Genomic DNA, 114,884 nt, shown 5'->3' with positions numbered 1-114,884 from the left:
TTAAAGATCTTAACTCATCAACATCCACATCTAATGGCTTAGCCTGCATATTTCCTGAAACACCTGCATTATTTATTAAGACGTTAATATCACTGTGATGTGCTCTAATGTATTGTGCAGCTGAATCTATTGTTTCATCGTGATTTAAATCTATTCTAACCCATTTTACGTTAATTCCTTCTCGTTGAAGCGTATTAACTGCTTCCATCCCTCTTTGCTCATTTCTAGCCCCGAGTAATATGTACCAATCTTGCTCTCCAAGTTGTCTCGCTGTTTCAAAGCCTATGCCTTTATTCGCACCTGTAATTAAAACTTTTTTACTCAAAGTGATTTTCTCCTTTATATGTTTGATGAAGGGATGTTAATTGAATTTTCGAGAATTTAAAAAAGATTAGAAATTTAATTCAGTTACCTCATGAATGATATATGTTGAATTCTCAGATTTTAATTCCTCAATACTGTGTGTACCCCAAGTGACTGCACATGATGCCACTTTTGCGCTATTTGCCATTTGCATATCAAATATAGCGTCCCCGATATAAATAGTTTCTTCATTTTCTAATTGGTATTTATTCAAGATATAGTTGATGCCATCAGGTGAAGGTTTATAATGATTAACTTTGTCTGACCCTATTACTTCTGTAAATAAGTGATCTATGTCTAAGATCTCTAAGTTACGAATGAGCACATCTGTTTTCTTACTTGATACTACAAATAACTGTTTATCTTTTGAGAGTGATTGGAGTTGTTCAGTCATATGTTTATAAAGTTTTAAATAAGATGATTCAACCTCTTTATAATTTTGCCTAAAGGTTTTGATAAGCGCTTCTAACTGATGGTCATCTAAATCAACGGAACTCATTAAACTGAATGACTTTTCTATTGGTATTCCCATATAATACTCAATCAGATTTACTGTCGGTTCTTCTAGCCCTCTTTCTTTAAAAGATTTTTGAGTAGCAACTATACTACATTCTTTAGAATCTGCAATTGTACCATCGAAATCAAAGATTAAATTTTTGTACATGAATGTCTAACCTCACTTAATTAGAAAATGATTTTATAAAAACTTTAACATAAATCTATCAAGCAACAAACTAAACTATAAATAAGTTATTTTAGATAATGCAAAAACTTTAATAATTGTTTTACGTGAAACACATACTATTACTATTTTTAGAAAATTAGGTATTTTAGTGGAAATGTTTACAACGCACTATAATCGATTTACACTAAAAGTAAACGAAACGTTTCGTTTAATAATTAAAATTGATAAGAAGGGTTATTGTGTTTGGTATATCGATTTCAAGTGCTATTCTCCATTTTGTAATAGGTGGTCTTGCAGTTGCGCTCGCATCAGTAATGGCAGATAAAGTCGGTGGTAAGTTAGGTGGTATTATAGCCACTATGCCGGCAGTCTACCTTGCTGCAGTGATTGCTTTAGCTATAGATCATCGAGGTCAACAACTGATTCAAATGTCTATACATCTTAGTACAGGTGCAATTGTAGGAATTATATCTTGTATAGTTACTGTATTCTTTACCTCACTATTTATAGGTAAAAGAAATTACAAGAGTGGGACTATATTTTCAATTGTATGTTGGCTTGTCATTTCTATAGCAATATTTGTAGTTAGACACATTTAATGATGGAGGCATTGTAATAATGAAATTAGTATTAATAAAATTTCTCGTTGGTGGATTAGCAGTATTAGTGAGTTACATTGTATCAATGGTATTACCTTGGAAAGAGTTCGGAGGTATCTTTGCAACTTTTCCAGCAGTGTTCTTAGTTTCAATGTTTATCACAGGCATGCAATTTGGTGATAAGATGGCAATGCATGTGAGTAGAGGCGCAGTCTTTGGTATGATAGGCGTATTATTTAGTATTTTAGCTACTTGGGGACTTTTACAATCAACACAAATGTGGTTAATTAGTATTATTGGTGGATTTATTGTATGGTTTGTAAGTGCAGTGGTTATATTTGAAATTGTTGAATTTATTACGCATAAAAGAAGGGTTAAACATGGCTGGAAGACCGAAAGATCCAACAATAAATAAGAAAATTTATGAAGAAATTAACCGTTTATTAGAAACAATACATTTTAGAGACATAACAATTGATCAGATTTCGGAAAATACTGGTATCTCTAAAGCGACGATTTATCGCAGATGGAAAGATAAATCGTCAATTATTATGGATATGTTTGTTGAACAATCACAAAAGATATTTATCCATGAGAGCGACAATTTATATGAAGATTTGTATCATTTTTTAGTGAAAATCAAAGATATTTATAAGACGAAATTAGGTAGTGCAGTGATTGAAATTTTAATCAGTCATCAACAGATCGAAGCACGAGAAACGTTTATGACAGATTATTTTAATAGTAATCGAAGAACATTAAAAAAGATTATCAGCAAGCATATTAAAGATGAAGAGCAAGACTTATTTATAGATCTTATCTTCTCGCCTATTTACTTCAATATATTAATCAAACCCGACTCATTAGATGAAAATTACATTGAAAAGATGTTGAATAGAATTATCGAAGCGTATGACCCAGAAACGAAAGAGTAAACGTTCCTTAAATAAGGAACGTTCTTTATGTAGAGGGTAGACTGAACGAAGTGTTAGTTTCTTATTTGTATGCAGTTTATTAAAATCTAATGATCAGACAACTTTTTATTTAATAAAATATAGTAATAACATTAATAATATTGAAATCGGAATAATGATACTTTCTGCTCTCATCATTGATTTAGAAAGATTTTTAAATTCTTTATCTGAGGCATTATTGTTTTTTAATTTAAAGTATTTTATTCCAAGATATATGGCAGGTAACAAATGAAGTAGTAAAAAAACTATTAGTATAGTAATCATCAAAATCCTCCTCCAAAAAAATAATAGCATCTAATGAAAGCGAGCTTTAAATAAAAAATAATTAATTAATCTACTATGCATTTCTATGTAATCTAGTATAATTAAATTAATAAGAGTTCATGCATTAATATTACCAATCCCCTCACTACTCGAGATAGTGAGGGGATTTTTTAGGTTATGGTTGATATCACTTATTTTTTCTTTTTCTCATTCAAGCTAATAATAATTGGTAACATACCACAACAAATGATTATCAATAATATTAATCCTGAATTCATTTTTGTACCTCTTGTGATTATTTAGTGTTCATATTTGGCATTGATTGACCAGAAGCTCCACTTATTAAACCAAATCCAACTAATAAAACTAGAGCAACGATACCTAATATAATAGATGTTTTCTTAGATAAGCGACTCGTTGAGTAATAAACTACGCCTGTTAAAAATGCTTTTAATAAGTTAGTTAAGTTTAATGCCATTAAAAATTTGTTGCCTTTAGCGAAGATGTTTAAACTGTCTAATTTATATTCAAGAATACTTAATCCAAATAATAGTTGGATAATAATGATAATAAGAGAGAAAGCATTAATTATAATTGAGTATGAAAGTGCAGCAGAAAAGATACTGCTACCTTTAGCATCAGATTTAAATATTTTAGAAATAACTAAGAAAATCACAAAAACTATTCCTGCATTAAAAAGCATGCCAAAGAAACCAGTTATTATTGTTATTATCAAGTAAACTCCAGAATTCATCTGACCATTAGTTTGTGATAATAAAGAATCTTTTGTAGCAAAGTAACTTACGAATGCAGTTATTATGGCTAAAACTATTAAAATTAACAACTTCACTAACCATTTTGGATTTTCTCTTAACTTACTAAAATGATTTACAAATGGAATGCTAGAATTTTCTAGTTGTTTAGTATCGATATTTTGATTTTCCATAATATGTATATCTCCTTTGTTTATTAATATCACTTAAATGTTAACATTTAAATCTATTTTATAAAATAAGCAATTTAAAATTTTAGTTAAATTTCATTGCCTATACATAATAATTTTAGAGAATGAATGTTTTTTCAATATTAACATTTCTAAGATTTTGTAAATTTTATATATATAAAATATTACTAATTTTACATTTGTGTTATCATTTCAATTGCAATCAATTATTAAGGAGAAATAGATATGAAAAAGAAAATATTGTGGATCATCATAGGAATTGCAATCATTCTATTATTAATTATCGCTGCTTTTATCGTGAAACAGGTAAATGGATCAGGTAAGAAAGATAGTGAAGGTTACGATACATATACAGTTAAAAAAGAAACACCTATCAGTTTAGAGGGGAAAGCTTCTCCTAAATCTGTAAAGACATATAATAATAACAGTTCAATTGGGACATTTTTAAGTACATCTGTAGACGATGGACAGAAGGTTAAACAAGGGGATCGTTTAATTAATTATGACACGAATGCTAGTAAACGTGAACAATTAGCGAATAAGGTGAACCAAGCACAAAGTCAAGTGAATGATGATTATCAAAAGATTAATCAAAGCCCTAATAATAGCCAATTGCAATCTAAACTTACTCAAGATCAAAGCTCATTAAACGAAGCACAACAGTCATTAGCACAACACGACAGACAAGTGAATGACAGTATGTATGCTTCATTTGATGGTAAAGTAAATATCAAAAATGATTCAGATGTTGGTGATGGACAACCGATTTTACAATTAATTTCAGATAACCCTCAAATTAATGCGACCGTTACAGAATTTGATATTAATAAAATTAAAGAGGGGGATAAAGTCGACGTTACTGTAAATAGTACAGGTAAAAAAGGCGAAGGTAAGATTATCAAAATTGATGAGCTTCCTACTAGTTATGATTCCGGTAGTGAGGGTGAAGCAGCTGGTGGTGCTCAAGCAGGCGGTGAAGAAGGTGAAGGTTCAGGCGCTCAAGCTTCTAATCCAACTGTGAATAATCCTTCTGGAGGTAAAGAAGGCGACACATCTAAATACAGAGTAGTTATTGGAGATTTAGATATCCCAGTTAGATCAGGTTTCTCTATGGATGCGAAGATTCCTTTAAATACTAAGAAATTACCTGACAATGTATTAACTAAAGATAACGATGTGTTCGTGGTTGATGAAAATCATAAAGTTCATAAACGTGATATCAAAATTGAACGAAACAATGGTCAAATTATCGTTAAAAAAGGTCTTAAATCAGGTGATAAAGTCATTAAAAATCCTAAAGGTAATTTAAATGATGGAGAAAAAGTTGAGGTGTCATCATGATTGAGTTGAAAAAAATCAATCGACACTTTAAAAATGGTAATGAATCTAATCATATTTTAAAGGATATTGATATTCATATTGATGAAGGAGAGTTTATCGCTATCATGGGTCCTTCAGGCTCAGGTAAAAGTACGCTCATCAACATATTAGGATTTATCGATCGCGGATATGAAGGGGAATACCTTTTCAATAAAGAAAATTATCAAAAAAGTTCAGACAACAAGCTTGCTGAAATTCGAAATCATACTGTAGGGTTTGTCTTTCAAAACTTTAAATTGATTCAAAATAATACCATTCTTGAGAATGTTAGTATCCCTCTTATTTATAATGGAATAGGGAGTAAAGAGCGTAAAAATAAAGTTTTAGACGGTCTTCAAGACGTCGGTCTTAAAGGTAAAGAAGATTTATTGCCGAATAAATTATCAGGTGGTCAACAACAACGTGTGGCCATCGCTAGAGCGATTATCAATAATCCGAAGTTTATTATCGCTGATGAACCTACAGGTGCGCTTGATTCTAAGACGTCTCAAGATATTATGGAACTCTTCGTTAAACTAAATAAAGAAAAAAGAACGACGATGATTATGGTTACACATGACCGTGATGTAGCGGATAAAGCTGATCGTATTATTCATATTTTAGATGGTCGTGTGCGAGAGGAAGAGGTGTTGACGCATGAATAACTTTTCTAATGTTATTGCTGTCGCCTTTCGCTCAATTTTAAAGAATAAACGTCGAAACATCTTTACGATGATTGGGATTATCATCGGTATCGCAGCTGTCATTACTATTATGTCTTTAGGTAATGGATTTAAGAAATCAACAAATGAACAATTTGATGAAGCGGGTGCGGGTAAAGATCAAGCTTCTATTTCATTTATGACTGAGAATATGGAGGCACCTAAGAATAATCCGTTTAAACAAGAAGATATAAGTGTAGTAGAACAAGTTAAAGGTGTTAAGAATGCCAAAATAAAAGAAGACGATGATAGCACGTATTCAGCTAAAATCACCAATTCACATGGTGGCGGTGATGTCAGTCTTAAAAAACAAAACGAGCTTACCGATGTAGACAAAGGGAAAGGTTTTACTAAAGATGATAATGACACTGAAGAGAAAGTCGCTGTCATTGATAGTAAACTTGCGAAAAAAGTGTTTAATAATAATGCGATAGGTAAGTCTATCTATGTGAATGGCGAAGGATTTAAAGTTGTTGGTGTATCTGAAGGTTCAGTAATTGACGCTGGCGGTATGGGTATGCCTGAAGAATCAACAGTACAACTCCCTACAAAGACATTCAATAAATATATGGGTAACTTGTCTCAGGGTATGCCTCAATTATTAGTTACTGTGGATAAGAGTTCTGCTAAAAAAGACGTTGGTAAAAAAGTTGAAAAAGAACTGAATAAAAAAGGTACTGGCACATCTGAGGGGCAATATAGTTATCAAGACAATGAAGAAATGATGAAAGGTATCGGAAAAGTATTAGATACCATTACTTACTTTGTTGCAGCAGTTGCAGGTATTTCACTCTTTATTGCTGGTATTGGTGTGATGAATGTGATGTACATTTCAGTTACTGAGCGTACAGAAGAAATTGCGATCCGACGTGCATTTGGCGCTAAAGGTCGAGATATAGAAATACAATTCTTAGTCGAGAGTGTGGTCCTATGTCTTATTGGTGGTATTATTGGATTAATACTCGGTATTATCATAGCGACACTAATTGATGCTGTGACGCCAGAAATGGTTAAAAGTTCCGTCAGTCTAGGATCCGTAATCTTAGCTGTTGGTGTATCTACCCTAATCGGTATTGTGTTCGGTTGGATACCTGCACGTGCCGCATCTAAGAAAGAATTAATTGATATTATTAAATAACGATTGCTTCTATATAATTATCTTAAAAGCGTGAGTAGTTACTTTAATGTTGACTACTCACGCTTAAATTTTAATAATTGTTATTAAAAAATTGATTTAATTGAAGTTACTTTATCTAATGATATTAGAGTAGGTCTTTTTATTTTAAATCATACTTTTCCTCAAAATGATGACGCTTTCTATATTCTCTGTATTTTTTATCATTATCAAAACGCTCTTGATATTTCATTTTTAACTCTGCATCTCCCGTTACTTTACCATCATCATTAACCTCATATTGATATGTATTATAGGGCTCATCTTTAAAAGTAACAACTACGTCACGTTCTCCAGTATTCAACGTGAAATTGGGTTTCTCTGTTTTAATTTTGTTTTCCCAACCTTTTTGCTTAAGTACACTGTGAACTTTTGCTTCGAGTTTATCTTCTTCATGTTTTTGATAATTTAAATAAATATGTTTACCTAAAGTGAAAATTAATATAGGGACAACAATTAAAGCAATAAGAATACTTATTGGAATAATATAATTTAATGTATATTCTTTTTTCATATTTAATCTCCTTAACTAAGTATTTTTATTCTGTTAATATTTTGTAAAATTTAAATAAATAATACAATTATATGATATGTTTTTTAATGAAACACAGTCAAGTCATAGGAGGAAATCAATGAAAAAGTTAATAACTAGTTTATTATGTACTACAATATGTGGCACAGTTTTAACTACAGGAAGTATAGACGCTCAAGTTGAGAGCTCAACTAACTCTAATTCGTTGAAAGAACTTCAAGATGAAGGTGTTGTGTCTAAATCAATTACTGAAGAACAATGGAAGCAAATTCAAGCTAAAAATCGTGAAGAAGAAGCAAAGTTTGAGAGAACAGCTGAAGAACAATGGCAGAAACAACAAAAACAAGACCAAATAGATCGAGAAAATCGTAAAAGAAAAAAGAAATTTCATTTGAAAAAAGGTGACTATTTCATCACAAATGGTGTAAGCGCCAAAGGGCTCACAGGTCATGCTGCGATTTACGTAGGGAATGGATACATTAAAGAAGCTCGTGGATATGGAAAATCTACAAGGACAAAAAGCTTTCGAAAATGGAAATATAGTACTTTAAAAAAGAAAAAAGGACACCCCAAACATCGTTATATCAGTGTATATCGAGCATCAAAAAAATATAGAGGCAAAGCTAGAAACTATGCGAAATCTCATTTTAATCATGTGCCCTATAATATAACGCCGAATCCATATTCAAAAGGAGCTACATATTGTTCGAAACTTGTTTGGCAATCTTATTATTATGGTGCCGGACCATCCTCAGTTCGCCCTTTCTCTCAACCACAATTCATTATTTATCCATATGCTCTCCATCGGTATATCAAGTCAAAACCGGTTCGGATATATACAAGAGGTTAAAATGATTAAGGTATTAAATGTATAAAATATACGAAAGTACTACTCATAATACATCATTATATTAACTCATCGAAAAGAGAGTGGGACAGAAAACATAATTTGTCAAAATTATTTTCGTCGTCCCACCCCAACTTTCATTGTTTGTAGAATTTCTTCCTAAAGAAATTCTCTATGTTGGGGTCCCGCGACAAGGATGACTAGGATTGAAAGAAGCTTGATATAAGCGCACTTTCAATTCAGACATCTACTGCCAACATATTGAGTGAGGTTGAGACAATGAATTACGTCTCAGCTTCTTTTTTACTCAAAGAGACTATTTATTTTCATAAAGAAATATTTTTATGCAATTTATCTTAAAACAAATACTTATCAACAAGATAGATTTATGTGAAAAAGATTTTAAATAACTTCAAAAGAGAATCTTACTAATTTTTATGAGAAACATGTCCCACTTGTTTATTGCAGGTGGGTTTTATAATGAAATATATAATTGACTATTGTCAGAAAATTATTAAAGCACTCCTCAGTCTAAAAGCTAAAGACCGTGTTATTATAATAGCCACACATGATCAATTAATAGCAAAACAATGTGATGAAATAATAAATGTAGAAGATTATAGAGTTTAACATAGTGAAGCTGGAAAGTTGTTATTTAATTCAGACTTTCCAGTTCTTTATTTAGAGACGATGCAATAAGTAAGTGTAGTCAACGTAAGTGTTAAAACGATACTTAAAACAAAGGTAGTAATGATTCTTTCTTTAAGAGACACATGACGTAAACCCACGAAAACTGTGACACTAAAAAAGACTAAACTACTAATTAAATATAAAATAAAAGCTATCCATATAAATGTATTAGGGCTGTTTAGAAATTGTTGGTAACTCTCCATTAAAAATAACCTCACACATATTATTTAGTACTTAATATATCAAATTACAGGTAATCTATCGAATTATAATAATTATTTGTTAAATTGAAAATATAGAAGAAAGCAAAATATAAATTTTAACAAAACTTTAATAAAAAAAGTTAAAAAATTTAAACGTTTGTATGTTAATTTAAAGATAGCAGTTATATTTTCAATCTTTATAAGGGAAAAAACTTATAGAGGTGATTATTTTGAAAAATTATAATGAAAAGAAAAGATTTAGTATTAGAAAGTACGCTGTCGGAGTCGTGTCTATTGTCACAGGTATAACGATTTTTATTGGGGGACAACAAGCACATGCCGCAGAAGAGACAAACCAACAAATTAATACACCTTCACATTCAAATGAAACAACTCAAACTGCTCAAAAGAATTTAAAAGAAAATGAATCACGGCCAAGTGAGTCTGAGTTATCATCTTCAAAAACTTCTCAACCACAGCAATCCGAATCAACGCAACATTCTCAACCTCAACAAACCGAATCAACTCAATCTACTCAAACACAACAAACGAATCCAACTCAACATCCTCAAGATAAAGAAAACTCTCAAAATCAATCATTAGAAAGCACGAAAGAAGCAACTAATCATAACGATACTCCAGACACATCAGAAGCGATTGATACTAAGAAGGAAGAATTAGATAATCAAGACGTCCTTCCGTCTAAAAAAACAAATAATAGTGAAAGAAAAGCTGATAACACTTCTACGCAAGACAACGCAACATCTACTGATAACAAGCAATATGAATCAGAAAGTAAACCAACAGAAACCAAATCAGAAAATGATAAAGTAACTCAAAGTAACTCAAGCGATAATCCTTCTGAATCTCAAGAATCAACTAAGTCGCAAGATCAACAAGACCCTCAAGATAAACCAGATTCACAGCACTCACAAAAATCTGAGGATAATTTATCAACTCGTGATACTACATACCCAAAAGAATCTAAACAAAATTCCTCATCTTCACAACCTCAAGAAACAACGCAAGAGTCTCGAAACAACAAAGACGAAACTGACAATGATAATCCTCAGTCTAAGGGTGCCCATCAATCATCACAAAATACTCAACTTCGATCTACTGAAAACAATGATGACCCGAAAGACTCAACTCAATTAAAATCTTCAAATAAAGAACAAGATACTCGGGAACAAAATAATGAAAAAGAAGTAGACCAACCAACTAAGAAAACTCCATCCATGAAACAAGAAAATAAAAATACTACGAAACAATCAGTTAAAACAGATAAAACAGAAAGACCGACTTCCACAAAACCAAAAACACTACAATCTCATCAACCGAACAAACTTTCTAAACAAACGCTACAAGCTCAATATAAAAATCAATATCCTGTCGTGTTCGTTCATGGTTTTGCTGGTTTAGTCGGTGAAGATGCGTTTACACTTTACCCAAATTATTGGGGTGGAGGTAAATATAATATTAAAAGTGAATTGACTAAACAAGGTTACCGTGTACATGAAGCAAATATTGGTGCATTTAGCAGTAACTATGATCGTGCGGTTGACTTGTACTACTACATTAAAGGCGGTCGCGTAGACTACGGTGCAGCTCATGCGGCTAAATATGGTCATCATCGTTATGGTAGAACATATGAAGGTATTATGCCGGATTGGGCACCTGGTAAAAAAATTCATTTAGTTGGTCATAGTATGGGTGGTCAAACGATTCGTTTGATGGAGCATTTCTTAAGAAATGGAAATCAAGAAGAAATAGACTATCAACGTCAACATGGTGGTACGGTATCAGATCTCTTCAAAGGTGGAAAAGATAATATGATATCAACTATCACTACTGTAGGAACACCACATAATGGTACGCCTGCTGCCGATAAATTAGGTACACGTAAAATTGTTAAAGATGCAATGAATCGTATAGGACGTCTAAGTGGTAGTAGATTGCTAGATTTAAATTTAGGCTTTTCTCAATGGGGCTTTAAACAAAAACCAAATGAAAGCTATATAGAATATGCTGAACGCGTTGCAAATAGTAGAATTTGGGATACTGAAGACCAAGCAATTAATGATTTAACAACTGCTGGTGCTGAAAAGTTAAATAAAATGACAAACTTAAACCCTAATATTGTATACACAACTTATACAGGTGCAGCTACGCATACTGGCCCTCTAGGATTTCAAATACCAGACGTAAGACAGTTATTCGCAATGGATATAACGAGTCGTATCATTGGTAGAGATAAAAATAAAAATGTAAGAGTGAATGACGGTCTAGTACCTGTATCATCGTCAATATATCCTACTGCTCAAGCATTCAAAAAAGTAGGCTTCTTGAACCCAGCTACAAGTAAAGGGGTTTGGCAAGTCAGACCTGTACAAAACGGTTGGGATCATGCAGATTTAATCGGCCTTGATCTCCCTGATTTCAAACGTACTGGTGCTGAATTAGGAAAATATTATTTAGGTATGATAAATAATATGATGAGAGTTGAGGAATTAGATGGTCTAACTAAAAAATAATAACTTCACATAGTAAAAACACCCTCAAAGGATGTGTCGAACTGTACTGACATCTCCAATGAGGGTGTTATTTTTTTTATGATTAAGTTATTGATCTTCTTTTTCTTCACGACGTTTTAAGAAATATGCGCCTCCTAATAGTCCAACAGGAATACCTGCGATAGGCGTAATAATATTACTTAAAACAAATACAATGACAACTAACATTAAGATATTGAACCAGTTAATAGTTAAATTTTTTAAATCCTCATATGATTGTTTGATTAAATCTTTAATTTTCATAATAAATACCATCCTTTTTTAATTAATTATTTGAAAAATCCTTTTTAAATTGAGCGCTTAATGACACGATTTGAGTGTATAAATGCTATAAGAGCAAAGATGAGGTAGATGACTGTGTAAACAATCATTACTAGGAATACAGGTACCATTGTTACATTGCCCATAACATGCATAAAGGCTAGTGCCGCAAATAACGCATGTAGTAGAGCTATAATTAAAGGTAATCCAAAGTTGAATAAAATCTTTAATAATAACCCTTTAGACATATCAGAATTAGTAAATCCGATTCGTCGTAAGACTTTAAAATTATCGATTTCATCTTCAGTTTCATCCATTTGTTTAATGTAAATAATACATCCAGCTGCGATTAAGAACGCTAATCCTAAGAATGAAGTTACAAATATGAAAATACCATTTGTTGCGTCCACCACTTTTTTCAATTCATCTTTAGAAGTTACATTTGGATCAACTTTCGACGCGATACGTTCAGCTTTTTTCATATCGCTATGATGTTTAATATTAAATCCATAAACGTGCGCAGTATTTTTATCTGTTTTTAATGAGTTGTATACTTTAGGACTTACTTCTACTATAGGAGCTGCATATGATAATTCAGATGGATAAACTTTGGAATCGTCTTTATCTGTTACTTTTACAGTTGTTTTAGACTTACCTTTAACTGTGATACTTTGATTCATATTAAATTTCATCATTCCGATAGCGGTTTTAGTGTTTGTTAATCGAGCGTTACTACCTTTAAGATCTTTATTAACAATCATTGACGTATTCTGTGAGAAACCTTCAGAATCATCTTGTAATGTCATAACGTTATCTTTAACTGTTTTAGGATTAATTGACTCATAAGTATGTTTATCGTGTTTAATATTATTTTTATCTAATTGCTGTTCAAATTTATGCGCTTGCTTACCTTTTGAGAAGTCAAAGTCTTGTGGTGTTGATGATTCAATATTATAATCCGAATTTGCTTTAGTAATAGCTGTAAAACAAAGAATTGTAACAGTTAACGCTGAAATGATGGCGATGACTGTTAATGACATCGCATTTTTCTTCATTCTATGCATGATAGAAGATGTACACACCACATCTGTGATTGAAACACGACCATTCTTTGAACGTTTTATCGTTTTAAAAATGAGTGACACTGAACTTCTAAAGAATAAGTAAGCACCGACAATTGTTAAGAATAAAATAATGAATGGTGTAACTAATGCTATAGTAAGTGATTTAAATACACCAAACATTTCAGTTGCCATATAATACCCTAAAGCTATCATTAAGATACCTAGGATACCACCAATAATTTCAGGAACTGAAATACGTGCTTTAGTTGCTTCAGATTGAGAACTATCTTTCATCATTGTTAAGATGCTTCTTCTTTTTAGGAAAAGGTAATTCTGAACAAGTATTAAAACAAAAGCAATGACTAACATTATGATAGTAATGATTAGTGCTTGGGGTTCAAATCCTATTGAAAGATGAACTTTTAACTTCATCAATTTAGAAGCAATGGCAAGTAAAAGTTGTGAACTGAAAATTCCAATGAGCACGCCTAAGATACCTGTAATTACAAATATCGCGAATTGCTCAATACTTAACATTCTAAGAATATTTCCTCTTGTGAGTCCGATAAGTTGGAATAATGCAAACTCTTTTGTACGTCTTTTAACGAATAAGTGGTTCGCGTACATTAAGAATATAATAATAATAATGAATAAAATTGATGCTCCGAAACTAGATCCTTTTTGAATTATTGCCATAGAAGTTGAATTATTAATACTGTGTGAATGCTTCAAAGTTGAGAAACTAAAATAAAGTACGATACTTAATAATAAAGAGAATAAGAACATGCCATAGTGTTTGATGTTCTGTCTTAAATTTTTAAGCGTAATTTGATTAAACGTCATGAGTGACACCACCTAATGCCGATTGCAATTTGATGATTTCTTGATAGAAGTCTTGTTTAGAGTCGTCTCCTTGATAAATTTCAGAATGAATATTACCATCCTTCAACATAATTACTCTCTCAGCAAAACTTGCTGCTGATGGGTCATGAGTAACCATAATAATCGTTGAATTAAATTGTTTATTCATATCTTCTAATCGATTAAGTAAATCTTGAGCACTTTTCGAATCTAGAGCACCCGTAGGCTCATCGGCAAAGATAATATTTGGTTTATGAACGAAAGCACGGGCGGCTGCCGTACGTTGTTGTTGTCCACCTGAAATTTCACTAGGATATTTATTTCCCAGGTCATTAATACCAAGAGCTTCTGTCACTTCTTTGTAATTCTGTTCCATTTCGTATTTTTGAATTTTTTGGACTGAAAGTGGAAGCATAATATTTTCTTTAACGGTTAAAGTAGGCAGTACACTATAATCTTGGAAGATGAATCCAAGTTGTTTTTTACGGAAATTTGCAAGCTTTTTATTACTTAGTTTGTTTATTTCATTACCATCGACTTCTACAGAACCTCCTGAGATAGTATCAATAGAACTAAGAACATTTAATAATGTAGTTTTACCTGAACCAGAAGGTCCCATGATTGCTACGAATTCTCCTTTTTCAACTGAAAAACTGATATCTTTAAGTGCTTGGTACTTTTGTTTGTCTCCATATACTTTTGATAATTTGTTAACTTTTAATATCGTCATCTTCTCACTCCTCAATGTGTTTATACTTAAATTGTAGAGAGAATCTATGGCTGTTGCCTTTATCTAACCTTACAAATTGCTTGTTGTAACTTACAGGTATGTAAGATTTAATTATCTTTATAAAAATAAAACCACGACCTTTTAAAAGATCGTGGAAATAAATTAATTTAAATTTTTATTGGCGTCTTCAGGAATCTCTCTTTTTTTAACTTCTGAATAACTTAAAACTTGATCCTGTTTTGTTGTTAACTTGAGATAATGATTTGTTTTTAATTTCTTAGTTGCGGTATAGGTGATTTTCTTGCCATCACCTTTTTTATCATAACCAACAGTTTTATAAGTATAATTATAGAAGTCTGTTCCGAATTTTTCTTTTTTAACAGGTTTATCAGTTTTAACAAAATAATCTTCTTTAGGTATCATAAAATTATATTTATTTAAATCTCGTACTGTGGGGTCGTTTGGATGATGTTCACTATAAATTTTACCTACTAGCATGAGCGCACCAATTAGAAGAATAAAAACGCCTAGTGTAATTGATAGTTTCTTCAAAGCTTTCATAATCTTTCACCATTTATTTCTCTAATTTACTCATTGCTTTTTTAGGAATTTCATCTTTTTTAACTTCGTCATAGCTTCTCACTGTGTTTAATTTTTCTTTAATTTTTAAATAATGATTTGGTTTAAGTTTTTTCATTCCTGTGTATAAGATTTTTTTACTGTTGCCTTTATCATCATAACCAGTAGTCTTATAAACGTTATCAACATCTTCATATTGCTTAGGTTTATGTTTCATTGGTTTAGTCGTTTTCACATAATATTCTTTTGTTGGTTCTAAGGGGTTAGCCATATTTAAACTTTTAACATCTTTGTTATTTGGATGATGATCGCCATAAACTTTTAATCCGAAAAGTAATCCTACTAGTAATAAGATAATAACTACTACAGTAGTTAATGAAATTTTTAATGCTTTCATGAATAAACACTCCTTTGAATTGATTACAATTTCATTGTAGGAGCTTTATTGTAACGTTGCCTTTATCTAATCTTACAAATCAACGATTGAAACTTACACGGTTGAAAGGTTTATAAAATTTGATCCTTCTATGTGTAATTAAGAACGTTTTTAACCTTTAGAACTGTTTGATATGATTACATCAATTTAAAAGTTGAAACAATAGCCATACTTAATATATATTTCATAACTATAAGTGAGGTAAAAGTATGAAAATTTCATGGATTTGATGGTGGTGTCTACAATTTTTTGGGTAGTGGTGGCACTTATTTTACTAGTATTAGGTTTAATGAATGGCTTAAACAATGAAATGGAAGGATATAAATTTGCCTTTCTATTTATAGGAATATTTCTTGCGCCTTTGATTTGCCAATTGATTTGGCTAATTATCAATATTATAGTCATCAAAGATTTTAAAGAAAGTAAATAGATGTAATCAACTAGTGTTGGGAATTTTTAATGTTCATTCTCAACATTTTTTAATTATTTGGGATATTAAAAAATAATTTGTATTACATAATTAATTTATGAGATGATGCAGTTAAATAACATTGTAAATCATTGAGTTTGGTTAAATCTTAATATGAATTTAAAAAACAATTGTTATAATTTTTATGAAACTTTAAAGACTATAAAGGAGTATGTTTATGAAAAGGTTAATACTATTAATTAGTTTGTTAAGTTTAGCATTTATCCTCACAGCTTGTGGGGGAACTGGAAAGCAGAAAGAACCTTCGAAGGAAAGTCAAAAATCAGATAAATATGAATACGTATATTATGAAGTACTAAATGATGGTGGAGAAGACACGCCTAATGTAGAGATTAAATATAAAGACAATAAAGGTAAATCACATTTAGAGAAAACAGATTTAAAACATGTTTATGAACATATTTTAAGTGATGGAAATAAAAAACCATACATAGTTAAAGATGGTAGTAAAATTCATGTCTATCGCCCACCTTACATGACATACGGCGATGATGATGTTGAAGGTAAAGCAGTTTCTAAAGATGAAGTATCTAAATAAGAAAAGGTGAGTTGATGAAAGGTAAAATATTAAAATTTATAAGTTTAATGATTATTATCACTACAGCCTCACTTGGTATGTTATCAACGGAATTAGACGCTGCAACATCAGGAGGGTCTAGTAGTTCTAGCTCAAGTAGTTCAAGTAGTAGTTCATCATCAAGTGCTTCCTCGTCAGCTGCAAGAGGCTCAACATCATCTAGTTCATCAATGAGTCGCTCAAGTGCAGCTAATGCGTCACGAGCTGCCCAACAATCAAGCCAACGTGCTGCGCAACAAGCAACTAGAACAAGTAGTATAGCTTCTAGTAGAAATGCTTCGAAGTATAAACAAGGTGCATATCACACTAAATCTCAACAAGCACGTTCAATGATGGCACCAAGACGACGATACAGCTCAGGTGCGCCATATACTTCACAATATATGGCGACGTCATACTATAATAATTGGTTGTATTTCTATATCATTGCCTCTCAAGAGAATCAGAGTAAGACAAGTAGTGTGAAGTACCAAATGAATATGTTAAAAAATCAAATGAAACCTCATGAAAAATTATACACTGTTACTATACAAACGAATAAAGGTAAACGCGTCATTGTTGTACCAAAGAAACAATACGATAAAATTAAAACCGGTAAGAATGTGAAAATTAAAAATGGTATAGTACAATAGTGAGCATTAAAGGAGAATTAAATCTTTGATAAAAAAATTTATTGAGAATGAACAAAAAAGTGGATATTTAGGTATCTTATGTACCTTAGTATTTGGTTTATTATTTAGTTCAATGTTCACACCATTTATTGGTATACCTGCAGCGTTAGGTGTTGGTTACCTTATCCACACAACTGAAGAAGAATAATTTAAAGAATCAAGGAGCCTAAACCATGAAAAAAGAGATATTAGAATGGATTATTGCAATTGCAGTAGCGCTTATCATTGTTGGATTAGTACAGAAATTCTTGTTTACTTCCTATACCGTCTCAGGTGAGTCTATGCATCCTACTTTTGAAGACAGGGATAGAGTGATGGTTAGCCGTATTTCTAAAACATTGAATCATATTAATTCTGGCGACGTAGTTATTTTTCATGCAACTAAAAAAGATGACTATATTAAACGTTTAATAGGTAAACCTGGAGATACTGTAGAGTACAAGAAAGACCAATTATATTTAAATAATAAGAAAGTGTCGGAACCATATTTAAATTATAATAAGAAACATAAAGTCGGAAAGTATTTAACTGAGAATTTTAAATCTAAAACAGTTAGAGGCGCTAATGGACATATGAAAATCCCTAAAAATAAATACTTAGTATTAGGGGATAATCGTCAAAATAGTGTTGATAGTCGTTACGATGTAGGATTAGTCGATAAAGATCAACTTGTTGGTAAAGTATTATTTAGATATTGGCCGTTAAATAAATGGAAAGGCGGATTTAATCCAGGTACTTTCCCTAATTAATAAAAAATTGCCTCTTAGCAATTTAGACTACCCTCAATTAAGGGAGGTCTAGCTAAGAGGCTTTCTTTATATAATATTTACTCGTCCTCTACATTCTTTCCAACAGCTTCCCATCTCAATGCAGTCGTGATAATTAGACCAACTAAAGGAACGATGGCTAAGATAAGCATCGTATTTGTTAATCCCACAGCTGCAAGTATAATCGGAAATACAAATGTACCGATAATACTTCCCGTACGACTTACTGATTCTACGAAACCAGTAGCTTGTGAGCGTAAATATGTTGGGAATGATAAAGCCGCAATCGTCTTACCTTGTGTACCAGGTCCACCAGAATGTCCAAATAAGAACAATGCGATCAAGAATGTATTGATAATCATTGGTAGACTATGATAGAACAAGCCCGTCATAACCATCGCGATTAACACAAGACTGAAACCAATCATTGTGAGTCGGCGTGTACCTACCTTATATGTCAGTTGCGATCCTACATAAGCACCAATAATACCTGCTATATTCACGATAGCTGTACCTAATAGCACGCCTAATTTATCTTTACTAATTATGTAAGTTGCAATTATTGGGATATATAATCCTACTCCATAGTACTGCATTCCCTGTAATGTTGAAATGGCTGTTGCTAGTACAATCCTTTTCAAATATTTAGGTTTAAATATTTCAGTGCCAGAAGACTTTGAAGATTTATTCTCGGAAAATGACTCCCCAGTACCTTCAAGTTTTAAATCCACATCATAATTATTTCGTACATACTCGGTAGCTTCTTTAAGAGAGTGGTGATTAATCATCCAAGTTGGGCTCTCTTTTAAATAATTAATACGTAAAATGTAGAGTACTAAAGCAATCAAAGCACCAAAGCCAACTGCGAATCTCCATAAGTGTTCACCTGTACCCATTAAAAAGAAGGCGATAACTACTAAAGCTGAGGCAACGATTGCTACATACCATACAACCTGCCAATAGTTAACATTACGACCTTTCTGCCATTTATTACTAATTTCAGCAATGAAAGTGAATGCAACAGGACTATCCATACCGATAGCGAAGCCCATAATGAAGCGGCAGATAAGTAAAATAGCTAAATGAGGAGCAAGTGCTGCGCCTAAAGAAGTGATTACAAGGATAAGTAATGAGACAGATAATATACGCTTACGCCCGAATTTATATGCAAGTGAACCCCCTAGTATGGCTCCAAAAAGTGCTCCAATAGGTAAGGAAGTCATAACCACTGAAAGCATTGTTGGAGATAGGTGGAATTCTTTCGTTAGCTGGTCTGTCATTGTACCTAAAATGGTAATGTCATACGCATCTAAAAAAATCGTGCCTAATATCATAAAAAGAAGAATTTTAGATGTATGTTTCTGGTCTGCATGGTCGATAATTCTAAATAAATCATTTTTATTTTTTACGATTTCCATATTATCATTCCCTTAAATTATTTGTCTTTTTAAGCGTAATTGAGTGTCATTAAGTAACAATTAACTTGAGATTAAAATTTTATTAACATTACTAACATATTTATTTAATAATTGTGGATAACTTTATGGATAACTAAACCCAAACACCTGTATAGCAACATTTAGAGATAAACTTCAAGTTATCCACATCATATAATAACATGTTGATAATATCCAGAATTGTACGAAAAATCTATTTGTTTAGATTTAGAATTTAATTTTAAAAATATTCTTATCCCTTATTAAAGTCTATTATCTAAAGCATAATTGCTTTTAATCATATTAAATAAAAAAGTAGGTTATTAATGGATGATCTTAGCCATACTAAAAAACCCTCACTATTGTAATAGTGAGGGGATATATGAAACTTATTATAGTTCTTTTTTATTAAAAATTTTTATAGATAAAATATAAGTTAAGGCAAAAGTCACTAACCCCAATATGCCAAAGACAATAAACACAAGTAAACTATTTGTACTACTTAACATATTAATCATTGAACTATCATGATGTGCACCTAGAGCAAGTGCTAAAATATAGAATACGAAATATATAATAATCATAAAGAAAACGGTAATCATGATGATTGTGTTTGAATTTTCAGGGCCGAATTTAAATGTTAATGGGAATAGTGCGGAATATAACCCTGTACAACCAACACAAACTAAAAAGGCAATCAACGCCATATTTATGCTGTGTGTAATTATCAATACAATTGGGAAACTAATCACAAAAGAGATGACTGTGATAGCGCCAAAAAGTAAATAGTAACTCTTTACATAATCAGCACGTTTTACAGGCAATGTAGAGACGTAATACATCCATTTAGAATCTTTTTCGCGTTTGAAATTATCTGCAATAGATGAAACCAATAATACTACTACCATGAAACCGCTCATAGTTGGGTTTAAAAAAGTCATAATTATAGCTGTTATGATTCCAACAATGAAATATATAATTAATGGTTTTTTAGTTGCATATAAAGTACTCAATACTAAACCTTTCATTATTTATCACCTCTCATAATAATTTTAGTTGCATCATCAATGTTGTTAATTTGTTTGGCTTCGGGAACCTCATGATGATTGTTCACAAGACTAATTCTATTATGATTTCTTTGACGTGACGCGACCAAATAGTCGTTAGAAATATTAAATGATTCAACAGGTTGGTCAACAATGCCATAATTTTTGAGTAGTTCTTCTTTACTTTCCTTTAAAATGATTTCGCCGTCTCTCATAAATACTAATTGATTAGCGAGTTGTTCTATATCTTCTGAAATATGAGAAGAAATTAGAATGCTGTTACCTTGTGCCACAAAATCTTCAAGAATTTCAATCACTTGTTCTCGGCCTGATACATCCATCCCAGCAGTTGCTTCGTCAAGAATGAGTAACTTTGAGTCATGTGCCATTGAAATGGATAATGCTGTTTTCATTCTCATACCTCTTGAGAAGGTAGTGATTTGATTATGTGTTGGTAATTCAAATTCCTTTACCAATGAAAAGAATTTATCACTATTCCAAGTGTTATAAATATTAGTGAATACTTTGTCTATAGATGTTAAAGTCAATTTATTAGGTACTCTTAAATCATCAAACACTACACCAATATGCTCTTTGTATTGAACGTCTTCTTCGCTCACTTCTTCATCGAAAAAGCGAATTGAACCACTATCTTTATGTCTATTTCCTACAATTGTATTAATGAGGGTAGACTTCCCTGATCCGTTCTTACCGATTAAGCCAATCACTTCACCCTGTCCAATTGAAAAAGAAATATTTGAAAGTCGAAATTCTGAATTTGTATACGACTTATTAAGATTTTGAATATCTAAAAACTTTTCCATAAGACTATCCTCCTGAAAAATTAAACATGTTTAGTATTATTTATAAAATTTATTGATTTTAGTTAAGTAACCAAATGTGTTATAAACAAAAAGAATAATTAATATGATTAAGCTCAATGTTTGGTTAATGCCTGTGGAAATTGAGAATAGACCAACGATTAAACACCCTCCAATTATCAATGAGATGTTAACTCTATACAATTTATACATAGCAATTAAAGTGATATGACGTTCACCTTCATCGAATAAATTTAATGTTTTTTCGATATAGTTTTTCTCTCCTAGTTTAGGATATCTAGGATCAAATTTTCGGATGAAAAATCCTATCATCAAAGCTGGAATAATTGTAATAACGTAAGGTATTATCACAAACATTATATTTTTTGCTGACGCATTACCTAAAACAACGATTAAAATAGTTAGTAGACTGATTAGTATTTGTATTGAATAGATAAAGTCACTTTTCATCGATTTTAGATATGCCTTTTTCTCATATAAATCTGCAGACTCATCATCAATGTGATTCCTAGTTTTAACTTTTAAATTGAGTGCATCTTTGTGTACTTTAAATAAATATAAAGTTAGAAGTATATTGATTATTGAAGATATAGTTGCAATTATGATAACGACGTTAGTTTTGGCAAAATGAGTGAATGGTGTCAGACTTAAAATTTTAATTCCGCCGAAAGAAAGACCTATCAATCCTCCAATTATTCCTCCGATAAGTGTTAATAATATGTATCTTCCTACTTTCATAAATCTCCCTCCTCGATGATAAAAATGTTTTCTACTGGTTCATTAAAAATTCTAGCTATTTTGATTGCTGTCAAAATAGAAGGTGTGAAATCATTACGTTCAATTAAAGAAACGGTTTGTCTTGAAATCCCTGCTTTCTTAGCAAGTTGCGTTTGGTTATATCCGTCTCTTGCACGTAATTCTTTAAGTCGATTTCGCAATTTCTATCAACTCCTTACATCAATAACATATATTACTTTAGTCAAATTGACGCGCATTAATGTCAAAACATTTAAGTTAATTTAAATGTCTGCTAAAGGTTTAAGAGGGAAAGGGATTGTCTTTACTCGAACTAAACGAGCGATTGTTAAAGGAATATTGCTGTTACATTTAATTTAAAAAATGTATTCAATTAATTGTAATGTTTATTTACATTTTTTCGCTAATAAATTAAAACAAATGTATTTTGGAAATGTATATATTTTGTTAATATATATCTATTGTTATGAAATGCAGGAGGTGCAAGTGGTGAGTTTTTATAACTTCATGAAAAACTATGAAGGTGAGAAAAGTCATTTTGGCGATTTATTTGAAGGTATGAAAGATATTGATTTTCCTGAAGATATCTCTACCCCTAGAGACATCATTGAAAGATTTCATCATTGGCTTGAAGAACCAAGTTTACATGATACAATTCATCAGGCTATTGAAACGTATCAACAGAAGTAATTAGTTTTTATCATCACTATTAATATTTATTGAAAATGAATTCTCTAAAAGTAAAGAGACTTAACAAAGTATTTAAGTGATGTGTATAAAAGACTTTCAGGGAGTGTTGAGTATGAATAATTTACACAATATTCGAGAAAAAAATAATTTAGAAATTAAAGAGCTTGTAGAAGACTTAAACAAGAAATTTGGTACTAAATATGAAGTTCATCATATTTGGGAATGGGAAAATGGTAAGAACGAACCCAAAATGGAAGATGCACTTGTTTTAAGTAAGTATTTCGATGTACCTCATCAAGAGTTTTTAGATAGTGAAATGAAAAAGCTAAAAGATTCAGTTGATGATGTTTCAATTAATAAGTAATAAGGCAAATGTAAAGGAAAGTAAGTATATACTTCTCAATTCATAATAATCAACAATAGTTCTCACCTTATATTCATAACATGATATGTAAAATCGAGAAGAAATAGCTATATGAGTTTATAATAATGCGGTCAGTCTACCCGGCCGTGTTAAACTCTGCTATTTCTTCTTAATTTTTTATTTAATTTTCAATAATTTGAATTAAATTACCACAAGTATCATCAAAGATAGCCATTCTGACGCTACCCATCGTGGTAGGTGTAACTTTAAAGTTAACATTTGATTCTAATAACGTTTCATATGTTTGTTGTACATCTTTAACACCAAACATTGTAATTGGAATCCCAGCTTCATATAGGCGCTCTTGATAGTCTTTAGAAATGGGATTGCCGTTTGGTTCTAGAATTAATTCTGTACCATCTTGATGTGTTGGAGAGACAAGTGTTAACCAGCGAAATCCCTCTCCGACAGGTTCATCGCGTTTTTTCTTAAAGCCTAACACGTTTGTATAAAATTGTAATGCTTCTTCTTGATTTTCAACGAATATACTATTTGCAATAATATCCATATATTTCTCCCCCTTTATCTACTTTTTAAATAATTCCCTTATATTTTTTGTGTTATACATAATATTGGATGATTAATTAAGGTAATATTTCATGAAAGGTCAGTCTTAAAATGACAAGTTAAACGTTTTAATCATGTTAAATCATTTTTATCTATTTAGAGATGTATTGTTTCTGGAAAATTAAAGCTAAATTTTGGTACTATTGTCAGTAATGAGTGGGAACGCGCGATGTATGAATACATACTTAAATCGTACCTTAAAGAACAGTAATTCAGGTGAAATTCATATTTAATATATAGACGTTTTACTGTTTTATAGATTAGGGAAAATTACATGAGACTGACATGTGGTTCGACCCCCATTTTCAGAATAAAAAGATAAATAATAAGGAGATGAATAATACATGACACGAGTAGTTCTAGCAGAAGCATATCGTACACCTATTGGCGTATTTGGAGGCGCATTCAAAGATGTACCTGCATATGATTTAGGTGCAACAGTCATCAAGCACATCGTTAAAAATACAGGTATAGATTCAAATGAAATCAATGAAGTGATTATGGGCAATGTCTTACAAGCAGGACAAGGACAAAATCCTGCTCGTATTGCTTCTATTAAAGGAGGATTATCTGAAGCAACGCCGGCATTTACTCTGAATAAAGTGTGTGGTTCTGGGTTGAAAGCAATTCAACTTGCATATCAATCTATCGTAGCTGGTGATAATGAGGTTGTTATTGCAGGTGGCATGGAGAGTATGTCGCAATCACCTATGTTATTAAAAAATGGTCGCTTTGGCTTTAAAATGGGCAATCAAGCATTAGAAGATAGCATGGTAAGTGATGGTTTAACTGATAAATTCAATGATTACCATATGGGAATTACTGCAGAGAATCTAGTTGAAAAATATGGCATCAGTAGAGAGGAACAAGACCAATTCGCAGCCCAATCACAACAAAAGGCGGCGCATGCACAAGAAACTGGTGGATTTGACGCTGAAATTGTACCGGTTGAGGTACCTCAACGTAAAGGTGATCCTATTATTGTTTCGCAAGATGAAGGTATCCGCCAAGGCACAACAGCAGATAAGTTAGGTAAGTTACGTCCTGCGTTTAAAAAAGATGGTTCAGTGACAGCTGGTAATGCGTCCGGTATTAACGATGGTGCGGCTGCGATGTTAGTGATGACTGAAGAGAAAGCAAAAGCCTTAGGTGTTAAGCCGATTGCAATTCTTGATAGTTTCGGCACGAGTGGCGTGGATCCATCAATCATGGGTATTGGTCCTGTTGAAGCGGTTCGTCAAGCATTGAAGCGCTCGAATAAATCAGTTTCAGATATTGATGTTTTCGAATTAAATGAAGCCTTTGCCTCTCAATCATTGGCAGTTGATCGCGAACTTCAACTACCACAAGATAAAGTAAATGTGAAAGGTGGCGCAATTGCGCTAGGTCATCCTATCGGTGCATCAGGTGCGCGTATACTTGTAACGTTATTACATCAATTGAACGAAACCACAAAAACGGGTATCGCTTCATTATGTATTGGTGGAGGACAAGGTATCGCTACTGTTGTCTCTCACTATGAGGAGGGATAATGCATGGGTAAAGTCATTACGAATATTGAATCTGCCTTTGAACATTTAGAAGACGGCATGACTATACTTGCTGGTGGGTTTGGTCTATGCGGCATTCCCGAACACAGTATTGCAGCTATTCAAGCACGTGGTACTAAGAGACTCACTGTTGTTAGTAACAATTGTGGTGTAGACGACTTTGGCCTTGGTGTGTTACTTCAGGATAAACAAGTGGACAAGATGATTAGTTCTTATGTAGGTGAAAATAAATTATTCGAACAGCAATTTATCTCAGGTGAGTTAGACGTAGAGCTTACGCCTCAAGGGACATTAGCAGAAAAATTACGTGCAGGAGGGGCGGGGATTCCCGCATTTTACACTGCCACAGGTGTAGGTACTGAGATTGCTGAAGGTAAAGAAACATGCGTATTTAATGGCCGTGAGTATGTCATGGAAGAAGCGATTCAAGGAGACTTTGCCATCGTAAAAGCTGATATAGCGGATACAGCTGGAAATTTAATATTTAATAAAACAGCACGTAATTTTAATCCATTATGTGCGATGGCTGCTCAGACAACCGTTGTTGAAGTAGAGAAAATTGTTGATGTTGGTGAAATTGATCCTAATCAGGTGCATCTCCCAGGTATCTATGTAGATTATATTTTCGAAGGTGAAAATTTTGAAAAACGCATCGAAAAAAGAACGCTAAGGGAGGGTTAAACGCATGACTGAATTAACACCTAAAGAGAAAATCTTGCTACGTGCAGGACGTGAAATTAAAAGTGATATGTACATTAATTTAGGTATTGGTATGCCAACATTGGTAGCGAATGCGATGCCTGAAAGTGTAGAGAATGTTTATTTTCAATCGGAAAATGGTTTACTAGGTATAGGCCCTTATCCGACTGAAGACGAGCTAGATCCAGACTTGATCAATGCAGGCAAAGAAACAGTGACAGTCGCAAAAGGGGCGAGTTACTTCGATAATGCGGAGTCATTTGCGATGATTCGAGGTGGACATATAGATTTAGCAATTTTAGGCGGCATGGAGGTTTCTGAAACAGGCGATTTAGCGAATTACATGATTCCTGGCAAACTCGTCAAAGGTATGGGAGGCGCAATGGATTTAGTTGTTGGTGCTAAAAAGGTTGTGGTGATTAAGTTCCATACCAATAAACATGGTGCGTCAAAGGTGAAAAAGCAATGTGATTTACCATTAACTGGTGCGGGTGTTGTATCTAGATTAATTACCGATTTAGCCGTATTTGATTTTATTGATGGTCAGATGCGTTTGGTTGAGTTACAAGATGGTGTGACACTTAAAGAAGTTGAAGATAAAACAGAAGCACACTTTGTGAATTGTTTGAAGTAAATGCGACTGTGAAGGGGAAGTTTAATTAAGACGCCTCTCTTTCTGGTTTTCATCATTTTAATACTGATTTGAAAAATTAATAGCTACATTATAAAAGCTTTAAGTGATACTCTACTACGATATCACTTAAAGCTTTATTATATTTATTAAAATAGGAAGGTTAGATTGGGCGATGACGTAATGAATGGCTCTTTCATTACGATTCGCGCATGTAACTCATGGCAAAAGGTGATGTGCGATCTTAATTTTTGTTAAGGCTGTGTTGCACCTTGAGTTATGAATCTTTGGCAAGCCGGCTCAAAGCTTACCAAAGTGTTTGAGTATGTTACTTTAGATGATTGATATACTCGATAGTTGATTGTTTTAAATAGAATCGCTCAAATCTTTTTACTTTTATGGTTTGATTGCGAATGCTCTGACAGGGAAGCCGGGTGCATTTTTAGGTTTAGGACTTATTGCGTAAATAATGGCCCCTCTTGTAGGAAGTTGATCTAAGTTTGTTAATAATTCAAGTTGGAATGTATCTTTACCTAGAATATAACGTTCTCCTACAATATCCCCATTTTTAGCAGTATCAACTGAGGCATCGGTATCAAACGTTTCATGGCCTATAGATTTTACGCCACGTTCTTCAATAAGAAATTTTAACGCATCTAAACCCCAACCAGGTAAATGTTGGTTGCCGTCGGAGTCCTTATTTTCAAACTGATCTATATCTGGCCAACGTTTAGACCAATCTGTACGGAGTGCGACGAAGGTACCGGCTTCAATTTTGCCGTGCTGACTTTCCCATTCTTCAAGGTGTTGTCGTGTCACGATGAAATCTGCATTCTCTGCAACCTCTTTAGAGTAATCTAAGACAATAAGTGGTAATACTAGTTCTTTCAAGTCTAACTCTTCTAAATATCTCTTATTTTCCACAAAATGAATAGGCGCATCGATATGTGTACCATATTGAGTAACGATATTCCATCGTTGAACGTAAAAACCATGATCTTTGACGTTAAAGAGTGTTGAAACTTCGCCTTTTTCAAACTCACTAAAGCGAGGAATGTCTGGATCGAACGTATGAGTTAAGTCGACCCATTGGGCCTCTTTAAGTTGATTGAGTTGCTCCCATAAAGGATAGTTTGTCATAACCATCACCTCTGAATGATATTAAGCTATTGTTGCATCGTTGTCTTGGCGTTTCTTCTTAACGGCATTAACTAAAACTGTTAAGGCATCTTTCACTTCGTCTTCTTTACGCGTTTTAAGACCACAATCTGGATTTACCCAGAATAATGAACGATCGATTTGCTGTAAAGAACGATTAATTGCTGTTGTAATTTCTTCTTCAGTCGGAATACGTGGACTATGAATATCATAAACACCTAATCCGATACCTAAATCATAATTGATATCTTCAAAGTCTTTGATTAAATCACCATGACTACGTGATGTTTCAATTGATATAACATCAGCATCTAAGTCGTGAATAGCATGAATGATTTGTCCGAATTGAGAATAGCACATATGTGTATGAATTTGTGTTTCATCATGAACGGACGATGTTGCTAACTTGAATGAGTTGACGGCATCTTTCAAGTATTGATTATGATATTCAGAACGTAATGGTAAGCCTTCACGTAATGCTGGTTCGTCTACTTGAATAACTTTAATGCCTGCTTCTTCAAGCGCTAAGACTTCTTCATCAATAGCTAATGCAATTTGATCTTGAACAACTTTACGTGATACATCTACACGTTCGAATGACCAGTTAAGAATTGTTACTGGTCCAGTTAACATACCTTTGACTGGCTTATCAGTTAAGCTTTGTGCATAGACTGTTTCTTTAACAGTTAAAGGTTCAGTCCATTTTACATCCCCGTAAATCACAGGTGGTTTAACTGCACGAGAGCCATATGATTGCACCCAACCAAACTTAGTTACTAAGAAGCCTTGAAGTTTTTCACCAAAGAATTCAACCATGTCATTACGTTCGAATTCACCATGCACGAGGACGTCTAAACCGATGTCTTCTTGGATTTTAATCCAACGTGCAATTTCATTTTGTAGGAACTCTTGATATTCAGCATCTGTAATGCGACGGTTCTTCCAATCTGCACGATATTTACGTACTTCACGTGTTTGAGGGAATGACCCGATTGTTGTAGTTGGTAAATCTGGTAAATTTAGACGTGCATATTGTTTTTGTTTACGTTCTGAGAATGGTGATTTACGACTTGTAGGAACGCTATCAAAGTCATACTCAAGGTTTTTGAATGATTGGCTTTGGAAACGTTCGTAACGTGCTTTGAGCTCGTCATATTTTGCGCTATCATTATTGTTGAATAAACGACGTAATGCATCTAATTCGTCTAACTTTTCAGTAGCAAAACTCAAACCTTCGGCAATAGATTCATCTAACGTTTCGTCATCTAATGAGACTGGCACATGTAGGAGAGAGGACGATGGTTGAATTACTAATTGATTAGTATATTGTTGCAACGTTTCAATTAATTGCTTTTTAGCTTCAATATCTGCAGTCCACACGTTACGACCATCAATAATACCAGCATAAAGTGACTTGCTTGAGTCGAAATCTCCTGATTCAATTTGTTTTAAGTTATAACCATTGTCATGAACAAAGTCTAAACCTAATCCGCCAACTGGTAATGAACTTAAGAATTTTAAATGCACACGTTCGAAGTAAGTTTGGATGACTAACTTTTCACCTAAGCCCGCTTGAGCAAAATATTCATAAGCTTCTTTTGTAATATCCTCATAGCTCTCGCTATCGTCAGTTACTAAAATAGGTTCATCAATTTGAATGTATTCAGCACCAGCTTGAATCAATGATGATAAAACTTCTTTATAAAGTGGAAGCAATGTTTGAACTTTTTCTTCAAATGATTGGTTGCCACCTTTAGAGAGTTTGACGAATGTGATAGGTCCAACAATCACAGGGTGAGCATTCACATTAATAGATTGAGCATATTTGAATCGTTCTAATAATGTATTTTTCTCAACTTTTGGTTCTACATTGTCCCATTCCGGTACGATGTAATGATAGTTTGTATTAAACCATTTAATTAGTGCACTCGCTACATGTTCCTTATTACCGCGGGCGATATCAAACAATAAATCGTCATCGACTTCACGACCTTGGAAACGTTTAGGAATAATATTGAATAGTAGAGATGTATCAAGAATATGGTCATATAATGAGAAGTCTCCAACTGGAATACTATCTAAATGATAATTCTTTTGAAGTAATAGGTTTTCTTTGTGTAAATCAGTAAGTGTTTGATCTAATTCAGCTTTATTAATTTTTTTAGCCCAGTAACTTTCGATAGCTTTTTTCCATTCTCTTTTTCTACCTAATCTTGGGAATCCTAAGTTTGAAGTTTTAATTGTTGTCATAATATTGCCTCCTTATTAGCAGTAATTGATTTAGAGTATGCTGCGAGTTCTAGTGAGTAATCCACCTTCTGGAATGGTGTAATAATGTATAAACCATTAAAATATTCATGCACTGTATCGATTAATTCTTTTGAAAGTCGTAAACTTAACTCTTTCGTTTTTTCTTTATCATCTTTAACAGCTTTGAATTGGTTCAATACATCTTCTGACATCTTTATGCCTGGCACTTCGTTATGTAAGAAAAGTGCATTATTATAACTAGCGATAGGCATAATGCCAATGAAGAACGGTGTATTTAAATGTTTCGTTTCTTCATAAACTTGTTTAATTTTTTCTTTGCTGTAAACGGGTTGTGTAATGAAATAGCTCATGCCACTTGCGACTTTTTTCTCAAGACGCTTTACGGCGCCGTCTAGTTTACGTACGTTTGGATCGAACGCACCTGCGATGTTGAAGTTTGTATGTTTCTTCAGCGCATCACCATCTGTATTAATACCTTGGTTAAATCTCAATGCGAGTTCCGTTAAACCTTTTGAATTTACATCGTAGACATTGGTTGCTCCTGGTAAGTGACCTACTTTAGAAGGATCTCCTGTAATTGCTAGAATTTCGTTTACACCAATGAGTGATAATCCTAGAAGGTGAGATTGCAGGCCGATAAGGTTTCGGTCGCGACATGTCACGTGAACGAGTGGTTCGATATCATATTGTTGTTTAATAAGACTTGCGGCTGCAATATTGCTTACTCGAACCGTTGCAAGTGAATTGTCAGCTAATGTGACGGCATCGATACCTGCTTCATCGAGTTTGCCTACATTTTCAAAGAAGGTATCTGTATCTAAGTGCTTAGGAGTATCAAGTTCCACAATGACCGTTGGACCATTCTTAACTTTAGAAGTCAGATTCTGTTTAACCACTTTCGTAGGTTTGTGATTAGATTTCTTCGTGATTGGAACGACCTTCTTGTCTTTTATAGGTGTTAAACCTTGAACAGCAGTCTTAATGTAACGAATGTGCTCAGGTGTCGTGCCGCAACATCCGCCAATTAATCTCACACCTTCATTAATTAATTTTTGTGCTACATCTCCGAAATATTGGGCATTATCACTGTATTTAAATTCACTGTTTTCAATATCTAAGAGACTCGCGTTTGGATAACACGATAAATAGGCATTATCCGGAAGTTCTATATGTGAAAATGAACGCTGCATATGGTGTGGACCATGGTGACAATTGAGACCTACGACATTAGCCCCACATGCAACCAGTTGTTTAAGAGCGTCATTGATTTCAGTACCATCAACAAGATAGTTCGTATTTGAAGCGGTCAACTGTGCGATGATAGGAATCTCATACTTTCGACGTGTGGCGACAACAATACTTTTTAATTCGTCTAAATCGTAGTAGGTTTCAAATAGTAGCGCATCTACGCCCTCGTCAATCAAAGTATCAATTTGTAATTCGGTGTGATATTGAATCGTAGACAAACTGATGTCATCTTGTCTGACACCTCTAAAGCCACCTACAGTTCCTAAGATGAATGTGTCATGATGCGCTGCACGTTTTGCAATTTGAACTGCTGCTTTATGAATTTCTTTGACACGATGTTCTAAGCCGAAAGTTTTTAACTTTTCAAAGTTAGCACCATACGTATTGGTTTGAATGACGTTTGCACCTGCTTCAATATAAGAGCGATGAATACGTTCTACCTTATCAGGGTGGGTTAAGTTATATGCTTCAGGGCAAGTGTCGAGCCCTTCTGAATAAAATATTGTTCCGATAGCTCCATCAGCTACCAAAACGTTGTTCTGCAATTGGTTCAGAAATTGACTCATTGAAAGCCTCCTTTAAAGCGTAGTTAATATCTGCAATGATTTCTTCTGGGTCCTCTAGTCCTACACTTAAGCGAAATAAACCGAAAGTAATGCTTCTCTTATTTCTTATTGCCTCAGGAACAGCTGCGTGAGACATTGTGGCTGGGTGGGAAAGGATTGTTTCAACTCCGCCAAGACTGACAGACACAAGTGGTAAAGTTAGAGACTCTACAAAGGTTTGTGCCTTTGATTCGTCTTTAAGTCTGAAGCCAATGACAGCACCACCGGTTGAAGCCTGTCTTAAATGTGTTGGATTATTTCCTGGGTAATATACTTCAGCAATTTCGTTACTTTGACTTAAGAACTTAACTAAACGTTCGGCATTTTCTACAGATTGTTTAAATCTTACAGGTAATGTTTTAAGATGCTTTGCTAACGTCCAACTATCATGAGCTGAAAGCGCCGTACCAGTACCGTTTTGTAAGAGGTAAAGGGCATCTGCAATATCTTTACGATTAGTGATCGCTGCTCCAGCAATAAGATCACTATGACCACCTAAAAATTTAGTAGCACTATGTACTACAATATCTGCTCCTAGAGCTAAAGGAGATTGACCAAGGGGTGTCATAAAGGTATTATCTACCGCTAAGAGTAAGTTGTTTTGTTTGGCTATTCTGGCTACTGCACGAATATCCGTAATTTTGAAAAGTGGGTTCGATGGCGTTTCCACATATATGAGTTTTGTATTTGATTGAATTGCATTTTTAATTTCTAGAATGTTTGTCGTATTTACCGTCGTAAATTTAATGTTAAAACGATTTAATATTTGTTCAGTAAGACGAAATGTGCCACCATAAACGTCATCAGGAAGAATTACATGATCGTCTGATTTGAGTGTAAGTAAGACAGCAGTTATGGCTGCTATACCTGAGGCATATGCGAAAGCATATTTTCCACCTTCTAAACGTGCTAATTTTTCTTCCAAAAGTGTACGGTTTGGGTTTCCACTTCTTGCGTAGTCGTATTGTGCATTCCCACCAAGTACTGTTTGGTGAAATGTTGAAGAATCATATAAGGGTGGATTTGCTGAGTGATAATCCTGTCCTCTACGTGAATCAAAGATTACTTCTGTCTCTCTAGATAAACTCATGAAATCACTCCTACTTTAGAATTTTCTAATGCTTGAATAATATCTGCTTCAATATCTTGATAATCTTCAATGCCAACTGATAGTCGAATCAGGTGTTCGTCTATTCCTCGTTTATCTTTTTCAGCATCAGGCATATCTACATGTGTTTGTGTATATGGGAAGGTGATAAATGTTTCTGTACCTCCTAAACTTTCTGCGAATATGCAAATGTCTAAATTTTCCAAAAACTTAGCGACGCTAAAAGCCTTATTGAGTCTTAAACTAAGCATTCCTGTACGGCCACTATAGAGGACTTCGTCTATGGATTCTGAATGACGACAACGTTCAGCCAGTCGTTGTGCATTCTCTTGAGAGCGATCGATACGAAGATGTAATGTCTTAAGTCCTCTTTGAAGTAGATAACTGTCTAAAGGTGATAACGTTGCGCCAATCATATTATGGAATTGTCCAAGTTGTTCAGCCAAGCGTTCATCTTTCACAGTTACGACGCCGGCTAATACATCGTTATGTCCACCAATATATTTCGTTGCTGAATGTAAAACGATATCTGCACCTTCTTCAAGAGGTGTTGATAGATAGGGCGTTAAGAACGTATTATCAATGATTGTTAATAAATTGTGTTTTTTACTTAGAACATAATACGGCTCGACATCAATTTCTATCATTTGTGGATTGGAAATCGGTTCAATAAATAAAGCTTTTGTTTGTGGAGTTATATTTTTTTCAACATCTTCATAATCTAAGAAATCAACGTATTTAAATTTCACGCCATATTGTTGTTCGTAGAAATCGAATAAACGGAAAGTGCCTCCGTATAAATCAAATGCTACGAGCACTTCATCCCCAGGTTTGAAGATGTTACAAACGAGTTGGATTGCTGCCATTCCACTAGAAGTGGCAAAAGATGCAATGCCTTTTTCCAGTTTGGCAAATGATTCTTCGAACGCTGTGCGAGTTGGGTTCTTAGTGCGTGTATAATCATATCCTGTTGATTGACCTAGATGAGGATGTTGATATGCAGTAGATAAATAAATTGGATTGGCAATAGCGCCGGTATGATCCTTTGTTAGAGCAATTTGAGCTAATTCAGTATCCTTCATTTCTAGACCCTCCTAATTAAATAAATAAAAAAAGCTTCCGTCCTTTAAACCCGATTCATTCGGATGTAAAGGACGAAAGCTTAAGTTTCGCGGTACCACCTTTGTTTGTCACTTTATTGCTAAAGTGACCTCTACCAGTACGCCATTATATTTGAACAACGTCTATTTATGGAAGTCTTAACTTTAATCACAAGCATTATCGTTATGTTAAATCATTGAGCCAAATAAAAAACTCATTTAGTCTTAGGAAGAATAAATGAGTATTAACGATATGTTGTGACGATGGTAATGAATTCCAGTACGCCATTCAACTACAATGTTAATACTGTATCGCTATAACGGGCGAACCCGTTGATACCTCATATTGGCATCAACACTCCAAGGCCATTTTCAAACTTTCTTTCAATACCTTCTCTCAGCTAACGAAGACTCTCTGTAAAAGCAGTGTAAGTTCTACTTTCCTTTTTATAGTGTGTAAAATGTTTCGTTTTGTAATTGTTAATACTTAGATTACAGAGTAGGAAATGATTTGTCAACAACTTTTCTGAAAATTTAGATTAAACAGTTTACTTAGAAGTGCGACGAATACTTTTAACATAGAGTTTCGCGTTATTGAAAAAATTTCATTTGAGTTAGTATAATCATTTACTAAAGCTTGTACTACAAGAGTGAAATTTTTAAAATAATAAGTGTTAAGAAATGATGTGTTGCAAAAAATTGTTAATCATTTATAGAAAGATGTGAAAATATGACACAGAATGATGATCAGCGCTTGCAACTCGAGAGAGATGAGCAAGTTCAACATGTAGCTATAGGTTTAATCAAGCCTAATCCTTACCAACCGCGTAAGACCTTTGATGAGGATAAATTGCAAGATTTAGCTAAATCCATTCAACAACATGGAATCCTTCAACCTATTGTAATAAGAGAAACCATACAAGGATATTATATTGTAGTGGGCGAGCGACGCTTTAGAGCTTCACAAATCGTTGGGTTAGAAAGTATTCCTGCGATAGTTAAAAAGTTATCTGATGAAGATATGATGGAGCTCGCAATTATTGAAAATTTACAACGTGAAGATTTAAATGCGATTGAGGAGGCTGAAAGTTATAAAAAATTAATGTCGGATTTAAAGATTACGCAGCAAGAAGTTGCTCGTAGATTAGGTAAATCACGTCCTTATATTGCGAATATGCTTAGATTACTCCATCTTCCATCCGCCATTATGAAGATGGTTAGAGAGGGAGAGCTCTCTGGTGCACATGGCCGCACCTTATTATCCTTAAAGGACGAAGCTTTAATGAAAAAGGTAGGTAAAGAAGCCGTCCGGGAGTCTTGGAGCGTACGACAACTTGAGCAATATGTAAATACACATTTAAAAGAAGGCGAGTCGAATGCAAAATCAAAGCAAGCGAACAATAAAAAACCGAAATTTATTCAACAACAGGAAAGGTTACTTAAAGAGCAGTATGGTTCCAAAGTTGAAATTTCCACGTCTAAAAATATTGGAAAAATCACGTTTGAATTTAAATCAGAAGACGAGTTTAAAAGAATTATTCAGCAATTGAATAGAAAGTAGTGAAGTTATAAAGTTATTTTTAAAACTGTAGACTGATTAAAACTGTATTTTTTTAAGTTATAATATGGGAATTATGGAAAATTTGAAAAGGAGGTAATACATTTATGAACCAAGTAAAGCATATTTTATCTTCTTTATTTGAACCTTTAACTAAAGTAGAGACTTATGAAAATCTTGTCATAAAAATTATTATGATTTTGATTTATATCATTGTCGCACTCATCGTTATAGCGATTTTAAATAAAGTCATTGAACAAGCTTTTAAAATACAAAATAAAAGTAAAAAAGGAAACAAGAAACGTTCTAAGACACTCGTGTCACTAGTACAAAACGTAGTAAAATATATCGTATGGTTTATTGTGATTACTACCATTTTAAGTAAATTTGGTATAAGTGTTGAAGGAATTATCGCCAGTGCTGGTGTGGTCGGAGTTGCAGTAGGTTTCGGTGCTCAAACGATTGTCAAAGACATCATTACAGGTTTCTTTATTATATTTGAGAATCAATTTGATGTTGGAGATTATGTTAAAATCAATAGCGGTGGAACAACTGTAGCAGAAGGTACAGTTAAGTCTATTGGTTTGAGATCTACGCGTATCAACACTATTTCTGGTGAATTGACGATTTTGCCAAATGGTAGCATGGGAGAGATAACTAATTTCTCAATTACTAACGGCACATCTATTGTGGAACTTCCAGTCTCAGTTGATGAGAATTTAGACCAAGTTGAGAAGAAATTAAATAAATTATTTACTTCATTACGTAGTAAGTACTATTTATTTGTTAGTGATCCAGTGGTTGAAGGTATTGATGCATTAGAGAATAATAAAGCAACGATTCGTATTTCTGCCGAGACAATTCCTGGCGAAGGTGCCTCAGGTGCACGTATTATTAGAAAAGAAGCACAAAAAATGTTTATTCAAGAAGGCATACGCATGCCACAACCTCTATTCACTCAGTATAGTGAAGAGCAAAGTAAAAGCTAATTATCATTGGAGGTCATTTTATGACGTCAAATTACGGAATAAATGATATAGTAGAAATGAAAAAACAACATGCATGTGGAACAAATCGCTTTAAAATTATAAGAATGGGTGCTGATATAAGAATTAAATGTGAAAATTGTCAGCGTAGCATTATGATTCCACGTCAGACGTTTAATAAAAAATTGAAAAAAGTTCTTGAATCTCATCAAGACAAAGAAAGTTAGGAGAATGATTAATGGCTTTAACAGCAGGTATCGTAGGCTTACCTAACGTAGGTAAATCTACCCTATTTAATGCAATTACTAAAGCTGGTGCATTAGCAGCAAACTATCCATTTGCTACGATTGATCCGAACGTGGGAATCGTAGAAGTACCAGATTCACGTTTATTTAAATTAGAAGAAATGGTACAACCTAAAAAAACAATTCCTACTACATTTGAATTTACAGATATTGCAGGTATCGTGAAAGGTGCCTCTAAAGGCGAAGGGTTAGGAAATAAATTCTTATCCCATATCCGTGAAGTAGATGCGATATGCCAGGTTGTTCGTGCATTTGACGATGAAAATGTAACGCATGTATCTGGTCGAGTGAATCCTCTAGATGACATTGAAGTAATCAATATGGAATTGGTATTAGCAGATTTAGAATCTGTTGATAAACGCTTACCTAAAATTGAAAAAATGGCTCGTCAAAAGGATAAAACAGCTGAGATGGAGTTGCGCATCTTGACTAGAATTAAAGAAGCGTTAGAAGATGGTAAACCGGTTAGAAGTATTGATTTCAATGAAGATGACCAAAAATGGGTAAATCAAGCACAATTATTAACTTCTAAGAAAATGTTATATATCGCTAATGTTGGTGAAGATGAAATTGGCGATGAAGATAACGATAAAGTTAAAGCAATTCGCGAATATGCTGAAAAAGAAGATTCTGAAGTCATTGTGATTAGTGCCAAAATTGAAGAAGAAATCGCAACATTAGATGATGAAGATAAAGAAATGTTCTTAGAAGATCTAGGTATTGAAGAACCTGGTTTAGATCGTTTAATTCGAACTACTTATGACTTATTAGGCTTATCTACTTACTTTACAGCTGGTGTCCAAGAAGTTCGTGCATGGACATTTAGACAAGGTATGACAGCACCACAATGTGCAGGTATTATTCATACTGACTTTGAGCGTGGATTTATACGTGCCGAAGTTACTAGTTATGAAGATTATGTTGAACACGGTGGCGAAAATGGCGCTAAAGAAGCGGGTAAACAACGCTTAGAAGGTAAAGAGTACATTATGAAGGATGGAGACATCGTACACTTCCGCTTTAATGTATAATTGAATAAATATTATGGAGCTATCTCATTAGGAGATGGCTCTTTTTTATAAAAAAGAAGCAATGTAGTTTAGTATGCTCAAAGTGGCTAAGTGACTCAACTACATTGCTTTTATATTTGAATTTCCAAATTCTTAAAAAAATGGAATTACTTCACTTGCTTCGATTATATCTTGAGTGCTAAAGAATTGCTTTCCTTCGCCAGTGTATGCAGGTTCAAGGACCATATTTGCCTTAGCACAATAAAGCCATTCAGGGTGAATACCACAATTTAAGATATCTTGAAATTCTTGGAAATCTTTATTCCAATCTAAATTTAATTTCATGCTAAACACCTCACCTATATTATAGAACGAATGTTCGTAAAAGTGAAGTGTTTTTGTTCGATTGTGTTCGTATTAATTTTAAGATGTGAACCAAGAAGCATCAACATTGCTATCAAGGTAATTGGCATCTACATTTTGGTCTAACTCAGGTGAATAATAACTATCAGTATATTGCCATAAAACTTTTTCACGTGTAGGTTCTTCAGCTTGATAAGATGCTAACCAGTAGCCATCATACGAACTCACTGCATTTGCAACGTGATTTACCATAAAGTTTTCATAAGAATAGAAGAGTATTTTTTTGTTTCCTGCAAGTTGTCTCATTTGATTTGCCCAAGCTTGAGTAGCTGTATTCTCATCGCCGCTCGTTACTGAAGATTGTTCATAGTCATTAATATAGAATGAAGCTTTTGGAGCACGATTGTATAAAGTTCTTGCTTCATAACGCGCGTCATCAGCATTCTCATACATACTATAAGAATAAACACCGAATTTCATATTATTTTTGTCTAATAAAGCTGAATTGTGCTCTAAACATTGATCTACATATTCTGAACCATACTGGCCGCGTATAATGATGAAGTCATAATTTTTCTTGAGTTTTTTAACTTGAGCGTCAGTTAAATTACCTTGCCATTCTGAAATATCTAATACTCTCTCTCCAGTGTTAGTTACAGCTGATCTAGATTTAGTTGAGAACGTTGAACGATTTTGTGTTGCGTTACTTTTTTGATTAGGATGTTTCTTTAAATATTGTTGGTAGCCATAACCCATTGTTCCTTTTTCACTTGTTGACTGACTTTTAGAAGATTCCTCTGCATTTGCGTTAACCATGCCCAAACTTGTCGCTAACATTGAAAATGAAATTATCGAGTATGTCACCTTCTTTAACATAAATGTGCTCCTTTTTTATTGAGAATTTAGAAATTACGTACAATTATATGTAAAATGTAATTTTTATGCTATAACAATTAAACTCAATTCGCAACAACGCATTTAGTACGATTTGTAATGTTTAAATATTAAGTTATACGGAACATAAAAAGTTCTTAATTTTATAAAAATTTATTATTCGAAATGAGCAGGGATGTAAAGGGGATGTACTGAAATATTCATTCTTAATATCTTCATCTGTATTTATTCGATACTTATTACTTCTTGCTTTATCTATGAGACCTGTAACCCCATCGCTATTGTATCTATTAATCCAATTATAAAGCGCACGAATAGGGACTTTAGTTGACTCACTAATTTCTTTCACTGATTCTAATCTTTTAAAATAAGGTTCAATTTTATAATATCTATGCATAGCTTTTTTACATACCTCTTCACTAAAATTAGATAAATTCTTACTCATTTCAGTATCTTTATAAATTAATTTTTATACTTAAAAGTTAATAATGCGATAAATGAGTAAAATGACAAATAAATTTCTTACATACATCGATTTATCATATTAATGTTTCTAATACTTGTTGACATAAAAGTGAACACAAAATGAACTATTTCTAGAAAATGTGTAAAAAATTTCTTTTTGTGTTATTATTTATTTTAAAAGGAGGAAATTTTATAAAAAATAATCTTTATTTTAATACAGGTGAATTATCTATAGTAATTAAAGAATTAAAATGTAAAATGATAAAAGAAATAAAAAATGAATTTTATTACGGACGATCAAGAAAAGGATCAAGAAAAAAGTTTAATGTACAATTATCTCATTTACGAGAACAGATAGCCGATTTAATTGGTGCTTATAGTGAGGAAATAACCATTACTGATAATACTACGTTTGGCCTTAATATAGTTCTTAATGGTATGAAATTTAATACTGGAGATGAAATAATAACAACTTCTATGGAACATCTTGCAAGTATATCTCCTTTAATAAATTTGAAAAACAAAAAAAGCGTAGTAATCAAAGAGTATAAAGTAAAGCAAAGATTTAATATCAAGGAACTAGAAGACCTAATTACCTGTAAAACTAAAATGATAGTTATATCTCACATATTTTGGAAGACAGGAGAAGTAGTACCTATTAAAGAAGTTATAGATATTGCACATAGTAGAGGGATGAAAGTACTAGTAGATGGTGCTCAAGCTGCAGGATCATATCCTGTAAATCTACATAATATTAATGCAGATTTTTATTGTTTTCCTGCTCATAAATGGCTTTATGGGCCTGAAGGATTAGGTTTTTTATTTGTTCGGAAAAATATCCAAAAAGATTTAGATATTATATTTTCTGGAATTTCAACCTTTGAATACTTTAATGATTATAACGATTATAGCATTCAAGACAATGGACAAAGATGGGAATTAGGAACTATGTTTAGACCTAGTGTTTATGGTATGAACGATGTTTTAAAATATTTAACTGGTTCGAGAAAAATTGAAAGCGTTTACATAAAAACGCAAAGTTTAAATAATTATATGAAATGTTTAGTTTCCGATATTGCTAATATAAGTATTGTTACAGACAACAATTATAATATTTGTACTTTAACTTTCCCAGAAAACATTAACTGTAAGGCATTGAAAGAGCATTTAGAGTTTTTTTCTATTTTCACTAAAGATATCGTAGATATTAATGCCATAAGGGTATCTTTAAGTTTTATAAATAATGAAGAGGACATTCAATTTTTACTAAAAAAAATTAAAGAATATATGGAGGAATGAATAATGGAAAGAGAAAAAGTTGCTATTTTATTTACTGGTGGAAGAGATTCTTCTTTAGTTGCTTGTTTGGAATCCCTACAAGATAAAGAAGTACATTTAATAACTTGTAATAGTGGTATTGGCATAAAAAGTGAACTTTCAGAAATGAGGGTTAAAGAATTGATTGAAAGATTTCCAAATAATATTGTAGGGAGAACAATTTTACCTACATATGGACTGTTTAGAAGTATTGCAATAAAAAATTTAGAAGCCGATTTCAAAAGATGGGGTATAAATCTAGTGCTTTTAGGCGATAAATTAGCTATACATGCAGCTGCGACAGTATATTGTTTAGAACACGGTATTAAAAAAATAGTTGATGGTTGTGTAGGTTATCAAGAAGATTTAGCTGAGCAAAAGAATGTTGCAATAGAATTATTTAGAGAATTTGAAGCTAAATATGGTATTGATTACGAGTGTCCTATTTATAACTTTGGAAATCAAGACGATGTTAAATATGCTCTTATGACATTTGGATTATCTTCTAAATCTTTAGAAGGTGTTTCTATATTTGGTGATGCTTTCAGTGAACCAACGGAAGAAGTAGTAGGAGAGTACATTAAAGATAAATTAGATATATGTGAAGAACACGTGCATTTTATGACAAAAACAAAAGATTTAATGCAAAATTACCAATATTAAGGAGTCTTTTTTATGATTAAAAAAGTTGCTGCTGTCATTATAAAAAATGATTGTATTTTATCCGTTAGTAAAAAGAAAGCACCCAATTTTTATATGTTACCTGGCGGTAAATATGAAGGGACAGAAAATGACATTGAAGCGTTATCAAGGGAATTGAGAGAAGAGCTAAATGTAACTATTTCAAAAATGGAATTTTTTGGTGATTATGAAGATATTTCTATGTTAGAAAATGAAAAGTTATTTTTAAGAACATATATCACTGAAATAAACGGCGAACCATATCCAGATAATGAGATTCATAATGTGAAATGGATACCTATTCATGCAAACTGTAACACTGAAATAGGTAGTGGCATTGCTAAATTTGTAATTCCAAAATTAAGAGGCGAGTTTTAATGTCTAAAAAACCTTCTGTTATCGGTGGAATAGCTGCTTTGTTCGTTGGAATTTCATTTGGTTTTAATTCTAATATAGTCAAAATGGCTAATGTAAATGGTGTAGAAACTATCAATATAATACTATATCAATTAGTAATAGGTTTAGTATATTTTATAATCCGATATTTAGTTTCTAATCCAACTTATAAAAGTTTTACACCTAATATTTTAAAAAATCCATTTAACTATATTGCTGGTATTACTACAGCGCTAACAGGTATTTGCTATTATTCATCGATCAAATTAACTAATCCAAGCATAGCATCACTAGGTTTATTCCAATTTCCATGGATATTATTTTTGTTAGGTGTGATCTTTAACAAAGAAAGATTTAATTATAAACACATTCTTTCTATTATAATGCTTTGGATTGGCTCCTTTATTTTAATTGGTGCTAATATTACACAAATAAGTTTCCTAGGGTGCTTATGGGGCTTGTTTGCTGGAGTATCATTTGCAACAAATATGTTTACATTACCTAAAACAACCAATCATGGATTTATAAAGGTATATATATTTGCAATAGCAGTAATTACAGCTTTATTTTGTAGTATTTTTTATATTCAGGAGCTCTCTCTTTTAAAAACCAACGTCATTTTTTATGGTACTACAATAGCTATATTAGGTCAGATTATAACATTTGAATTACTTATGTTTTCAACAAAAAGAGTCAGTTCAATTAGTATGGCAACTTTAACTACTATAGAGTTACCTGTAGCTATGATAATTTCATGGATTCTCTGGGGACCACTTCCCAATTTCATGAAAATTTTAGGCCTTATCATTACTCTAGTATCAATCATTTGGTTAGTATATGAAGAATATTCAATTAATAAAAAGAATGGATGATATTGCAAAAGACCAATCTAATTCCAATTTTTGATAGAAACTTCAAAAATATCTTAATGTGTAAAAGAATTAATCCACCTTTTAAAAATATGTATAATTTGATAGGCGGAAAGGTTGAAGAAAGTGAAAGTCTTAAGTCTAGTGTATATAGGGAAATGTTAGAAGAGATATCCCTAACATGCGATGATGTGATATTGCATCCAATAATGGATATAACATATTATCAAGACAAACAGCAGATATATGTTTATTCTGGTATACTAAATAAAAACTATATACCACCTGCAAATTATGAACAATCACTTTATTGGATAGACCTTCAAAGCAACTTTAATGATCTTGATATTTTTGCAGGCAATGGTAATTTATACCATATTTTAAAACAATCTTCATACATTTTAAAAGGCGTGTGAGTAATGGCTAGAAAAGTGAAATTGGTTATTTTTGATTTAGATAATACGCTATTTTCTTTTAATAATTTATGGATAAAAGCTAATAAAGATACTTTTGAAGAATATACGTTATTTAAAGACATAGAGTATAGTGACTTTATGAAATTATATAAGAAATATGATTTATATTTTTGGAAACAGCATGATGAAGGGATTATTACCTTAGATGAATTGCGAGAGTTAAGATTAATTAAAACTTTAAAACATTTTGATATAGATATTTCTCATGCAGAAGCTAATAAGTATTTCCAATCCTTTTTTACTAAATTGCTGTCTAGTATAACTGTTAATAGAAAAATAAATGATTTGCTTTTGTCCTTGAAAGAAAATGTAAACATCGCCATCCTTACCAATGGTAAGCTTAAAGAACAGAACACTAAAATTGATAACCTCGATATTAGATCAATATTCGAAAAGAATATTTTTATATCTCAGAATATAGGTTATGAAAAGCCGGACCCTAAAGCATTTTTAAATGTCACGTCTAATCTAAACGTCAATCCTGAAGAGTGCTTGTTTATAGGAGATTCTTTTAAAAATGACATCTTGGGAGCATTAGATGTTAATATGGCTGCCATTTGGTTAACTAATTCTGATAAAGATACAGAATTATATAAAAAGAATGGTCTTTGTGGTTGCGAAGATAATATAGAAGTTCTACTAAAAAAGCTCCTTAATGATGAATATAAAGATTTTACAATTAATAACTAGTATCATATAAAAAAGGAGTATACTGAAAATAACCATTTTCTATACACTCTCTTTCTATATCGAAATAAGTAAGAATTATATATATTTGTGTGTTCAAAAACTCAACAAAGAATCTATGTTCACAAAAAAACTTGTGAGTGGTTCAAAAAGTAAAAGACCTAGTTTAGATAAAGCAATTGAAATTGCGAGATCAAGAGATACTATTATCTTTTGGAGATTAGATAGACTAGGATGTAATATGGAGGATTTAATCACATTAGTTAAAGAACTTAACGAGAGAATCATTATAAAATGAATTGTAAAAAGTAATACTCTGTGCTATAATTCTGGATTGTGAGTAATGAAAATTATTCCTTGCTTATCACATAAATGTTGATAAGCCGCATAGACCATAAGGAGGTGCAAATAAACTATGAGAACATATGAAATTATGTATATCGTACGTCCTAACATTGAAGAAGATGCTAAAAAAGCTGTAGTTGAGCGTTTTAACGGTATCTTAGCTTCAGAAGGATCAGAAGTTTTAGAAGAAAAAGACTGGGGTAAACGTCGCCTAGCTTATGAAATCAATGATTTCAAAGAAGGTTTCTATAACATCGTACGTATTAAAACAGATAACAATAAAGCTACAGACGAATTCCAACGTCTAGCTAAAATCAATGACGATATCATCCGTTACATCGTTATTCGCGAAGACCAAGATAAGTAATAATTAGACGGGGGCGTTTAAATGTTAAATAGAGTTGTATTAGTAGGTCGTTTAACGAAAGATCCAGAATACAGAACCACTCCCTCAGGCGTAAGTGTAGCGACATTTACTCTAGCAGTTAATCGTACTTTCACGAATGCTCAAGGGGAACGCGAAGCTGATTTCATTAACTGTGTTGTCTTTAGAAGACAAGCTGAAAATGTTAATAACTACTTATCTAAAGGTAGTTTAGCTGGCGTTGATGGTCGCATACAGTCGCGTAGTTATGAAAATCAAGAAGGTCGTCGTATTTTTGTTACTGAAGTTGTGTGTGATAGTGTTCAATTCCTTGAACCTAAGAATTCACAACAAGGTGGCCAACGTTCACAAAACAACGATTTCCAAGACTATGGTCAAGGATTCGGTGGTCAACAATCAGGACAAAATACGTCTTACAATAACAATAATTCATCAAACGCTAATCAATCAGACAACCCATTTGCAAATGCTAATGGCCCAATCGATATTAGTGATGATGATTTACCATTCTAAAATGAACGTATAAAAACGAAAAATAAGTCAAAGGAGGCAGTTAACCATGGCAGGTGGACCAAGAAGAGGCGGACGTCGTCGTAAAAAAGTTTGCTATTTCACAGCAAATGGTATTACACACATCGACTATAAAGACACTGAATTATTAAAACGTTTTATCTCTGAACGCGGTAAAATCTTACCACGTCGTGTAACAGGCACTTCAGCCAAATATCAACGTATGTTGACTACAGCTATTAAACGTGCTCGTCATATGGCTTTATTACCATATGTAAAAGAAGAACAATAATATATAGTTTATTGTTAAACCCCGTAGGCATAGGCTTACGGGGTTATTTTTGTGCTTTAAATTTTAGAAAAAGGGCAGTTAAAGGGCATAATTTAAGAGTTTTTGAAATTTTGAGCATAAAAAAAGGCAACCGTCACAACAGTTAACCTCAAGTACACTCCGCGCAGATGCGCCCCACTATTTAGTAATAAGTATATCTTTTCATTAAATATATAACTAGATTAGTAATTTATATTAGTATAGGCAATTTTTTAATTTTTTATATCAATTTACTTTGTTTATGATAAGTTAAGTATTGACGGTATTAAATAAACAAAGGAGTCTTACGATGGAATATAATTTAAAGGAAGTTCTTAAAAATTTATTTATCAATTTAGTGGTCACGTTTGTTGTGGCTTTTGTCTTTGATTATTTTAATATAAATAATGATAGACATGGATGGTTTTTTAATATAATAAGTAAAATTGATTTTATACATATTTTTGATAACAAAACTGCTAACGCTATAGTTATTTTAGGTTTGGTTATAACGATTATTGAACTTATTTATGATGTATTCTTCGATGATGACGATGATGAATAGAGAAATAAAATAATGATTTGATTATGGAGACCAGGAGTAAGAATTTAAATTTTCCTCCTAAGTAAATACCTGCCTGCACCAAATGAAGTAAAATATTATAGTATAATATAATTATTAATTTTTATGGGTGAGTGTATTGAAAAGAATTCTTGCTACTATTTTAATATTATGTCTGTTTGGTGTTTCTTGCGATAAGAGTAAAGCTCAAAAAGATGAGGTTAAAAGTGAAAATAAATTAGTACATAAGATGTTAAATAATAATATTGTGCAATTTAAGAATAATAAATTGGTTCTCGATAAACAGATAATTAAAATCAAAAGGATTTTCATACTAAGGGATCCTCGTAATAATGTTACTGATTTAGCTATTCAATACAAAGTGAAGAGTAAATCTGATAAATACAGTGTAACTGTAAAAAACTCTTGGGAGAAAGGTTTTAGAGTTTTACAAAACGATAAACCCTTAGGGATGAGAAAGAATACAAAGCATTTGTATCACTATAGAAAATGGCTTACTAAGAATGATGAAAAAATAGAAAAAGGTGAGACGCGTAAAGGAATGGTAATTTATCACCTTAATAATGCCCAAAAGGTTGTTCTGCAAGCGAAACGAGGTTATGAAGGTAAGATATTAGCTGAACAAGATTACCCTATTTCAGAACTTAAAACAGTTGATTTAAATCAACTTTCCAATCGATAAACTTACACTACTGAAAGATATCGCTATGAAGGTTATTAAAGGCAATTGTTTGTGTTTTAATAAGTTTTGTAGAGGTGATTGAAATGAACAATATTGAAATGACTAAAAATCAAAAATTACTTGCGGCTTTAAGTTATTTTAGTATCTTATTCGCGCCGTTGCTATTTCCATTTTGCGTATGGATATTCGCTGATAAACCAATGTCAAAATATGGTAAAAACTCATTAATTAATCATATTTCATGGACTATATTTGTTTGGATAATGAAAAGTGCTTTTAATAATGCTAAATACGCACATAATGGTGCTCATGCGCATCCTGATGCGGTTTTCATTATTAGTTTAATTGTTGGAATTATCTTTGGTATTTTAGCTTTAATCTGTTTGATTATAAGCATTGTTACTGGGGTTAAAATATTAAATCAAGGAAAGAAATGATAAAAAAGCTAAGGTAATACGTTTATTATACTGAAACGTACTATCTTAGCTTTTCTTTTTGTATCGCGTGCTACATTCTAATATCCACATCATCTAAATGCTTTTGATACTCTGTAACTTTACTTTCAAGAAACATTTGATATGGAGTGTTGAAGAAATCAGCTAAATGCAATGCATCTTTAAATTTAGGTTCGTGGTAGTGATTTTCCCACTCCCAAATTTGATGAGCTTCGTAGTGCGTTCCGTATTTCTCATTTAACTGTTGGGCTAATTCCTCAATTTCTAAATGGCGTTTAGTTCTTAAATTATATAGAATATGTAAATTCATATGAAACAACTCCAATTCTTGCTGATATCATCTTGGTGTATTTTTATTCTATAATTATAAAAATGAGCTTTCAATGTGATATTAAATCTAAATGTGTCGTTATATTTAATTTTTGTGGTAATAAATTAATAAAATAAAAAATTAGGGGGTGCTAGAATGAAAATTTTTGATGCACATTTTCATATTATTAATTTTGATTATCCTGTAAAAGAAAATAAAGGTTATATGCCTCCAGAATTTAAAGAAGAAGATTATGAAATATGGCAAAAAGATCTAGGGATCGATGATGGTGTAATTGTCTCTGGCTCATTCCAAGGATTCAATCAAGATTATTTAATACATGCACTTAAAAGTTTAAAAGGACACTTTGTAGGTACAACTCAACTACCTGTAGAAACGTCTGATGAAAAAATCATAAAATTAAACGAATTAGGAGTACGAGGAGTAAGGTTTAATGTAAAAAGAGGAGGTTCGGAAGATTTAAGACATCTTAAATCATTTGCACAGCGTGTCTATGATTTAGTGGGATGGCATACTGAGCTTTATATTGAATCAAAAAAATTGGGTGAAATTAAAGATATTATTTTAGAATTGCCTCAAGTTTCAATAGACCATCTGGGGCTTACTAAAGAAGGCTTTGAAGATTTAGTTCGTAATGGGGTTTATGTAAAAGCGACAGGTTTCGGTCGAATAGAGGTTGATCCTTTACAAACTCTTAAAGCACTGATGGAAATTAATTCTAACGCGATTATGTTTGGCACAGACTTACCATCTACTCGAGCAAAACGTCCATTTGAGAAGTCAGACATTGAACTGATTGAGAAAAACTTCTCTAAAGAAGAACAAGAAAAGATCTTTTACAAAAATGCGATGCATTTTTATAGGATTACAAAGTAGTAATCATTGATTTTTTTCTTTTTTATATTCAATTTTTCTAATGATTAGAGAAGCAATAGTACAAACTATAATTAAGATAATTAACGTAGTCATAATATAGATTTGTTTACTTTTAATGTTAAATCCTATTTCAAAATTACCTTCCAGATGGCCATAAATGAAAAAATTAAATGTAATGATTAATAAAATTGTAATGACTGATAAGAAACCTATAATTTGGAAAAATTTATTTAAAAATTTGAGTATGTTCAATTTACTATTCAAATGACGTAAACCTCCTAAAATAAGAGTTTTATGAGCGCTAAGCAAATATTACTCAAATATTTTAACATACAAATTATTGTTGTCATGAAGGCAATTTTACAATGTTACTATTAAAATATACTTAGTATTTTTACGATGCATAAATACTTTAAAAGTAAGTGTTTTTTTCTATTGAAAGTAGATAATAAATGTTTCTTTTTTAAATTAAAATAAATTTTTTTCGTAAATTTGTTTAATAAATCTGTCGAAGGGTATCAATTACTATTGGATAAATAATTATTAAGTAAAGGAGACAATCATTATGTTTGGATTAATAGGTATGATCATTGTCGGTGGTATCATTGGTTGGATTGCCGGCTTAATTATGGGTAAAGATATCCCAGGCGGAATCTTAGGTAATATTATCGCAGGTATCGTAGGTTCATGGGTAGGTACTGCAATTCTTGGACATTGGGGTCCACAATTAGGTAAAATTCACATCTTCCCAGCGTTACTTGGTTCAATTATTTTAATCTTTTTAATTTCATTAGTTTTACGTTTATTCAAAAAGAAATAAACAATAAAGATAAGTTACATGAGATGACCTCATTAAGGGGTCATCTTTTTTATTGCTTAAATTTATATATCTTGCATACCTAACATCATTAACAATTGTTCGAATGATAGGACGTGTCCCAGGGTAAAATATACTATAAGATTAAATAAGGAGGTTGCTCAAATGTCTGAACAAATCACTTTAGTATTAGGTGGCGGTGGCCAATATGGTATTGCCTGGGAAATTGGTTTACTAAAAGGATTAGCTGATCATGGAATTGAGCTAAGACTTTCTGAACAAATTATTGGAACTTCAGCGGGTTCACAAGTTGGTGCCGTAATCGCATCAAATAAAACTTGGGAAGAGATTTGGAATGAACAAATTGATGAAGAAATTAATGAAGTTAATCCTAACCCTAATATGGGAGAAGTATTCGATGAATATGAACGTATAACTAAAGAAGCTACTAATGGAGATGACTGGGTTGAGAAATTGTGTGAATTTGCGAAAACATACCAAGTAGCTGTAACAGAAGATGAACATATTAAAAGAATAAAAGAACGTATAGGTGATATCCAATGGGGAGATAACTTAATAATTACTGGTACTGATATTGAAACTGTACGTAGAAAGACTTGGAAGCAAGAAGATAATATAAATATCCATCAAGCTTTAAGTGCAAGTTCTTCACTTCCAGGAGTATGGCCTCCTACTACGATTGACGGTAAACAATATTCAGATGGCGGATCCTATTCAATGGAAAATGCAGATTTAGCTACTGAGACTGAGAAAGTAATTATTCTTTCACCTAATGTCCAAGTAGATACGCCTATAAGTTTAAAGCAGCAAGTTGATCAATTAATACAAGAAGGCAAACAAGTATTGTCATTAATACCGAATGCTAGTGTAGTAGCTAAGTTTAATGAAATGGGTAATAATCCAGTTGACCCAAGTATTAGAAAAGTAATTGCAGCAGCATCCAGAGAACAAGGACTTGCAGATTCAAATAAAGTGAAAGAGTTTCTAAAAAATTTATAATAATGATTTATTAGATTTTAGACAAAAAAAGAGGATGGCGCTGGGTTACGCCATCCAGGAGTATTATGTTCATGAATATAAAAGACTTTGTAGTTACTACTAACTACACTCTAATAGTATCATGATTCACATTTATCTGACAATAATAATTTTTTAAATTCTTTTAAAACTATAAATCAAATTCGCAAAATAGCAATTTGAGATAAGATATTGAAAATGGAGTTTTTTCTAAAATTTCACAATTATAGAACTTCAGGGATGTCTTAGGGAGGTCTTACATTATGATTTTTTGTATGTAATAATTGTTAATGTATAAAACGACATCAAGGAGGGGACGCGTATGGAAGGACTATTTTCATTCATTATTATTACGTTACTGATTATCATTGTGCCAGGTCCTGATTTTTTAATTGTGATGAAAAATACAATTAATTCTAGTAAAATGAATGGGATAGTAGCAGCATTAGGAATTACTACAGGACATATTCTTTATTCTTCTTTAGCAATTTTCGGCATTATATACATATTGACTAGTTTATATTACGTCTTTTTAATTATTAAAATATTAGGTGCTTGTTATCTTATTTATTTAGGAATTCAAAGTATTAGAAGCGCCCATAGTACAATGAATTTTAGTAAGGAAGCGTTGGCAGATGTAAGAAATGTAAGCTATTTAACATCTTATCGACAAGGTTTTCTTAGTACAAGTTTAAATCCTAAAGCATTATTATTTTACGTGAGTATTTTACCTCAATTTCTCTCAAATGGAGGTATTCAAGTAAAATCAGAAGTAGCTGTTTTATCTTTATCAGTAGTACTTGTTACATGTTTATGGTTTTTATTCTGTGTGTTTATTTTCCAATATATTAAACTATTATTTAGTAAACCTAAGTTCAAAGTGGTTTTTGACTATGTAGTTGGAATCGTATTAATTGGTTTATCAATTAATTTACTACTAAGTAAAAGTAGTTAATCATATAATTTTAAGGAGTATTATAAAATGAATATCTATCTTGTAAGACATGGTGAATCTCAGTCCAATTATGATAATAAACATGGTAAACCATATTTTTGTGGCCAATTAGACGTTCCTTTAACTGAAAAAGGTATGCAAAGTGCGCAAGATTTAGTCACTTATTTTACTAATAAGAAGATTGAACATGTTTATGTCTCTGATTTGTTGAGAACACAACAAACATATGAGGGTATCTTTCCGTATAATATACCTACAACGTTCACTAAATCGTTGAGAGAACGTTCATTAGGTGTATTTGAAGGGAAAAATAAACAAGAGGTTAGTGAAGATGTAGAATACGAAAGATACTTCAATGACCCAGAGTTTAAAGACTTTCGACATAGCTTTAGTCAAAAAGCACCTGAGGGTGAAAGCTATCAAGATGTTTATGAACGTATTGAGCACTTCTTTAATGAGGAGTTAAATCATGACGATGAAAATATAGTTATAATTGCTCATCAAGTAGTTATAAGATGTATATTAGTTTATTTAGGTGAACTCAATAAAGAAGATGCTTTAGATGCCGAGATTAAGAACTGTTATCCATATTTAGTTCATAAATAAAAATAGTGAGTGGATATGAGTAGGCTAAATCCTCTTATATCCATTCACTATTTTTTTAGGAAATAAGACTGATGGGTGTCTTAATAATCAATATTTAAAGTTTATAATTATGCATAAGACTGTGTCTTTTTGTAGCCCACAGAAAGTGTGATAATAGTACTTACTAGTATCAAAACGACTGTTAAACCACTCATTAAACCAGGTTGTATATACCCTGTTAAAAAAGTGACTACGGCTAAGATGAACCAAAGCATTAATGCAAAAATTTGTATTATTGCCGATACGATTCTACATACTAAATTATTGAAGAATCCTAATATTAAAGCTGGTAAAGCACTCACTAATAGAGTAACGATAGCAGTGAATATTTGCCAAGGCTCGTCATAATTAATAGTATTTGGGCCGCTCGGATACTTAGCAAGTGTTAAAATCGCGCCAATTGATCCTAGTATCGCTAGAATTATAAAACTTACACGTAGTTTCATCGAGTCACTCCTAATAAAATTTGTAAAATTTTTAGTTTCTATACAATAAATACATTAGACACTATTAGTGTGAAGTAAATTGTTAGCGCTGTCAAAGGTTAAAAAGCAATACCTCTATTTGATGTTAAATCTCATCAAATAGAGGTATTTTTAATTGATTACTTATTAAATACTTCAGTGTTAATTCCTTTTTTATCGAGGAATTTAGTGATTTTATCTTGTTGTTTTTTATTGACGTCACCTGCATATTTAGTAGGTACGTCAACGACATTGATTGAATTTTGAGGTTGGTAATTTAATTCTTCAATATCTTCATCAACATTTGCAATTGTACTATTTAAAGCGTTGAAATAGTTGATAATACGTTGTGTTGGATCTTTATATTCTTGTGGAATGTGATTGTTTTTAACAAATTTTTTGAAACGTAAATCATTTTTAACAGCTAAATTAGATAATTCGCTTAATTTGTTTGCCTGAGATTTAGTGATTTTAGGGCTACTATCACTTTGTTTATCTAACTTATGTTGCATTACGTATTTATTATCAAGAATATCGCTATTAGCTTGTAAATATGTTTTAAGAGCATTTTTCATTTCAGACTCACTTATTTTTTGTCCCTTTTTATTAGAGGAGAAAATGTCTTTTTCTTTCATATTTTTAGCTTTTTTAGGTGCATGAGTACTACTATGACTATTTTGGTCATTATCATCCTCGCTTTGATTTGAACAAGCTGAAAGTACCAAGGCGAGCACAATTAGTAAACTTAAAATTACTCTTTTTTTCATAATATGATGGAACTCCTTTAACATCTCTATAATTAAGTATTATTTTTAGTTATTACACACATTATAGAGTATCATTTATGAAAAAATATTTGAATGTTTAAGAACTACAATTCATAGTGATGTATGACTATTTTGTGTCGTGTATAAAATCATTTTCACTATTCTGATCCAATGATATAAAACTACATCGTTACAATATTAATTGAATATAAAAAAACTGCCGACAAAGTCTGATACTTTGCCAACAGTCTGAAGCAAAAGAGCCTTAACAATTAAGGCTCTTTTAGTGTGAAGATATTATGATAGGTAAATAATTATCATTTAGTTTCTGATAATATAGTCGAATGCATTTAACGCAGCGTTAGCGCCAGCACCCATTGAAATTATAATTTGTTTATTCTTCTGATCTGTCACGTCACCTGCTGCGAATACACCAGGAACGTTTGTCGCGTTATCACGATCGATGACTACTTCGCCACGTCCGTTTAGTTCAATAGCATCTTGTAGCCATGCAGTGTTAGGAACTAAACCGATTTGAACGAAAATACCATCAAGATTTACTACTTGAGTTTCACCGCTATTTAAATCTTCATAACTAATACCGGTAACATGGTCTTCACCAAGAACTTCAGTAGTTCTAGCGTTCGTTTTAATATCAACATTTGATAAAGAACGTAAACGATCTTGTAAGACATTATCTGCTTTTAATTCAGATGAATATTCAAATACAGTAACATGCTTAACAATTCCTGCTAAATCGATAGCTGCTTCAACGCCAGAGTTACCGCCACCGATAACTGCGACATCTTTATTTTCAAATAGAGGGCCGTCACAGTGAGGGCAGAATGCTACACCTTTATTAATAAGGCGATCTTCACCAGGAATATTAAGTTTTCGCCAACTTGCACCTGTAGAAATAATCACAGTTTTACTTTCTAGTACAGCATCATTTTCTAAAGTAACTTTAATTGCTGAATCAGTTTTCTCGATATTAGTAGCACGGATACCTGTCATCGTATCAATGTCATATTGTGAGATATGATCTTCAAGGTTAGAAGAAAACTCAGAACCTGTTGTTTCTTTAACAGTAATAAAGTTTTCAATTCCAGCAGTATCATTAACTTGACCACCAATACGGTCAGCAACAATACCTGTACGTAGTCCTTTACGTGCAGTATAGATAGCAGCACTACCGCTTGCAGGACCACCACCTACGATTAGAACATCATAAGGGTCTTTATCATTAAATTCAGAAGCATCTTGAGTGCTTCCCAATTTAGTTAAAATATCTTGAATAGTCATACGGCCATTACCGAACTCTTGACCATCTAAGAAGACAGCTGGTACAGCCATGATGTCTTCAGACTCCTCACGGAAAACTGCACCATCAATCATAGTATGCGTAATGTTAGGATTAATAACACTCATCAAATTCAATGCTTGAACAACGTCAGGGCATTTTTGACAAGTTAAACTAACGAAAGTTTCGAAATGAAATGGCCCTTCAAGACCTTTAATTTGGTCAATCACAGATTGTTTTTCTTTAGGAGCACGGCCACTTACTTGTAATATCGCTAATACAAGTGAGTTAAACTCATGACCTAATGGAATACCTGCAAATGTAACACCTGTTTCTTCACCTGGGCGATTTACAGAGAAACTTGGTGTACGTTTTAAATCTTTTTCAGTTACAGTGATGCGTGCTGACATATCAGCAATTTCATCTAGTAAATCTTTAAGTTCTTTAGATTTATCATCTGAGCCAAGGCTAGCGATGAACTCAACGTCGCCTTCCATTAGCTCTAATAATTGTTTTAATTGTTGCTTTAAATCAGCATTAAGCATTTTTTAATGCCTCCTTAGATTTTACCTACTAAGTCTAAACCAGGTTGTAATGATTCAGAACCTTCTTCCCATTTAGCTGGGCAAACTTCGCCTGGATGTTGACGTACATATTGAGCTGCTTTAATTTTGTTAACTAATGTACTAGCGTCACGACCGATGCCGTCAGCGTTGATTTCAGCTGCTTGAACTACACCATCAGGATCGATGATGAATGTACCACGTTGAGCTAAACCAACTTCTTCATCTAATACATCGAAGTTACGAGTGATTGTTTGAGATGGGTCACCAATCATTTGATATTGGATTTTGCTGATTGCATCTGAATGATCATGCCAAGCTTTGTGTACAAAGTGAGTATCAGTTGATACTGAGAATACGTTGACACCTAATTCTTGTAATTTATCATATTGGTTTTGTAAATCTTCTAATTCTGTAGGACATACGAAAGAGAAGTCAGCAGGATAGAAGCATACTACACTCCAAGAACCTTTAAAATCTTCTTGAGAAACTTCTTTAAATTCATCATTTTTTGGATCATAAGCTTGCGCTGTGAAAGGTAAGATTTCTTTGTTAATTAAAGACATAGGTAAATACCTCCTGAAATTTTTAAGTATAAATTAGAATTAGTTAACAATAATTGTTTGTTTATAATAATTCTAATCTCTTGATAAGTATTATCACATCTACAATCTAAATAGTCAACTTTAGAAACTTTTTAATTGAGAAAATGAATAACAATAGCCTTTATATAGCGTCATGTTAGAGATGAACAATGCGAACTATAAAGTGATAAGAAGCTTAATTTATCGAATGTAATATTCTTTTCCAACCACTTCTTATACCATAAATAACACATATCATTCTCAACTAAACATGTTTCATTGATAATGGAGTGTAATTTTATTACATCTATACATTAATGATAACATCTGTACCCTCAATTTTCTTTTATGACAGTTTATATAAATAAAATAGAGCTAAATTCAAAATAATTGTTACTATTTTGAATTTAACTCTATTTGGTTTAGTTTTATTTAGAAACCTTAAACTCTACGGTACCTATTCCACTATATTCTGCACGATACGTACCATACTCTAATTTAAGCGGAGAGATGAATGTTCCTGAAGAAATGACTTGTCCCTTTTTTATTTGTTTACCGTGGGAATGTAACTTTTTAATAAGCCAAAGTACAGCATTGAGAGGGTTACCTAATACTTCAGATGAGTCACCTGTAGCAATTAATTCTTCATCTTTATATAAATTCAATTGTACATGCGCAAATGCGTCTATATCTAAAGGATCTACTTTATTTCCTACAACAATCAATCCTGTTGCAGTATCATCGCAAATTAAATCACCAAGAGTGAAATTCGGGAACCAATCTTTATATCTTGCGTCAGGTATCTCAATGCCGGCAGCGATTTCAGTATTAAGAATAATTGTTTGTAAATCTGCATCATAAGGTAAGTCTTCTTTTGCAATAAACATAATTTCTGGTTCTAATAATGGGGAAAATAATGAAGAAAGTGAGACAGCGTCACCATTATTTACTATTTTATCTGATAAAATAGTGCCATAAGCAGGCTCATTAGTATGAGCAATTGCTTGTGTTGTAGCGCTCGTCATACTCACTTTGTATCCAGCAACATGTGTACGATCTTTAAATTTTAGCTGTTCAATTAAATCATCTTGAGTTAAATAAGCTTCTTCCTCAGTGATATTGTAATTTTCGCTTACAAAATCAATAGGTTTTTTATTTTTAAAAGAATTGAAAAGGGCATTTGAAATATTTTTAATAGCTTGAGTCATGATATCTCTCCTTAAAATATCTGAAAATTAATACTATTATGATAACTTTTAAATAAGCTGTGTGCAAATAAATTTAAAAGTCCTTTGTTCAGGGTATAGAATATTTAAAGACAAATTAGGATTTATCATATGTGTATAAATTTATTAGGAGTGATTAGTGTGTCAGATTATGTATACGACTTAATGCGTAAGCATCATTCAGTAAGAAAGTTCAAAGATAGTCCTCTTAGTGATGATACTGTGAAGAAATTAGTTGAGGCTGGACAAGGCGCATCAACTTCTAGTTATCTTCAGACTTACTCAATTATAGGTGTTGATGATCCCGAAATTAAAGAAAATTTAAAAGAAGTTTCAGGGCAACCTTATGTGTTAGATAATGGTTATTTATTCGTCTTCGTTCTAGATTATTACCGTCATAGTTTAGTAAATGAAAAAGTGGATTCAGATATGGAAGTCTCATACGGTTCAGCTGAAGGCTTATTAGTAGGCACGATTGATGTGGCTCTTGTATCTGAGAATATGGCTGTAGCAGCTGAAGATATGGGTTACGGTATCGTTTATTTAGGTTCCCTACGTAATGATGTAGGTCGTGTTCGTGAAATTTTAGACTTACCTGACTATACTTTCCCTCTATTTGGTATGGCTGTAGGAGAACCCGCTGAGGATGAAGATGGTGAGCCTAAACCACGTTTACCATTTGAACACATTTTCCATAAAAATAGTTACGATGCAAGTAATGATAAACAACGTCGTGAATTAGATGAATATGACCAAGTGGTTAGTGATTATTATAAAGAACGTACAAATGGCGAAAGAACTGAAACTTGGACCGAACAAATTGAATCTTTCTTAGGAAGAAAAACTAGGCTAGATATGCTAGACCAACTTAATAAAGCTGGATTTATAAAACATTAATGCAAATAAAAAAAGACGCACCCACTTAGTTGTGAGTGCGTCTTACTTATTGTTCAAATCAGTTTGAAGATAATTCCCCATAATTATTAGATTCAAATGTTTGTTTATCCCAATTTTTTGTTAAGCGTGCAGTACCTGTACCAGCTAAGATTGAATCATTCACGTTCAATGCAGTACGCCCCATGTCTATGAGCGGTTCAATAGAAATGAGTACACCTGCAAGTGCCACAGGTAAGTTTAACGTAGATAGTACTAAGATGGAAGCGAATGTAGCGCCGCCACCAACACCTGCAACACCAAATGAACTAATGATAACAACAGCTATTAGCGTAATGACAAATTGAAAATCAATGTGTACATGTGCCACAGGCGCAACCATGATTGCTAGCATAGCAGGGTAAATTCCCGCGCAACCGTTTTGTCCTATTGATAAACCAAATGTAGCTGAGAAGTTTGCGATACCTTCAGGTACACCTAGACGTTGTGTTTGGGTTTGGATATTTAATGGCAGAGAACCCGCGCTTGAGCGAGAAGTAAAAGCAAAGATTAGCACTTCTAAAGTTTTCTTAACATATCTAACTGGATTAACACCTAATACTCCTAAAATGATTAAATGTATGAGATACATTGTGATTAAAGCAGCATAAGATGCGAGTAAGAATTTTCCTAAAGTCCAGATTGCCGCAAAGTCACTGGTTGCTAATGTAGAAGCCATAATTGCTAGTATACCGTATGGCGTTAATCTTAAAACGAAAGTTACAATGGCCATAACGATTGAGTATACAGCTTCAATGCCACGTTTTAACAGATTTCCATACTCTGGTTCTTTGCGTGCAACACGTAAATATGCAAAACCGACGAAAGTTGCAAAAATGACAACTGCGATAGTTGATGTCGTACGTTGACCTGTAAAGTCCAAGAATGGATTACTTGGCAGTAATTCAAGAACTTGTTGAGGTAACGTGTTTGCAGTTAAATCTTTAGCTTGCTTACTAATTTCAGTACCGCGAGAATGTTCTGCACTACCTAAGTCGATTGAAGAAGCATCAAGTCCAAAGATTAAAGCGTAAATGATGCCGACAATAGCTGCAATGGCTACAGTGCCAATTAAAAACATAAAAATGAATGTCCCAATTTTAGCAAATTTATCTCCAATCTGGATTTTACTGAAAGCTACCACAATTGAAACGAAGATCAGTGGCATTACAATCATTTGAAGTAAGGCAACATAGCCATCGCCCACGATACTAAACCAATCTGTGGATTGTTTTAATACCTTCGATTCTGCTCCGAATATAAGATGTAAAGCTATTCCTAATACAATCCCTATACCTAAAGCGGTAAATACACGTTTAGGAAATGAAACATGTTTTCTAGCCATTATGTTTAACATAATAATGAAAATAATTAACACTACTACGTTAATAATAGTGAAGAATGCTTCCATAATGTATATACTCCTTTGTTCTAAAATATAGTATTCCGACATATATAATAAGGGTATTACTCGCGATTATAGAATTCAAGGTAGTTGAATTCATTTTTTATGAAAATAATATAGAAATAATTTTCTGAATAATTAAATAAAAGAGAATGTGTAGAGTAGGGTGTGGGTAGTTGCGATGAAACACGGTGATTTAAAAAACACTTACCTAAATATGTGTATTTAACACATACTCAGATAAGTGTTTAGAAGTTGTATGCTCATTTATAAATTAAATAAACGCGCAAAGAATCCTTTTTTCTCTTCTCTAGGTTGAGTGTTCATTTCGTTAGGTGAATGAGACGATGTTGTTGAGTTAGAGTTAATAGTAGATTCACTATGAGTTGACTCTGGTTGTTCTGAAGTACTTACAGTGGTACTTGGTGATTGAGAATTTGATGCACTTCCGTTTAATGAATTACTGCTTTCTGATTGAGATGTAGAGAGAGAGTCAGATGTGCTTGCGCTTTCACTTTTAGTAGATGATGTACTTTCAGAAATAACTTTCTCCTTATTCTCACTTAATGATGGTGAGGATACAGTTTCACTAGATTGCGTATTCGCCTTCTTGATTTCTTTTGCTTGTTTCTCTTGAGAAGATTGAATAGCTTCTTGTGAAGTTTGAATAGTTTTTAAAGATTCAGTGTTCGCATCAATTTTGTTTGTGATTTCAGTTTGTAAATCTTTAAGTTCTTGCTGTTGTTGATGAACTTGATTGATCATTTGGCCAAGCATTTGGCGTTCTTCGCGCATTTTTTGAATTTCGCTACGTAAATCTTCAACTAACTGCGCAACATTTTGGTCAGTAGGTAATTGGCTATCTTCATCTTTTACAATTACTTGTAAGAAATCTTTTTCTTTTTCAAGTTCATCAAATGCTAAATCATAGCTATTAGTTTGCTTTACTTTATCAGCGATATCTCTAAATAATTCAATATCTTCTTCTTTAAAATCTGTAGCTTCACGTCCACGATATTCAGTTTTACTAAGTTGATATCCACGTTCTTCTAAGTGTTGTACGATTTTACGGACTTGTTTTTCACTTAGTTCGACACGTTGTGCAAATTCTTTGGTTAACATTGAAAAAGTCCCTTCATATTTGGTTTATGTATAGTGACGTTTGTCTTCGGTCAGTGAAACGTCAGTCTTACCTCATATGATAGTTTACTCTTTCTCGCTTGTGATTTCAAGTTGTTCTATAGAGGGGTTCTTAAATTCATTTCTTCTAAAAGGGGATAAATAATATCGCGTGAAATTCCATTAGCGAAGACATATTTAAGAATGTAATTTGATTTAACACTCGTACCGTATATGTCTTTCGTGAGTTCGATATTGGCTTTAATAAATAAGTCAACTTTTTTAGATTCTTCATTCAAGGCGTAATTTGGATGAATGTAGTCAATTTCTTCTTGCTTTTCAAATTCATGTTCATAAAGAAATTGTCTTCGATGTTCAAGAATTTTATCAGTTTTATCATCAACAGTCTTTGGTTCTTTTGGAACTTCGAGCATAATAAAATTAATGTCTCTATCATGAACTTCGTTGGATAAAAGATTAAGTTGTTTTTCGACTTCCTCTAACGTTAAAGTAATGAGCTCGTCATGATTAGGTCCATCTTGGGCGATTAAATAGATTAGAAACGCGGCATTGGTTGTCGCTTCATAGTGAGCTGTAGCAAGGCTAACCACTTGGTCATGTTCTATACCTACAACGAATGCATAGTCATTTTCAGTTTTGTTATTTTCAAGTGAACGTTTAAATATAGAACTATCTTCACTTAAACTTATATCTAATTTTGCATCATATAATTGGAGTGCTTTTTCAAATAAAGGATCTTTAGCGGTTTGAATCGTTTTAAACTCCATAACACTGCCCCCATCAAATTTTATTTATTCTATTATAGGATAATTATAAGCTCTATTCACTGCCTGTGAGTGATTTATTTATAAAAAAGCACCACAAGGTCTACGATTTTTAACGTAAACATTGTGGTGACGTAAATTGAAACGTTCTAATTATAAGAACTTATGATTTAGGACCTTTTGATTCAGCAGCATAATGCGTAATATCTATCTCTTCATAAGCTGAATTATTCTCTTCAACTTCATCGTGAGAAGAACGATCACGATTTGCTACAAGTAATAATTTGTCATTTAAAATGTCGTTTTTATGTGATTCTAATTCATCTTCAGTTAAATTGTAACGAGAAAGAACAGCCTCTTCACCATCTTCGCCAGTTAATAAACGAGACATGCGATCACTAAATGAACCACTTGTGGCAATCATAGAGATTTGAGAATTGTGTAGGTCATCTAAGTGTAATTTACTTTTACTAATAACTGCTAATTCAGTTTCTAAATAGCCTTCAGATTTCTTTTGGTTAATGACATTATATAATTCACTTTTGTCATTTACTACAGTAATTTCTGCCATGGTTATCGCCCCTTCATCTTAAAACTTGCTTTACAAAGTTATACCCTTGTCCTTTTATATAAAACTTTTACATATATAATTATATAATTTTGATTTAGGTTTTTCCAATATGAATTAATAGTTGAAAATTAAAGCGATTTCACAATTAATTGTTGATATTGCAATCATTAACTTACCTCTAACCATATTGAAAATACACAAAAAGTTTGCTATTATCATTAAATAATTTATATGACTCATATAATCTAGAGAATATGGCTTTAGAAGTTTCTACCGTGTCGCCTCAAACGACATGACTATGAGTAACAATACAATACATTAAGAGCAGTTTAGATCGTAAAACAACACAAAGTAAAACGTTTTTGATATGTCTTATAGCTATGAAGTGAGTATTTGTACATAAATACCTTTAGCGCAATTGTAATTAAGCTTTATCAAATTTTAATAAACGTTTTTAGGACTAATTTTGCGTAACTTCTTCTTATTTTTGCTTTAATGCAAAGTATTGCATGTTCACTCGTAGATCCTGAAACTATTAAATTTTAGTTTGAGGATTTTTTTATATCTAATTTATTCAAATTATTAATTATTTGAGGAGGTTTTTTGAGTGGAGTCGTTAGGACGTAAAGTCAAAGAAGACGGTGTAGTCATCGATGAGAAGATTTTAAAGGTGGATGGATTTCTAAACCACCAAATTGATGCAACGCTAATGAATGAAGTAGGTCAGACATTTTATGACGCGTATAAAGACGCAGGAATAACAAAGATTTTAACTATTGAAGCGTCCGGTATAGCCCCTGCTATTATGGCGGCATTCCATTTTGATGTTCCTTGTCTATTCGCAAAAAAAGCTAAACCTAGTACTTTGAAAGATGGATTTTATAGCACAGAGATTCATTCATTTACTAAAAACAAGACAAGCACAGTTATTGTCTCTGAAGAATTTCTTGGAGAGGGCGACAAAGTTCTTATTATTGATGACTTCCTTGCAAATGGAGACGCATCATTAGGTCTTAATGATATCGTGCAACAAGCTAAAGCAACAACTGTAGGTATTGGTATTGTGGTTGAAAAAAGTTTCCAAGACGGACGTCAACGACTTGAGAACGAAGGTCTAAATGTAACGTCGCTATGTAAAGTAGCTTCTTTAAAAGGTAATAAAGTGACGCTCTTAGGTGAGCAATAATGAAAAATTTCATTTTAAGTCTTCAACATCTCTTAGCTATGTACGCTGGAGCAATCTTAGTACCTATTATAGTCGGTACGAGTTTGAAGTTCTCCTCTGAACAGATTGCTTATTTAGTAACAGTTGATATTTTCATGTGTGGTGTAGCAACATTTTTACAAGCTAATAAAATAACAGGTACAGGATTACCTATTGTTTTAGGCTGTACATTTACAGCAGTCGCTCCGATGATTTTAATTGGGCAGACAAAAGGTTTAGGAGTACTTTATGGTTCATTATTTGTATCAGGAATTTTAGTTGTTATTATTGCACCATTCTTTTCCTATTTAGTTAAATTCTTTCCACCTGTAGTAACAGGAAGTGTAGTTACAATAATTGGAATTAATCTTATGCCTGTCGCAATGAATTATCTAGCAGGTGGAGAAGGTGCTAAAAATTATGGGGATCCTAAAAATCTAATTTTAGGTGGCGTGACTTTAATTATCATCTTGGTATTACAAAGATTTACTAAAGGTTTCCTAAAATCGATAGCTATTTTAATAGGTCTAGTTCTAGGTACAGCCTTGGCAGCAGTGTTTGGCCTTGTAGATATTAAACAAGTGGGAGATGCACACTGGGTAGGCTTACCTTTACCATTTAGATTCTCAGGTTTTGGCTTTGATCTAAGTTCGACACTTGTCTTCTTTATTGTAGCAATCGTAAGTTTAATTGAATCCACAGGTGTCTATCACGCACTTAGTGAGATAACTGGTAAAAAACTTGAGAGAAAAGATTTTCGTAAGGGTTACACTGCGGAAGGTCTAGCCATCATCTTAGGATCTGTATTTAATTCATTCCCATATACTGCTTATTCACAAAATGTTGGTCTTGTGTCACTATCAGGTGCGAAAAAGAACAACGTTATTTATGGGATGGTTATTTTACTACTCATTTGTGGTTGTATTCCTAAGTTAGGTGCATTAGCGAATATTATCCCACTCCCTGTATTAGGGGGAGCTATGATTGCCATGTTTGGAATGGTAATGGCGTATGGGGTAAGTATTTTAGGAAATATTAACTTTAATAATCAAAACAATCTATTAATCATTGCTGTATCTGTTGGTTTAGGAACAGGTATTAGTGCCGTTCCCCAAGCGTTCAAAAGCTTAGGAGATCAATTCGCTTGGTTAACTCAAAATGGAATTGTATTGGGTGCTATTTCGGCAATTATCTTAAATTTCTTTTTTAATGGTATAAACTATAAACAAAGTGATGAAAATGTGAAATAATGTAACTAATTATAAATAAAAATGGAGGCGGTTTTTAAATGTGGGAAAATAAGTTTGCTAAAGAATCTTTAACATTCGACGATGTATTACTCATTCCAGCTGAGTCAAATGTTTTACCAAGTGACGTAGATTTAAGCGTTGAATTATCAGATAAAATTAAATTAAACATTCCAGTAATTTCTGCAGGTATGGATACAGTAACAGAATCAAAAATGGCAATTGCAATGGCACGCCAAGGTGGATTAGGTGTTATTCATAAAAATATGGGCATTGAAGAACAAGCTGATGAAGTACAAAAAGTAAAACGTTCTGAAAATGGTGTCATCTCTAATCCTTTCTTCCTAACTCCTGATGAAAGTGTTTACGAAGCAGAAGCTTTAATGGGTAAATATCGCATTTCAGGTGTTCCAATTGTTGATAACGACTCTGACAGAAATTTAGTAGGCATCATTACTAACCGTGATCTACGTTTTATTGAAGATTTCTCAATTAAAATTTCAGATGTGATGACGAAAGAAGGTTTAATCACAGCTCCAGTAGGTACAACTTTAGATGAAGCAGAAGCAATTTTACAAGAACACAAAATTGAAAAGCTACCTTTAGTAGAAAATGGTAAATTGAAAGGTTTAATTACAATTAAAGATATTGAAAAAGTACTTGAATTCCCACATGCTGCTAAGGATGAATACGGTAGATTATTAGCAGCAGCTGCTATCGGTACGTCTAAAGATACTGAAATCCGCGCTCAAAAACTTGTTGAAGCGGGTGTCGATGCATTAATCATTGATACAGCGCACGGTCACTCTAAAGGTGTTATCGATCAAGTTAAACACATTAAAGACACGTATCCTGAGGTAACTGTTGTAGCTGGTAACGTTGCCACTGCTGAAGCTACACGTGCGTTATTTGAAGCAGGCGCTGACGTTGTTAAAGTAGGTATTGGACCTGGTTCTATTTGTACGACACGTGTTGTAGCAGGTGTTGGTGTTCCTCAAATTACTGCTGTATATGATTGCGCGACTGAAGCACGTAAACATGGCAAAGCTATTATTGCCGATGGTGGTATTAAATTCTCAGGAGATATTATCAAAGCATTAGCAGCAGGTGGACATGCCGTTATGTTAGGTAGCTTATTAGCTGGTACTGAAGAAAGCCCAGGTGCTACTGAAGTATTCCAAGGAAGACAATATAAAGTTTATCGTGGTATGGGCTCATTAGGTGCTATGGAAAAAGGTTCAAACGACCGTTACTTCCAAGAAGATAAAGCTCCTAGAAAATTTGTTCCAGAAGGTATTGAAGGACGTACAGCATACAAAGGTCCTTTACAAGACACTGTTTATCAACTTATGGGCGGTGTAAGAGCAGGTATGGGTTATACTGGTTCGAAAGACCTTAAAGCTCTACGTGAAGAAGCCCAATTTACTCGCATGGGACCTGCTGGTTTAGCGGAAAGTCACCCTCATAACGTTCAAATTACTAAAGAATCACCAAATTATTCTTTCTAATTAGGAATTGAAATACATTCATTATTTTAGAGATCGCTCTTCATGACTATGTTATATGTTAGCTTGAAATTCTTTTTCGGATAATCGGATGAAAAATGATAGCGAAGTATAGCACTGGGAGGAGCGTTTCTCTAAGTTTTATACATAAAAATCACAATAATAAAGGAGATTCGCAATTATGGAGATGGCGAAAGAGCAAGAATTAATTCTTGTCTTAGACTTTGGTAGCCAATACAATCAATTAATTACACGACGTATTCGTGAAATGGGCGTCTACAGTGAATTACATGATCATGAGATTTCAATTGAAGAAATCAAACGAATGAATCCTAAAGGAATTATACTTTCGGGTGGTCCTAATTCTGTATATGAAGAAGGTTCATTTACAATTGATCCTGAAATATATAATTTAGGTATCCCTGTATTAGGTATTTGCTACGGAATGCAATTAACGACAAAACTTCTAGGTGGTAAGGTAGAGCGTGCAAACGAGCGTGAATATGGAAAGGCTATTATCAATGCTAAATCTGATGAGTTATTCTTTGGACTACCTTCAGAACAAACTGTATGGATGAGCCACTCTGATAAAGTCATTGAGATTCCTGAAGGGTTTGAAGTGATTGCAGATAGTCCTAGTACAAACTATGCTGCGATTGAAGATAAATCACGTCGTATTTATGGCGTTCAGTTCCATCCAGAAGTACGTCATACTGAATATGGTAATGACTTATTAAGAAACTTCGTACGTCGCGTTTGTAATTGTACAGGCGAGTGGACAATGGAGAATTTCATTGAAATTGAAATAGAGAAGATTCGTGAACAAGTTGGCGACCGTAAAGTTTTATGTGCTATGAGTGGTGGCGTAGATTCATCAGTGGTAGCAGTGTTGTTACATAAAGCAATCGGCGATCAATTAACTTGTATATTTGTTGACCATGGTTTACTTCGAAAAGGTGAAGGCGATATGGTCATGGAGCAATTCGGTGAAGGCTTTGATATGAATATTATTCGTGTTAATGCGCAAGACCGTTTTATGGACAAGTTAAAAGGCGTGTCTGATCCAGAACAAAAACGTAAAATTATAGGTAATGAGTTTGTTTATGTTTTCGACGATGAAGCGGCTAAATTAACGGATGTAGATTTCTTAGCTCAAGGTACGCTTTATACTGATGTGATTGAGTCTGGTACTAAAACGGCTCAAACAATCAAATCTCACCATAACGTAGGTGGGTTACCTGAAGATATGGAATTTGAGCTTATCGAACCGATTAACACGTTATTTAAAGACGAAGTACGTGCTTTAGGTATTGAATTAGGCATTCCAGAGCACTTAGTTTGGAGACAGCCATTCCCAGGTCCCGGTTTAGGTATTCGTGTACTTGGAGAAATTACTGAAGATAAATTAGAAATTGTACGCGAATCTGATGCAATTTTACGTGAAGTTGTGCGAGAAGAAGGTCTTGAAAGAGATATCTGGCAATATTTCACAGTTTTACCTGGCATTCAATCGGTAGGTGTGATGGGTGACTATCGTACGTACGATCACACTGTAGGTATTCGTGCAGTGACATCCATTGATGGAATGACAAGTGACTTTGCTCGTATTGATTGGGAAGTTTTACAAAAGATCTCAAGTCGTATTGTAAATGAAGTTGACCACGTAAACCGCGTCGTCTATGACATTACTTCTAAGCCCCCAAGTACAATTGAATGGGAATAATGAAATAATCATACTAAGTAGGTTAGAGACATCATAACAATAGGGTCTCTAGCCTATTTATTTTTATATTGAATACGTTATGATTACGCATTTCTAAACCTTTAGCCATTGTGGTTAAAGGTTTTTTGGTGTGTTATTCACTTTAATAAACAGAAGGAAAGAAATGATGATTTATTAAGTTATAACTATTAGCCTACCGTTTTAACAATTTAACTTAAACCCACTCTGAAGTTTATTACCACTATTTATTTGCTTTGTATTATGAAATATAAAAAAATAAAAACTTTGTTGCATAAATATTTAAAGTATATGTATTTCTTTCTATATTTTTGTTTAATGAAGCTATCTTCTATTATTTTATTAATTTATATTTTCATCTTTATTGCAAAATTGCACTCGAAAAGTTAAAATTATTTTGGGATTGTGGGAAAAGGGGATTTATATAAAATTAAAATAATATGATTTTAGAGAAATTATCTTTTGTATAAGCAATGTATTTCTAGCTATCATTCTTTTAGAAAATCATGATTAATATATCAATATTTCCACTTGCACATTGAGAATTGAATATAAGGGGGATTCTATATGAACTATTATACTTATGTAGATAGAGAAAATTGTATTTCATGTGCTGCCTGTGGAGTAGCTGCTCCTAATTTATTTAAATATGATGTAGAAGATATTGCATATGCGTGCTTAGATAATAACCGCGGATGTGAATCGGTGCCATCTAATGAAATTGAACATTTGAAAAATGCACTTGAGGGATGTCCAACAGAATCAATTAAAATATCGCAACATCCTTTTAATGAAAAGGGTGAGTGATGAATATGAATAAAAATGGTTTTGGCAAGTTATTGTTAGAAGTTCAAAATAAAGTTAAGCGTTTAAAGAATCCATCTACAATTATTCGTACGCTTTTTACGTTAGATGGGAAAATAGCTGAATCTGTTGGAGTGAAAAGTCTCAATATAGAACAAAATGCTATTTATCAATGTTTAACCGAACATAATTCTAGAATCGTTTTTACTTCTGAGTTAGAAAATGTTGATGAAAATAGAATTTATTTCGGTATAACTGAATATGGAAGAATACTCTTGGGTGCGGATAACTTTTTTGATGATTATGCACTTGTATTAGGTTACTTCGTTGTAAATGAACAAGTGATAAAAATCATAAATGAAAAGATAAGAAAAGCGTTAGAGATAGAAGAAATATACAATAAAGAAGTAAAGAACTTTTTCAAAGGTAAAAGCAAAGATGAGATTAACGAAATAATAAAATTTATTAAGTTTAATATCTATCACATGGCACCCATATTGCTTTATGTTAAAGATAAAACTTTTAGTACATTTTATAATTATAATAATTTGATAAAAGAATTCGATGGAGATACAGAGGACTTTTTATTAAATGATTTGCCCTATAAAAGTGCTGAAAAATGGGATAAAGCAGAAAAAATTTTTGTTTTTAATATGTATCTATTACTTAAATCTGGACCTCCCTCACGTGGAGAGGAAGTAAATGGTATACATTTCTCGCTGTCATTTTTAAAAGATTATTTTAATGAAAAAATCAAAGAATATAGTCATATTTTGAAAAGAGAGACGAATAGTAGTCTTAGCCTAGAAAAACAAGCGGCACGTATATATTCGTTGAGAAAAGAAATTGAAAATAGCTATTTAATCTACAGGTATATCAATGGTCTGAATTTACATAAAGAGGAAAGATATATCGATAAAAGCGAACTAGCTAAACTAAATGACGGTAGCTTAAAAACTGATTTAGAAAAATTTACCTCAATTAAATTCAAAAAAGATTATTATCATTATTTTTGCCAAATTATAGAGAAAAATATTGATAAAGAACCATATCAAATGATTGAAAAAATTATGGATATGATTATCAATAAAGCAATTGACCGAACTTCATCCGATATAGGTATGGCTAGAGGTTTTAGAGCGCCACTCAAATTTTATGAAGCCCATCAAAAAGATAAGTTAGAAGAAATTTTTAACTGGGGACAAAATCAATATTTTTGTTGTGTTATCCCAAGTTCACTCATGAAAGATGCATTTCAAGATAATTCTAAAATATTAGCAGGAATACTTACCGCTATAAGTAAAAGAATGGAATATAACAGTTGGCATTATACCCCGGGAAATTTTTTGAATAATCAAACAAGGATCACTCGTCATTTTTATTTTCCACCTGTTATGGCTGACATAACTATGTGGAGTGATCAGCATCATAAAGGACATGTGTTCGCTAAAGTTAAACATGCCATACGTTGTCCGGGATTTATTGAAAATGGGGCAACAATATATAACGCATTTTTTGATCTAAGATTAATGAAGCAAAGCGGAAGTGATTACAGTAAGAATGACCTAGTCATCGCTATATATTATAAAGAAATATTGAAGTCATTATTTCAATCTTGGTTTGATATATGTAAAAAAACCAAGAAAGAAATAAATATCAATATTTATAGTAGAGAATGGTACCAAAATAAATATACTAAAGATAAAGTGGGTGGTTAGGATATGGAAACCTTATTGTTTATAAATATAAGAAGCCATAAGGTAGAAAGAGTTCAACCTATTATAGAAGCTAAAAATTTAGGGTATCGTGTTGCCTTAATGGCAGATAAAAATCCTAAGTTAATCGGAAAATTAGTAGATGAATTAATTATTATAGATTCTTATGATATTCAAAAAACGATTAATACAGTTATTGAATACAACAAAAATATAAAAATTAGTGGTGTTTTTACTTGGTCAGATAAAGATGTAGAGCTTGTGTCATTTTTAAACAAAGAATTGGGTTTGCCTGGTATTAATCCAGAAATAGTACAAAATGTGAGAAATAAATATTTTATGAGACAAGCTATGTCGAGTGTTAAGGGGCTTTGCCCAAATTTTCAAGAGGTTAAAAGCTTGAATGATTTAAAAGAGGCAGTAGCTAATATTGGAATGCCAGGTATATTAAAACCAGTTGGTGCCTCTGGTAGCAAAGGTATTTTTAAAATTGAAAGTAAAGCACATTTGGAAGATACTTTTAATTTATTATTGGATTCTACCTCCCCAAATAAAGATAAGGTTTATAGTTACTACCCTAATCTATATATTTATGAAGAATACATTGAAGGAGAAGAGTTCTCTGTCGAAGGTGTTGTGCAAAATAAAGAAGTATTTATTGCTGGAATTACTGATAAAAGGGTAACACCTAAATTTTCTTTAGAATATATTGCATTTTTCCCTTCTGATAAGCCTGAAAAGGTGAAAGATGAAATTAAAAAGAAAACGAAATTAGCGATTCAAAGTTTAAAAATTGATCACTGTGCATTTCATTTAGAAGGTCGGTTGACGGAATCTGGTTTTAAAGTGATAGAGATTGCAGCGAGACCAGCTGGTGGCTTCATAACGTCGCATCTTATTAGACTCTCTTCGGGTCACTCATTTATCGAAAAAATCATTGATGTTGCTATTGGAAATAATGTTAAAGATAGCTGGCCAGATTATGAAAATGGTAATAAAAAATTATGCTTTTATAGTATACGTGCACATCAAAGTGGACTGTTCAAAAAAATTGCAGGTCTAGATTTTATTATGGAAATTCCCGGAGTCATTGCCGTCATACCTTTGAAAGAAGAAGGCGATGAAGTCATTATGCCACCACAACATTTCTCTAGTTGCTTCATTGCAAATATTATTTTAGAAGGAGAAAGCACTGAAGATATTGAAAATACTATCGATGAAATCGAATCGTTTATAAAGGTTGAGATACAATGACTGTAATTATATTGTCTAGTACCGATGGAAACAAAACGCCTTACGATTTATGGTTTCCTAATGCTAAAGAAAATATTATTCTTTTTTGTCCAGTAGAAAAAGAACATACATTCAATTCACAGCATTTTTTATTAATTGAAGCATTTGAAAATTACATGGATAACGTGGAGGTTGAAACTAAAGCGATACAGCTAAGCAAAAAGTACAATATCACAAATGTATTATCCATATCGGAATTTGACGTTGTACGGAGTGCGCGGTTAAGAGAGATACTACATTGTCCCGGTCAGTTATTGATGAGTGCGGAATCATATAGAAATAAAATATTGATGAAACAATTACTATATGATTCATCTGTAAATATTCCTAAATTTGAAAAAGTAATTTCTAAAACACAAGTTGAAAAGTTTATTCAACAAACGAGCTATCCTGTGGTTTTAAAACCAATCTATGGTTCAGGATCCATGGATGTATATATTATTAAGAATCAACAAGACATAGACGCCTTTTTTGAAAAAAATCTAAATATAAATAATTATGAAATCGAAGAATTTATCAATGGAGAAATGTATCATGTTGATGGATTAATTCAAAATCATGAAGTCATCGTTTCTTATGTTTCTAAATACTATAAAGGCTGTTTAGAATTTCAAGAAAATCAACCTTTATCGAGTTTTATGATTGAAGAAAAAAATTCGATCAATAAAATTTTAAAAGCACAAGCTGAAAAAGTCATAGATATATTACCTAGCTTTCCAAACGGCTCATTTCATGCTGAATTTTTCGTAACTAACAGTGGCGAAGTTTATTTTTGTGAAATAGGCAGTAGAACTGGAGGCGCAGAAATAGGAAAAGTGATTCAAAATTCGACGTATATACACTTAAATAAAGAAAGTTTATATTTGCAAATGTTTGAGGAACATACTATTTCAATTCCACAAGAACCAGTTGAACGATACTCTGGTTTTGTTTTGATTCCACCTCAACGTGGCGTCTATAAAGGAATTAAGAAAAATTTAGATTTTGACTGGGTAGTAGCGACTAAAATTTTTGCTAAAAAAAATAAAACATATAACGATGCGCAATTAAGTGTTGATCATATCATATCTGTTGTAATAGAAGGCAACAGTGAAAATGAACTTATTTCTAGAATTAATATTGTCAATGAATGGTATGAAAAAAATGTTATATGGGAACATCATCAATAGAATAAAGGAGTTTTTATTGAAAAATTTACCTGAAATCATATATATATTATTTTTAGCTACATTTCTTGAAAGATTTAGCTATTTTCTGATTATACCTTTTTTATCTATTTATTTAGCTCAAAATTATCATTTAAGTGGTTTGGAAATAGGTTTGGTAGTTTCGACATTTGCGATTACATCTCTATTTATGAGTTTTATAGCGGCGCCTTTTATAGACAAAATCGATAAAAAAGTCATTATTTTTGTTGGTTTATTTCTATCGGCAATGAGTTTCCTATGTTTCCCTCTAATCAGTAAATGTCTATTTTTCGTTATATTTGCTTTAGTTAATAGTATTGGAAGTAGTCTTCTTTCGCCGACATATAAAACAATTTTGGCATTATCCACTGATAAAATGAATAAGGAATTTGTATTTAATATACGCTATTATCTTGTTAACATTTCAGCTACATTAGCTCCATTGGTGTCAGTACAATTACAATTCTTAGGTGTACATATTATTTGTTACATCATTTTTATGGCTTATTGTATCAATTTCAATGCGTTTATATATGCATTTTACGTACTTAAAATAGATTTACAAAATAAAAATAATACTTTGAAAGTTGATATTAGTCGTATGTATACTACATTTCGTGATGATAGAGCATATTCATATTTAATCATTGGATTGATCCTGTTTGTGTTTGGTTATACCGTTATGACTAGCATATTACCCCAATATTTTGCTATATATTATAAAAATCTTAATGCCTCAAAGTTATTTGCGTTGTTACTTTCAGTAAATGGAATTACTGTTATCACATGTCAATTCTTCGTTTATGTTTTTAGCAAACGCGCATCCATTAAAACAGCAATGATTACGGGGGCCTTCTTATTACCTGTGAGTTTATTTGCTCTAGGGATAATTGATGATGTTATCTTAAAATGTATATCAATGGTCGTGTTTACTTTAGGCGAAATGTTGGTTTTTACAATGATGGATATACGTATTGATGCATTATCTAATGATAATTTTAAAGGGACATATTATTCGTTAGCTGGGTTGCAAAACCTGGGAGCTTTGTTAGCGCCAATCATAGGTGGTGTGTGTTTAGACATTATTCAGCAAAGTTGGATAATATTCGGATTGTTATCAATTATAACCTCTTTCAGTATATTATTTTTCTATAAAAGTAATAAAATTGCATAATCATCAAGATTGGAATTGTATATTTAAATTCATAAGTGTATAAATATAGATTTAAATGTTATATATTGTGATGATTTCAACGTCTAAGTATTCAAGTCTGTCAGTTAAGCAAAATTTATTCATTATATCTTAAAGGTTTTATAATAATAATGTAAAGAAATAATTGAGAGGAGATGAATTTCATGAGTGATTTAATTCAATTCGCGAAAAAAGTCTTCGACTTCTTAAGAAGTATTCTAGTACATGGTGGACCTAAGTTTTAAATAAATTGCCACTCCATTAAGGAGTGGCTTTGTTGTATTGAATTGTAGTACAACGTAAAAAATTAAACATTAAGATTTTTGAAATTTTCGAAAGTTTAATATATATTTGTTAAACAAACTTTAAGACTAAAATTATGGAGGGGTATATGAAGACTGTCAGTCCATTTATTTATGTAAAAGACGTAGATAAATCATTAAGTTATTATAAAGATGTATTTCAGGCAAATACTGAAATTCTGATGGGTAAAGATGGTAAAACGTATCATGCCCAATTGATTATTGGAGAGAGTACTTTTGTTCATTTCGCAGATACTTTCCATAAACATCCGATTTCTAAAAATCCTCACCTCATTATCGAATGTGATTCGCAAGAAGAATTGGAACGTGTGTATCAACGATTAGTAGATGACGGTGGTCAAATTAAAGTGAAATTAGAGAAGACGTTCTTTAATGCGTATCATGCTGAAGTTAAAGACCGCCTAAATGGTATTACATGGGTATTAAATTACTTCATTAATGGCACATTTTAAAATTAAACAATTCGTTATGGGTTAGTTAAAAACGAGAAACGTTTTTAACTAACTTTTTTTATTTGTGCTATTGCTAAACTCATTTTCAAAAGAATAGGTTGATACTTAAACCAACTTTCTATAAAATGTAAAACGTAATAATTATTATTTACATAAAGAGAGGTTATATGAATGGCTAAGATACCAGTGACAGTGCTAAGTGGATATTTAGGTGCTGGAAAGACAACATTGCTTAATCATATTCTTAAAAATAGAGAGGGGCGTCGAATTGCTGTCATAGTCAATGATATGAGTGAGGTCAATATTGATAAAGACTTAGTCGCTCAAGGCGGAGGGTTATCTAGAACGGATGAAAAACTTGTCGAACTATCAAATGGGTGTATCTGTTGTACTTTAAGAGATGATTTACTTAAAGAAGTTGAACGTTTAGTTAAAAAGGGCGGTATTGACCAAATTGTCATTGAGTCTACAGGAATTTCAGAACCTGTACCGGTTGCGCAAACATTTTCCTATATAGATGAAGAATTGGGGATTGATTTAACCGCTTTATGTAGGTTAGATACTATGGTAACTGTAGTGGATGCGAATCGTTTTGTTAACGATATACAATCTGAAGATTTATTAGCTGATAGAGATGAAAGTATAGGGGATGCTGATGAACGCACAATAGCAGATTTACTGATTGACCAGGTTGAATTCTGTGATGTGATGATTATCAATAAAACTGATTTAGTAAGTAAAGAGGCATTAGGTCGTTTAGAACAGACTCTTAGAGCGTTACAACCTGAAGCAAAGATGATTAAAACAGTAAATTCAGAAGTTGATTTATCAGAAGTATTAAATACACAGTTATTTGACTTTGAGAAGGCAAGTGAGTCTGCGGGATGGATCAAAGAGCTTACAGAAGGTGGTCATGAACATCATACGCCTGAAACAGAGGAGTATGGAATTTCATCATTTGTTTATCGCAGAAAACTCCCATTTAACGCAGAACGTTTTAAAGATTGGTTCGATCATTTACCTAGCAATATCGTGAGAGCAAAGGGAATCGTTTGGTTTGCACAACATAATAGTGTAGCTTGTTTATTGTCGCAAGCAGGCTCGTCATGTGATGTTCATCCTGTAACATATTGGGTTGCTACCATGCCTGAACAAAAGCAGAAAGAAATACTTCAAGCACGTGCGGAAGTAGCTGCTGAATGGGATTTAGAATATGGGGATCGTCATACGCAATTTGTTGTTATAGGAACTGACTTAGACCAAGAGGAAATAACTAGACAGCTAGATGCTTGTTTAATAAATACTTCAGAAATTAATCAAGATTGGCGATTACTTTACGATCCTTATCAATGGAAATATGATAAAAGAATGTAGTGAGGAGTTGATGCGTATCATTTACTATTCTGGGTGAACTTAGAGTCTTGAGTTTCAAGAAAATAAGTGATTGTTCCACGTGAAAAATACATTAAAAATACAGGTTATTGTAAAAGTGAATGTAATTAAGCACTCCTGCAATAACCTGTTTTAATTTATTTAATATTCTTTCTAACAAATTGACCTGCCGAACCTTTAAATGATTCGCCACCAGCCATTTCTTGTTTCGCATATTGGTCTGTTGATTTTCCATCTAAATTATATCCATATGTTCTCAAGCCATAAATTTTGCTGAATTTGGAATCTAACATCGGTGAACCTGAAGCGCCTGATCTGAAAATATCTTTTGTTAGTATTTCTGAACCATTTCCAGAAAATTGTACAAAGCGTAAACGATTAAAATATGCCTTAGTATTATCATTATGTTGCCATGGATAACCTAATGAGTAAAGTGTCGAGTTGAATTTTAAACTTTTAATTTCTTTGTCCGTAGCGATTCGTATAGGTTTAACATACTTGCCCATATTTTCTTTAGTATGTACTACCGCAATATCGCTTTGAGGTACTTTAATCACCTTTGAGGCATGAAAATGATATGGGATAGACTTGCCATCTCGATTCATATCGAATGAAATGTATTTAGCAGCTGCAGCTTTACCATATCTGTCATCAATGACATGGGCATTCGTAATAAATGTATGCGAACCTATCACTGTTCCTGTTCCCATTGAATCTTGTTTTCTTACTTTTGGGTCGTTGCTTCCTTTTTTCCAGCCATTCTTATTAGATACTCTACCAATTGCTTTTAATTTACTTTGTTTAGTAGTTGTGTAATGCGAGATACTAAGTTTCTTATTACTGATTTTTTTAGCTTTATTCAAAGCTGTAACATATGTTGGATACTGAAACCCGTCTCGATAATAATGATCAACTTCAGCTTTAGCTTTTTCACTGTGGTACAAACTAAATGTAATAGTGGATGTTGAAATCAGTGTACCAGCAATAACAGTTTTAATGATTTGAGATATTTTCATAATTAGCTCTCCCTTTGTTAATGAAAATAAATGATCTAATTAGACAATAGCGAATGGCGTAGTGAAAATGAGTAACACAAAAAAGTTAACGAAGAATAGAGAAATATTAAGTGATTTATTATTTCTAAACATTCCTAAAATGTTAACAATGATAGATATAACGAAAAATGTTGCACCTGGGAAATACCAAAAACTAAATCCACTTTCGTTATATAGATTAGTGAACATTGTTGTATAGCAAATAAACACGCTAATTAGTGTGAATAAGATTGATAAAATATCTAAAATTGATAGATTTCTCATGTATGTCGTTCCTTTCGATGTCGTAGTAATAATTAAATTTTTAGCATTGAAATCATAGTTAAGAGTTAGCAAATTTCATGCTGTATATTCTATTATATGTATAAATATGTTTATTACAATAGTTATTTTAATTTTTAATATAAATAAACAAAAAGAAAGGGCGATTAGATAGTGGGGAGATCTATTATTCAAGTAGTAAGTGATTTGCAAATAAAAAAACCACTACCTTATTAGGTAGTGGTTTGGATAAAAATTATAGACTATTTTTTGAATTTTTTAACTAAGTCTACGATAGTTTTAACGATTTCGATGATAGTTGTAACGATACCCATGTTTGTTGCCTCCCTTCACAACATTGTATGTTAGAGAATTTTTATTGAATATTCATAAGCTATGAGTAATAGCTAAATGAATCAATAAACTTATTTGTTAGTGAATTTTTCAATTAAGCCTTTGACAACTTTAACGATTTGATTGATGATATCACTCATTAAAATTACCTCCTTTGCTTAGTTGATATGTATAGTTTAACGAGAAAGTGATGTTTTGGGTGTGATATTCCCTAACTCGTTTATTAAATAGCCTAAGTGAAATTTTTAGGTCATTAAGTTACACACAATTATTCCTAGATGTAGTTAAGTAGTGTAAACCTTTACAAAACCTTTACATTCATATTTTGAGCTTGTTCTTCACTTCACAATTTAACCTTATTTTAGGTAGAAAAATTGGTGTGACAAGCCAATTTAAATTGACATTAGTATTAAAATGAATTACATTTATACTAATGTGCGCAAAAGTAACAGCTAAGTCTTACTTTAGCGATTATGGATTTCGACATCCAAATTGATGAAGAAGAAAGAGTTTTTACTTTGCTATAAATGATATATAGGCAGCTTATTTAAATAAAGTTAATAATAGTACATGTTTAATTGATTAACATGTTTACTCTATACATACTTGAGTTGAATTGAAGCCTACAGTAGTTATAAATTCTTTTAAACCATCATTGTATTCAATGGTGGTGAAGGGATTAACTATTGTAGGCTTTTTTATTATGGAAATTAAGTGAAATAGAAGTCATTTTTGAAAAGTGGGGGACGTGCAATGTTAAGTATGAGCATCATTTTAATAGTATTTTTTATAACACTTGTCATTGCTATACTGAGTGGATTAATATTTCTCATTCCATCAGTACCAATTAAATACATTAAAATACACCTTTATCTCATTGTTCTACCAATTATTATAAGTGTTATAGGACTATTGAATGTTAGTGATAGAGAACAAATTGGGCCTTTTACAATGGATCATCTCGCGTGGTTAATGGGAAGTTTCATACTTATTTTAGGTTTTATTATTCAAAAGTTCTCAGTTCGTTATTTAATAGGTGACCGTAATTACCGCAAGTATTTTCCATTATTTACGTTAATCACATCTTTTGCATCTATTGCATGGTTAAGTGGAGATTTGAGATTGATGGTTTTATTTTGGGGAGCAACGTTACTTTCTTTAACGCTACTCATAAGAGTAAATCGTTCTTGGAAGATACCTTACGAGGCGGCTAAAGTATCTGGAAAGTCATTTGCTTTGGGATGGCTCTCATTACTTGTTGCTGTCATCTTATTATATGTAGCTACAGGAAACTGGCATATTAATGTCACTTTAGCAAACGATGACGTAATAACTAGTGGTATGAGATTCATCATTGATATGCTCATCGTTTTAGCAGTAATCGTACCTGCTGCTCAATTTCCATTCCAAAGTTGGTTAATTGAATCAGTAGCTGCACCTACGCCTGTTTCTGCAATTATGCACGCGGGCATTGTGAATGCGGGAGGCATAATACTAACACGGTTTTCACCTGTCTTTAATGACCCATTAGCAATTACTATCTTGTTAATTATCGCAAGTATTTCTGTATTACTAGGGTCTGGCATCAGCTTGGTACATGTGGATTATAAAAGACAATTAGTTGGTTCTACGATGAGCCAAATGGGCTTTATGCTTGTTCAATGTGCCTTAGGAGTTTACTCAGCAGCGATTATTCATTTAATTTTACATGGTGTATTTAAAGCAACGCTATTCTTACAATCAGGTTCGGTTGTGAAACGATTTAATATACCAATACCACCTAGCGCTAAGCGTTCTTATAGTTGGGTAGTATTAGGTCGTTGCTTAGCAATTATTATTGCTATTTTATTTTGGTTAGGTAGTGACCGCAGTGCATATGAAATTTTAAGTGCTTTAATATTGGCGTGGTCGCTAATGGTATCATGGAATCAAATGGTGGCATTTAGTAGAGGACTAATCGGTAGAGTGATAGGTATTATAATGATTGTTATTGTTGCTCTTGTTTATATTGTTACACATCATTATTTCTACAATACATTAAGTCATGTTTATATGAATGTTGCTCATCCACCATTAATGAGTGTGATCATTGGTATTTTAATTTTAGTGTTTGGAAGCGTTCTTAGTATTTGGGTTGCACGTCAGAGAGATTCAAAAGCGTTTGCTGTTTTGTATTTGTGGCTGGTTAAATTAGGTGAAGCCAAGACGAAATCAATCGAAAGTCACCCAACTTATCTGAAGAAATATTTATAAAAGAGGAGAGAAAGGTTATGACTCAATATCAACAAGATATGAATGAATTGGTATCACGTGCAAAACGTGTCATTACACCCTTATCACCTATTTCTATATTTGCTGCACGCAATCCATGGGAAAGTTTAGAAGATCGTACCTTTGATCAAGTTGCAAAGTGGATTAGAGAGGTAAGAGATATTGATATGTATCCTAACCATGCTTCTATTCATGCAGGAATTAAAAATGGAGAGATTGATAAGAAGGTGTTTGAAGACGTTCTTCAAGAAGATATAAACGCTTTTGATACGCCTCTCTCTGAAAATGAAGTTCACGCATATATGGATAATGCTAAACATTTATCTCACATTGATGAGGAATATTTTAATGAAAATGATCAAACAAAATTAGAAGAATGGGTGAAAGATCATTTTAAAGATTCTGTGAGTCAAACACGTGTTAGAGCTAAGAGTGCTGACCGTCTTAGTTCAAACGGAGAAAAACTTATCGATATTTTAGACGCACACATGATTAAATGGTCAAAATTATATTTAGACGATTTTCAATCAAGTTGGACAATGCCACAACGTGATAAAGGTTTTTATACAGCATGGTTACATTTAGCACAACACGACCCAATGTTACAGAAAGAACAACGTCAAAAAATTAAAATGCTATCTCATGACGTCAATGAAGCGATTTATCAAGCTTTTAAATATTTGAACATTAAGGAAGAAAACCAGCAAGCATATGTAGAAAGTCATTTATTATCATTACCTGGTTGGGCTGGAATGATGTATTACCGTGCAGAAAAAAATGAATTTGAAAAAGACTTACTTACTGAATATGTAGCTATACGCTTGTCTATGGAAGCATTGCTGATTAATAGTCAATTTGATACCTCTAATGGACTGCCTTTTCATATAAAAAAAGGTTTGGAGCAAGTTCATACGTTACTTTATCACAGCAACATGTCTGTGAGTGAATGGTTAGAGTTACCGGCGTCTAAACAGAGTGATTATTTAAAATTAGTAGAAACTTTTAGTCCGGCATATTTCCAGAAACTGTGGCTTTATGCGTGGGAAGAAACGCATGAAAATGAATTAGTTGAAAAAATCTATGATTCACCACGTAAGATACATGATAAACAAAGAACACAAGTACAACTAGCATTCTGTATTGATGTACGTTCTGAACCGTTTAGACGTCATTTAGAGAGTGAAGGTCCTTTTGAAACGATAGGTATAGCAGGATTCTTTGGTTTACCTATTCAAAAAGAAGTGCTAGATGAGCAATTTACGCATAATTCATTACCGGTCATGGTAGAACCTGCATATAAAATTAAGGAATATGCTGATCGACAAGAGTTAAATATGTATAATCAACAACAACGTTCTGTAACTTCGATGTTTTATACATTTAAACTAATGAAGCATAATGTATTACCTAGTCTATTATTACCCGAACTAAGTGGGCCATTTCTCAGTATTAATACTATTGCTAATACCATTTTACCGAAGAAAGCACATCAATTTGTGAATCGTCTTACAAAAAAATGGCTTCGTAAACCTGATGCCAAATTAACAATTGAAAGAGAACACGGTCAATACTCTGAATTACCGATAGGGTTTACTGAGGAAGAGCAAGTTCAATTTTCTAAAAATGCTTTACAATTAATGGATTTAACAAAAGACTTTGCACCACTTGTAGTTTTAGGCGGTCATGGTAGTGAGTCTCATAATAATCCTTATCATGCCACATTAGAGTGTGGCGCTTGTGGGGGGGCATCGAGTGGATTTAACGCTAAATTATTAGCTACCATGTGTAATATGCCATCTGTAAGAGAAGGGTTAGCCCAAGAAGGAATTCACATTCCTGAGGACACTGTTTTTATAGCTGCAGAACATAAAACATCAGTAGATTATTTAGAGTACATTTACATGCCACACTTAAGTGAAGCCGCACAACATGCTTTTGATCAATTAGAAGCAGCAATGCCTAAGGTAAGCTATAAAGCTAATTTAGAACGTCTAGGTGAATTACCGAGTATTGATGAACATCACAAGGACCCTATTGGTGAAGCGCATCGTTATGCAAGTGATTGGAGCGAAGTTCGACCTGAATGGGGATTAGCTAAAAATGCAGAATTTATAATTGGTAAACGTGAAATTACTGAGAATAGTGATCTAGAGGGGCGAGCATTCTTACACAATTATGATTGGGCGAAAGATGAAGATGGCCAAATTTTAAACACGATTATCTCAGGCCCTGCCCTTGTTGCTCAATGGATTAACTTACAATATTATGCGTCTACAGTGGCACCACACTTTTATGGTAGTGGAAATAAGACGACACAATCTGTGACTTCAGGTGTAGGTGTGATGCAAGGGAACTCAAGTGATTTAATGTACGGGCTGCCGTGGCAGTCTGTTATGGCAGGAGATAATGAAATGTATCATTCGCCAATACGCCTCCTTGTAGTTATCCAAGCGCCTGATGCGCATATTCAACGCCTGCTAAATGAAAATGATCATTTTCGTCGTAAAGTTGATCATCGTTGGGTCAGACTTGCTAGTATTGATGAAAATAATAGCTGGAAAGATTGGTAATTGTTAATTAGTGTGATAAAGAATTGTGATCTAAATTAACGCGATTTCGGAAATATCTAGATTAATGTTAAACTATAGTTAATCAAGATATAGGAGTAGTCTAGTTATGAAAAAGACTAAAGGTATTTATGAATCCGAAATAAGTAAAGCTATTACGCAATGGGAAAAGGACTTTCTAGGTAGAGGGTCATTATCTGTAAAAACTGACATATTACGCGATATGATAATTGTTAATTTACAAGGTATATTAACACCTGCTGAATATCGTGTATGTAAGACGAACGAAGGCTTATTAAATATTAAGCGTACACGTTCAGAACTTGTCGAATCAGGAGAAGATGATTTAAATGCGATTATTTATGATTTGACAGGCGTAAAAGTTGTGACATTTCATAGTGATTTAAGCACAGTTACTGGTGAGCGCGTGATTGTTTTTAAATTAGAAGATAATTTTGAAAAAAGAATAAATCAATAAACGGAATGAAGACAGTACTATCGAAGAGATAGTGCTGTTTTTTATTTTAGATGAAATAAATCATTGACGTATACAACTAAACGATAGATGATTCCCATTAAATTAGGAATAATAACCATTGTGGCGATTAACTTTTCAGATTTAAATGCAATTAAACTTAAAATAATAGGGATTATATAAAGTATAAATAACCATAATAATAACGTGTCAAAGTTGGGATGGAATGGTATAAAAAAGCGTATAAGTGTAATAATGAGAGCAATGTAAATGAGTATTCGCTTATCCTTCAAAATATTCCTTCCTAACATATATAAAATAGATAAAACTTATTATACATTAATATTCATGTAATAAGTATAAAATCTTAATGATAAATGATAGCTTAGTGCATAAATTAATACAAGAGATTGTTTGAAAAAGTAATTGATTAGAATTTGAGGTAGAATGAGAAATAATAAATCATTTAGCAAGTGAATTTGTGGTTAAAGTGAGGCGTATTCAATGAGAATAAATCAATTTAATCAGCCTATAGGGGATGAAGTATCTCATAATTATCAATTCCAATTTCCTAAAAAAGAACAATTAGACGGAAGGTATAGTTCATTAGTTAAATTAAATGAATCTCATATTGACGATTTGTTTCAAGTTTTAGGTAAGGAAGATAGTCGGCCTAGTTGGACATATTTATTTGAGAATCCAATTCTACACAAAGAGGAATTTAATAAGTACATCCAACGTTTAATACACAAGGAGGACTCAGTATTTTACGCAATTATCGATCGCAACCAGCAACGTGCATTAGGCTATGTCTCACTAATGAGGATAAATCAAAATCATGGCTCAATTGAGATAGGTAATGTACATTATTCTAATCAGTTAAAACGTACAAGAGTTGCTACTGAAATCCAATTTTTATTAGCACAATATGTCTTTGAAGGTTTAGGTTATCTGAGATATGAATGGAAATGTGATCATTTAAATGAGCCTTCTAAAAAAGCTGCACAACGCTTAGGATTTACCTTTGAAGGTGTGTTTAGACAGGCAGTTATTTATAAAAATAGAAATCGTGATACTGCATGGTTTTCTATGATCGATAAAGAGTGGCCTCAAATAAAAAAGAGATATGAAATTTGGCTAAAACCTCAAAATTTTGATGAAAAAGGCAATCAAGTTAATAAGTTGTAAAAAGTTAGTTTTAAGAAGAACAAGAATATGATTTATCTTCTATCACAACTAAGAGAAATAGGTGTTTAAATGAAGATTGAAAGGTTGAATTTAATAAAAGTAACAATTCCTTTGCTTATCATGTTGCTTATTATTTTTAGTTTTATGATGTATGGTGTAATGACAAACTGTCACTTACTCAAAGTTATAGATAAATCATCTTTAGAGTGGTTTACACAATGCTTTGGTCACCCACCAAGAGTATATGAAGGTGATATTTTAAATTTATATATGACTTTTTGTGCTACAGTTGGCGATGTAAGTGCCGTTCTTAAATTAGCATCAATACTCGTTATATGTTTGTTTATTTTCAAAAATAAACATCAAGCGATATGGGTATTATTATTAATGACTACAGGTACATGGATTAATTATCTTATTAAGCAAACTGTGGAAAGACAGCGTCCATTTAGTCATTTAGCTATTGATTCTGGATGGTCCTTTCCTAGTGGTCACTCTAATGCGAGTACCTTACTCTTTTTAGTGATTATGCTTACAATTGTACCTGTTATAAAAGTAAAAGTGATTCGAATCATTATTATAATTGTAACAAGCATACTCTGGATAAGCATTTTGTTTTGCAGATTATATTTTCATGCACACTATCTTACTGATGTTATTGGCGGTGGAACATTAGCAGTTGTATGGGTATTACTATTTATAATGGCTTACCCTTTGTTTACTTTACGGAATAATAAGAAAAACTAGAGTGATATAAGGAGTTTAGATAATATGGGAAATGATAAAGCACTTGTACTAGGCGGCGGTGGAATCACAGGAATGGCATGGGAAGCAGGTGTTCTAGCAGGATTAATTGAAAATGATATAAATGTATCTAGTGCCGATGCGATTATTGGGACATCAGCTGGTTCATTTATTGGTGCTATATTAGCAAATCAAGTGGATATGAAATCCTATTATTTAGAATTACCATCTCAAATTAGTTCGAATGATAGAGGTTCATTAAATTCGGATTTATATCGTCTTTGGCAAAATGCATTTGTTGTAGGCAAAGATGATCCAATTAAAGTAGGTCAAATGCTTGGAGATATTGTTTATACGCATCCATCTAAAATGCCATTAAACCAACGTATGCATGCAGTCCGTCAGCGCTTAGGTAATGTGGATTGGACAGGTAATCTTTTTATAACCGCTATTAATGCCAAATCTGGACAGCTAGCCACTTTCAATAAAGAGAGCAACATACCGTTAGAAGAAGCGGTAGCAGCAAGTGGTGCTGTACCAGGTTTATGGCCTCATATACGCCTATTAAATCAAGATTGGATTGATGGAGGAATGACTTCTCCAGCAAATGCAATGGCAGCTAAAGATTTTAAAAATATCATTATCATAGCCCCGTTAGCTGATGGTTATGGAAATCTACCTAGTGTAAACGATGATGCAAATAAATTAAATAAAAATAGTAATGTAATTACTGTCACACCAAATAATGATAGTCAAAAAGCTATTGGTGAGAACATTTATAGTCCTGATAATTTAATTAATATTGGACATGCTGGTTATGAGCAGGGCATATCAATAGCTGAAGAAATCAAACAACATCATCATGTATGGATGTCATAGATACCATCATCCATTTGTTAAAATAAATAGAATAGCTCAGTAATAATGTGTTTTTAAATGATTCAGTCTATCTGTATCATGCGAGCCGTCTAAAATTGAGAAAACGTAATTATATTAGGAGTGACATTAAGAAATGAAGATTAAAGCACCTCAACCAATTTATTTAAAGGGAAATCGTGACCAAGCGATTCTCTTATTACACTCTTTTACAGGTACAGTGCGCGACGTCAAGCACTTAGCGACAACTTTAAATGACCAAGGTTTTACCTGTTATGTGCCAAACTATCCAGGTCATGGTTTACCATTAGATCAATTTACACAATTTAATATTAATGATTGGTGGAATGAAGTTAAAGATGCCTATCACTTCTTAGAGGACGAAGGTTATCAACATATTTATGCTACAGGTGTTTCTTTAGGAGGATTGTTTACGCTTAGGCTAGCTGAGCAATTTGATTTAGAGCGAATAGCTGTCATGTCAGCACCTCATAAAAAAGGTGAGAGTGGTATTGCTAAAAGACTTGAAACTTACGGGCGAAGAATGAATCAAATTTTAAACTTCGATGACGCAGAAAGCTTTGATCAATTGGAAAATATTCAAAAGTATAATAAACAAATTGAGGTTTTTCAAAATATCATTGATGATATCATGTCTCATCTTGATAGAATTACAATTCCAACTAAGGTAATGTATGGCGAGCAAGATGATAAGGCGTATTCCCATAGTGCGCAATTTATTTTTGACCATATTGCTAGTGAGGATAAAGAATTGAATTCTTTTGAAAGAAGCGGTCATTTAATGACATATGGAGAGGGACGAGAAGCATTAGAGCAAGCTATTGTTGAATTTTTTAACGATAACGAGTAAGAGCTATAAAATATTAAAGGAGACTAATAGTTTATGAAACGCACATTCTTACTTACTTATACAACTATTTCAGGTAAAACTTATACAGAATTTAAAACTTTTGAAAATGGTCCCGACTATGACACTTGTGTGAGACGTATTATAGATGAGTTTGATGAACTCCCGTATCTATATATCAAAAAAGATATTGTTCGTTATATTAATGTAAATCATATTGAGAGTTTAGATATTGAGGAAGTATCTGAGGGGCAAAATATTGTTTATGGATTAGATGATGAGTAAAAGTTAAAATTCAAAAATGTTAAATCTAATTATTCTGACAATATATAGGTACATTGCACTTAAAATCAACTCGTGATACAGTGGTATTTAAGCACAAAAACACTTTAGCGCTTTAAAGGGAGTTGGTAAAATGAGCAACCAATCGCAGTGGAAGACATCTACCGGTTTTATCCTAGCTAGCGCAGGTTCTGCAATTGGCTTAGGCGCAATGTGGAAATTCCCATACATGGCCGGAATATACGGCGGTGGCGCATTCTTATTAATGTTTTTGATTTTCACTATTTTTGTAGGACTTCCGTTACTCATAATGGAATTTACTGTAGGCAAGATGGGGCGTACATATACGACTCAAATTTATAGTAAATTAACTGGTAAGAAATGGTTAAATCTCATTGGATGGAACGGGAATTTAGCCGTATTAATATTATTTGGATTTTATAGTGTTATAGGTGGTTGGATTATCATCTATATGGGCAATGTTATTGTACAAGCACTATCTTTCAAGCCCATTTCTCTAACTAGTATCAAATTTGAAGATATTATTAGTAATCCTTGGCTAACAGTACTCGGACAGGGGATATTTATTTTTCTAACGATGATTATTGTTATGCTCGGTGTTGAAAAAGGTTTGGAAAAAGCATCTAAAATTATGATGCCATTATTATTTATCTTTTTATTAATTATTGTAGTAAAATCTTTAACTTTAGACGGTGCGCTAGAGGGCGTGCGCTATATTTTACAACCAAGACTTCATGATGTCTCAATGGAAGGTGTGCTCTTTGCACTAGGGCAATCTTTCTTTACTTTATCACTTGGTACAACAGGAATGATTACTTATGCAAGCTACGCACCAAAAGAAATGACTATTAAATCTTCAGCAATTTCAATTGTAGTTATGAATATTCTAGTGTCTATCTTAGCAGGTTTAGCCATTTTCCCAGCTTTAAAAGCGTTTGGTTACCAACCTCAAGAAGGTCCTGGTTTATTATTTAAAGTTTTACCATTAGTGTTTAATCAAATGCACTTTGGAGCGATTTTCTACTTTATCTTTTTAGTATTGTTTTTATTTGCAGCATTGACATCTTCTATTTCATTGTTAGAGTTAAATGTATCTAACTTTACTAAAAATGATAATCGCAAACGTAAACGAGTAGCATTCATCGGCAGTGTATTAGTATTTGTGATTAGCATTCCGGCTACCCTTTCATTTAGTAGTTTAAGTGATGTGAAAATAGGTGCGGGCACCATCTTCGATAACATGGATTTTATTGTTTCAAACATTTTAATGCCAATAGGTGCTTTAGGTACCACATTAGTTGTAGGTCAATTGTTAGATAAAAAGTTATTACAAGAGAGCTTTGGTAAAGACAAGTTCAAATTATTCTTACCTTGGTATTATTTAATTAAATTTGTAATGCCAGTGGTGATTATATTAGTCTTTATCGTTCAATTAGTATAAAAGGGATCGTTACCAGAAAAATAATTCATTGGTAACGATCCCTTATTTTTTAGTTAAAGTATGCTTCAAGATATGCTTTATCTAGTTTAAGTAACTCTACAAAATCATCAGACATAATTTCTTCGCTTAATTCAATATTTTTATCTAAAATAAAATGTGCTAATTTTTCATTTTCTTCATTAGACTCGAAGAACGTTTTAGCATTTTCTACAATGCTACTATCGCTATAAATGATGAGCGCTCTACCATAAGGTAAGTCACGTTTACTACGTTGATAAGCAGGTTCTAATAAACTCATTACTTTAGCGCCATTTTTATAATTAAAAGCTGCATCTAAATCACTTTTAACCTTATCATTAATATTGGATAAACGTTCTTTTTCTGGTTCGTTATCAGGTCTAAACTCATCTTTTAAATATTCTTTCCAATCATTTAAATCTTTTTGTATTTGTTGTTCAAGCTTTTTACTATCTTCCGAATTTGAATCATTAAGTTGTTTAATTTTCTCTATATTTTGCTTAATTTTATCAAAAGATGTTAAATCTTCTTTATTTAAATTACTTTTATCAAATTCTTCATAATGGCCAGTGACATTCATATAAAGGCCTCCTCAAAAGTTTTAATTTAGGTTTAATTTACCTAGCTTAGACCTATCTTAAACATAATTATATTAAATCTACTTTGAAGGTTGAACATTCTCTAATTCGACGTGTTGCTTTTGTAATTCATTTATAAGTTTTTGAGACATTGTAGCATTTTTAATGACTACATTATCGAACGCACAATTTTTGAATTTAACATTTTCAAATGAAGCATTATCAACTTCAACATTTTTAAAGTTAACGTTTTTGAATGTAGTATCCGTCATTTTAACATTACGAGCGAGATTTTCGTCGAACAAGATATCTTGGAAGACCATGTTATTAAGAACAGTTTCATCAAATGATGTATTCACAAATGTTGTGTCTTTATATTGATTCTTATAAAAATGAACACTCTCAAAGATGCAATTATTAAAACCACATGTAGTGAACTTACTATTAGAAATCGCTTTTATATTTTTAAAAATACCTTCATTAAAGTTGCAGTTTTTAAAACGACTTTTATTAACTTCTAATTCATCATACATTGAATTTCTAAAATTAGACGATGTATAACGTAGATTTTTAAAATTTTCTTTCGTAAATACTGATAAGGACAAGTCACGTTTCGTCATAATTTGTTATCTCCTTTAGTTTATAATTTCTCTCAATTTTGGATTCATATATTTAGATGTGTATATACATCTTTAACTTAGCTCTATTCACTTTAATGATAACATGTTGCACATATAATCACATATGATTGACTTTTAATTAATTTCTAAGGATTTTATATTTCGCAAAAGTAATTTGATTTCTTCGCTTAGTATGTGTTCTTCATTTTCGAAAATTGCAAAAAGGGAAGGTTTCGTTTATAATTCATACCTGATAAGTAAGAATTTAAAAAACATAAATTAGAAAGTAGGTTACGTTCGTGAGACGTGTAGAGCGTTAATCGGACAAGATGGAATATGATAGCTTATGATTTAATTGGGCAGACACCACTGGTGTTATTGGAAAGTTTTAGTGATGAAAATGTAAAAATATATGCGAAACTAGAGCAATTCAACCCTGGAGGCAGTGTAAAGGATCGTCTAGGAAAATATTTAGTTGAAACGGCAATTGAGGATGGGCGTCTCAAAGAAGGTGGCACAATTGTTGAGGCGACAGCTGGAAACACTGGTATAGGACTTGCCATAGCTGCGAACCGTTTCAGAGTCAAATGCGTTATTTTTGCACCGGAGGGCTTTTCAGAGGAGAAGATCTCAATTATGAAAGCGTTAGGTGCAGATGTTAGGCGAACACCAAAAGTTGACGGTATGATCGGGGCGCAAGAAGAAGCGAAGTCTTATGCTAAAAAATACAATGCGTTGTATATGAATCAATTTGGTACTGAAGACAATCCTGGTGCATATACGAATACCTTAGCCAAACAGATCACTCATCAATTAGACCATATTGATTATTTCGTAGCAGGTGTAGGTTCAGGCGGTACATTTACTGGTGTTGCGAAACATATGACAACACTGGGAGTTAAGAATTATATAGTTGAGCCTCAAGGATCTATTTTGAATGGAGGCCCAATACACGCGCATGCGACAGAGGGCATAGGTTCTGAAAAGTGGCCTACATTCTTAGACAGAGATTTAGTGGATGGCATATTTACTATTTCAGATAAGGATGCCTTTAATAACGTCAAACTCATCGCTAATAAAGAGGGATTACTAGTAGGAAGTTCATCTGGTGCTGCATTGCAAGGTGCCTTAGAATTAAAAAAACACATTAAAAAAGGCGTAATCGTAACGATATTCCCTGATGGTAGTGACCGTTATATGTCGAAACAAATTTTCAATTATAAGGAGAGTAATGACAATGAATAAAAAAACGCAAATGATTCATGGTGGACATACAACTGACGATTATACTGGAGCAGTAACAACGCCAATTTATCAAACAAGTACGTATTTACAAGATGATATCGGTGATTTAAGACAAGGGTATGAATATTCACGTACAGCTAATCCAACACGTGCGTCACTAGAGAGTGTTATTGCGGATTTAGAACATGGTAAGCATGGGTTCGCGTTTGGTTCAGGCATGGCTGCGATTAGTGCAGTTATAATGTTGTTAGATAAAGGTGATCATTTAATTTTAAACTCTGATGTCTATGGAGGAACATATCGTGCATTAACTAAAGTATTTACACGATTTGGTGTAGAAGTTGATTTTGTAGATACAACGCACATTGAAAATGTTGAAAAATACATTAAGCCAGAAACTAAAATGTTATACATTGAAACACCATCAAATCCATTATTACGTGTAACTGATATAAAAGCATCAGCTGAAATTGCTAAAAAACACAATCTTATTTCAGTGGTTGATAATACATTTATGACACCTTATTATCAAAATCCTCTAGATTTCGGAATTGATATCGTTTTACACTCGGCAACTAAATATATTGGTGGACATAGTGATGTGGTCGCTGGTTTAGTAGCAACTGCTGATGATGAATTGGGTGAGCGTTTAGGTTTTATTTCTAATTCAACAGGTGGCGTTCTTGGACCTCAAGATAGTTATTTATTAGTAAGAGGTATTAAAACACTTGGTTTACGTATGGAACAAATCAATCGCAATGTTGAAGGTATTGTTAAAATGTTGCAAGACCACTCGTCAGTTCAACAAGTTTTCCATCCAAGTATAGAAGGTCATTTGAATCATGATATTCACCAATCTCAAGCAAGTGGACACACTGGTGTTATTGCATTTGAAGTGAAAGACACTGAAGCGGCTAAACAAGTGATTCATGCTACAAAATATTTCACTTTAGCTGAAAGTTTAGGTGCAGTTGAAAGTCTTATTTCAGTACCAGCATTAATGACACATGCTTCTATACCAGCGGATGTCCGCGCAAAAGAAGGTATTACTGATGGCTTAATTCGATTATCAATTGGTATTGAAGATACAGATGATCTTGTGAATGATTTAAGTCATGCATTAGACACATTAAATTAGTTAATCATTTAAAGAAACGGTAATGTTTATTTAGACGAATAAACATTACCGTTTTTTTTTTATTTTTATAAAACAATTTTTAGAGTGTGCAGTTGTAATTTTAATGCATTTTAGATTGAATGATTCCCATTGCATTTTTATCATCTAAAACGGATTGAGCATGATTCCAACTATCGTGTTCAATATCCAATAATGAACGTAAATATGCCCAAGTAACATACTGTACTAATGATACTCGCTCTGGATTTTCATCTGTGGTTTCTTTCACTTCATATCCAGCTATGCCGCCAAGAGAATGTTCGGCATCATATAATTTAAGCAATGATTTTTTACCGGGACTTAAATAGTAAGGTTCTTCCATCCATTCAGGCCCTAACTGTGTTAATGGAGAATCATCCTTATCCCCAGCAATTATAAGAGCAGGTTTGGACATGTGTTTAAATGTCGGATTAAGGAATGGGAAGTTATCTTTGGCGAATTGAGTTAATTTATCTCCACCTTCACCTGCAGTTGCTAACAGTACACCGCCTTTCACTCTTGAATCTAGGTAATCGGTATAAGAATTTGTTAATGGATCAAAGACTTGTAGACCAAGTAGATTGCCGGCAGTCTGACCTCCGAATGAATGACCCACTACTGCAATATTATCTTTATCAATTCGTTGATGTAATGTTGGAATTTCTTCAGTGACTTGATCTAAATGATCGATGATATTTTTCATATCTTGCACTCTACATCTCCAGAGTTCTGATTGTCTTTTATCATCTTTATCTAAATTTATCGTTCTTGAATCTAGAAAAGTTGGTTGAATAACTATGAAACCATGACTCGCGTAAAAATCAGCTAAGGGTCCATAGCCCTCCATAGATGAACCAAATCCATGTGCTAACAAAATAATAGGAAGTTGATGTCCTTCATTAGGGAAAGAGACCTTTAGCTGTAAATCTATTCCTCTATAGGAAGCGGGTACTACAATAGGCTTCATTGACAATATTGACGTTGAAGTTGGTATTTTAAATTCACTTAAACTCATAATCTCTTCCTTTCTTTATAGAAATGAGGTGCTTCTGAGTATATTAAAAAGCATAAGTATAATGAATTAATTTGCTTAAAATTCAAGATATTTAAGAGGACAAAAAGAATGCTCACCAACATCATAGGACGAAAAACGATATTAATTATTCAGAATATTTATTAGATTTAAAAAAATCAAAAAATACTATTGACGGTATTAAGACAATTCAATATAATTCAAATATTCAGATAAGTATAATCAGAATTGATGAGGGTGAGTCGAATTGATTGAATTTCGTAATGTGAACAAAGTCTTTAAGAAAAAGAATAAGACTGTACATGCTTTGAAAAATATTTCATTTACGATAGATAAACACGATATATTTGGTGTCATTGGATATAGTGGTGCTGGTAAAAGTACACTAGTTCGACTAGTTAATCAACTGGAGAAAGTGACGGATGGCCAAGTTGTTGTAGATGGTCATGAAATTGATACTTATAAAGAAAAAGATTTAAGAAATGTTAAAAAAGATATCGGAATGATATTTCAACATTTCAATTTACTCAATTCTAAAACAGTTTATAAAAACGTGGCTATGCCCCTTATTTTGAGTAAAAAGAATAAAAATGAAATTAAAGAAAAGGTTAATGAAATGCTAGAGTTTGTTGGACTAGCTGATAAGAAGAATCAGTTTCCTGATGAATTATCAGGAGGACAAAAGCAACGTGTAGCAATCGCACGTGCTTTAGTAACAAATCCCAAAATTTTACTTTGTGACGAAGCTACAAGTGCTTTAGATCCTGCAACAACGAGCTCGATATTAAAGTTATTAAGCAATGTCAATCGGACATTTGGTGTAACGATTATGATGATTACCCATGAAATGAGTGTCATTCAAAAGATTTGTAATCGTGTTGCAGTGATGGAGAATGGTGAAGTTGTGGAGATGGGGACAGTAAAAGACGTTTTTAGTCATCCTCAAACAATAACAGCTAAAAACTTCGTATCAACAGTCATTAGTACTGAACCTTCGAAACGTTTGCGAGAATCGTTCAACCGAAGTAGAAAAGATGATTTCTCTGACTATAAATTATTCTTAGACGCGAAACAAATCCAGAGGCCATTATTAAATGAATTGATTTATCGTCATCAGCTAAATGTGAATGTACTTTTCTTATCTATGTCAGATATTCAAGATGAAACCGTTTGTTATATGTGGTTGAGATTTGAGCATGATTCGCAGTTTAAACGATTTAATCCAGAAACATATTTCACTGAACGGCATATTCAATTTGAGGAGGTGCAATAAATATGTTTGGTTCAAGTTTAGATGCATCCCAACTGTTTCAAGCATTATATGAAACATTGTATATGGTTACTGTAGCACTAGTAATTGGTGCGTTAATTGGTATACCTTTAGGGATTTTATTAGTAGTGACCCGTAAAAATGGTATTTGGCAAAACCTAGTGTTACATCAAATTTTAAATCCTATAATCAATATTTTAAGATCTATCCCTTTCATAATTTTACTTATAGCAATCGTGCCATTTACTAAATTGTTAGTAGGTACATCTATAGGGACGACGGCGGCTATTGTGCCTCTAACGGTTTATGTAGCGCCGTACATAGCGCGTTTAGTAGAAAACTCTTTACTGGAAGTAGATGACGGTATTATTGAAGCAGCTAAAGCGATGGGGGCATCACCTCTTCAAATTATACGCTACTTTTTGTTACCTGAAGCATTAGGTTCACTGATTTTAGCTATAACTACAGCAATTATAGGTCTTATTGGTAGTACGGCTATGGCAGGTGCTGTAGGTGGCGGCGGTATAGGTGATCTTGCATTAGTATACGGTTATCAACGTTTCGATACTATGGTAATCATTATTACTGTCATTGTGTTAATTATTATCGTACAAGTTATTCAGTCATTAGGTAACTTTATTTCAAGGGTTATTCGTAGAAATTAAGTACTTAATTATATATTGAAAATTACAATTGTTAGGGGGCATTTTCTAGATGAAGAAAATTCTTGGTTTATTAATAGCGGCAGTTATTGTGTTAGCTGCTTGTGGAGGCAATAATGACAAAAAAGTAACTATTGGTGTAGCTTCTAATGATACAAAAGCTTGGGAGAAAGTAAAAGAATTAGCTAAAAAAGATGATATAGATTTAGAAATTAAACACTTTTCAGATTACAACGTACCTAATAAAGCTTTGAGTGACGGTGATATTGATATGAATGCTTTTCAACACTTTGCATTTTTAGATCAATATAAAAAAGCGCATAAAGATGCTAAAATTCAAGCGCTAAGTACAACTGTTCTTGCGCCACTGGGTATTTATTCTGATAAAATTAAAAATATTAAAGATGTTAAAAAGGGCGCTCAAGTAGCCATTCCTAACGATGTATCTAATCAAGCACGTGCGCTTAAATTATTAGAGTCTGCTGGATTAATTAAATTGAAAAAGAATTTCGGTTTAAATGGAACTACTAAAGATATTGAAAGCAATCCCAAAGATCTCAAAATCAAAGCTGTAGATGCACAACAAACAGCACGTGCATTATCAGATGTAGACATTTCAGTTATTAATAATGGTGTAGCAACTAAAGCAGGTAAAGATGCTAAGAAGGACCCAATTTATTTAGAAAAAGTAAGTTCAGACGCTGTGAAACCATACATTAATGTTATAGCAGTAAATTCTAAAGATATGGATAATAAAACATACAAGAAAATTGTAGAATTATATCATTCTAAAGAAGCCCAAAAAGCGCTTAAAGAAGACACTAAAGATGGTGAAAAAGCAGTAGATTTATCTAAAAAAGAAATCAAAGAAATTGAAGATGACTTAGTTAAAAAATAATTAACAAATTTATATTTAAGACGTAATACTCATTTCAATACTGCCGACAAAATATCATTTTGACGGCAGTATTTTCTTGCTTTAGGCATTATGAAAGTTATGTAAATATCTTTGTTTTTATTGAATGTTCTACTTAATTCGTTTATCTTTTGATATTACTTTTTAAATAGAATGAAAATTGTATTCAGTTGTGAGGGTAATACTGTGTAGTTGTCATTAGTGAATTCGTAATAAAATTGTCATTGTAATTTATGATAAATTGTATTAGTTTAGATAGGCAAAATGATATTTGTCTGGAGTGCTATTTTTTAAATGAAATAATATTTTGTAATCATAATGTCATCTAAAACACACATCCTATACATAATTAAAGAGTATAATGTGCTTGTATTAAAAAATTCGGGGATAAAAAAAGACAAGTAGAGGAGGATTTCAAGTGCAAAAAAAATATATTACTGCCCTTATCGGAACAACAGCAATTAGTGCTTTAGCAACTACGCAAGCACATGCAGCAACGACACATACAGTAAAAAGTGGAGAATCAGTTTGGTCAATTTCTCATAAATACGGTATTTCAATTGCTAAATTAAAATCACTTAATGGCCTAACTTCAAACTTAATTTTCCCTAATCAAGTACTTAAAGTATCAGGATCATCATCTAGCGCGTCAAAATCTAAGACATCATCTAATAGTGGTTCAGTGTACACTGTAAAAGCGGGAGACTCATTATCATCTATTGCAGCTAAATACGGAACTACTTATAAAAATATTATGAAGTTAAATGGTTTAAATAACTTCTTAATTGTACCTGGTCAGAAGTTAAAGGTTTCTGGATCAGTATCAACGTCTAAATCTACAAGTGGCTCTAAAAAAGCGACTTCAAGTAGCTCAGGTCGTACATCTACGTACACTGTTCAATATGGTGACTCTTTATCATTAATTGCAAGTAAGTACGGTACTTCATATCAAAAAATCATGCAATTAAATGGACTTTCTAATTTCTTTATCTACCCAGGTCAAAAATTAAAAGTGCCAGGTGGAGGTAGTGGAGGTTCAAGTAGTTCATCTACTAGTAAATCAACTTCAAGTGGTGGCTATTATACGCCAGTTTTCTACCACCAAAACTTATATACATGGGGTCAATGTACTTGGCACGTGTTTAACCGTCGTTCTGAAATCGGAAAAGGTATCAGCACATATTGGTGGAATGCAAATAATTGGGACAACGCAGCAGCTGCAGATGGTTATACTATTGATTATAATCCGACAGTAGGTTCAATTGCTCAAACTGACGCTGGTTACTACGGTCATGTAGCCTTTGTTGAACGCGTGAATAGTGATGGTAGTATTTTAGTCTCTGAAATGAACTGGAGTGCAGCACCAGGTTACATGACTTATAGAACTATCCCTTCATATCAAGTTAGAAATTATAAATTTATTCACTAAGTGATATATCATTTAAACAATAAATTAAGCTGACGAGGTCACTCATCCTCGTCAGCTTTACTGTGTTTAAATGTTTAAATTGAGATTTCTTAGTAAGTGATGATAATTCTTTACTGCTGCAGAATATGTTAATTTCTCTTGATTTCTTACATTTCTTAATGGATGTTCCACAATGTCTATCATTCGATGAGCTAATTGCTCGATGTGGTTTTCCTCTATTAAATAACCATTTTCTCCATGATTGATAATTTCGTTAGGTCCATATCGAACGTCATATGATAGAACAGGGCAACCCATTTCAATGCTCTCCATAATAGTCAATCCAAAACCTTCATACTTACTTGTTAATATAGAAGCTTTCGATTTTTCAAATTCTACTAAAGGCTTTTTTGTATATTTTGAAATTTTAACCATATCTTCAAGATGGTACTCAGCAATCAAGCTTCTCATCATAGGTAATTGATTATCTTCATCCCTACCAAATAAATGTAATTTTGTTTGATGACCACTTTTAACAAACTTATCATAAGCTTTAATTAAATGATCCATTTGTTTTTCACTACTAAATCTACCGATATAAATGAAACGATCTTCTTGTATAACTTCATTTTCACCTTTTCTATGATTGAGTTCTATAAAATGAGGTATGAGTTCAAAGCGTTCATTTTCAATAGGATACATCTCTTGAATATCTTGCATTTGTTGGTGCGTAAGTACTATATATTTATCCACGTTATTGCTATGTTCTAAAGCATATTTATAAGATTTTTTAGTTTTACCCTCTTTTAAATGCGAACTATGAAAGACTAAGATATTTTTAGTTTGATGCGTTTGTTTAATTAATGGTGCATCTAAAAATCTTGCATCACTAAACACCACATCGTTGTCTTTAAAACGCGATTGAAAGTAATACTGCGCAAGTACTTTATCATTTTTAAAAGTTTTAATAACTTTGCCATTTTCGTATAACTCGACGCAGATAATTTTATTTTTCTCATTATTATTAAAATATCTTTTACAATACATGGTACCTTCAGCATCTATTAATTCATCACTGTGTCTTATTGATGAGTTATTTACATAGAAAATTTTTCTGTGAAGTAAGCCATATAAATTATATTCATGTCGCTCATACTTTAAACCAGTTGAAGGCGAGATATAGTCTTCATATTGAAGAACATTAGATTGGCCATAATATTTGCGAAAACGGACATATGACTTCTTATTATAGTAATGAACCTCGCTTTGGTCTTTGCCTAATTCATATTTTAGACCTTTAATTTTACGTTTAGTTTTAACGTATTTAGGATTTTTAGTAATAAAAGTTTTGGGAACCTTATAAAGTTTGAAATTAGACAACCATTCATACATATTTTCAAACTCTATATTTTTAGTAATTTTATTTTCTTTTAAAAAACGTTTGTAGACACTTGGGTAGTTGCCATAATAGTTTGTGGTAAGAATTTTAGTAGGTAAGTTAAATTCTTCATCTATAAGTTTGATACGTCTTAAAAGAGCTTGGGTTCTTCCACCGTGAGAAATAGGAAGTGTTGTTGTGACAGTGTAAAGCATGTAAATGTCTCCTTTAGTAGTTACCTTCATACTGTTGCATTAGAATACTATCAAAAATTAATTATCACACATGTTAAAGATTTTTATGAAAATTACAAGAAAATCGAATATAAAAAGACGAAACAATTAGTACATTCTTTAAGAATGAATAACGTTTCGTCTTCCTTTCTCAATCATAATCTTTAATATTCATTTTTAACTTTACGGAAACTAGTAAATAAGCGTAAACCGTTTATCGCGAATGAAGTAAGCGCACCTAATTTACGTAATTTTGATGGTGACTTAATAGATACATAAAAATCGATGATTGTACCGATAGCACTTAGACCCAATGATAAATATACCATTTGTTTATTTTTAGCATCGTGACGTATTCCATTATAACCGTCGACGATGAAACCTGCCATGTTAAATAAGTTAGATAAACGTACAGCGCCAGTTTGTTTTGCCATAAAAAATTCCCTCCGAATGATATCTTTGCATGAAAAGCATACGCTCATAAATGATTGATATATTGTTATACTCAAAATTATCCATTTTGAACTCAATCACTTCATCATTTAATTTATGATAACATAATACTAAATATAAAAAGCTTTTTGAAGTAATAAAGAATAGGGTAGGGTGTTTATTCGAATGATTAAATGTGTTTGTTTAGTTGAAGAGAAAGAAAATCAAATTTTACTCGTTCAAGTTCGTAATAGAGACAAATATTATTTCCCGGGTGGTAAAATCGATGAAGGTGAAAGCTATGTTGAGGCGTTACAACGAGAACTTAAAGAAGAGTTACGCCTCGATTTGGCTGAAACTGATTTAGAATTTATAGGCACCGTTGTTGGAAAGGCATATCCTCAACCAGATACGCTTACTGAATTAAACGGATTTAAAACGACAAATGCTATTGATTGGTCCAGTATAACTGCTGACAATGAAATTACTGATATTAGATGGTTTAATATCAATGATTCAGAGAACATAGCACCTGCCGTATTGACTTGGATAGACCAATTTTCTAAAAAAGCTAAAGGCTAGGTGAAAAATGTGTATTTAAAAGCATATGAACCGGAATTATTTGAGCAAGTCGAAAACTTAGAAATTCTAGAAAGTGACTATAAATTTACGAAATCACCAGTTGAAAACATCAAATCGGCTAATCAAGATAGTGATAGACATCCTACGTTAGTTATGAATAATGAGTCGTGTATCGCGTTTTTCACTTTACACGAAGGAAATGGGCCTAAACCATTCACTGATAATCCAAAGGCCATTTTCTTTAGATCATTTAGTGTTGATCAACGTTATAGAGGACAAGGCATAGGTAAGAGGACCCTTGAAATATTGCCTGCATATATTAAACAACATTATCCATGCATTAATGAAATTACATTAGCAGTAAATACAGATAATGAGAAAGCAATCAATTTATATGAGCAAGCTGGTTATCGCCACACACATGATAGTGAATTAATAGGGCGACCTGTTTACGTGATGTCGCTAAAAATTTAATCATAATAATAAGACCCCAATGCTAAGAGAATAAGGCACTGGGGTCTTTAAATATATTAATCATTCTTAAGATGTTGTGATTGAGTAGAATTTTTACGTTTTTTATTTTTAATCATCAAAGCAGTTACCCATGCAGTTATTGGAATACTGAGTGCAACTGCAATGCCTCCTAGTAATATCGACACAAATTCTTGAGCGAAAATTTTAGAATTAATAATATGTCCAAAAGAATAATGTAATTTAAAGAACCAGAAAAATAAAGTTAATTGACCCCCAAAATATGCTAAATAAATAGTATTGGCAGAAGTAGCTAAAATTTCTCTACCTACTCGCATGCCAGAAGTGAATAGTTGTCTTTGATTTAGTTCCGGATTGGTCTCGCTTAATTCATACATTGGTGAGCTAATTGTAATGGCTAAATCGATTACAGCGGCTATAACAGCCAAAACGATTGTAAAAACCATAAACTCTATCATATCAATACCAATATTCATTGAATACACATATGTTTCATCTTGTTGTTCTGTCGCAAACCCTTGAAGATGACCTACCTTAACCGATAGGAAAATAACTAGTATCAATATGAGTGTCGTAATTATTGTACCGATAAATGCTGCTTGTGTTTTAACGTTATAACTATTTAACACGAATAAGTTCACAGCAGCAATAACTATGCAGAAGATAAAAGTTACTAAGTAAATCGGTACACCAAAAATTATTAAAATGATACTAATAATAAGTATGATGAAGTTTAAAAATAGTGTGAAGAAAGAAATGAGACCTTTTTTTCCTCCGAAAATTATCATTAGCACCAAGAGTAATAAGCCTAAAATTGTTATCGCACTCATTGTTTAGCACCTCTCAATTTTAGCAATACTTCCATTAATGCAATGGTAATAGGAATTGTTAACACAATGCCTATGCCACCTGTCATGGCTCTAGCAACTTCTAATGACCAATTCATTGAAATGGTGTAAGTGATTGTATTAGCATTTTTCAAATAAATTAGAAACATTGGTAAACTTCCAGACAGATAAGAAAAAAGTAAGATGTTGGTCATTGTACCCATAATATCTTGGCCAATGTGACGTCCCGCAAGCGCCCAACGACCCATTGTTATATTTGGAGTACGTTGAAGAATTTCATACATTCCACTTGAAATCGTAATGGCTACGTCCATAATAGCTCCGAGCGTTCCAATTAAGACGGAAGCGAGAAAGACGTCTTTAGGAGGTAGTGTAAGGAAGGTCATAGTTTCATACTTAATCCCGTTACCACCTGTCATTTTAATCACTAATTCTGTAATTCCAACGCAAAGAAATGTACCAATGAGTGTACTTACTATTGTGACGAGTGTACGCATGTGCCACCCAGTTACAAGTAATAGGGTTAACGTTGTCGAGACAATAATCGCGATCGTCATTAATAGGAATAAGTTGATTTGCCCATTTTGATTGTGTATATAGATTGCCCCTATGACGGCAATTGTATTGATGATTAGTGATAATATTGATTGTAAGCCAACTTTTTTACCAACGATGAGTACTGTGAGTAGGAAGATTCCTGTTATTGCCACAACCAAACCATCACGTTTTTTCTCTATAATATTGGCATCACTAGGTTTCTTAGAAATATGTAATAACACTTTGTCATTTTTGGAAAATGACTCCGAGTCCGCTTGAGATTTTACATATTGGTGGTCAATCGTTGCTGTTTGACCTTTAAATTTACCATTCAAAATTTCTAAAGTGAGTTTTTCTTTATATTTAATATCTTTATTGTGTTGTTCATCCGTAATTTTTTCAGTGTGAATAGGATGTACATTTGTAATTTTTCCTATCGGCATATTGTAAAATTTATCGTTAAAAAACGTAAATATAAATAAGCCAAGAAAGATGCAACAAAAAATTATAATCATCCAACTGAAAGGCTGTTTAAAAAAAGATTTGAACTGCATATTTGAACCTCAATTCTCAATTTAGTGTATTAAATTGACATAGTGATTATACGCCCATTAATCAATGATTACAAAAATTTATAAAATGAGTTAATTGAATGATTCGTCGGATTTTATAAATAAAGCGAGTGTGATTAACGATGTGTTCAACTAAAATTGAGCCGTTTGATTAATCATAGTATGAATATAATGCCATACTAAATCTATATCTTTTTTCTTATTATCATATTTAGTGATGGCGCATATTGTTCTTTTTAATTCAGTATGTGAAAGAGGGATTTGGACCCAATCTTCGCTTTCGTTAAGATGAATATTTTCATTGCTAATAATAAATCCTTTATTTTGACGCACGAGATACTGAGCAAGTTGTTTATTCGATAATGTATACACATTTGCTTTAATTAATTGTTCGAGTTTCTTTTTTATTGAGTTGGCGAAAGGCATGAGACAATATAATGATTCATTTTCAAGTTGAGTTAAAAGGGGTTGAGTTGTCAAAGTAATGGGATGGTCTTTAGGCGCATACATATGATATTTCTCTTCGAATAAAGGTGTGACATGAAGTTCTGTCTGTGTTGTTATATCCTTAGTCATTTCAATAAGCCCTATATCGAGTTGGCCCGAATTTACTCGATCTACAATGTGATTATGTTTCAAGAGTTGCGGCGTTATAATACTCTCACTTTGTTGCTCAAAGGATTGTACTAGTGGCAACATCATTTGTGAAATGTCGCCTTCTTCGTAACCAATATAAATCGTCCGTTGATCTGTAGAAGCTTGCTGTTTGAATAATTGAATCGTGTGGTCCATTTGTTTGAGAATTTGAGTAGCTTGAGACATGAGTTTCTTTCCCTCGGAGGTGAGGATGATATTCCTACCACTTCTTTTAAAAAGGGTTACGTTCAACTCTTTCTCAAGTTGTGTGATTTGACGACTTACCGCTGACTGCGCAATGTTTAATTCTAAAGCGGCATCTGATATATGTTCACGACGTGCCACTTCTACAAAGTATTTAAGTTGTTTAATCTCCACAATAGCCACTCCTTATTAATTGACGAAAAATTCTAAAATTTAAAATGGTATAAGTGTATTATAGCAGTAATTTGAGTAATTGTTCTATTTTTTAGATGAGTTATATCTAATTTATATATTGAACAGATAAATATATTACATTATAGTAATTATTATTAAACTAAAATTGTCAGAAAATTCTAATAAGAGGAGTGTGCATCATGTACAATGAGAAATTAAAAAAAGGTTTATATGATTATCGTGAAGAGCATGATGCGTGTGGTATTGGATTTTATGCCAATATGGATAATAAAAGGTCTCATGATATTATTGAAAAATCTTTAGAAATGTTACGTCGGTTAGACCATCGAGGTGGCGTTGGTGCTGACGGTATCACTGGTGATGGTGCGGGCATAATGACTGAAATTCCATTTAAGTTTTTTGATCAATTAGATGAAATTAATATTCCCGGCGAAGGTAACTATGCTGTGGGATTATTTTTTTCTAAAGAAAAAGTTAAAGATTCGATTCATGAACCCATTTTTAACTCATATTTCGAAAATGAAGGTTTCAAAGTTATTGGTTATCGAGATGTCCCTGTAAATACTAATGCGATAGCTAAACATGTTGCTGATACAATGCCTTACATTCAACAAATCTTTGTAGATATTAGAGGCGTTGAACATGTTGAAAAACAATTATTTTTAGCGAGAAAACAGATTGAGAGATATGGAGAAGAGCAATCACTGGAGTTATATTTCACAAGTTTATCCAAGAGGACAATTGTTTATAAAGGTTGGTTACGCTCTGATCAAATCAAAGAATTATATTTAGATCTTCAGAATGAAACGTTTCAATCTAAATTAGGATTAGTGCATTCAAGATTTAGCACAAATACTTTTCCCAGCTGGAAACGTGCACATCCTAACCGAATGCTCATGCATAATGGTGAGATTAATACAATTAAAGGTAATGTGAATTGGATGAGAGCACGCCAAAATAAATTGGTTGAGACGTTATTTGGAGATGAAAAAGATAAAGTTCATTTCATAGTAGATGAAGATGGAAGTGATTCAGCTATTGTGGATAATGCGCTTGAGTTTCTTTCATTGGCTATGGAACCTGAAAAAGCAGCAATGTTATTGATTCCAGAACCTTGGTTATATAACAAAGCTAATGACAAAAATGTGCGTGCTTTTTATGAATATTATAGCTATTTAATGGAACCATGGGACGGTCCAACGATGATTTCATTTTGTAACGGCGATAAAATTGGTGCGCTTACAGATAGAAATGGTTTACGTCCAGGCCGCTATACGATTACTAAAGATAACTTTATTGTATTTTCTTCTGAAGTTGGTGTAGTTGATGTGCCGGAAGAGAATGTCGCTTTTAAAGGACAACTTAATCCAGGCAAATTGTTACTCGTCGACTTTTTACAAAATAAAGTAGTCGAAAACAATGACTTAAAGGCAGATATAGCTAGCGAATTACCTTATCAACAATGGTTAGAAACATTTAAAATTGATGATCGCTTTGATCGAATAGATTATGAGCCGTCTGATTGGGATGAACATACGTTATTTCGTCTGCAAAAGCAATTTGCCTATACTAAAGAAGATATAAATAAATACATGGTTGATTTAGTTAGTAGCAAAAAGGATCCTATTGGAGCGATGGGGTATGACGCACCAATTGCTGTTCTTAATGATAAGCCAGAATCATTATTTAATTATTTTAAACAATTATTTGCGCAAGTCACTAACCCTCCTATCGACGCTTATCGAGAGAAGATTGTAACGAGTGAAATGTCATATTTAGGTGGAGAAGGTAATTTACTTCATCCTGATGAGACAGCGCTACAACGTATTCAATTGAAGAAACCTGTTATTACTGAGGCACAACTTGCTTCCATAGACTCAAGTTGCTTCAATGTAACCCATCTATCAACGGTGTATACAGGGGAGCTTGAAAGTGCATTAAACTCACTTGGAGAACAAGCAATTGAAGCAGTAAAATCCGGTGCTAAGATTATTGTGCTAGATGATCAAACACTTGTCTCACAGGAAGGTTATGCGATGCCAATGTTACTTGCTCTTAGTCATGTTCATCAGTTACTGATACGTGAAGGATTGCGAATGGATACAAGTCTTGTAACTCTAACAGGTGAAACTAGAGAGGTACATCATGTGGCATGTCTACTTGGATATGGTGCTAATGCAATCGTACCTTATCTTGCGCAACGTACGATTGAACAATTGACACTTAAAGGACAGTTATCTGGTTCAGTAATTGAGAACGTAGAAACGTATACACGCGTATTATCAGAAGGTGTCATAAAAGTTATGGCGAAAATGGGAATTTCAACTGTGCAAAGTTATCAAGGGGCGCAGATTTTTGAAGCAGTTGGATTATCTCAAGATGTTATAGATCGTTATTTTACTGGAACACAGTCAAAAATATCTGGAATAAGTATTGAACAAATCGACAATGAGAATAAAGCGCGACAAAGTAATGCAACAGATTACTTAGAATCAGGTAGTACATTTCAATGGAGACAACAAGGTCAACATCATGCATTTAACCCTCGTACAATCTTTTTACTACAACATGCTTGTAGAGAAAATGATTATGAACTGTTTAAAGAATTTTCAGAGGCAGTCAATGATAAACGTACAGATCACATACGTCATCTGTTAGAGTTTAAAAAACAAAAAGCCATTGATATTAGTCGTGTGGAGCCGGCAAGTGAAATTGTGAAAAGGTTTAATACTGGTGCTATGAGTTATGGTTCAATTTCAGCTGAAGCGCATGAAACTTTGGCACAGGCGATGAATCAAATTGGTGGTAAAAGCAATAGTGGTGAAGGCGGAGAAGATCCGTCTCGATATGAATTGCAAAAGGATGGAAGTAATAAGACGAGCGCAATTAAACAAGTTGCGTCCGGACGATTTGGTGTAACGAGTGATTATCTCCAACATGCAAGAGAGATTCAAATCAAAGTAGCACAAGGCGCTAAACCAGGGGAAGGTGGACAATTACCAGGGTCAAAGGTCTATCCGTGGATAGCTGAAACAAGAGGTTCAACGCCGGGTATAGGATTGATTTCTCCTCCACCACATCACGATATTTATTCTATAGAAGATTTAGCTCAACTTATTCATGATTTAAAAAATGCGAATAAAGAAGCGGATATTGCAGTTAAATTAGTTTCTAAAACAGGTGTAGGAACCATCGCTTCAGGGGTAGCTAAAGCATTCGCCGATAAGATAGTCATTAGTGGTTATGACGGAGGTACTGGGGCTTCACCAAAGACCAGTATTCAACATGCTGGAGTTCCTTGGGAAATAGGATTAGCGGAAACACATCAAACATTGAAATTAAATCATTTACGTAGTCGAGTGAAGTTAGAAACAGATGGTAAGTTACTCACTGGAGTAGATGTAGCGTACGCTTGTGCGCTTGGAGCGGAAGAGTTTGGATTTGCGACAGCCCCACTTGTTGTATTGGGATGTATCATGATGCGTGTATGTCACAACGATACATGTCCAGTAGGAGTTGCTACGCAAAACAAAGATTTACGTGCGCTATTTACAGGTAAGGCGCAACATGTAGTCAACTTTATGTATTTCATTGCTGAAGAACTACGAGAAATTTTAGCTTCTCTAGGTCTAGCGACAGTAGAGGAGTTAGTAGGTAGAACAGATTTACTACAGCGTTCTTCTAAGTTAACTTCTGGAAGCAAAGCTGCAGCAATTCAAATAGAGAATCTTATCGAACAGTCTGAAGGACCTAATACGAAACAAATAATGCAAGATCATCACTTAGATATCGGCTTTGATTTGAATTATCTATATCCAGATGCTAAGCACAGTATTCAAAATGGACATTCATTCACAGGAAGTTATGTGGTCAACAATGAACAAAGAGATGTAGGCGTTATCACAGGTAGTGCCATTGCACGTCAATACGGAGAAGAAGGCCTTCCTGAGGATACAATATTCGCTTATACAGAAGGGCATGCCGGCCAAAGTCTTGCTGCTTATGCGCCACACGGTTTGACGATTCATCATACTGGTGATGCGAATGACTATGTAGGTAAAGGTTTATCAGGTGGAACAGTTATTGTTAATGCGCCAAATGAAGAGCGAGAACAAGAAATTATCGCAGGTAATGTAAGTTTTTATGGAGCATCAAGAGGAAAAGCTTATATAAATGGTAAGGCGGGAGAACGTTTTTGTATTAGAAATAGTGGCGCTGATGTTGTGGTAGAAGGTATTGGAGACCACGGACTAGAGTACATGACTGGTGGACATGTCATTATTTTAGGAGATGTTGGTAAAAACTTTGGCCAAGGTATGAGTGGCGGCGTAAGTTATATCTTCCCATCAAGTATTGAAGAATTTAAAAAGGTCAATGCACTAGAAACTCTTGAATTTAGTGAGGTTCGCTATGATGAGGAAAAAGCATTAATTAAAGAGATGCTTGAAGCGCATTATAAACATACACGTAGTACGAAAGCACGACAAATTTTGAATCAATTTGAAAATGTAAGCCAATATGTAGTGAAAGTCATACCGAAAGATTACAAATTGATGATGCAAAAAATTGATTTACAAAAACGACGAATAGAACAAGTAGATGAAGCGACACTCGCAGCATTTTATGATGATAGGAAAAGTATTGAAGAAGAATTACAACCAGCAGTAGTTTATTAAAAAAGTGGGGGATAATCATGGGCGAATTTAAAGGATTTATGAAATATAATAAACAGTCTTTATCAGAATTGTCTTTGGTAGATCGTCTTTCTGGTCATGATGCGTTTCAACAACGCTTTACTAAGGAAGATGCCTCCGTTCAAGGTGCACGCTGTATGGATTGTGGCACACCATTTTGCCAAACAGGACAGTTATATGGAAGAGAAACTATCGGCTGTCCTATTGGAAATTATATACCAGAGTGGAACGATTTAGTATATCATCAAGACTTTAAAACGGCTTATGAAAGATTGAGTGAGACAAATAATTTTCCGGAATTTACTGGACGTGTATGCCCCGCGCCATGTGAGAATTCTTGTGTTATGAAAATCAATAGAGAATCCGTTGCAATTAAAGGTATTGAGCGTACTATTATAGATGAAGCTTATGATAATGGTTGGGTTAAACCAAAGTATCCTGAAGAACGTAAAGAGCAAAAAGTTGCAATAGTAGGAAGTGGACCTGCAGGACTTACAGCTGCTGAAGAACTCAACATTAAAGGGTACCAAGTGACCGTGTTTGAAAAAGCACATGAACCAGGTGGCTTATTAATGTACGGTATCCCAAATATGAAATTAGATAAAGATGTAGTACGTCGTCGTATAGCGTTAATGAAAGAGGCAGGTATAGAGTTTAAAACAAGTGTTGAGATTGGCGTTGATATTAGTAAAGAAGAGCTTGAAGATGCATTTGATGCAATTGTTTTATGTACGGGTTCGCAGAATGCGAGAGATTTACCTTTAGAAGGACGTATGGGCTTTGGTATTCATTTTGCAATGGATTACCTAACTGAACAAACACAATATCTCAATGGAGAAATTGATGAAGTTTCTATTACTGCTAAAGATAAAAACGTTATTATCATAGGTGCAGGTGATACAGGCGCCGACTGTGTAGCGACTGCATTGCGTGAAAACTGTAAATCAATCGTACAATTTAACAAGTATACTAAGCAGCCTGAAGAAATTACCTTTGAAAGTAATACATCTTGGCCTTTAGCCATGCCTGTATTTAAAATGGATTATGCGCATAAAGAATATGAAGCAAAATTTGGTAAAGAACCAAGAGCTTATGGGGTACAAACAATGCGCTATGATGTAGATGGTCTTGGTCGTGTGAGAGGATTGTACACTCAAGTGCTGCAAGAGACATCTGAAGGCATGGTAATGTCAGATGGTCCAGAACGTTTTTGGCCAGCTGATTTAGTCTTATTATCAATTGGTTTTATAGGAACAGAAACAACTATTCCTCATGCGTTTGGTATTAAAACTGAACGTAATAAAATAGTTGCTAATGACATTGACTTCCGAACTAATCATCCTAAATTTTTTGCAGCTGGAGATGCTCGTAGAGGTCAAAGTTTAGTCGTATGGGCAATCAAAGAAGGTCGCGCTGTAGCACGATCTGTTGACCAATATTTAAATAAAAAAATTCTGGTGTAGACACAAAATAATTATATTGACTTTTAATGAACGCTATTATATGATTGTTATTGTGTTCATTGGAGGAATACCCAAGTCCGGCTGAAGGGATCGGTCTTGAAAACCGACAGGGCCTTAACGGGCCGCGGGGGTTCGAATCCCTCTTCCTCCGCCATTAGAATTAAAATCCAAGACTAATAGATATAAAAGGCAAGTACTTATTTTAATGAGTATTTGCCTTTTTTATTTTGCTTTTACCCTCCTCTAACTGAATTGCTCATACATACAAATAGAATTTTTTTAAATTTATCGATTTTTATATATTAGCAATGTGCCTATCATTTCGAAATTTTGAGTTCATTAAAAGAGTAATCTAAACTCATATATAAGTTGTTGATGAAATTTTTACGCTTGCAAAGGGATATGAAATTATAGTATTATAAATCTTACCGTGCTAGGTGGGGAGGTAGCGGTTCCCTGTACTCGAAATCCGCTTTATGCGAGACTTAATTCCTTTGTTGAGGGCGCATTTTTGTGAAGTCTGCCCGAAGCACGTAGTGTTTGAAGATTTCGGTCCTATGCAATATGAACCCATGAACCATGTCAGGTCCTGACGGAAGCAGCATTAAGTGGATCCTCATATGTGCCGTAGGGTAGCCGAGATTTAGCTGTCGACTTCGGTAACGTTTATGATATGCGTTCGATACAAAGGTGCACGGTATTATTATGAGATTTAAGCAAATATCACATAGATAAAAGGCTGGGACATATCAGATTGTCGTAGCCTTTTTTATTTTGGCAGTAGTTAACTGATCTGGAAATATGTTTGAACCGAGCTTCTCATACTTCTAAACAACTTTGTCAGCTAGCCTCTACTAGAGATGAATTATAAAAAATTTTATATACAAACCAAGTTGGAGTGGGATAGTGAAATTAATTTTTTACAAATTTAAATTTCTATCCCACTCTTCTTTCATTAAATAGATTAATTTTCAATAATTTGTTAAGGTTATAACGAACTAAGCAAATAATATATAACGTGTATTGATATATCATTAAAAAGTTGATAGAAAAATTGGAGGATACATGCAAATATTTTTAAGTACTTTAACTGAAGTTGATTATGAACGATCACTTGATAGCATTGAACAAAATTATGATCAAGACCCAGAGATGAGTTGGAAAGAACGTGCCAGAGTTAAGAATCTCAGAAAATCCGAGAATTATAATTCTGAATTAGAAGTTATTGCTAAAAATGATACGAACGATGTCATTGGCCATGTCTTATTAGGAGAAATTTTATTAGTTTCTAATAATCATCAAACTACTGCACTAGCAGTTGGAGCTTTATCAGTACAACCAGATGTGCGTGAACAAGGACTAGGAAAAGCTTTAATGCAAGCAGTAGAAGAGCGTGCCAAAGCTGAAGGGTATCCAGCAATTTTTGTTCATTGCTATACTGAATTTTTCAATCACATAGGATACGTTGATGCGAAACAATACGATATTGTTATGGAAGAATTAGGTAACGATGATACCTTAAGTGTGAAATTTTTAACTTCAGACATAGCATCACTTCATGGTATGACTGTTATGTTACCTGAAGTATTTGATTAATTTTTTCATTGAAAAGAATTGTTACGAACATGATATAATGATGAGTAATTGTTAATGGAGGTGTTACAGTGGATTACCAAGCTTTGTATCGAATGTATAGACCGCAAAGTTTCGATGATGTTGTTGGACAAACACACGTCACGAAAACGTTACGTAATGCCATCTCTAAAGGTAAACAATCACATGCTTACATTTTCAGTGGACCCAGAGGAACTGGGAAGACAAGTATCGCAAAAGTGTTTGCCAAGGCGATTAATTGCCTTAATAGCGATGATGGAGAACCTTGTAATGAGTGTGCGATTTGTAAAGGTATTACTCAAGGTACAAATTCTGATGTGATTGAAATTGACGCGGCGAGTAATAACGGTGTGGATGAGATTAGAAATATAAGAGATAAGGTGAAATACGCACCAAGTGAATCCAAATATAAAGTATATATTATAGATGAGGTACATATGTTAACGACGGGGGCGTTCAACGCCTTACTTAAAACTTTGGAAGAGCCTCCTAGTCACGCGATATTTATTCTAGCGACTACAGAACCACATAAAATTCCTCCTACTATTATCTCTCGAGCACAACGTTTTGATTTTAAAGCGATTAGTATGGATCAAATTGTAGACCGCCTAAAGTTCGTAGCTGAATCACAGTCACTAGAGTATGACAATGCAGCATTAGAATTTATTGCTAAAACTTCAGAAGGTGGTATGCGTGATGCTTTAAGTATCATGGATCAAGCGATTGCTTTTGGGGACGAGCGTTTGACACTACAAGATGCGTTAAACGTGACTGGTAGCGTTGATGAAGCGGCATTAAATGATTTGTTCAAAGATGTTGTTGAGGGGAATGTCAAAGAAGCTTTTGGTAGATATCATCACTTTATTTCAGAAGGAAAAGAAGTGAATCGACTTATTAACGACATGATTTACTTCGTTAGAGATACGATAATGATAAAAACATCAAATGAATCAATTGAATATGATGCTTTAGTTAGTTTTGAATTAGACACACTATATCGTATGATTGATATCATTAATGATACACTTGTTTCAATTCGTTTTAGCGTTAACCAAAACGTTCATTTTGAAGTGTTACTAGTTAAACTTGCGGAAATGATTAAAGCGCAACCACAGACTGTTCAGAATATGGCTACAACAGCTGTAGCTACTGAACCTGATAATGATGTACTGCTTCAACGTATGGAGCAACTTGAAAATGAATTAAAAACACTGAAAGCGCAAGGTGCTTCGAATAGTGGTCAAACACAACAACCGAAGAAACCTACACGTACAGTTCAACGCTCTAAAAATGCATTTTCAATGCAACAAATAGCTAAAGTATTAGATAAAGCTAATAAAGAAGACATAAAATTATTAAAAGACCACTGGCAAGAAGTGATTGATCATGCTAAAAGTAATGACAAAAAATCATTAGTAAGTTTACTCCAAAACTCAGAACCAGTGGCAGCGAGTGAAGATCATGTGTTAGTTAAGTTTGAGGAAGAGATTCATTGCGAAATTGTAAATAAAGATGATGAAAAGCGTAACAATATAGAGAGTGTAGTTTGTAATATAGTAAATAAAACGGTAAAAGTCGTTGGTGTACCTTCGGATCAATGGTTAAGAGTTAGATCTGAATATATTCAAAATCGTAACGCTAATGGTGAAAATAACAGCGAGTCAGGAGAGGCACAACAGCCAGCACAAGTTGATGTGGCCCAAAAGGCTAAAGATTTATTTGGTGAAGAAACAGTACATATGATAGACGAAGACTGATACATGACAAGCAATATATTCGTATGTATAATATAATAAAAGCTAATTTTTAATAGAGACTGTTTAATTTCAAGGAGGAAATGATATTATGCGCGGTGGCGGAAATATGCAACAAATGATGAAACAAATGCAAAAAATGCAAAAGAAAATGGCTCAAGAACAAGAAAAATTAAAAGAAGAACGCGTTGCTGGAACAGCTGGCGGCGGTATGGTTACTGTAACAGTTACTGGCCATAAAGAAGTTGTAGATGTAGAAATTAAAGAAGAAGCTGTAGATCCAGATGACGTTGAAATGCTTCAAGATTTAGTATTAGCTGCTACTAATGAAGCGATGAATAAAGCTGACGAGTTAACTCAAGAACGTTTAGGTAAACATACTCAAGGCTTAAACATCCCTGGAATGTGATAACACATGCAATATCCAGAACCAATTTCTAAACTTATAGACAGTTTTATGAAACTGCCAGGCATTGGACCTAAGACGGCTCAACGTCTGGCTTTTCATACTTTAGATATGAAGGAAGACGATGTTGTTCAATTTGCTAAAGCATTGGTAGATGTTAAAAGAGAACTTACTTATTGTAGTGTTTGTGGTCATATCACTGAAAATGACCCTTGCTACATTTGCCAAGATAAGCAACGTGATCGTTCGGTCATTTGTGTTGTTGAAGATGATAAAGACGTTATAGCGATGGAGAAAATGCGCGAGTATAAAGGTTTATATCATGTTCTACATGGTTCGATATCACCAATGGATGGTATAGGGCCAGAAGATATTAACATCCCAGCATTAGTTGAGCGACTAAAAAGTGATGAAGTTAAAGAACTTATTTTAGCAATGAATCCCAACTTAGAGGGAGAATCTACAGCAATGTATATTTCGAGATTAGTGAAGCCAATTGGTATTAAAGTAACACGTTTAGCACAAGGACTATCGGTTGGTGGAGATTTAGAATACGCAGATGAAGTTACGTTATCTAAAGCGATTGCTGGTAGAACCGAAATGTAGATTTAAAATTAATAAGAACGGGCTATAAATACCCAAAGGAGTAATAGCGCAAAGATGTTGTGAATTAGAAATCATCTTTGTGCTTTTTATTTTAATAATAGGGATTCTATAGATTCATGTTTTTGGTGTAAATTCTCAGCTAAGTTTTCCAAGAGTTGCTTATATGTGATTTTTAAATAGCATACGTAATTGGTTAGTAATTAAGGGGGTGAAAATTTTAGATATATTATAAGTTTAAATTTTATGTCCTTGAGTTTTTCCTAAATAAGAGGAAATAATTCATTAAACGTAGCGTAGAGAGGATAATGCATTTATGTTTTATAACTAAAACGGCTGACATTATTAAAGTAGTTGAGACTATGAAACAATAATGAAGTAACTAACTTCAAAAAAAATAAAATTTCTTTAAAGTTTGTGAAATGGCTATAGTAAGATTGTATAATTTATCGCAAAGTTCATTTTTGTCTCTAAAAACGATAGTTATTTCGATATAAAATCATAAAGTTCGGTTATTGGAGGTATAGTGTAGTGATTTTGTTAAGCTAGTGTAAATTTTACTGTTGTTAAAACTCTCTAAAGCCTGTATAGTATTTATTTGTTGAGCGAAACAAATCAACTTAATTCTAAAAAAAGACAATAAAATTAATTATAAAAAGTTATTGACTTCATTATCAATAAAGCGTATAATTAATTCTTGTCGGT

The 114,884-nt window shown here is 32.9% G+C and carries 122 protein-coding genes, 1 tRNA gene, 1 other RNA gene, 1 pseudogene, 1 riboswitch and 1 other annotated feature (1 of these 127 running past the window's edge); of the genes and pseudogenes, 78 read left to right on the top strand and 47 right to left on the bottom strand.

The window, feature by feature from the left end:
* Together HMPREF2642_RS01835 and HMPREF2642_RS01830 are read right to left on the bottom strand one after the other, a co-directional pair.
* On the bottom strand, positions 1-325 hold the start of the coding sequence (locus tag HMPREF2642_RS01835; RefSeq protein WP_030061522.1) for an SDR family NAD(P)-dependent oxidoreductase. Its footprint begins 386 nt before the window's first position; only the first 325 of its 711 coding nucleotides appear in the window; the start codon lies at positions 323-325; the stop codon falls past the left edge of the window.
* 66 nt (positions 326-391) lie between these two features.
* A complete protein-coding gene (locus HMPREF2642_RS01830; protein WP_070597603.1) occupies positions 392-1,027 on the bottom strand; it encodes an HAD family hydrolase in 636 nt (211 codons plus the stop codon).
* A gap of 260 nt (positions 1,028-1,287) precedes the next feature.
* Here HMPREF2642_RS01830 and HMPREF2642_RS01825 point away from each other — a divergent pair, with 260 nt between their 5' ends.
* The 3 genes from HMPREF2642_RS01825 to HMPREF2642_RS01815 are packed head-to-tail and all read left to right on the top strand — an operon-like array spanning position 1,288 to position 2,582.
* Positions 1,288-1,647 carry a DUF3147 family protein gene (locus HMPREF2642_RS01825; protein WP_002454376.1) on the top strand — a complete coding sequence of 120 codons (360 nt, stop codon included), beginning with the start codon at positions 1,288-1,290 and terminating at the stop codon, positions 1,645-1,647.
* Positions 1,648-1,666: 19 nt separating this feature from the next.
* Positions 1,667-2,062, top strand: coding sequence for a DUF3147 family protein (locus tag HMPREF2642_RS01820; protein WP_030061520.1), 396 nt, complete (start codon positions 1,667-1,669; stop codon positions 2,060-2,062).
* The gene (locus tag HMPREF2642_RS01815) at positions 2,028-2,582 is read left to right on the top strand and encodes a TetR/AcrR family transcriptional regulator (protein ID WP_030061518.1); all 555 of its coding nucleotides are present in this window, start codon (positions 2,028-2,030) and stop codon (positions 2,580-2,582) included. Before HMPREF2642_RS01820 ends, HMPREF2642_RS01815 begins: the two co-directional genes overlap by 35 nt.
* A 105-nt stretch (positions 2,583-2,687) precedes the next feature.
* Here the strand turns inward: HMPREF2642_RS01815 and HMPREF2642_RS11760 are convergent, their stop codons facing one another.
* Positions 2,688-2,885: a hypothetical protein gene (locus tag HMPREF2642_RS11760; RefSeq protein ID WP_030061515.1), complete on the bottom strand. Its 198-nt coding sequence runs from the start codon at positions 2,883-2,885 to the stop codon at positions 2,688-2,690.
* A 295-nt stretch (positions 2,886-3,180) separates the two neighbouring features.
* Complete coding sequence (locus tag HMPREF2642_RS01805) at positions 3,181-3,831, bottom strand: YIP1 family protein (RefSeq protein WP_049427073.1); 651 nt, start codon at positions 3,829-3,831, stop codon at positions 3,181-3,183.
* 243 nt (positions 3,832-4,074) lie between these two features.
* Between HMPREF2642_RS01805 and HMPREF2642_RS01800 the strand changes: the two genes are divergently transcribed.
* Genes HMPREF2642_RS01800 through HMPREF2642_RS01790 form a run of 3 tightly spaced genes read left to right on the top strand, consistent with a single transcriptional unit; the run spans position 4,075 to position 7,068 of the window.
* Positions 4,075-5,190 (top strand): efflux RND transporter periplasmic adaptor subunit, encoded by a 1,116-nt coding sequence (locus HMPREF2642_RS01800; protein ID WP_030061384.1) that lies wholly within the window; start codon positions 4,075-4,077, stop codon positions 5,188-5,190.
* On the top strand, positions 5,187-5,873 hold the full coding sequence (locus HMPREF2642_RS01795; RefSeq protein WP_023349962.1) for an ABC transporter ATP-binding protein: 687 nt from the start codon (positions 5,187-5,189) through the stop codon (positions 5,871-5,873). Before HMPREF2642_RS01800 ends, HMPREF2642_RS01795 begins: the two co-directional genes overlap by 4 nt.
* Entirely contained in the window at positions 5,866-7,068 is a 1,203-nt protein-coding gene (locus tag HMPREF2642_RS01790; protein WP_070597601.1) for an ABC transporter permease, read from the top strand. The genes HMPREF2642_RS01795 and HMPREF2642_RS01790 overlap by 8 nt, the downstream gene beginning before the upstream one ends.
* Before the next feature lie 139 nt (positions 7,069-7,207).
* Here HMPREF2642_RS01790 and HMPREF2642_RS01785 read toward each other — a convergent pair whose 3' ends face one another.
* A complete protein-coding gene (locus tag HMPREF2642_RS01785; RefSeq protein WP_030061380.1) occupies positions 7,208-7,618 on the bottom strand; it encodes a DUF3139 domain-containing protein in 411 nt (136 codons plus the stop codon).
* 118 nt (positions 7,619-7,736) lie between these two features.
* Between HMPREF2642_RS01785 and HMPREF2642_RS01780 the strand changes: the two genes are divergently transcribed.
* From HMPREF2642_RS01780 to lip, 3 genes are all read left to right on the top strand, one after another.
* Complete coding sequence (locus tag HMPREF2642_RS01780; RefSeq protein WP_049427071.1) at positions 7,737-8,486, top strand: C40 family peptidase; 750 nt, start codon at positions 7,737-7,739, stop codon at positions 8,484-8,486.
* 477 nt (positions 8,487-8,963) lie between these two features.
* The gene (locus tag HMPREF2642_RS11675) at positions 8,964-9,113 is read left to right on the top strand and encodes a hypothetical protein (RefSeq protein WP_002454386.1); all 150 of its coding nucleotides are present in this window, start codon (positions 8,964-8,966) and stop codon (positions 9,111-9,113) included.
* Between the two features lie 493 nt (positions 9,114-9,606).
* Complete coding sequence (lip, locus tag HMPREF2642_RS01775) at positions 9,607-11,910, top strand: YSIRK-targeted triacylglycerol lipase (RefSeq protein WP_070597599.1); 2,304 nt, start codon at positions 9,607-9,609, stop codon at positions 11,908-11,910.
* Positions 11,911-11,997: 87 nt separating this feature from the next.
* Here lip and HMPREF2642_RS01770 read toward each other — a convergent pair whose 3' ends face one another.
* The 5 genes from HMPREF2642_RS01770 to HMPREF2642_RS01750 all read right to left on the bottom strand — a co-directional run bounded on the left by HMPREF2642_RS01770 (position 11,998) and on the right by HMPREF2642_RS01750 (position 15,841).
* Positions 11,998-12,192: a VraH family peptide resistance protein gene (locus HMPREF2642_RS01770; RefSeq protein ID WP_002434632.1), complete on the bottom strand. Its 195-nt coding sequence runs from the start codon at positions 12,190-12,192 to the stop codon at positions 11,998-12,000.
* A gap of 44 nt (positions 12,193-12,236) precedes the next feature.
* Complete coding sequence (locus HMPREF2642_RS01765; protein ID WP_030061376.1) at positions 12,237-14,117, bottom strand: ABC transporter permease; 1,881 nt, start codon at positions 14,115-14,117, stop codon at positions 12,237-12,239.
* The gene (locus HMPREF2642_RS01760) at positions 14,107-14,865 is read right to left on the bottom strand and encodes an ABC transporter ATP-binding protein (protein WP_002454391.1); all 759 of its coding nucleotides are present in this window, start codon (positions 14,863-14,865) and stop codon (positions 14,107-14,109) included. Before HMPREF2642_RS01760 ends, HMPREF2642_RS01765 begins: the two co-directional genes overlap by 11 nt.
* Before the next feature lie 162 nt (positions 14,866-15,027).
* Positions 15,028-15,426 (bottom strand): YxeA family protein, encoded by a 399-nt coding sequence (locus HMPREF2642_RS01755; RefSeq protein ID WP_049427063.1) that lies wholly within the window; start codon positions 15,424-15,426, stop codon positions 15,028-15,030.
* Positions 15,427-15,439: 13 nt separating this feature from the next.
* The gene (locus tag HMPREF2642_RS01750) at positions 15,440-15,841 is read right to left on the bottom strand and encodes a YxeA family protein (RefSeq protein ID WP_023349952.1); all 402 of its coding nucleotides are present in this window, start codon (positions 15,839-15,841) and stop codon (positions 15,440-15,442) included.
* A 274-nt stretch (positions 15,842-16,115) separates the two neighbouring features.
* Here HMPREF2642_RS01750 and HMPREF2642_RS01745 point away from each other — a divergent pair, with 274 nt between their 5' ends.
* From HMPREF2642_RS01745 to lepB, 5 genes are all read left to right on the top strand, one after another.
* A complete protein-coding gene (locus HMPREF2642_RS01745; RefSeq protein WP_133063776.1) occupies positions 16,116-16,310 on the top strand; it encodes a hypothetical protein in 195 nt (64 codons plus the stop codon).
* A 217-nt stretch (positions 16,311-16,527) separates the two neighbouring features.
* Positions 16,528-16,908: a hypothetical protein gene (locus HMPREF2642_RS01740; protein WP_030061370.1), complete on the top strand. Its 381-nt coding sequence runs from the start codon at positions 16,528-16,530 to the stop codon at positions 16,906-16,908.
* A gap of 14 nt (positions 16,909-16,922) precedes the next feature.
* The gene (locus tag HMPREF2642_RS01735) at positions 16,923-17,579 is read left to right on the top strand and encodes a hypothetical protein (RefSeq protein ID WP_023349949.1); all 657 of its coding nucleotides are present in this window, start codon (positions 16,923-16,925) and stop codon (positions 17,577-17,579) included.
* 25 nt (positions 17,580-17,604) lie between these two features.
* The gene (locus HMPREF2642_RS11505; RefSeq protein ID WP_002434595.1) at positions 17,605-17,766 is read left to right on the top strand and encodes a VraH family peptide resistance protein; all 162 of its coding nucleotides are present in this window, start codon (positions 17,605-17,607) and stop codon (positions 17,764-17,766) included.
* A gap of 25 nt (positions 17,767-17,791) precedes the next feature.
* Positions 17,792-18,367: a signal peptidase I gene (lepB, locus tag HMPREF2642_RS01730; protein ID WP_002454395.1), complete on the top strand. Its 576-nt coding sequence runs from the start codon at positions 17,792-17,794 to the stop codon at positions 18,365-18,367.
* A gap of 77 nt (positions 18,368-18,444) precedes the next feature.
* Here lepB and HMPREF2642_RS01725 read toward each other — a convergent pair whose 3' ends face one another.
* The 5 genes from HMPREF2642_RS01725 to HMPREF2642_RS01705 form a co-directional block, all read right to left on the bottom strand.
* Positions 18,445-19,803, bottom strand: coding sequence for an MFS transporter (locus tag HMPREF2642_RS01725; protein WP_049427055.1), 1,359 nt, complete (start codon positions 19,801-19,803; stop codon positions 18,445-18,447).
* Between the two features lie 410 nt (positions 19,804-20,213).
* Complete coding sequence (locus HMPREF2642_RS01720; protein ID WP_030061366.1) at positions 20,214-20,849, bottom strand: ABC-2 transporter permease; 636 nt, start codon at positions 20,847-20,849, stop codon at positions 20,214-20,216.
* The gene (locus HMPREF2642_RS01715) at positions 20,849-21,691 is read right to left on the bottom strand and encodes an ABC transporter ATP-binding protein (RefSeq protein ID WP_030061365.1); all 843 of its coding nucleotides are present in this window, start codon (positions 21,689-21,691) and stop codon (positions 20,849-20,851) included. The genes HMPREF2642_RS01720 and HMPREF2642_RS01715 overlap by 1 nt, the downstream gene beginning before the upstream one ends.
* A 36-nt stretch (positions 21,692-21,727) precedes the next feature.
* Entirely contained in the window at positions 21,728-22,447 is a 720-nt protein-coding gene (locus tag HMPREF2642_RS01710) for a DUF3169 family protein (RefSeq protein ID WP_030061364.1), read from the bottom strand.
* Positions 22,444-22,647: a helix-turn-helix transcriptional regulator gene (locus HMPREF2642_RS01705; protein WP_002434049.1), complete on the bottom strand. Its 204-nt coding sequence runs from the start codon at positions 22,645-22,647 to the stop codon at positions 22,444-22,446. The genes HMPREF2642_RS01710 and HMPREF2642_RS01705 overlap by 4 nt, the downstream gene beginning before the upstream one ends.
* Before the next feature lie 307 nt (positions 22,648-22,954).
* Here HMPREF2642_RS01705 and HMPREF2642_RS01700 point away from each other — a divergent pair, with 307 nt between their 5' ends.
* Together HMPREF2642_RS01700 and HMPREF2642_RS01695 are read left to right on the top strand one after the other, a co-directional pair.
* Entirely contained in the window at positions 22,955-23,155 is a 201-nt protein-coding gene (locus HMPREF2642_RS01700) for a YozE family protein (RefSeq protein WP_016898412.1), read from the top strand.
* Positions 23,156-23,267: 112 nt separating this feature from the next.
* Positions 23,268-23,519 (top strand): helix-turn-helix domain-containing protein, encoded by a 252-nt coding sequence (locus HMPREF2642_RS01695; RefSeq protein ID WP_002469649.1) that lies wholly within the window; start codon positions 23,268-23,270, stop codon positions 23,517-23,519.
* Positions 23,520-23,700: 181 nt separating this feature from the next.
* Here the strand turns inward: HMPREF2642_RS01695 and HMPREF2642_RS01690 are convergent, their stop codons facing one another.
* Positions 23,701-24,087, bottom strand: coding sequence for a VOC family protein (locus tag HMPREF2642_RS01690; protein WP_002434067.1), 387 nt, complete (start codon positions 24,085-24,087; stop codon positions 23,701-23,703).
* Between the two features lie 403 nt (positions 24,088-24,490).
* Between HMPREF2642_RS01690 and HMPREF2642_RS01685 the strand changes: the two genes are divergently transcribed.
* The 3 genes from HMPREF2642_RS01685 to HMPREF2642_RS01675 are packed head-to-tail and all read left to right on the top strand — an operon-like array spanning position 24,491 to position 27,029.
* Entirely contained in the window at positions 24,491-25,678 is a 1,188-nt protein-coding gene (locus HMPREF2642_RS01685) for an acetyl-CoA C-acetyltransferase (protein WP_030061361.1), read from the top strand.
* Between the two features lie 3 nt (positions 25,679-25,681).
* Positions 25,682-26,377 carry a CoA transferase subunit A gene (locus HMPREF2642_RS01680; RefSeq protein ID WP_070597596.1) on the top strand — a complete coding sequence of 232 codons (696 nt, stop codon included), beginning with the start codon at positions 25,682-25,684 and terminating at the stop codon, positions 26,375-26,377.
* 4 nt (positions 26,378-26,381) lie between these two features.
* Entirely contained in the window at positions 26,382-27,029 is a 648-nt protein-coding gene (locus tag HMPREF2642_RS01675) for a 3-oxoacid CoA-transferase subunit B (protein WP_030061357.1), read from the top strand.
* A 393-nt stretch (positions 27,030-27,422) separates the two neighbouring features.
* Here the strand turns inward: HMPREF2642_RS01675 and HMPREF2642_RS01670 are convergent, their stop codons facing one another.
* From HMPREF2642_RS01670 to HMPREF2642_RS01650, 5 genes are read right to left on the bottom strand one after another with little or no spacing between them, the layout of a single operon-like run.
* Entirely contained in the window at positions 27,423-28,166 is a 744-nt protein-coding gene (locus tag HMPREF2642_RS01670; protein WP_002454405.1) for a cyclase family protein, read from the bottom strand.
* Between the two features lie 21 nt (positions 28,167-28,187).
* A complete protein-coding gene (gene metE, locus HMPREF2642_RS01665) occupies positions 28,188-30,434 on the bottom strand; it encodes a 5-methyltetrahydropteroyltriglutamate--homocysteine S-methyltransferase (RefSeq protein ID WP_070597594.1) in 2,247 nt (748 codons plus the stop codon).
* A complete protein-coding gene (locus HMPREF2642_RS01660; protein ID WP_070597592.1) occupies positions 30,431-32,269 on the bottom strand; it encodes a bifunctional homocysteine S-methyltransferase/methylenetetrahydrofolate reductase in 1,839 nt (612 codons plus the stop codon). The genes metE and HMPREF2642_RS01660 overlap by 4 nt, the downstream gene beginning before the upstream one ends.
* A complete protein-coding gene (gene metC, locus HMPREF2642_RS01655; RefSeq protein ID WP_070597591.1) occupies positions 32,223-33,398 on the bottom strand; it encodes a cystathionine beta-lyase MetC in 1,176 nt (391 codons plus the stop codon). The genes HMPREF2642_RS01660 and metC overlap by 47 nt, the downstream gene beginning before the upstream one ends.
* Positions 33,395-34,498 (bottom strand): PLP-dependent transferase, encoded by a 1,104-nt coding sequence (locus HMPREF2642_RS01650; protein WP_030061346.1) that lies wholly within the window; start codon positions 34,496-34,498, stop codon positions 33,395-33,397. Before HMPREF2642_RS01650 ends, metC begins: the two co-directional genes overlap by 4 nt.
* A gap of 65 nt (positions 34,499-34,563) precedes the next feature.
* Positions 34,564-34,976, bottom strand: a binding site (T-box leader).
* Positions 34,977-35,246: 270 nt separating this feature from the next.
* On the opposite strand from HMPREF2642_RS01650, the gene HMPREF2642_RS01645 reads away from it, so the two are divergent.
* From HMPREF2642_RS01645 to ychF, 4 genes are all read left to right on the top strand, one after another.
* Positions 35,247-36,077, top strand: a complete 831-nt coding sequence (locus HMPREF2642_RS01645) for a ParB/RepB/Spo0J family partition protein (protein ID WP_030061344.1) — start codon at positions 35,247-35,249, stop codon at positions 36,075-36,077.
* A gap of 104 nt (positions 36,078-36,181) precedes the next feature.
* Positions 36,182-37,063 carry a mechanosensitive ion channel family protein gene (locus HMPREF2642_RS01640; protein ID WP_002454411.1) on the top strand — a complete coding sequence of 294 codons (882 nt, stop codon included), beginning with the start codon at positions 36,182-36,184 and terminating at the stop codon, positions 37,061-37,063.
* Between the two features lie 20 nt (positions 37,064-37,083).
* Positions 37,084-37,287, top strand: coding sequence for a DUF951 domain-containing protein (locus HMPREF2642_RS01635; protein WP_002445134.1), 204 nt, complete (start codon positions 37,084-37,086; stop codon positions 37,285-37,287).
* 11 nt (positions 37,288-37,298) lie between these two features.
* Entirely contained in the window at positions 37,299-38,396 is a 1,098-nt protein-coding gene (gene ychF / locus HMPREF2642_RS01630; RefSeq protein ID WP_002434081.1) for a redox-regulated ATPase YchF, read from the top strand.
* Between the two features lie 132 nt (positions 38,397-38,528).
* On the opposite strand, the gene HMPREF2642_RS01625 is transcribed toward ychF, so the two are convergent.
* Complete coding sequence (locus HMPREF2642_RS01625) at positions 38,529-38,720, bottom strand: hypothetical protein (protein ID WP_002434516.1); 192 nt, start codon at positions 38,718-38,720, stop codon at positions 38,529-38,531.
* A 78-nt stretch (positions 38,721-38,798) separates the two neighbouring features.
* The gene (locus HMPREF2642_RS01620; protein WP_002434109.1) at positions 38,799-39,614 is read right to left on the bottom strand and encodes a GH25 family lysozyme; all 816 of its coding nucleotides are present in this window, start codon (positions 39,612-39,614) and stop codon (positions 38,799-38,801) included.
* 642 nt (positions 39,615-40,256) lie between these two features.
* Between HMPREF2642_RS01620 and HMPREF2642_RS01610 the strand changes: the two genes are divergently transcribed.
* From HMPREF2642_RS01610 to HMPREF2642_RS01550, 13 genes and pseudogenes are all read left to right on the top strand, one after another.
* Positions 40,257-41,396, top strand: coding sequence for an aminotransferase class V-fold PLP-dependent enzyme (locus HMPREF2642_RS01610; protein WP_070474342.1), 1,140 nt, complete (start codon positions 40,257-40,259; stop codon positions 41,394-41,396).
* A 3-nt stretch (positions 41,397-41,399) separates the two neighbouring features.
* Entirely contained in the window at positions 41,400-42,077 is a 678-nt protein-coding gene (locus HMPREF2642_RS01605) for a hypothetical protein (RefSeq protein WP_030061334.1), read from the top strand.
* A 12-nt stretch (positions 42,078-42,089) separates the two neighbouring features.
* On the top strand, positions 42,090-42,473 hold the full coding sequence (locus HMPREF2642_RS01600; protein ID WP_030061333.1) for an NUDIX hydrolase: 384 nt from the start codon (positions 42,090-42,092) through the stop codon (positions 42,471-42,473).
* On the top strand, positions 42,473-43,363 hold the full coding sequence (locus HMPREF2642_RS01595; protein ID WP_030061331.1) for a DMT family transporter: 891 nt from the start codon (positions 42,473-42,475) through the stop codon (positions 43,361-43,363). The genes HMPREF2642_RS01600 and HMPREF2642_RS01595 overlap by 1 nt, the downstream gene beginning before the upstream one ends.
* Positions 43,360-43,776: an NUDIX hydrolase gene (locus HMPREF2642_RS01590; RefSeq protein ID WP_227489929.1), complete on the top strand. Its 417-nt coding sequence runs from the start codon at positions 43,360-43,362 to the stop codon at positions 43,774-43,776. Before HMPREF2642_RS01595 ends, HMPREF2642_RS01590 begins: the two co-directional genes overlap by 4 nt.
* A 3-nt stretch (positions 43,777-43,779) precedes the next feature.
* Complete coding sequence (locus HMPREF2642_RS01585) at positions 43,780-44,526, top strand: HAD family hydrolase (RefSeq protein ID WP_002434512.1); 747 nt, start codon at positions 43,780-43,782, stop codon at positions 44,524-44,526.
* A 115-nt stretch (positions 44,527-44,641) separates the two neighbouring features.
* Positions 44,642-44,806: pseudogene (locus HMPREF2642_RS01580) on the top strand (recombinase family protein); the annotation flags it as partial.
* A gap of 132 nt (positions 44,807-44,938) precedes the next feature.
* A complete protein-coding gene (rpsF, locus tag HMPREF2642_RS01575; RefSeq protein WP_002434058.1) occupies positions 44,939-45,235 on the top strand; it encodes a 30S ribosomal protein S6 in 297 nt (98 codons plus the stop codon).
* Positions 45,236-45,256: 21 nt separating this feature from the next.
* Positions 45,257-45,766 (top strand): single-stranded DNA-binding protein, encoded by a 510-nt coding sequence (ssb, locus tag HMPREF2642_RS01570; protein ID WP_023349922.1) that lies wholly within the window; start codon positions 45,257-45,259, stop codon positions 45,764-45,766.
* 46 nt (positions 45,767-45,812) lie between these two features.
* Positions 45,813-46,055, top strand: a complete 243-nt coding sequence (gene rpsR, locus HMPREF2642_RS01565; RefSeq protein ID WP_001831354.1) for a 30S ribosomal protein S18 — start codon at positions 45,813-45,815, stop codon at positions 46,053-46,055.
* 328 nt (positions 46,056-46,383) lie between these two features.
* The gene (locus HMPREF2642_RS01560; protein ID WP_023349920.1) at positions 46,384-46,638 is read left to right on the top strand and encodes a hypothetical protein; all 255 of its coding nucleotides are present in this window, start codon (positions 46,384-46,386) and stop codon (positions 46,636-46,638) included.
* A 136-nt stretch (positions 46,639-46,774) separates the two neighbouring features.
* Positions 46,775-47,338, top strand: a complete 564-nt coding sequence (locus tag HMPREF2642_RS01555; RefSeq protein ID WP_030061299.1) for a DUF5067 domain-containing protein — start codon at positions 46,775-46,777, stop codon at positions 47,336-47,338.
* A gap of 83 nt (positions 47,339-47,421) precedes the next feature.
* A complete protein-coding gene (locus HMPREF2642_RS01550; protein ID WP_023349918.1) occupies positions 47,422-47,775 on the top strand; it encodes a magnetosome magnetite crystal formation protein family in 354 nt (117 codons plus the stop codon).
* A gap of 70 nt (positions 47,776-47,845) precedes the next feature.
* Here the strand turns inward: HMPREF2642_RS01550 and HMPREF2642_RS01545 are convergent, their stop codons facing one another.
* Entirely contained in the window at positions 47,846-48,103 is a 258-nt protein-coding gene (locus HMPREF2642_RS01545; protein WP_030061297.1) for a helix-turn-helix domain-containing protein, read from the bottom strand.
* A 156-nt stretch (positions 48,104-48,259) separates the two neighbouring features.
* On the opposite strand from HMPREF2642_RS01545, the gene HMPREF2642_RS01540 reads away from it, so the two are divergent.
* On the top strand, positions 48,260-49,000 hold the full coding sequence (locus HMPREF2642_RS01540; RefSeq protein ID WP_070597589.1) for an amidohydrolase family protein: 741 nt from the start codon (positions 48,260-48,262) through the stop codon (positions 48,998-49,000).
* A 3-nt stretch (positions 49,001-49,003) separates the two neighbouring features.
* Here the strand turns inward: HMPREF2642_RS01540 and HMPREF2642_RS01535 are convergent, their stop codons facing one another.
* Complete coding sequence (locus HMPREF2642_RS01535) at positions 49,004-49,264, bottom strand: hypothetical protein (RefSeq protein ID WP_002434577.1); 261 nt, start codon at positions 49,262-49,264, stop codon at positions 49,004-49,006.
* Positions 49,265-49,565: 301 nt separating this feature from the next.
* On the opposite strand from HMPREF2642_RS01535, the gene HMPREF2642_RS01530 reads away from it, so the two are divergent.
* From HMPREF2642_RS01530 to HMPREF2642_RS01515, 4 genes are all read left to right on the top strand, one after another.
* On the top strand, positions 49,566-49,820 hold the full coding sequence (locus tag HMPREF2642_RS01530) for a GlsB/YeaQ/YmgE family stress response membrane protein (RefSeq protein WP_002434433.1): 255 nt from the start codon (positions 49,566-49,568) through the stop codon (positions 49,818-49,820).
* A gap of 162 nt (positions 49,821-49,982) precedes the next feature.
* Positions 49,983-50,837: a patatin-like phospholipase family protein gene (locus HMPREF2642_RS01525; protein WP_002434588.1), complete on the top strand. Its 855-nt coding sequence runs from the start codon at positions 49,983-49,985 to the stop codon at positions 50,835-50,837.
* A gap of 340 nt (positions 50,838-51,177) precedes the next feature.
* Positions 51,178-51,810 carry a LysE family translocator gene (locus HMPREF2642_RS01520; protein ID WP_002434620.1) on the top strand — a complete coding sequence of 211 codons (633 nt, stop codon included), beginning with the start codon at positions 51,178-51,180 and terminating at the stop codon, positions 51,808-51,810.
* Between the two features lie 27 nt (positions 51,811-51,837).
* On the top strand, positions 51,838-52,416 hold the full coding sequence (locus tag HMPREF2642_RS01515) for a histidine phosphatase family protein (protein WP_030061291.1): 579 nt from the start codon (positions 51,838-51,840) through the stop codon (positions 52,414-52,416).
* 107 nt (positions 52,417-52,523) lie between these two features.
* On the opposite strand, the gene HMPREF2642_RS01510 is transcribed toward HMPREF2642_RS01515, so the two are convergent.
* The 5 genes from HMPREF2642_RS01510 to HMPREF2642_RS01490 all read right to left on the bottom strand — a co-directional run bounded on the left by HMPREF2642_RS01510 (position 52,524) and on the right by HMPREF2642_RS01490 (position 57,341).
* The gene (locus HMPREF2642_RS01510) at positions 52,524-52,901 is read right to left on the bottom strand and encodes a hypothetical protein (protein WP_023349914.1); all 378 of its coding nucleotides are present in this window, start codon (positions 52,899-52,901) and stop codon (positions 52,524-52,526) included.
* Positions 52,902-53,059: 158 nt separating this feature from the next.
* On the bottom strand, positions 53,060-53,686 hold the full coding sequence (locus tag HMPREF2642_RS01505; RefSeq protein WP_070597587.1) for an NDxxF motif lipoprotein: 627 nt from the start codon (positions 53,684-53,686) through the stop codon (positions 53,060-53,062).
* Between the two features lie 321 nt (positions 53,687-54,007).
* Positions 54,008-55,531, bottom strand: a complete 1,524-nt coding sequence (gene ahpF / locus HMPREF2642_RS01500; RefSeq protein WP_030061286.1) for an alkyl hydroperoxide reductase subunit F — start codon at positions 55,529-55,531, stop codon at positions 54,008-54,010.
* 14 nt (positions 55,532-55,545) lie between these two features.
* Positions 55,546-56,115 carry an alkyl hydroperoxide reductase subunit C gene (ahpC, locus tag HMPREF2642_RS01495; protein ID WP_030061284.1) on the bottom strand — a complete coding sequence of 190 codons (570 nt, stop codon included), beginning with the start codon at positions 56,113-56,115 and terminating at the stop codon, positions 55,546-55,548.
* A gap of 446 nt (positions 56,116-56,561) precedes the next feature.
* Positions 56,562-57,341, bottom strand: a complete 780-nt coding sequence (locus HMPREF2642_RS01490) for a 2-keto-4-pentenoate hydratase (RefSeq protein ID WP_049427022.1) — start codon at positions 57,339-57,341, stop codon at positions 56,562-56,564.
* A 159-nt stretch (positions 57,342-57,500) separates the two neighbouring features.
* On the opposite strand from HMPREF2642_RS01490, the gene HMPREF2642_RS01485 reads away from it, so the two are divergent.
* Positions 57,501-58,256: an NADPH-dependent oxidoreductase gene (locus tag HMPREF2642_RS01485; RefSeq protein ID WP_070597585.1), complete on the top strand. Its 756-nt coding sequence runs from the start codon at positions 57,501-57,503 to the stop codon at positions 58,254-58,256.
* A 58-nt stretch (positions 58,257-58,314) separates the two neighbouring features.
* Here HMPREF2642_RS01485 and HMPREF2642_RS01480 read toward each other — a convergent pair whose 3' ends face one another.
* The 4 genes from HMPREF2642_RS01480 to HMPREF2642_RS01465 form a co-directional block, all read right to left on the bottom strand.
* The gene (locus HMPREF2642_RS01480) at positions 58,315-59,703 is read right to left on the bottom strand and encodes an L-cystine transporter (protein ID WP_030061280.1); all 1,389 of its coding nucleotides are present in this window, start codon (positions 59,701-59,703) and stop codon (positions 58,315-58,317) included.
* Positions 59,704-59,964: 261 nt separating this feature from the next.
* Positions 59,965-60,819 carry a hypothetical protein gene (locus HMPREF2642_RS01475; RefSeq protein WP_030061279.1) on the bottom strand — a complete coding sequence of 285 codons (855 nt, stop codon included), beginning with the start codon at positions 60,817-60,819 and terminating at the stop codon, positions 59,965-59,967.
* Positions 60,820-60,935: 116 nt separating this feature from the next.
* Positions 60,936-61,604 carry a hypothetical protein gene (locus HMPREF2642_RS01470; protein ID WP_023349907.1) on the bottom strand — a complete coding sequence of 223 codons (669 nt, stop codon included), beginning with the start codon at positions 61,602-61,604 and terminating at the stop codon, positions 60,936-60,938.
* A gap of 160 nt (positions 61,605-61,764) precedes the next feature.
* Positions 61,765-62,172 (bottom strand): YflT domain-containing protein, encoded by a 408-nt coding sequence (locus HMPREF2642_RS01465; RefSeq protein ID WP_002434071.1) that lies wholly within the window; start codon positions 62,170-62,172, stop codon positions 61,765-61,767.
* A gap of 216 nt (positions 62,173-62,388) precedes the next feature.
* Positions 62,389-62,491, top strand: a riboswitch (purine riboswitch).
* Between the two features lie 288 nt (positions 62,492-62,779).
* On the opposite strand from HMPREF2642_RS01465, the gene xpt reads away from it, so the two are divergent.
* The 11 genes from xpt (at position 62,780) to HMPREF2642_RS01410 (ending at position 76,209) form a co-directional block, all read left to right on the top strand.
* Positions 62,780-63,358: a xanthine phosphoribosyltransferase gene (xpt, locus tag HMPREF2642_RS01460; RefSeq protein ID WP_002434618.1), complete on the top strand. Its 579-nt coding sequence runs from the start codon at positions 62,780-62,782 to the stop codon at positions 63,356-63,358.
* A complete protein-coding gene (gene pbuX / locus HMPREF2642_RS01455) occupies positions 63,358-64,626 on the top strand; it encodes a xanthine permease PbuX (protein WP_030061278.1) in 1,269 nt (422 codons plus the stop codon). The genes xpt and pbuX overlap by 1 nt, the downstream gene beginning before the upstream one ends.
* Before the next feature lie 38 nt (positions 64,627-64,664).
* Complete coding sequence (gene guaB, locus HMPREF2642_RS01450; protein ID WP_030061277.1) at positions 64,665-66,131, top strand: IMP dehydrogenase; 1,467 nt, start codon at positions 64,665-64,667, stop codon at positions 66,129-66,131.
* 178 nt (positions 66,132-66,309) lie between these two features.
* Complete coding sequence (guaA, locus tag HMPREF2642_RS01445) at positions 66,310-67,851, top strand: glutamine-hydrolyzing GMP synthase (protein WP_023349905.1); 1,542 nt, start codon at positions 66,310-66,312, stop codon at positions 67,849-67,851.
* Between the two features lie 585 nt (positions 67,852-68,436).
* On the top strand, positions 68,437-68,676 hold the full coding sequence (locus HMPREF2642_RS01440) for a ferredoxin (protein ID WP_002434152.1): 240 nt from the start codon (positions 68,437-68,439) through the stop codon (positions 68,674-68,676).
* Positions 68,677-68,681: 5 nt separating this feature from the next.
* A complete protein-coding gene (locus HMPREF2642_RS01435; protein ID WP_070474361.1) occupies positions 68,682-70,391 on the top strand; it encodes a hypothetical protein in 1,710 nt (569 codons plus the stop codon).
* A gap of 3 nt (positions 70,392-70,394) precedes the next feature.
* Positions 70,395-71,642 (top strand): ATP-grasp domain-containing protein, encoded by a 1,248-nt coding sequence (locus HMPREF2642_RS01430; protein WP_070597583.1) that lies wholly within the window; start codon positions 70,395-70,397, stop codon positions 71,640-71,642.
* Positions 71,639-72,850 (top strand): ATP-grasp domain-containing protein, encoded by a 1,212-nt coding sequence (locus tag HMPREF2642_RS01425; protein WP_023349899.1) that lies wholly within the window; start codon positions 71,639-71,641, stop codon positions 72,848-72,850. The genes HMPREF2642_RS01430 and HMPREF2642_RS01425 overlap by 4 nt, the downstream gene beginning before the upstream one ends.
* Before the next feature lie 16 nt (positions 72,851-72,866).
* A complete protein-coding gene (locus HMPREF2642_RS01420) occupies positions 72,867-74,042 on the top strand; it encodes an MFS transporter (RefSeq protein ID WP_030061270.1) in 1,176 nt (391 codons plus the stop codon).
* A 409-nt stretch (positions 74,043-74,451) separates the two neighbouring features.
* Entirely contained in the window at positions 74,452-74,835 is a 384-nt protein-coding gene (locus HMPREF2642_RS01415; protein ID WP_002454466.1) for a VOC family protein, read from the top strand.
* A gap of 171 nt (positions 74,836-75,006) precedes the next feature.
* Positions 75,007-76,209 carry a GTP-binding protein gene (locus HMPREF2642_RS01410; protein ID WP_023349897.1) on the top strand — a complete coding sequence of 401 codons (1,203 nt, stop codon included), beginning with the start codon at positions 75,007-75,009 and terminating at the stop codon, positions 76,207-76,209.
* Between the two features lie 155 nt (positions 76,210-76,364).
* Here the strand turns inward: HMPREF2642_RS01410 and HMPREF2642_RS01405 are convergent, their stop codons facing one another.
* The 4 genes from HMPREF2642_RS01405 to HMPREF2642_RS11920 form a co-directional block, all read right to left on the bottom strand.
* On the bottom strand, positions 76,365-77,243 hold the full coding sequence (locus tag HMPREF2642_RS01405) for a trypsin-like serine peptidase (RefSeq protein WP_002434468.1): 879 nt from the start codon (positions 77,241-77,243) through the stop codon (positions 76,365-76,367).
* Between the two features lie 39 nt (positions 77,244-77,282).
* Positions 77,283-77,546 carry a hypothetical protein gene (locus tag HMPREF2642_RS11360; protein ID WP_023349896.1) on the bottom strand — a complete coding sequence of 88 codons (264 nt, stop codon included), beginning with the start codon at positions 77,544-77,546 and terminating at the stop codon, positions 77,283-77,285.
* Between the two features lie 260 nt (positions 77,547-77,806).
* On the bottom strand, positions 77,807-77,878 hold the full coding sequence (locus HMPREF2642_RS11925) for a PSM-delta family phenol-soluble modulin (protein WP_095323428.1): 72 nt from the start codon (positions 77,876-77,878) through the stop codon (positions 77,807-77,809).
* Positions 77,879-77,968: 90 nt separating this feature from the next.
* Positions 77,969-78,037, bottom strand: coding sequence for an alpha-1/alpha-2 family phenol-soluble modulin (locus HMPREF2642_RS11920; protein WP_098905584.1), 69 nt, complete (start codon positions 78,035-78,037; stop codon positions 77,969-77,971).
* A 613-nt stretch (positions 78,038-78,650) separates the two neighbouring features.
* Here HMPREF2642_RS11920 and HMPREF2642_RS01400 point away from each other — a divergent pair.
* The 3 genes from HMPREF2642_RS01400 to HMPREF2642_RS01390 all read left to right on the top strand — a co-directional run bounded on the left by HMPREF2642_RS01400 (position 78,651) and on the right by HMPREF2642_RS01390 (position 83,213).
* Entirely contained in the window at positions 78,651-80,150 is a 1,500-nt protein-coding gene (locus HMPREF2642_RS01400; RefSeq protein WP_030061267.1) for an NADH dehydrogenase subunit 5, read from the top strand.
* Positions 80,151-80,167: 17 nt separating this feature from the next.
* Complete coding sequence (locus tag HMPREF2642_RS01395; RefSeq protein ID WP_030061265.1) at positions 80,168-82,738, top strand: DUF2309 domain-containing protein; 2,571 nt, start codon at positions 80,168-80,170, stop codon at positions 82,736-82,738.
* 106 nt (positions 82,739-82,844) lie between these two features.
* Complete coding sequence (locus HMPREF2642_RS01390) at positions 82,845-83,213, top strand: Na-translocating system protein MpsC family protein (protein ID WP_002434441.1); 369 nt, start codon at positions 82,845-82,847, stop codon at positions 83,211-83,213.
* A gap of 41 nt (positions 83,214-83,254) precedes the next feature.
* On the opposite strand, the gene HMPREF2642_RS11355 is transcribed toward HMPREF2642_RS01390, so the two are convergent.
* Positions 83,255-83,503 (bottom strand): hypothetical protein, encoded by a 249-nt coding sequence (locus HMPREF2642_RS11355; protein WP_023349893.1) that lies wholly within the window; start codon positions 83,501-83,503, stop codon positions 83,255-83,257.
* A 211-nt stretch (positions 83,504-83,714) separates the two neighbouring features.
* On the opposite strand from HMPREF2642_RS11355, the gene HMPREF2642_RS01385 reads away from it, so the two are divergent.
* The 6 genes from HMPREF2642_RS01385 to HMPREF2642_RS01360 all read left to right on the top strand — a co-directional run bounded on the left by HMPREF2642_RS01385 (position 83,715) and on the right by HMPREF2642_RS01360 (position 88,630).
* Entirely contained in the window at positions 83,715-84,398 is a 684-nt protein-coding gene (locus HMPREF2642_RS01385) for a GNAT family N-acetyltransferase (protein WP_070597581.1), read from the top strand.
* Between the two features lie 69 nt (positions 84,399-84,467).
* Positions 84,468-85,145, top strand: coding sequence for a phosphatase PAP2 family protein (locus HMPREF2642_RS01380; protein WP_023349890.1), 678 nt, complete (start codon positions 84,468-84,470; stop codon positions 85,143-85,145).
* 24 nt (positions 85,146-85,169) lie between these two features.
* The gene (locus HMPREF2642_RS01375) at positions 85,170-86,021 is read left to right on the top strand and encodes a patatin-like phospholipase family protein (protein WP_030061261.1); all 852 of its coding nucleotides are present in this window, start codon (positions 85,170-85,172) and stop codon (positions 86,019-86,021) included.
* 133 nt (positions 86,022-86,154) lie between these two features.
* The gene (locus HMPREF2642_RS01370) at positions 86,155-86,889 is read left to right on the top strand and encodes an alpha/beta hydrolase (RefSeq protein WP_030061258.1); all 735 of its coding nucleotides are present in this window, start codon (positions 86,155-86,157) and stop codon (positions 86,887-86,889) included.
* Between the two features lie 33 nt (positions 86,890-86,922).
* Complete coding sequence (locus HMPREF2642_RS01365) at positions 86,923-87,171, top strand: hypothetical protein (protein ID WP_030061256.1); 249 nt, start codon at positions 86,923-86,925, stop codon at positions 87,169-87,171.
* Positions 87,172-87,301: 130 nt separating this feature from the next.
* A complete protein-coding gene (locus HMPREF2642_RS01360) occupies positions 87,302-88,630 on the top strand; it encodes a sodium-dependent transporter (protein ID WP_030061254.1) in 1,329 nt (442 codons plus the stop codon).
* A gap of 49 nt (positions 88,631-88,679) precedes the next feature.
* On the opposite strand, the gene HMPREF2642_RS01355 is transcribed toward HMPREF2642_RS01360, so the two are convergent.
* Both HMPREF2642_RS01355 and HMPREF2642_RS01350 read right to left on the bottom strand, forming a co-directional pair.
* Complete coding sequence (locus tag HMPREF2642_RS01355) at positions 88,680-89,228, bottom strand: hypothetical protein (protein ID WP_002434499.1); 549 nt, start codon at positions 89,226-89,228, stop codon at positions 88,680-88,682.
* A gap of 78 nt (positions 89,229-89,306) precedes the next feature.
* Positions 89,307-89,846, bottom strand: a complete 540-nt coding sequence (locus tag HMPREF2642_RS01350; RefSeq protein ID WP_002434461.1) for a pentapeptide repeat-containing protein — start codon at positions 89,844-89,846, stop codon at positions 89,307-89,309.
* A 336-nt stretch (positions 89,847-90,182) separates the two neighbouring features.
* Here HMPREF2642_RS01350 and HMPREF2642_RS01345 point away from each other — a divergent pair, with 336 nt between their 5' ends.
* Both HMPREF2642_RS01345 and HMPREF2642_RS01340 read left to right on the top strand, forming a co-directional pair.
* Positions 90,183-91,091 carry a PLP-dependent cysteine synthase family protein gene (locus HMPREF2642_RS01345; protein ID WP_023349885.1) on the top strand — a complete coding sequence of 303 codons (909 nt, stop codon included), beginning with the start codon at positions 90,183-90,185 and terminating at the stop codon, positions 91,089-91,091.
* Complete coding sequence (locus HMPREF2642_RS01340) at positions 91,084-92,229, top strand: bifunctional cystathionine gamma-lyase/homocysteine desulfhydrase (RefSeq protein ID WP_002434084.1); 1,146 nt, start codon at positions 91,084-91,086, stop codon at positions 92,227-92,229. Before HMPREF2642_RS01345 ends, HMPREF2642_RS01340 begins: the two co-directional genes overlap by 8 nt.
* A 100-nt stretch (positions 92,230-92,329) precedes the next feature.
* Here the strand turns inward: HMPREF2642_RS01340 and HMPREF2642_RS01335 are convergent, their stop codons facing one another.
* Positions 92,330-93,262, bottom strand: a complete 933-nt coding sequence (locus tag HMPREF2642_RS01335; RefSeq protein ID WP_070597579.1) for an alpha/beta hydrolase family protein — start codon at positions 93,260-93,262, stop codon at positions 92,330-92,332.
* A gap of 265 nt (positions 93,263-93,527) precedes the next feature.
* On the opposite strand from HMPREF2642_RS01335, the gene HMPREF2642_RS01330 reads away from it, so the two are divergent.
* The 4 genes from HMPREF2642_RS01330 to HMPREF2642_RS01315 all read left to right on the top strand — a co-directional run bounded on the left by HMPREF2642_RS01330 (position 93,528) and on the right by HMPREF2642_RS01315 (position 97,557).
* Positions 93,528-94,553 (top strand): methionine ABC transporter ATP-binding protein, encoded by a 1,026-nt coding sequence (locus HMPREF2642_RS01330; RefSeq protein WP_070597578.1) that lies wholly within the window; start codon positions 93,528-93,530, stop codon positions 94,551-94,553.
* A gap of 2 nt (positions 94,554-94,555) precedes the next feature.
* On the top strand, positions 94,556-95,215 hold the full coding sequence (locus HMPREF2642_RS01325) for a methionine ABC transporter permease (RefSeq protein ID WP_002434501.1): 660 nt from the start codon (positions 94,556-94,558) through the stop codon (positions 95,213-95,215).
* A gap of 49 nt (positions 95,216-95,264) precedes the next feature.
* A complete protein-coding gene (gmpC, locus tag HMPREF2642_RS01320; RefSeq protein ID WP_030061247.1) occupies positions 95,265-96,110 on the top strand; it encodes a dipeptide ABC transporter glycylmethionine-binding lipoprotein in 846 nt (281 codons plus the stop codon).
* 436 nt (positions 96,111-96,546) lie between these two features.
* Positions 96,547-97,557 carry a LysM peptidoglycan-binding domain-containing protein gene (locus tag HMPREF2642_RS01315; protein WP_030061245.1) on the top strand — a complete coding sequence of 337 codons (1,011 nt, stop codon included), beginning with the start codon at positions 96,547-96,549 and terminating at the stop codon, positions 97,555-97,557.
* Between the two features lie 66 nt (positions 97,558-97,623).
* Here HMPREF2642_RS01315 and HMPREF2642_RS01310 read toward each other — a convergent pair whose 3' ends face one another.
* The gene (locus HMPREF2642_RS01310; RefSeq protein ID WP_030061243.1) at positions 97,624-99,129 is read right to left on the bottom strand and encodes a glycosyltransferase; all 1,506 of its coding nucleotides are present in this window, start codon (positions 99,127-99,129) and stop codon (positions 97,624-97,626) included.
* A 182-nt stretch (positions 99,130-99,311) separates the two neighbouring features.
* Positions 99,312-99,581, bottom strand: a complete 270-nt coding sequence (locus HMPREF2642_RS01305) for a hypothetical protein (RefSeq protein ID WP_002434052.1) — start codon at positions 99,579-99,581, stop codon at positions 99,312-99,314.
* A 184-nt stretch (positions 99,582-99,765) separates the two neighbouring features.
* Between HMPREF2642_RS01305 and HMPREF2642_RS01300 the strand changes: the two genes are divergently transcribed.
* Together HMPREF2642_RS01300 and HMPREF2642_RS01295 are read left to right on the top strand one after the other, a co-directional pair.
* On the top strand, positions 99,766-100,161 hold the full coding sequence (locus HMPREF2642_RS01300; protein ID WP_030061240.1) for an NUDIX hydrolase: 396 nt from the start codon (positions 99,766-99,768) through the stop codon (positions 100,159-100,161).
* A 9-nt stretch (positions 100,162-100,170) separates the two neighbouring features.
* Complete coding sequence (locus tag HMPREF2642_RS01295) at positions 100,171-100,635, top strand: GNAT family N-acetyltransferase (protein WP_037582502.1); 465 nt, start codon at positions 100,171-100,173, stop codon at positions 100,633-100,635.
* 56 nt (positions 100,636-100,691) lie between these two features.
* Here the strand turns inward: HMPREF2642_RS01295 and HMPREF2642_RS01290 are convergent, their stop codons facing one another.
* The 3 genes from HMPREF2642_RS01290 to gltC form a co-directional block, all read right to left on the bottom strand.
* Positions 100,692-101,483 (bottom strand): YibE/F family protein, encoded by a 792-nt coding sequence (locus HMPREF2642_RS01290; RefSeq protein ID WP_030061236.1) that lies wholly within the window; start codon positions 101,481-101,483, stop codon positions 100,692-100,694.
* The gene (locus tag HMPREF2642_RS01285; RefSeq protein ID WP_030061234.1) at positions 101,480-102,592 is read right to left on the bottom strand and encodes a YibE/F family protein; all 1,113 of its coding nucleotides are present in this window, start codon (positions 102,590-102,592) and stop codon (positions 101,480-101,482) included. The genes HMPREF2642_RS01290 and HMPREF2642_RS01285 overlap by 4 nt, the downstream gene beginning before the upstream one ends.
* Before the next feature lie 150 nt (positions 102,593-102,742).
* Entirely contained in the window at positions 102,743-103,624 is an 882-nt protein-coding gene (gene gltC / locus HMPREF2642_RS01280) for a glutamate biosynthesis transcriptional regulator GltC (RefSeq protein WP_049428473.1), read from the bottom strand.
* 200 nt (positions 103,625-103,824) lie between these two features.
* On the opposite strand from gltC, the gene gltB reads away from it, so the two are divergent.
* The 8 genes from gltB to recR all read left to right on the top strand — a co-directional run bounded on the left by gltB (position 103,825) and on the right by recR (position 114,182).
* Positions 103,825-108,321 (top strand): glutamate synthase large subunit, encoded by a 4,497-nt coding sequence (gene gltB / locus HMPREF2642_RS01275; protein ID WP_070474320.1) that lies wholly within the window; start codon positions 103,825-103,827, stop codon positions 108,319-108,321.
* Positions 108,322-108,338: 17 nt separating this feature from the next.
* Positions 108,339-109,802: a glutamate synthase subunit beta gene (locus HMPREF2642_RS01270; protein ID WP_023349874.1), complete on the top strand. Its 1,464-nt coding sequence runs from the start codon at positions 108,339-108,341 to the stop codon at positions 109,800-109,802.
* Between the two features lie 61 nt (positions 109,803-109,863).
* Positions 109,864-109,956 (top strand) — tRNA-Ser (locus HMPREF2642_RS01265).
* Positions 109,957-110,230: 274 nt separating this feature from the next.
* Positions 110,231-110,500: signal recognition particle sRNA large type (gene ffs / locus HMPREF2642_RS01260), an RNA gene on the top strand.
* Between the two features lie 367 nt (positions 110,501-110,867).
* Entirely contained in the window at positions 110,868-111,398 is a 531-nt protein-coding gene (locus HMPREF2642_RS01255; protein WP_030065378.1) for a GNAT family N-acetyltransferase, read from the top strand.
* Positions 111,399-111,466: 68 nt separating this feature from the next.
* Positions 111,467-113,173: a DNA polymerase III subunit gamma/tau gene (gene dnaX, locus HMPREF2642_RS01250; RefSeq protein ID WP_030065376.1), complete on the top strand. Its 1,707-nt coding sequence runs from the start codon at positions 111,467-111,469 to the stop codon at positions 113,171-113,173.
* 88 nt (positions 113,174-113,261) lie between these two features.
* A complete protein-coding gene (locus HMPREF2642_RS01245) occupies positions 113,262-113,579 on the top strand; it encodes a YbaB/EbfC family nucleoid-associated protein (protein ID WP_002434018.1) in 318 nt (105 codons plus the stop codon).
* Positions 113,580-113,585: 6 nt separating this feature from the next.
* The gene (gene recR / locus HMPREF2642_RS01240; protein ID WP_002434514.1) at positions 113,586-114,182 is read left to right on the top strand and encodes a recombination mediator RecR; all 597 of its coding nucleotides are present in this window, start codon (positions 113,586-113,588) and stop codon (positions 114,180-114,182) included.
* Positions 114,183-114,884: the final 702 nt, after the last annotated feature.

The organism is Staphylococcus sp. HMSC055A09 (assembly GCF_001809655.1).
GTDB lineage: Bacteria > Bacillota > Bacilli > Staphylococcales > Staphylococcaceae > Staphylococcus > Staphylococcus capitis.
The sequence above is the reverse complement of the archived record's forward strand: the minus strand, read 5'-3'. Positions and strand labels throughout refer to the sequence as shown.

What these genes read in the sequence shown, in the direction of transcription:
- HMPREF2642_RS01830 (WP_070597603.1), bottom strand. Translation starts at nt 1,027, where the DNA reads ATGTACAAAAATTTAATCTTTGATTTCGATGGTACAATTGCAGATTCT.
- HMPREF2642_RS01820 (WP_030061520.1), top strand. Translation starts at nt 1,667, where the DNA reads ATGAAATTAGTATTAATAAAATTTCTCGTTGGTGGATTAGCAGTATTA.
- HMPREF2642_RS01815 (WP_030061518.1), top strand. Translation starts at nt 2,028, where the DNA reads ATGGCTGGAAGACCGAAAGATCCAACAATAAATAAGAAAATTTATGAA.
- HMPREF2642_RS11760 (WP_030061515.1), bottom strand. Translation starts at nt 2,885, where the DNA reads ATGATTACTATACTAATAGTTTTTTTACTACTTCATTTGTTACCTGCC.
- HMPREF2642_RS01805 (WP_049427073.1), bottom strand. Translation starts at nt 3,831, where the DNA reads ATGGAAAATCAAAATATCGATACTAAACAACTAGAAAATTCTAGCATT.
- HMPREF2642_RS01800 (WP_030061384.1), top strand. Translation starts at nt 4,075, where the DNA reads ATGAAAAAGAAAATATTGTGGATCATCATAGGAATTGCAATCATTCTA.
- HMPREF2642_RS01795 (WP_023349962.1), top strand. Translation starts at nt 5,187, where the DNA reads ATGATTGAGTTGAAAAAAATCAATCGACACTTTAAAAATGGTAATGAA.
- HMPREF2642_RS01790 (WP_070597601.1), top strand. Translation starts at nt 5,866, where the DNA reads ATGAATAACTTTTCTAATGTTATTGCTGTCGCCTTTCGCTCAATTTTA.
- HMPREF2642_RS01785 (WP_030061380.1), bottom strand. Translation starts at nt 7,618, where the DNA reads ATGAAAAAAGAATATACATTAAATTATATTATTCCAATAAGTATTCTT.
- HMPREF2642_RS01780 (WP_049427071.1), top strand. Translation starts at nt 7,737, where the DNA reads ATGAAAAAGTTAATAACTAGTTTATTATGTACTACAATATGTGGCACA.
- HMPREF2642_RS11675 (WP_002454386.1), top strand. Translation starts at nt 8,964, where the DNA reads ATGAAATATATAATTGACTATTGTCAGAAAATTATTAAAGCACTCCTC.
- HMPREF2642_RS01770 (WP_002434632.1), bottom strand. Translation starts at nt 12,192, where the DNA reads ATGAAAATTAAAGATTTAATCAAACAATCATATGAGGATTTAAAAAAT.
- HMPREF2642_RS01765 (WP_030061376.1), bottom strand. Translation starts at nt 14,117, where the DNA reads ATGACGTTTAATCAAATTACGCTTAAAAATTTAAGACAGAACATCAAA.
- HMPREF2642_RS01760 (WP_002454391.1), bottom strand. Translation starts at nt 14,865, where the DNA reads ATGACGATATTAAAAGTTAACAAATTATCAAAAGTATATGGAGACAAA.
- HMPREF2642_RS01755 (WP_049427063.1), bottom strand. Translation starts at nt 15,426, where the DNA reads ATGAAAGCTTTGAAGAAACTATCAATTACACTAGGCGTTTTTATTCTT.
- HMPREF2642_RS01750 (WP_023349952.1), bottom strand. Translation starts at nt 15,841, where the DNA reads ATGAAAGCATTAAAAATTTCATTAACTACTGTAGTAGTTATTATCTTA.
- HMPREF2642_RS01740 (WP_030061370.1), top strand. Translation starts at nt 16,528, where the DNA reads ATGAAAAGGTTAATACTATTAATTAGTTTGTTAAGTTTAGCATTTATC.
- HMPREF2642_RS01735 (WP_023349949.1), top strand. Translation starts at nt 16,923, where the DNA reads ATGAAAGGTAAAATATTAAAATTTATAAGTTTAATGATTATTATCACT.
- lepB (WP_002454395.1), top strand. Translation starts at nt 17,792, where the DNA reads ATGAAAAAAGAGATATTAGAATGGATTATTGCAATTGCAGTAGCGCTT.
- HMPREF2642_RS01725 (WP_049427055.1), bottom strand. Translation starts at nt 19,803, where the DNA reads ATGGAAATCGTAAAAAATAAAAATGATTTATTTAGAATTATCGACCAT.
- HMPREF2642_RS01720 (WP_030061366.1), bottom strand. Translation starts at nt 20,849, where the DNA reads ATGAAAGGTTTAGTATTGAGTACTTTATATGCAACTAAAAAACCATTA.
- HMPREF2642_RS01715 (WP_030061365.1), bottom strand. Translation starts at nt 21,691, where the DNA reads ATGGAAAAGTTTTTAGATATTCAAAATCTTAATAAGTCGTATACAAAT.
- HMPREF2642_RS01710 (WP_030061364.1), bottom strand. Translation starts at nt 22,447, where the DNA reads ATGAAAGTAGGAAGATACATATTATTAACACTTATCGGAGGAATAATT.
- HMPREF2642_RS01695 (WP_002469649.1), top strand. Translation starts at nt 23,268, where the DNA reads ATGAATAATTTACACAATATTCGAGAAAAAAATAATTTAGAAATTAAA.
- HMPREF2642_RS01690 (WP_002434067.1), bottom strand. Translation starts at nt 24,087, where the DNA reads ATGGATATTATTGCAAATAGTATATTCGTTGAAAATCAAGAAGAAGCA.
- HMPREF2642_RS01685 (WP_030061361.1), top strand. Translation starts at nt 24,491, where the DNA reads ATGACACGAGTAGTTCTAGCAGAAGCATATCGTACACCTATTGGCGTA.
- HMPREF2642_RS01680 (WP_070597596.1), top strand. Translation starts at nt 25,682, where the DNA reads ATGGGTAAAGTCATTACGAATATTGAATCTGCCTTTGAACATTTAGAA.
- HMPREF2642_RS01675 (WP_030061357.1), top strand. Translation starts at nt 26,382, where the DNA reads ATGACTGAATTAACACCTAAAGAGAAAATCTTGCTACGTGCAGGACGT.
- HMPREF2642_RS01670 (WP_002454405.1), bottom strand. Translation starts at nt 28,166, where the DNA reads ATGACAAACTATCCTTTATGGGAGCAACTCAATCAACTTAAAGAGGCC.
- metE (WP_070597594.1), bottom strand. Translation starts at nt 30,434, where the DNA reads ATGACAACAATTAAAACTTCAAACTTAGGATTCCCAAGATTAGGTAGA.
- HMPREF2642_RS01660 (WP_070597592.1), bottom strand. Translation starts at nt 32,269, where the DNA reads ATGAGTCAATTTCTGAACCAATTGCAGAACAACGTTTTGGTAGCTGAT.
- metC (WP_070597591.1), bottom strand. Translation starts at nt 33,398, where the DNA reads ATGAGTTTATCTAGAGAGACAGAAGTAATCTTTGATTCACGTAGAGGA.
- HMPREF2642_RS01650 (WP_030061346.1), bottom strand. Translation starts at nt 34,498, where the DNA reads ATGAAGGATACTGAATTAGCTCAAATTGCTCTAACAAAGGATCATACC.
- HMPREF2642_RS01645 (WP_030061344.1), top strand. Translation starts at nt 35,247, where the DNA reads ATGACACAGAATGATGATCAGCGCTTGCAACTCGAGAGAGATGAGCAA.
- HMPREF2642_RS01640 (WP_002454411.1), top strand. Translation starts at nt 36,182, where the DNA reads ATGAACCAAGTAAAGCATATTTTATCTTCTTTATTTGAACCTTTAACT.
- HMPREF2642_RS01635 (WP_002445134.1), top strand. Translation starts at nt 37,084, where the DNA reads ATGACGTCAAATTACGGAATAAATGATATAGTAGAAATGAAAAAACAA.
- ychF (WP_002434081.1), top strand. Translation starts at nt 37,299, where the DNA reads ATGGCTTTAACAGCAGGTATCGTAGGCTTACCTAACGTAGGTAAATCT.
- HMPREF2642_RS01625 (WP_002434516.1), bottom strand. Translation starts at nt 38,720, where the DNA reads ATGAAATTAAATTTAGATTGGAATAAAGATTTCCAAGAATTTCAAGAT.
- HMPREF2642_RS01620 (WP_002434109.1), bottom strand. Translation starts at nt 39,614, where the DNA reads ATGTTAAAGAAGGTGACATACTCGATAATTTCATTTTCAATGTTAGCG.
- HMPREF2642_RS01605 (WP_030061334.1), top strand. Translation starts at nt 41,400, where the DNA reads ATGGAAAGAGAAAAAGTTGCTATTTTATTTACTGGTGGAAGAGATTCT.
- HMPREF2642_RS01600 (WP_030061333.1), top strand. Translation starts at nt 42,090, where the DNA reads ATGATTAAAAAAGTTGCTGCTGTCATTATAAAAAATGATTGTATTTTA.
- HMPREF2642_RS01595 (WP_030061331.1), top strand. Translation starts at nt 42,473, where the DNA reads ATGTCTAAAAAACCTTCTGTTATCGGTGGAATAGCTGCTTTGTTCGTT.
- HMPREF2642_RS01590 (WP_227489929.1), top strand. Translation starts at nt 43,360, where the DNA reads ATGATATTGCAAAAGACCAATCTAATTCCAATTTTTGATAGAAACTTC.
- HMPREF2642_RS01585 (WP_002434512.1), top strand. Translation starts at nt 43,780, where the DNA reads ATGGCTAGAAAAGTGAAATTGGTTATTTTTGATTTAGATAATACGCTA.
- rpsF (WP_002434058.1), top strand. Translation starts at nt 44,939, where the DNA reads ATGAGAACATATGAAATTATGTATATCGTACGTCCTAACATTGAAGAA.
- ssb (WP_023349922.1), top strand. Translation starts at nt 45,257, where the DNA reads ATGTTAAATAGAGTTGTATTAGTAGGTCGTTTAACGAAAGATCCAGAA.
- rpsR (WP_001831354.1), top strand. Translation starts at nt 45,813, where the DNA reads ATGGCAGGTGGACCAAGAAGAGGCGGACGTCGTCGTAAAAAAGTTTGC.
- HMPREF2642_RS01560 (WP_023349920.1), top strand. Translation starts at nt 46,384, where the DNA reads ATGGAATATAATTTAAAGGAAGTTCTTAAAAATTTATTTATCAATTTA.
- HMPREF2642_RS01550 (WP_023349918.1), top strand. Translation starts at nt 47,422, where the DNA reads ATGAACAATATTGAAATGACTAAAAATCAAAAATTACTTGCGGCTTTA.
- HMPREF2642_RS01545 (WP_030061297.1), bottom strand. Translation starts at nt 48,103, where the DNA reads ATGAATTTACATATTCTATATAATTTAAGAACTAAACGCCATTTAGAA.
- HMPREF2642_RS01540 (WP_070597589.1), top strand. Translation starts at nt 48,260, where the DNA reads ATGAAAATTTTTGATGCACATTTTCATATTATTAATTTTGATTATCCT.
- HMPREF2642_RS01530 (WP_002434433.1), top strand. Translation starts at nt 49,566, where the DNA reads ATGTTTGGATTAATAGGTATGATCATTGTCGGTGGTATCATTGGTTGG.
- HMPREF2642_RS01525 (WP_002434588.1), top strand. Translation starts at nt 49,983, where the DNA reads ATGTCTGAACAAATCACTTTAGTATTAGGTGGCGGTGGCCAATATGGT.
- HMPREF2642_RS01520 (WP_002434620.1), top strand. Translation starts at nt 51,178, where the DNA reads ATGGAAGGACTATTTTCATTCATTATTATTACGTTACTGATTATCATT.
- HMPREF2642_RS01515 (WP_030061291.1), top strand. Translation starts at nt 51,838, where the DNA reads ATGAATATCTATCTTGTAAGACATGGTGAATCTCAGTCCAATTATGAT.
- HMPREF2642_RS01510 (WP_023349914.1), bottom strand. Translation starts at nt 52,901, where the DNA reads ATGAAACTACGTGTAAGTTTTATAATTCTAGCGATACTAGGATCAATT.
- HMPREF2642_RS01505 (WP_070597587.1), bottom strand. Translation starts at nt 53,686, where the DNA reads ATGAAAAAAAGAGTAATTTTAAGTTTACTAATTGTGCTCGCCTTGGTA.
- ahpF (WP_030061286.1), bottom strand. Translation starts at nt 55,531, where the DNA reads ATGCTTAATGCTGATTTAAAGCAACAATTAAAACAATTATTAGAGCTA.
- ahpC (WP_030061284.1), bottom strand. Translation starts at nt 56,115, where the DNA reads ATGTCTTTAATTAACAAAGAAATCTTACCTTTCACAGCGCAAGCTTAT.
- HMPREF2642_RS01490 (WP_049427022.1), bottom strand. Translation starts at nt 57,341, where the DNA reads ATGACTCAAGCTATTAAAAATATTTCAAATGCCCTTTTCAATTCTTTT.
- HMPREF2642_RS01480 (WP_030061280.1), bottom strand. Translation starts at nt 59,703, where the DNA reads ATGGAAGCATTCTTCACTATTATTAACGTAGTAGTGTTAATTATTTTC.
- HMPREF2642_RS01475 (WP_030061279.1), bottom strand. Translation starts at nt 60,819, where the DNA reads ATGTTAACCAAAGAATTTGCACAACGTGTCGAACTAAGTGAAAAACAA.
- HMPREF2642_RS01470 (WP_023349907.1), bottom strand. Translation starts at nt 61,604, where the DNA reads ATGGAGTTTAAAACGATTCAAACCGCTAAAGATCCTTTATTTGAAAAA.
- HMPREF2642_RS01465 (WP_002434071.1), bottom strand. Translation starts at nt 62,172, where the DNA reads ATGGCAGAAATTACTGTAGTAAATGACAAAAGTGAATTATATAATGTC.
- pbuX (WP_030061278.1), top strand. Translation starts at nt 63,358, where the DNA reads ATGAAAAATTTCATTTTAAGTCTTCAACATCTCTTAGCTATGTACGCT.
- guaB (WP_030061277.1), top strand. Translation starts at nt 64,665, where the DNA reads ATGTGGGAAAATAAGTTTGCTAAAGAATCTTTAACATTCGACGATGTA.
- guaA (WP_023349905.1), top strand. Translation starts at nt 66,310, where the DNA reads ATGGAGATGGCGAAAGAGCAAGAATTAATTCTTGTCTTAGACTTTGGT.
- HMPREF2642_RS01440 (WP_002434152.1), top strand. Translation starts at nt 68,437, where the DNA reads ATGAACTATTATACTTATGTAGATAGAGAAAATTGTATTTCATGTGCT.
- HMPREF2642_RS01435 (WP_070474361.1), top strand. Translation starts at nt 68,682, where the DNA reads ATGAATAAAAATGGTTTTGGCAAGTTATTGTTAGAAGTTCAAAATAAA.
- HMPREF2642_RS01430 (WP_070597583.1), top strand. Translation starts at nt 70,395, where the DNA reads ATGGAAACCTTATTGTTTATAAATATAAGAAGCCATAAGGTAGAAAGA.
- HMPREF2642_RS01425 (WP_023349899.1), top strand. Translation starts at nt 71,639, where the DNA reads ATGACTGTAATTATATTGTCTAGTACCGATGGAAACAAAACGCCTTAC.
- HMPREF2642_RS01415 (WP_002454466.1), top strand. Translation starts at nt 74,452, where the DNA reads ATGAAGACTGTCAGTCCATTTATTTATGTAAAAGACGTAGATAAATCA.
- HMPREF2642_RS01410 (WP_023349897.1), top strand. Translation starts at nt 75,007, where the DNA reads ATGGCTAAGATACCAGTGACAGTGCTAAGTGGATATTTAGGTGCTGGA.
- HMPREF2642_RS01405 (WP_002434468.1), bottom strand. Translation starts at nt 77,243, where the DNA reads ATGAAAATATCTCAAATCATTAAAACTGTTATTGCTGGTACACTGATT.
- HMPREF2642_RS11360 (WP_023349896.1), bottom strand. Translation starts at nt 77,546, where the DNA reads ATGAGAAATCTATCAATTTTAGATATTTTATCAATCTTATTCACACTA.
- HMPREF2642_RS01400 (WP_030061267.1), top strand. Translation starts at nt 78,651, where the DNA reads ATGTTAAGTATGAGCATCATTTTAATAGTATTTTTTATAACACTTGTC.
- HMPREF2642_RS01395 (WP_030061265.1), top strand. Translation starts at nt 80,168, where the DNA reads ATGACTCAATATCAACAAGATATGAATGAATTGGTATCACGTGCAAAA.
- HMPREF2642_RS01390 (WP_002434441.1), top strand. Translation starts at nt 82,845, where the DNA reads ATGAAAAAGACTAAAGGTATTTATGAATCCGAAATAAGTAAAGCTATT.
- HMPREF2642_RS01385 (WP_070597581.1), top strand. Translation starts at nt 83,715, where the DNA reads ATGAGAATAAATCAATTTAATCAGCCTATAGGGGATGAAGTATCTCAT.
- HMPREF2642_RS01380 (WP_023349890.1), top strand. Translation starts at nt 84,468, where the DNA reads ATGAAGATTGAAAGGTTGAATTTAATAAAAGTAACAATTCCTTTGCTT.
- HMPREF2642_RS01375 (WP_030061261.1), top strand. Translation starts at nt 85,170, where the DNA reads ATGGGAAATGATAAAGCACTTGTACTAGGCGGCGGTGGAATCACAGGA.
- HMPREF2642_RS01370 (WP_030061258.1), top strand. Translation starts at nt 86,155, where the DNA reads ATGAAGATTAAAGCACCTCAACCAATTTATTTAAAGGGAAATCGTGAC.
- HMPREF2642_RS01365 (WP_030061256.1), top strand. Translation starts at nt 86,923, where the DNA reads ATGAAACGCACATTCTTACTTACTTATACAACTATTTCAGGTAAAACT.
- HMPREF2642_RS01360 (WP_030061254.1), top strand. Translation starts at nt 87,302, where the DNA reads ATGAGCAACCAATCGCAGTGGAAGACATCTACCGGTTTTATCCTAGCT.
- HMPREF2642_RS01355 (WP_002434499.1), bottom strand. Translation starts at nt 89,228, where the DNA reads ATGAATGTCACTGGCCATTATGAAGAATTTGATAAAAGTAATTTAAAT.
- HMPREF2642_RS01350 (WP_002434461.1), bottom strand. Translation starts at nt 89,846, where the DNA reads ATGACGAAACGTGACTTGTCCTTATCAGTATTTACGAAAGAAAATTTT.
- HMPREF2642_RS01345 (WP_023349885.1), top strand. Translation starts at nt 90,183, where the DNA reads ATGATAGCTTATGATTTAATTGGGCAGACACCACTGGTGTTATTGGAA.
- HMPREF2642_RS01340 (WP_002434084.1), top strand. Translation starts at nt 91,084, where the DNA reads ATGAATAAAAAAACGCAAATGATTCATGGTGGACATACAACTGACGAT.
- HMPREF2642_RS01335 (WP_070597579.1), bottom strand. Translation starts at nt 93,262, where the DNA reads ATGAGTTTAAGTGAATTTAAAATACCAACTTCAACGTCAATATTGTCA.
- HMPREF2642_RS01325 (WP_002434501.1), top strand. Translation starts at nt 94,556, where the DNA reads ATGTTTGGTTCAAGTTTAGATGCATCCCAACTGTTTCAAGCATTATAT.
- gmpC (WP_030061247.1), top strand. Translation starts at nt 95,265, where the DNA reads ATGAAGAAAATTCTTGGTTTATTAATAGCGGCAGTTATTGTGTTAGCT.
- HMPREF2642_RS01310 (WP_030061243.1), bottom strand. Translation starts at nt 99,129, where the DNA reads ATGCTTTACACTGTCACAACAACACTTCCTATTTCTCACGGTGGAAGA.
- HMPREF2642_RS01305 (WP_002434052.1), bottom strand. Translation starts at nt 99,581, where the DNA reads ATGGCAAAACAAACTGGCGCTGTACGTTTATCTAACTTATTTAACATG.
- HMPREF2642_RS01300 (WP_030061240.1), top strand. Translation starts at nt 99,766, where the DNA reads ATGATTAAATGTGTTTGTTTAGTTGAAGAGAAAGAAAATCAAATTTTA.
- HMPREF2642_RS01290 (WP_030061236.1), bottom strand. Translation starts at nt 101,483, where the DNA reads ATGAGTGCGATAACAATTTTAGGCTTATTACTCTTGGTGCTAATGATA.
- HMPREF2642_RS01285 (WP_030061234.1), bottom strand. Translation starts at nt 102,592, where the DNA reads ATGCAGTTCAAATCTTTTTTTAAACAGCCTTTCAGTTGGATGATTATA.
- gltB (WP_070474320.1), top strand. Translation starts at nt 103,825, where the DNA reads ATGTACAATGAGAAATTAAAAAAAGGTTTATATGATTATCGTGAAGAG.
- HMPREF2642_RS01270 (WP_023349874.1), top strand. Translation starts at nt 108,339, where the DNA reads ATGGGCGAATTTAAAGGATTTATGAAATATAATAAACAGTCTTTATCA.
- HMPREF2642_RS01255 (WP_030065378.1), top strand. Translation starts at nt 110,868, where the DNA reads ATGCAAATATTTTTAAGTACTTTAACTGAAGTTGATTATGAACGATCA.
- HMPREF2642_RS01245 (WP_002434018.1), top strand. Translation starts at nt 113,262, where the DNA reads ATGCGCGGTGGCGGAAATATGCAACAAATGATGAAACAAATGCAAAAA.
- recR (WP_002434514.1), top strand. Translation starts at nt 113,586, where the DNA reads ATGCAATATCCAGAACCAATTTCTAAACTTATAGACAGTTTTATGAAA.